The organism is Methylocystis sp. (assembly GCF_051061225.1).
GTDB lineage: Bacteria > Pseudomonadota > Alphaproteobacteria > Rhizobiales > Beijerinckiaceae > Methylocystis.
In genome coordinates this window covers 1-109,438 of the sequence record NZ_JBPFEB010000031.1, presented here as the reverse complement: position 1 = coordinate 109,438, position 109,438 = coordinate 1, and the positions used below count along the sequence as shown (strand labels likewise).

Annotated in this window: 116 protein-coding genes and 1 tRNA gene (1 of these 117 cut by a window edge); 55 read left to right on the top strand and 62 right to left on the bottom strand. The window is 64.8% G+C overall.

Features of this window, described 5'->3' with window-relative positions; genetic code table 11:
• Positions 1-382 carry the 3' end of a glycolate oxidase subunit GlcF gene (gene glcF / locus ACR652_RS07405; protein ID WP_434505878.1) on the top strand. It extends 905 nt beyond the left edge of the window, so only the last 382 of its 1,287 coding nucleotides appear in the window; its start codon lies off the left edge, out of view; the stop codon is at positions 380-382.
• Between the two features lie 86 nt (positions 383-468).
• On the opposite strand, the gene trpS is transcribed toward glcF, so the two are convergent.
• Complete coding sequence (gene trpS / locus ACR652_RS07400; protein WP_434505877.1) at positions 469-1,503, bottom strand: tryptophan--tRNA ligase; 1,035 nt, start codon at positions 1,501-1,503, stop codon at positions 469-471.
• A 220-nt stretch (positions 1,504-1,723) separates the two neighbouring features.
• Here trpS and ACR652_RS07395 point away from each other — a divergent pair, with 220 nt between their 5' ends.
• On the top strand, positions 1,724-2,941 hold the full coding sequence (locus ACR652_RS07395) for an RtcB family protein (RefSeq protein ID WP_434505876.1): 1,218 nt from the start codon (positions 1,724-1,726) through the stop codon (positions 2,939-2,941).
• Positions 2,942-3,105: 164 nt separating this feature from the next.
• On the opposite strand, the gene hslU is transcribed toward ACR652_RS07395, so the two are convergent.
• From hslU to ACR652_RS07380, 3 genes are all read right to left on the bottom strand, one after another.
• Entirely contained in the window at positions 3,106-4,413 is a 1,308-nt protein-coding gene (gene hslU / locus ACR652_RS07390; RefSeq protein ID WP_434505875.1) for an ATP-dependent protease ATPase subunit HslU, read from the bottom strand.
• Positions 4,413-4,976: an ATP-dependent protease subunit HslV gene (gene hslV / locus ACR652_RS07385; RefSeq protein ID WP_434505874.1), complete on the bottom strand. Its 564-nt coding sequence runs from the start codon at positions 4,974-4,976 to the stop codon at positions 4,413-4,415. The genes hslU and hslV overlap by 1 nt, the downstream gene beginning before the upstream one ends.
• A gap of 79 nt (positions 4,977-5,055) precedes the next feature.
• Positions 5,056-5,949, bottom strand: a complete 894-nt coding sequence (locus tag ACR652_RS07380) for a hypothetical protein (RefSeq protein ID WP_434505873.1) — start codon at positions 5,947-5,949, stop codon at positions 5,056-5,058.
• A gap of 286 nt (positions 5,950-6,235) precedes the next feature.
• Between ACR652_RS07380 and hisB the strand changes: the two genes are divergently transcribed.
• The 7 genes from hisB (at position 6,236) to coaA (ending at position 11,085) form a co-directional block, all read left to right on the top strand.
• Complete coding sequence (gene hisB / locus ACR652_RS07375; RefSeq protein ID WP_434505939.1) at positions 6,236-6,832, top strand: imidazoleglycerol-phosphate dehydratase HisB; 597 nt, start codon at positions 6,236-6,238, stop codon at positions 6,830-6,832.
• Between the two features lie 39 nt (positions 6,833-6,871).
• Positions 6,872-7,285, top strand: a complete 414-nt coding sequence (locus ACR652_RS07370; protein WP_434505872.1) for a DUF2628 domain-containing protein — start codon at positions 6,872-6,874, stop codon at positions 7,283-7,285.
• Entirely contained in the window at positions 7,282-7,932 is a 651-nt protein-coding gene (gene hisH, locus ACR652_RS07365) for an imidazole glycerol phosphate synthase subunit HisH (RefSeq protein ID WP_434505871.1), read from the top strand. The genes ACR652_RS07370 and hisH overlap by 4 nt, the downstream gene beginning before the upstream one ends.
• Entirely contained in the window at positions 7,929-8,663 is a 735-nt protein-coding gene (gene hisA, locus ACR652_RS07360; RefSeq protein ID WP_434505870.1) for a 1-(5-phosphoribosyl)-5-[(5-phosphoribosylamino)methylideneamino]imidazole-4-carboxamide isomerase, read from the top strand. Before hisH ends, hisA begins: the two co-directional genes overlap by 4 nt.
• A 214-nt stretch (positions 8,664-8,877) precedes the next feature.
• Positions 8,878-9,657: an imidazole glycerol phosphate synthase subunit HisF gene (hisF, locus tag ACR652_RS07355; RefSeq protein ID WP_434505869.1), complete on the top strand. Its 780-nt coding sequence runs from the start codon at positions 8,878-8,880 to the stop codon at positions 9,655-9,657.
• Positions 9,658-9,802: 145 nt separating this feature from the next.
• Positions 9,803-10,126: a phosphoribosyl-ATP diphosphatase gene (locus ACR652_RS07350; protein WP_434505868.1), complete on the top strand. Its 324-nt coding sequence runs from the start codon at positions 9,803-9,805 to the stop codon at positions 10,124-10,126.
• Positions 10,123-11,085 carry a type I pantothenate kinase gene (coaA, locus tag ACR652_RS07345; protein ID WP_434505867.1) on the top strand — a complete coding sequence of 321 codons (963 nt, stop codon included), beginning with the start codon at positions 10,123-10,125 and terminating at the stop codon, positions 11,083-11,085. The genes ACR652_RS07350 and coaA overlap by 4 nt, the downstream gene beginning before the upstream one ends.
• A gap of 34 nt (positions 11,086-11,119) precedes the next feature.
• Here coaA and clpB read toward each other — a convergent pair whose 3' ends face one another.
• Both clpB and ACR652_RS07335 read right to left on the bottom strand, forming a co-directional pair.
• Complete coding sequence (gene clpB / locus ACR652_RS07340; protein ID WP_434505866.1) at positions 11,120-13,747, bottom strand: ATP-dependent chaperone ClpB; 2,628 nt, start codon at positions 13,745-13,747, stop codon at positions 11,120-11,122.
• A 231-nt stretch (positions 13,748-13,978) separates the two neighbouring features.
• Positions 13,979-14,425, bottom strand: a complete 447-nt coding sequence (locus tag ACR652_RS07335) for a cupin domain-containing protein (protein ID WP_434505865.1) — start codon at positions 14,423-14,425, stop codon at positions 13,979-13,981.
• 90 nt (positions 14,426-14,515) lie between these two features.
• Between ACR652_RS07335 and ACR652_RS07330 the strand changes: the two genes are divergently transcribed.
• Together ACR652_RS07330 and ACR652_RS07325 are read left to right on the top strand one after the other, a co-directional pair.
• Complete coding sequence (locus tag ACR652_RS07330) at positions 14,516-15,133, top strand: TetR/AcrR family transcriptional regulator (RefSeq protein WP_434505864.1); 618 nt, start codon at positions 14,516-14,518, stop codon at positions 15,131-15,133.
• A gap of 59 nt (positions 15,134-15,192) precedes the next feature.
• A complete protein-coding gene (locus ACR652_RS07325) occupies positions 15,193-15,954 on the top strand; it encodes an MOSC domain-containing protein (RefSeq protein ID WP_434505863.1) in 762 nt (253 codons plus the stop codon).
• 130 nt (positions 15,955-16,084) lie between these two features.
• On the opposite strand, the gene ACR652_RS07320 is transcribed toward ACR652_RS07325, so the two are convergent.
• Positions 16,085-16,975, bottom strand: a complete 891-nt coding sequence (locus ACR652_RS07320; RefSeq protein WP_434505862.1) for a DUF4167 domain-containing protein — start codon at positions 16,973-16,975, stop codon at positions 16,085-16,087.
• A gap of 176 nt (positions 16,976-17,151) precedes the next feature.
• Between ACR652_RS07320 and ACR652_RS07315 the strand changes: the two genes are divergently transcribed.
• The gene (locus ACR652_RS07315; protein WP_434505861.1) at positions 17,152-17,301 is read left to right on the top strand and encodes a hypothetical protein; all 150 of its coding nucleotides are present in this window, start codon (positions 17,152-17,154) and stop codon (positions 17,299-17,301) included.
• A 199-nt stretch (positions 17,302-17,500) separates the two neighbouring features.
• Here ACR652_RS07315 and prmC read toward each other — a convergent pair whose 3' ends face one another.
• A complete protein-coding gene (prmC, locus tag ACR652_RS07310; RefSeq protein WP_434505860.1) occupies positions 17,501-18,412 on the bottom strand; it encodes a peptide chain release factor N(5)-glutamine methyltransferase in 912 nt (303 codons plus the stop codon).
• 6 nt (positions 18,413-18,418) lie between these two features.
• Complete coding sequence (gene htpG, locus ACR652_RS07305; protein ID WP_434505859.1) at positions 18,419-20,311, bottom strand: molecular chaperone HtpG; 1,893 nt, start codon at positions 20,309-20,311, stop codon at positions 18,419-18,421.
• A 450-nt stretch (positions 20,312-20,761) separates the two neighbouring features.
• Between htpG and ACR652_RS07300 the strand changes: the two genes are divergently transcribed.
• Positions 20,762-21,178: a DUF2794 domain-containing protein gene (locus ACR652_RS07300; protein ID WP_434505858.1), complete on the top strand. Its 417-nt coding sequence runs from the start codon at positions 20,762-20,764 to the stop codon at positions 21,176-21,178.
• Between the two features lie 82 nt (positions 21,179-21,260).
• Here the strand turns inward: ACR652_RS07300 and ACR652_RS07295 are convergent, their stop codons facing one another.
• Positions 21,261-22,031, bottom strand: coding sequence for a Bax inhibitor-1/YccA family protein (locus ACR652_RS07295; protein WP_434505857.1), 771 nt, complete (start codon positions 22,029-22,031; stop codon positions 21,261-21,263).
• 462 nt (positions 22,032-22,493) lie between these two features.
• On the opposite strand from ACR652_RS07295, the gene ACR652_RS07290 reads away from it, so the two are divergent.
• Complete coding sequence (locus tag ACR652_RS07290) at positions 22,494-23,273, top strand: hypothetical protein (protein ID WP_434505856.1); 780 nt, start codon at positions 22,494-22,496, stop codon at positions 23,271-23,273.
• A 65-nt stretch (positions 23,274-23,338) separates the two neighbouring features.
• Here ACR652_RS07290 and ACR652_RS07285 read toward each other — a convergent pair whose 3' ends face one another.
• Positions 23,339-24,136, bottom strand: a complete 798-nt coding sequence (locus ACR652_RS07285; protein ID WP_434505855.1) for a lytic murein transglycosylase — start codon at positions 24,134-24,136, stop codon at positions 23,339-23,341.
• A gap of 165 nt (positions 24,137-24,301) precedes the next feature.
• On the opposite strand from ACR652_RS07285, the gene ACR652_RS07280 reads away from it, so the two are divergent.
• Complete coding sequence (locus ACR652_RS07280; RefSeq protein ID WP_434505854.1) at positions 24,302-25,840, top strand: YifB family Mg chelatase-like AAA ATPase; 1,539 nt, start codon at positions 24,302-24,304, stop codon at positions 25,838-25,840.
• A 20-nt stretch (positions 25,841-25,860) separates the two neighbouring features.
• The gene (locus ACR652_RS07275; RefSeq protein WP_434505853.1) at positions 25,861-27,585 is read left to right on the top strand and encodes an ATP-binding protein; all 1,725 of its coding nucleotides are present in this window, start codon (positions 25,861-25,863) and stop codon (positions 27,583-27,585) included.
• Here ACR652_RS07275 and ACR652_RS07270 read toward each other — a convergent pair.
• Positions 27,540-28,418: a pirin family protein gene (locus ACR652_RS07270; RefSeq protein ID WP_434505852.1), complete on the bottom strand. Its 879-nt coding sequence runs from the start codon at positions 28,416-28,418 to the stop codon at positions 27,540-27,542. The genes ACR652_RS07275 and ACR652_RS07270 overlap by 46 nt on opposite strands.
• A gap of 141 nt (positions 28,419-28,559) precedes the next feature.
• Here ACR652_RS07270 and ACR652_RS07265 point away from each other — a divergent pair, with 141 nt between their 5' ends.
• On the top strand, positions 28,560-28,880 hold the full coding sequence (locus ACR652_RS07265) for a DMT family transporter (RefSeq protein WP_434505851.1): 321 nt from the start codon (positions 28,560-28,562) through the stop codon (positions 28,878-28,880).
• Here the strand turns inward: ACR652_RS07265 and ACR652_RS07260 are convergent.
• Positions 28,877-29,986 (bottom strand): amidinotransferase, encoded by a 1,110-nt coding sequence (locus ACR652_RS07260; protein ID WP_434505850.1) that lies wholly within the window; start codon positions 29,984-29,986, stop codon positions 28,877-28,879. The two genes, ACR652_RS07265 and ACR652_RS07260, sit on opposite strands and share 4 nt — an antisense overlap.
• Before the next feature lie 260 nt (positions 29,987-30,246).
• Between ACR652_RS07260 and rpmI the strand changes: the two genes are divergently transcribed.
• The 5 genes from rpmI to ACR652_RS07235 all read left to right on the top strand — a co-directional run bounded on the left by rpmI (position 30,247) and on the right by ACR652_RS07235 (position 33,504).
• Entirely contained in the window at positions 30,247-30,447 is a 201-nt protein-coding gene (gene rpmI / locus ACR652_RS07255; RefSeq protein WP_434505849.1) for a 50S ribosomal protein L35, read from the top strand.
• Positions 30,448-30,488: 41 nt separating this feature from the next.
• Positions 30,489-30,854, top strand: a complete 366-nt coding sequence (gene rplT, locus ACR652_RS07250; protein WP_434505848.1) for a 50S ribosomal protein L20 — start codon at positions 30,489-30,491, stop codon at positions 30,852-30,854.
• A 139-nt stretch (positions 30,855-30,993) separates the two neighbouring features.
• Complete coding sequence (locus ACR652_RS07245; RefSeq protein WP_434505847.1) at positions 30,994-31,134, top strand: hypothetical protein; 141 nt, start codon at positions 30,994-30,996, stop codon at positions 31,132-31,134.
• Between the two features lie 258 nt (positions 31,135-31,392).
• Positions 31,393-32,829: a dihydrolipoyl dehydrogenase gene (lpdA, locus tag ACR652_RS07240; RefSeq protein ID WP_434505846.1), complete on the top strand. Its 1,437-nt coding sequence runs from the start codon at positions 31,393-31,395 to the stop codon at positions 32,827-32,829.
• Positions 32,830-32,961: 132 nt separating this feature from the next.
• Positions 32,962-33,504, top strand: a complete 543-nt coding sequence (locus ACR652_RS07235; RefSeq protein ID WP_434505845.1) for a peroxiredoxin — start codon at positions 32,962-32,964, stop codon at positions 33,502-33,504.
• A 138-nt stretch (positions 33,505-33,642) separates the two neighbouring features.
• On the opposite strand, the gene aspS is transcribed toward ACR652_RS07235, so the two are convergent.
• Entirely contained in the window at positions 33,643-35,424 is a 1,782-nt protein-coding gene (aspS, locus tag ACR652_RS07230) for an aspartate--tRNA ligase (RefSeq protein ID WP_434505844.1), read from the bottom strand.
• A gap of 275 nt (positions 35,425-35,699) precedes the next feature.
• Between aspS and ACR652_RS07225 the strand changes: the two genes are divergently transcribed.
• The 3 genes from ACR652_RS07225 to ACR652_RS07215 all read left to right on the top strand — a co-directional run bounded on the left by ACR652_RS07225 (position 35,700) and on the right by ACR652_RS07215 (position 39,501).
• Positions 35,700-36,203, top strand: a complete 504-nt coding sequence (locus ACR652_RS07225; protein WP_434505843.1) for a hypothetical protein — start codon at positions 35,700-35,702, stop codon at positions 36,201-36,203.
• 138 nt (positions 36,204-36,341) lie between these two features.
• Positions 36,342-39,020 carry a pyruvate, phosphate dikinase gene (ppdK, locus tag ACR652_RS07220; RefSeq protein ID WP_434505842.1) on the top strand — a complete coding sequence of 893 codons (2,679 nt, stop codon included), beginning with the start codon at positions 36,342-36,344 and terminating at the stop codon, positions 39,018-39,020.
• Between the two features lie 115 nt (positions 39,021-39,135).
• Positions 39,136-39,501: a hypothetical protein gene (locus ACR652_RS07215; protein ID WP_434505841.1), complete on the top strand. Its 366-nt coding sequence runs from the start codon at positions 39,136-39,138 to the stop codon at positions 39,499-39,501.
• 51 nt (positions 39,502-39,552) lie between these two features.
• On the opposite strand, the gene ACR652_RS07210 is transcribed toward ACR652_RS07215, so the two are convergent.
• Positions 39,553-40,227 carry a Crp/Fnr family transcriptional regulator gene (locus ACR652_RS07210; protein ID WP_434505840.1) on the bottom strand — a complete coding sequence of 225 codons (675 nt, stop codon included), beginning with the start codon at positions 40,225-40,227 and terminating at the stop codon, positions 39,553-39,555.
• Positions 40,228-40,327: 100 nt separating this feature from the next.
• On the opposite strand from ACR652_RS07210, the gene ACR652_RS07205 reads away from it, so the two are divergent.
• The gene (locus ACR652_RS07205) at positions 40,328-40,744 is read left to right on the top strand and encodes a secondary thiamine-phosphate synthase enzyme YjbQ (protein ID WP_434505839.1); all 417 of its coding nucleotides are present in this window, start codon (positions 40,328-40,330) and stop codon (positions 40,742-40,744) included.
• Positions 40,745-40,912: 168 nt separating this feature from the next.
• The gene (locus ACR652_RS07200; protein ID WP_434505838.1) at positions 40,913-42,211 is read left to right on the top strand and encodes a cell wall hydrolase; all 1,299 of its coding nucleotides are present in this window, start codon (positions 40,913-40,915) and stop codon (positions 42,209-42,211) included.
• Here the strand turns inward: ACR652_RS07200 and ACR652_RS07195 are convergent, their stop codons facing one another.
• On the bottom strand, positions 42,212-42,904 hold the full coding sequence (locus tag ACR652_RS07195; RefSeq protein ID WP_434505837.1) for an aminotransferase class IV family protein: 693 nt from the start codon (positions 42,902-42,904) through the stop codon (positions 42,212-42,214). It abuts the gene before it with no gap.
• The gene (locus ACR652_RS07190; RefSeq protein ID WP_434505836.1) at positions 42,856-44,037 is read right to left on the bottom strand and encodes an aminodeoxychorismate synthase component I; all 1,182 of its coding nucleotides are present in this window, start codon (positions 44,035-44,037) and stop codon (positions 42,856-42,858) included. Before ACR652_RS07190 ends, ACR652_RS07195 begins: the two co-directional genes overlap by 49 nt.
• A gap of 167 nt (positions 44,038-44,204) precedes the next feature.
• Here ACR652_RS07190 and ACR652_RS07185 point away from each other — a divergent pair, with 167 nt between their 5' ends.
• Both ACR652_RS07185 and ypfJ read left to right on the top strand, forming a co-directional pair.
• Positions 44,205-45,032, top strand: coding sequence for a TIGR00282 family metallophosphoesterase (locus ACR652_RS07185; protein ID WP_434505938.1), 828 nt, complete (start codon positions 44,205-44,207; stop codon positions 45,030-45,032).
• A gap of 105 nt (positions 45,033-45,137) precedes the next feature.
• Positions 45,138-46,034: a KPN_02809 family neutral zinc metallopeptidase gene (ypfJ, locus tag ACR652_RS07180; protein ID WP_434505835.1), complete on the top strand. Its 897-nt coding sequence runs from the start codon at positions 45,138-45,140 to the stop codon at positions 46,032-46,034.
• A 53-nt stretch (positions 46,035-46,087) separates the two neighbouring features.
• On the opposite strand, the gene ACR652_RS07175 is transcribed toward ypfJ, so the two are convergent.
• A complete protein-coding gene (locus tag ACR652_RS07175) occupies positions 46,088-46,603 on the bottom strand; it encodes a transposase (protein ID WP_434505834.1) in 516 nt (171 codons plus the stop codon).
• 125 nt (positions 46,604-46,728) lie between these two features.
• Between ACR652_RS07175 and ACR652_RS07170 the strand changes: the two genes are divergently transcribed.
• The 10 genes from ACR652_RS07170 to ACR652_RS07125 all read left to right on the top strand — a co-directional run bounded on the left by ACR652_RS07170 (position 46,729) and on the right by ACR652_RS07125 (position 56,865).
• Positions 46,729-48,267, top strand: a complete 1,539-nt coding sequence (locus tag ACR652_RS07170) for an NAD(P)H-hydrate dehydratase (protein ID WP_434505833.1) — start codon at positions 46,729-46,731, stop codon at positions 48,265-48,267.
• Positions 48,268-48,485: 218 nt separating this feature from the next.
• The gene (locus ACR652_RS07165) at positions 48,486-49,121 is read left to right on the top strand and encodes a carbonic anhydrase (protein ID WP_434505832.1); all 636 of its coding nucleotides are present in this window, start codon (positions 48,486-48,488) and stop codon (positions 49,119-49,121) included.
• A gap of 84 nt (positions 49,122-49,205) precedes the next feature.
• Positions 49,206-50,768, top strand: coding sequence for a SulP family inorganic anion transporter (locus ACR652_RS07160; protein WP_434505831.1), 1,563 nt, complete (start codon positions 49,206-49,208; stop codon positions 50,766-50,768).
• 94 nt (positions 50,769-50,862) lie between these two features.
• Positions 50,863-51,624: a pyridoxine 5'-phosphate synthase gene (locus ACR652_RS07155; protein WP_434505830.1), complete on the top strand. Its 762-nt coding sequence runs from the start codon at positions 50,863-50,865 to the stop codon at positions 51,622-51,624.
• Positions 51,625-51,751: 127 nt separating this feature from the next.
• Positions 51,752-52,522 (top strand): signal peptidase I, encoded by a 771-nt coding sequence (lepB, locus tag ACR652_RS07150; protein WP_434505937.1) that lies wholly within the window; start codon positions 51,752-51,754, stop codon positions 52,520-52,522.
• Between the two features lie 13 nt (positions 52,523-52,535).
• A complete protein-coding gene (gene rnc, locus ACR652_RS07145) occupies positions 52,536-53,222 on the top strand; it encodes a ribonuclease III (RefSeq protein WP_434505829.1) in 687 nt (228 codons plus the stop codon).
• Between the two features lie 56 nt (positions 53,223-53,278).
• Positions 53,279-54,196: a GTPase Era gene (gene era / locus ACR652_RS07140; protein ID WP_434505828.1), complete on the top strand. Its 918-nt coding sequence runs from the start codon at positions 53,279-53,281 to the stop codon at positions 54,194-54,196.
• A gap of 5 nt (positions 54,197-54,201) precedes the next feature.
• Positions 54,202-54,423: a DUF1737 domain-containing protein gene (locus ACR652_RS07135; RefSeq protein WP_434505827.1), complete on the top strand. Its 222-nt coding sequence runs from the start codon at positions 54,202-54,204 to the stop codon at positions 54,421-54,423.
• Between the two features lie 64 nt (positions 54,424-54,487).
• Positions 54,488-55,222, top strand: a complete 735-nt coding sequence (gene recO, locus ACR652_RS07130) for a DNA repair protein RecO (RefSeq protein ID WP_434505826.1) — start codon at positions 54,488-54,490, stop codon at positions 55,220-55,222.
• A gap of 179 nt (positions 55,223-55,401) precedes the next feature.
• Entirely contained in the window at positions 55,402-56,865 is a 1,464-nt protein-coding gene (locus tag ACR652_RS07125; protein ID WP_434505825.1) for a hypothetical protein, read from the top strand.
• Between the two features lie 220 nt (positions 56,866-57,085).
• Here the strand turns inward: ACR652_RS07125 and ACR652_RS07120 are convergent, their stop codons facing one another.
• Complete coding sequence (locus ACR652_RS07120) at positions 57,086-57,328, bottom strand: hypothetical protein (protein ID WP_434505824.1); 243 nt, start codon at positions 57,326-57,328, stop codon at positions 57,086-57,088.
• Between the two features lie 237 nt (positions 57,329-57,565).
• Here ACR652_RS07120 and parC point away from each other — a divergent pair, with 237 nt between their 5' ends.
• Complete coding sequence (gene parC, locus ACR652_RS07115) at positions 57,566-59,830, top strand: DNA topoisomerase IV subunit A (protein ID WP_434505823.1); 2,265 nt, start codon at positions 57,566-57,568, stop codon at positions 59,828-59,830.
• Between the two features lie 75 nt (positions 59,831-59,905).
• On the opposite strand, the gene ACR652_RS07110 is transcribed toward parC, so the two are convergent.
• The 3 genes from ACR652_RS07110 to ACR652_RS07100 are packed head-to-tail and all read right to left on the bottom strand — an operon-like array spanning position 59,906 to position 62,170.
• Positions 59,906-60,502: a hypothetical protein gene (locus tag ACR652_RS07110; RefSeq protein ID WP_434505822.1), complete on the bottom strand. Its 597-nt coding sequence runs from the start codon at positions 60,500-60,502 to the stop codon at positions 59,906-59,908.
• Between the two features lie 2 nt (positions 60,503-60,504).
• Positions 60,505-61,353 carry a serine O-acetyltransferase gene (gene cysE / locus ACR652_RS07105; protein ID WP_434505821.1) on the bottom strand — a complete coding sequence of 283 codons (849 nt, stop codon included), beginning with the start codon at positions 61,351-61,353 and terminating at the stop codon, positions 60,505-60,507.
• Between the two features lie 49 nt (positions 61,354-61,402).
• A complete protein-coding gene (locus ACR652_RS07100) occupies positions 61,403-62,170 on the bottom strand; it encodes an alpha/beta fold hydrolase (protein ID WP_434505820.1) in 768 nt (255 codons plus the stop codon).
• Between the two features lie 164 nt (positions 62,171-62,334).
• Here ACR652_RS07100 and ACR652_RS07095 point away from each other — a divergent pair.
• Positions 62,335-62,411: transfer RNA gene (locus tag ACR652_RS07095), tRNA-Arg, on the top strand.
• 372 nt (positions 62,412-62,783) lie between these two features.
• Positions 62,784-64,661, top strand: a complete 1,878-nt coding sequence (locus tag ACR652_RS07090; RefSeq protein ID WP_434505819.1) for a hypothetical protein — start codon at positions 62,784-62,786, stop codon at positions 64,659-64,661.
• Positions 64,662-64,748: 87 nt separating this feature from the next.
• Here the strand turns inward: ACR652_RS07090 and ACR652_RS07085 are convergent, their stop codons facing one another.
• From ACR652_RS07085 to nifH, 20 genes are all read right to left on the bottom strand, one after another.
• Entirely contained in the window at positions 64,749-65,039 is a 291-nt protein-coding gene (locus ACR652_RS07085) for a ferredoxin family protein (protein ID WP_434505818.1), read from the bottom strand.
• A gap of 54 nt (positions 65,040-65,093) precedes the next feature.
• On the bottom strand, positions 65,094-66,401 hold the full coding sequence (locus ACR652_RS07080) for an FAD-dependent oxidoreductase (protein ID WP_434505817.1): 1,308 nt from the start codon (positions 66,399-66,401) through the stop codon (positions 65,094-65,096).
• Between the two features lie 54 nt (positions 66,402-66,455).
• Positions 66,456-67,550, bottom strand: coding sequence for an electron transfer flavoprotein subunit alpha/FixB family protein (locus tag ACR652_RS07075; RefSeq protein ID WP_434505816.1), 1,095 nt, complete (start codon positions 67,548-67,550; stop codon positions 66,456-66,458).
• A gap of 66 nt (positions 67,551-67,616) precedes the next feature.
• Positions 67,617-68,468, bottom strand: coding sequence for an electron transfer flavoprotein subunit beta/FixA family protein (locus ACR652_RS07070; protein ID WP_434505815.1), 852 nt, complete (start codon positions 68,466-68,468; stop codon positions 67,617-67,619).
• 13 nt (positions 68,469-68,481) lie between these two features.
• A complete protein-coding gene (nifW, locus tag ACR652_RS07065; protein WP_434505814.1) occupies positions 68,482-68,817 on the bottom strand; it encodes a nitrogenase stabilizing/protective protein NifW in 336 nt (111 codons plus the stop codon).
• Complete coding sequence (gene cysE / locus ACR652_RS07060) at positions 68,814-69,560, bottom strand: serine O-acetyltransferase (protein ID WP_434505813.1); 747 nt, start codon at positions 69,558-69,560, stop codon at positions 68,814-68,816. The genes nifW and cysE (ACR652_RS07060) overlap by 4 nt, the downstream gene beginning before the upstream one ends.
• Positions 69,557-70,696 carry a homocitrate synthase gene (gene nifV / locus ACR652_RS07055; RefSeq protein WP_434505812.1) on the bottom strand — a complete coding sequence of 380 codons (1,140 nt, stop codon included), beginning with the start codon at positions 70,694-70,696 and terminating at the stop codon, positions 69,557-69,559. Before nifV ends, cysE (ACR652_RS07060) begins: the two co-directional genes overlap by 4 nt.
• A gap of 8 nt (positions 70,697-70,704) precedes the next feature.
• Positions 70,705-71,907: a cysteine desulfurase NifS gene (nifS, locus tag ACR652_RS07050; RefSeq protein ID WP_434505811.1), complete on the bottom strand. Its 1,203-nt coding sequence runs from the start codon at positions 71,905-71,907 to the stop codon at positions 70,705-70,707.
• Positions 71,908-71,916: 9 nt separating this feature from the next.
• Complete coding sequence (nifU, locus tag ACR652_RS07045) at positions 71,917-72,897, bottom strand: Fe-S cluster assembly protein NifU (RefSeq protein ID WP_434505936.1); 981 nt, start codon at positions 72,895-72,897, stop codon at positions 71,917-71,919.
• Positions 72,898-72,913: 16 nt separating this feature from the next.
• Positions 72,914-73,234 (bottom strand): HesB/IscA family protein, encoded by a 321-nt coding sequence (locus tag ACR652_RS07040; protein ID WP_434505810.1) that lies wholly within the window; start codon positions 73,232-73,234, stop codon positions 72,914-72,916.
• Between the two features lie 160 nt (positions 73,235-73,394).
• Positions 73,395-74,054 carry a nitrogen fixation protein NifQ gene (locus ACR652_RS07035; protein ID WP_434505809.1) on the bottom strand — a complete coding sequence of 220 codons (660 nt, stop codon included), beginning with the start codon at positions 74,052-74,054 and terminating at the stop codon, positions 73,395-73,397.
• 6 nt (positions 74,055-74,060) lie between these two features.
• Positions 74,061-74,378, bottom strand: coding sequence for a ferredoxin III, nif-specific (gene fdxB / locus ACR652_RS07030; protein WP_434505808.1), 318 nt, complete (start codon positions 74,376-74,378; stop codon positions 74,061-74,063).
• A complete protein-coding gene (locus tag ACR652_RS07025) occupies positions 74,378-74,578 on the bottom strand; it encodes a CCE_0567 family metalloprotein (RefSeq protein ID WP_434505807.1) in 201 nt (66 codons plus the stop codon). The genes fdxB and ACR652_RS07025 overlap by 1 nt, the downstream gene beginning before the upstream one ends.
• A gap of 13 nt (positions 74,579-74,591) precedes the next feature.
• Positions 74,592-75,059: a NifX-associated nitrogen fixation protein gene (locus ACR652_RS07020; protein WP_434505806.1), complete on the bottom strand. Its 468-nt coding sequence runs from the start codon at positions 75,057-75,059 to the stop codon at positions 74,592-74,594.
• Positions 75,052-75,462, bottom strand: coding sequence for a nitrogen fixation protein NifX (nifX, locus tag ACR652_RS07015; RefSeq protein WP_434505805.1), 411 nt, complete (start codon positions 75,460-75,462; stop codon positions 75,052-75,054). The genes ACR652_RS07020 and nifX overlap by 8 nt, the downstream gene beginning before the upstream one ends.
• A gap of 16 nt (positions 75,463-75,478) precedes the next feature.
• Complete coding sequence (nifN, locus tag ACR652_RS07010; protein WP_434505804.1) at positions 75,479-76,870, bottom strand: nitrogenase iron-molybdenum cofactor biosynthesis protein NifN; 1,392 nt, start codon at positions 76,868-76,870, stop codon at positions 75,479-75,481.
• A gap of 7 nt (positions 76,871-76,877) precedes the next feature.
• Complete coding sequence (nifE, locus tag ACR652_RS07005; protein WP_434505803.1) at positions 76,878-78,545, bottom strand: nitrogenase iron-molybdenum cofactor biosynthesis protein NifE; 1,668 nt, start codon at positions 78,543-78,545, stop codon at positions 76,878-76,880.
• Positions 78,546-78,631: 86 nt separating this feature from the next.
• Entirely contained in the window at positions 78,632-80,191 is a 1,560-nt protein-coding gene (gene nifK, locus ACR652_RS07000; protein WP_434505802.1) for a nitrogenase molybdenum-iron protein subunit beta, read from the bottom strand.
• Positions 80,192-80,263: 72 nt separating this feature from the next.
• On the bottom strand, positions 80,264-81,730 hold the full coding sequence (nifD, locus tag ACR652_RS06995; protein WP_434505801.1) for a nitrogenase molybdenum-iron protein alpha chain: 1,467 nt from the start codon (positions 81,728-81,730) through the stop codon (positions 80,264-80,266).
• 63 nt (positions 81,731-81,793) lie between these two features.
• Positions 81,794-82,675: a nitrogenase iron protein gene (gene nifH, locus ACR652_RS06990; protein ID WP_434505800.1), complete on the bottom strand. Its 882-nt coding sequence runs from the start codon at positions 82,673-82,675 to the stop codon at positions 81,794-81,796.
• Positions 82,676-83,015: 340 nt separating this feature from the next.
• Here nifH and ACR652_RS06985 point away from each other — a divergent pair, with 340 nt between their 5' ends.
• Both ACR652_RS06985 and ACR652_RS06980 read left to right on the top strand, forming a co-directional pair.
• Positions 83,016-83,465: a response regulator gene (locus ACR652_RS06985; protein ID WP_434505799.1), complete on the top strand. Its 450-nt coding sequence runs from the start codon at positions 83,016-83,018 to the stop codon at positions 83,463-83,465.
• 15 nt (positions 83,466-83,480) lie between these two features.
• Positions 83,481-83,894, top strand: a complete 414-nt coding sequence (locus ACR652_RS06980) for a group III truncated hemoglobin (RefSeq protein ID WP_434505798.1) — start codon at positions 83,481-83,483, stop codon at positions 83,892-83,894.
• A 61-nt stretch (positions 83,895-83,955) separates the two neighbouring features.
• On the opposite strand, the gene ACR652_RS06975 is transcribed toward ACR652_RS06980, so the two are convergent.
• From ACR652_RS06975 to nifB, 14 genes are read right to left on the bottom strand one after another with little or no spacing between them, the layout of a single operon-like run.
• Positions 83,956-84,288 (bottom strand): (2Fe-2S) ferredoxin domain-containing protein, encoded by a 333-nt coding sequence (locus ACR652_RS06975; RefSeq protein ID WP_434505797.1) that lies wholly within the window; start codon positions 84,286-84,288, stop codon positions 83,956-83,958.
• 16 nt (positions 84,289-84,304) lie between these two features.
• Positions 84,305-85,189 carry an SIR2 family NAD-dependent protein deacylase gene (locus tag ACR652_RS06970; RefSeq protein WP_434505796.1) on the bottom strand — a complete coding sequence of 295 codons (885 nt, stop codon included), beginning with the start codon at positions 85,187-85,189 and terminating at the stop codon, positions 84,305-84,307.
• A gap of 34 nt (positions 85,190-85,223) precedes the next feature.
• Positions 85,224-85,436 carry a hypothetical protein gene (locus ACR652_RS06965; RefSeq protein ID WP_434505795.1) on the bottom strand — a complete coding sequence of 71 codons (213 nt, stop codon included), beginning with the start codon at positions 85,434-85,436 and terminating at the stop codon, positions 85,224-85,226.
• Positions 85,437-85,455: 19 nt separating this feature from the next.
• A complete protein-coding gene (locus tag ACR652_RS06960; RefSeq protein WP_434505794.1) occupies positions 85,456-85,761 on the bottom strand; it encodes a 2Fe-2S iron-sulfur cluster-binding protein in 306 nt (101 codons plus the stop codon).
• A 36-nt stretch (positions 85,762-85,797) separates the two neighbouring features.
• Positions 85,798-86,949 (bottom strand): DegT/DnrJ/EryC1/StrS family aminotransferase, encoded by a 1,152-nt coding sequence (locus ACR652_RS06955; RefSeq protein ID WP_434505793.1) that lies wholly within the window; start codon positions 86,947-86,949, stop codon positions 85,798-85,800.
• On the bottom strand, positions 86,946-87,218 hold the full coding sequence (locus tag ACR652_RS06950; protein ID WP_434505792.1) for a hypothetical protein: 273 nt from the start codon (positions 87,216-87,218) through the stop codon (positions 86,946-86,948). Before ACR652_RS06950 ends, ACR652_RS06955 begins: the two co-directional genes overlap by 4 nt.
• Complete coding sequence (nifT, locus tag ACR652_RS06945) at positions 87,215-87,424, bottom strand: putative nitrogen fixation protein NifT (RefSeq protein ID WP_434505935.1); 210 nt, start codon at positions 87,422-87,424, stop codon at positions 87,215-87,217. Before nifT ends, ACR652_RS06950 begins: the two co-directional genes overlap by 4 nt.
• 5 nt (positions 87,425-87,429) lie before the next feature.
• Positions 87,430-87,702, bottom strand: a complete 273-nt coding sequence (locus tag ACR652_RS06940) for a nitrogen fixation protein NifZ (RefSeq protein WP_434505791.1) — start codon at positions 87,700-87,702, stop codon at positions 87,430-87,432.
• Positions 87,699-87,995: a nitrogen fixation protein NifZ gene (locus ACR652_RS06935; RefSeq protein WP_434505790.1), complete on the bottom strand. Its 297-nt coding sequence runs from the start codon at positions 87,993-87,995 to the stop codon at positions 87,699-87,701. Before ACR652_RS06935 ends, ACR652_RS06940 begins: the two co-directional genes overlap by 4 nt.
• On the bottom strand, positions 87,992-88,792 hold the full coding sequence (locus tag ACR652_RS06930; RefSeq protein WP_434505789.1) for a 4Fe4S-binding leucine-rich repeat protein: 801 nt from the start codon (positions 88,790-88,792) through the stop codon (positions 87,992-87,994). Before ACR652_RS06930 ends, ACR652_RS06935 begins: the two co-directional genes overlap by 4 nt.
• Positions 88,782-89,318 (bottom strand): hypothetical protein, encoded by a 537-nt coding sequence (locus ACR652_RS06925; RefSeq protein WP_434505788.1) that lies wholly within the window; start codon positions 89,316-89,318, stop codon positions 88,782-88,784. The genes ACR652_RS06930 and ACR652_RS06925 overlap by 11 nt, the downstream gene beginning before the upstream one ends.
• Positions 89,319-89,328: 10 nt before the next feature.
• Entirely contained in the window at positions 89,329-89,670 is a 342-nt protein-coding gene (locus ACR652_RS06920; protein WP_434505787.1) for a HesB/IscA family protein, read from the bottom strand.
• Positions 89,671-89,895: a 4Fe-4S dicluster domain-containing protein gene (locus ACR652_RS06915; RefSeq protein WP_434505786.1), complete on the bottom strand. Its 225-nt coding sequence runs from the start codon at positions 89,893-89,895 to the stop codon at positions 89,671-89,673.
• A gap of 22 nt (positions 89,896-89,917) precedes the next feature.
• Positions 89,918-91,480, bottom strand: coding sequence for a nitrogenase cofactor biosynthesis protein NifB (gene nifB, locus ACR652_RS06910; protein WP_434505785.1), 1,563 nt, complete (start codon positions 91,478-91,480; stop codon positions 89,918-89,920).
• Between the two features lie 435 nt (positions 91,481-91,915).
• On the opposite strand from nifB, the gene nifA reads away from it, so the two are divergent.
• On the top strand, positions 91,916-93,646 hold the full coding sequence (nifA, locus tag ACR652_RS06905) for a nif-specific transcriptional activator NifA (protein ID WP_434505784.1): 1,731 nt from the start codon (positions 91,916-91,918) through the stop codon (positions 93,644-93,646).
• A gap of 136 nt (positions 93,647-93,782) precedes the next feature.
• Here nifA and ACR652_RS06900 read toward each other — a convergent pair whose 3' ends face one another.
• Entirely contained in the window at positions 93,783-96,032 is a 2,250-nt protein-coding gene (locus ACR652_RS06900) for a PAS domain-containing sensor histidine kinase (RefSeq protein WP_434505783.1), read from the bottom strand.
• Between the two features lie 167 nt (positions 96,033-96,199).
• Here ACR652_RS06900 and ACR652_RS06895 point away from each other — a divergent pair, with 167 nt between their 5' ends.
• Positions 96,200-96,571 (top strand): H-NS family nucleoid-associated regulatory protein, encoded by a 372-nt coding sequence (locus tag ACR652_RS06895; protein WP_434505782.1) that lies wholly within the window; start codon positions 96,200-96,202, stop codon positions 96,569-96,571.
• Positions 96,572-96,668: 97 nt separating this feature from the next.
• Entirely contained in the window at positions 96,669-98,288 is a 1,620-nt protein-coding gene (locus ACR652_RS06890) for an ABC-F family ATP-binding cassette domain-containing protein (protein ID WP_434505781.1), read from the top strand.
• 15 nt (positions 98,289-98,303) lie between these two features.
• Here the strand turns inward: ACR652_RS06890 and ACR652_RS06885 are convergent, their stop codons facing one another.
• Together ACR652_RS06885 and ACR652_RS06880 are read right to left on the bottom strand one after the other, a co-directional pair.
• Positions 98,304-98,888, bottom strand: a complete 585-nt coding sequence (locus tag ACR652_RS06885; protein WP_434505780.1) for a PAS domain-containing protein — start codon at positions 98,886-98,888, stop codon at positions 98,304-98,306.
• A gap of 259 nt (positions 98,889-99,147) precedes the next feature.
• Entirely contained in the window at positions 99,148-101,067 is a 1,920-nt protein-coding gene (locus ACR652_RS06880) for an ABC transporter ATP-binding protein (protein WP_434505779.1), read from the bottom strand.
• 381 nt (positions 101,068-101,448) lie between these two features.
• Between ACR652_RS06880 and ACR652_RS06875 the strand changes: the two genes are divergently transcribed.
• Genes ACR652_RS06875 through ACR652_RS06855 form a run of 5 tightly spaced genes read left to right on the top strand, consistent with a single transcriptional unit; the run spans position 101,449 to position 102,907 of the window.
• Positions 101,449-101,892, top strand: coding sequence for a KGG domain-containing protein (locus ACR652_RS06875; protein WP_434505778.1), 444 nt, complete (start codon positions 101,449-101,451; stop codon positions 101,890-101,892).
• A gap of 35 nt (positions 101,893-101,927) precedes the next feature.
• Positions 101,928-102,125 carry a hypothetical protein gene (locus tag ACR652_RS06870; RefSeq protein ID WP_434505777.1) on the top strand — a complete coding sequence of 66 codons (198 nt, stop codon included), beginning with the start codon at positions 101,928-101,930 and terminating at the stop codon, positions 102,123-102,125.
• A gap of 26 nt (positions 102,126-102,151) precedes the next feature.
• A complete protein-coding gene (locus tag ACR652_RS06865; RefSeq protein WP_434505776.1) occupies positions 102,152-102,346 on the top strand; it encodes a hypothetical protein in 195 nt (64 codons plus the stop codon).
• A 36-nt stretch (positions 102,347-102,382) separates the two neighbouring features.
• Positions 102,383-102,598: a hypothetical protein gene (locus ACR652_RS06860; RefSeq protein ID WP_434505775.1), complete on the top strand. Its 216-nt coding sequence runs from the start codon at positions 102,383-102,385 to the stop codon at positions 102,596-102,598.
• A gap of 12 nt (positions 102,599-102,610) precedes the next feature.
• On the top strand, positions 102,611-102,907 hold the full coding sequence (locus ACR652_RS06855) for a hypothetical protein (protein ID WP_434505774.1): 297 nt from the start codon (positions 102,611-102,613) through the stop codon (positions 102,905-102,907).
• 9 nt (positions 102,908-102,916) lie between these two features.
• Here the strand turns inward: ACR652_RS06855 and ACR652_RS06850 are convergent, their stop codons facing one another.
• On the bottom strand, positions 102,917-103,900 hold the full coding sequence (locus tag ACR652_RS06850) for a phosphatase PAP2 family protein (RefSeq protein ID WP_434505773.1): 984 nt from the start codon (positions 103,898-103,900) through the stop codon (positions 102,917-102,919).
• A 196-nt stretch (positions 103,901-104,096) separates the two neighbouring features.
• Between ACR652_RS06850 and thrS the strand changes: the two genes are divergently transcribed.
• On the top strand, positions 104,097-106,028 hold the full coding sequence (gene thrS, locus ACR652_RS06845) for a threonine--tRNA ligase (RefSeq protein ID WP_434505772.1): 1,932 nt from the start codon (positions 104,097-104,099) through the stop codon (positions 106,026-106,028).
• Positions 106,029-106,090: 62 nt separating this feature from the next.
• Here the strand turns inward: thrS and ACR652_RS06840 are convergent, their stop codons facing one another.
• Positions 106,091-107,368 (bottom strand): family 1 glycosylhydrolase, encoded by a 1,278-nt coding sequence (locus ACR652_RS06840; protein ID WP_434505771.1) that lies wholly within the window; start codon positions 107,366-107,368, stop codon positions 106,091-106,093.
• A 200-nt stretch (positions 107,369-107,568) separates the two neighbouring features.
• Positions 107,569-107,862 carry a 50S ribosomal protein L28 gene (gene rpmB / locus ACR652_RS06835; protein WP_434505770.1) on the bottom strand — a complete coding sequence of 98 codons (294 nt, stop codon included), beginning with the start codon at positions 107,860-107,862 and terminating at the stop codon, positions 107,569-107,571.
• Between the two features lie 391 nt (positions 107,863-108,253).
• On the opposite strand from rpmB, the gene ACR652_RS06830 reads away from it, so the two are divergent.
• Entirely contained in the window at positions 108,254-109,144 is an 891-nt protein-coding gene (locus ACR652_RS06830; protein ID WP_434505769.1) for an NAD(P)-dependent methylenetetrahydromethanopterin dehydrogenase, read from the top strand.
• A gap of 71 nt (positions 109,145-109,215) precedes the next feature.
• Positions 109,216-109,438 (top strand): formaldehyde-activating enzyme (locus tag ACR652_RS06825; RefSeq protein ID WP_434505768.1); only part of this gene is annotated, 223 nt, incomplete at its 3' end.

The window sequence follows — 109,438 nt, the reverse complement described above, 5'->3', positions numbered from 1 at the left end:
GAAGCTGGCGCTCAAAGTCGGCGCGGCGCCGAGGCTCCGCGTCGCCTATCATGCCGCCTGCTCCCTGCAACATGGCCAGAAGATCACGCGCCCGCCGGTCGCGGCGCTGGAGGGCGCGGGCTTCGAGGTCCTGGCGGTTCCGGAGGGGCATATCTGCTGCGGGTCGGCGGGAACCTACAATCTGCTGCAGCCCGAGCTGGCCGAGCCGCTCCGCGCGCGAAAGGTCGCCAATATCGAGAGCGTCGCGCCGGATGTCATCGCGGCGGGCAATCTTGGATGCATGATGCAGATCGGCGCCGGAACCGCGCTCCCCGTCGTGCATCTGGTGGAGCTGCTGGACTGGGCGACGGGCGGGCCGCGACCAGAGGGGATGGCGCGTTGAGAGTCGAAAGGCCGTGACGCCCCGGTATCCTCTCCCGCGAATTCGAGAGGAGGGGGCGCCCCGCAGTCGCGCCGACGGGCTGAATATTACCGCAGGAAGCCCACGATATCCTTGACGGCGTTCATGTTCTCGCGGGCGATGGCGCGGGCGCGTTCGGAGCCGTCGCGCAGCACCGTGTCGATATAGCCCTCGTCCTCGCGAATCCGGCGCATCTGCGCGGTGATGGGCGAGAGTCTCGCGACGGCGAGATCGACCAGCGCGCTCTTGAAGGTCGAGAAATTCGCGCCGCCATATTCGCCGAGCACATCCGCCTTGGCGCGGCCCGACAGCGCCGCGAAAATGCCGACGAGATTGTCGGCCTCGGCGCGTCCCTCCAGGCCCTTCTCCTCGGAGGGCAGGGGCTCCGGATCGGTTTTCGCCTTTTTCACCTTCTGGGCGATCTGATCGGCGTCATCGGAGAGATTGATGCGCGAATAATCGGACGCGTCGGATTTCGACATTTTCTTCGTCCCGTCGCGCAGGCTCATCACGCGCGTCGCGGGGCCGGAGATCAGCGGCTCGGGCAGCGGGAAGAAGGCGTCGCCGAATCCATTGCGCTCGATCGACGGGCCGTAGTCATTGTTGAACTTCTGCGCGATGTCGCGCGCGAGTTCGAGATGCTGCTTCTGGTCGTCGCCGACCGGCACATGGGTGGCCCGGTAGATGAGAATGTCGGCGGCCATCAGGACCGGATAGTCGAGCAGGCCCATGGAGGCGTTCTCGCGGTCCTTGCCCGCCTTGTCCTTGAACTGGGTCATGCGGTTGAGCCAGCCGATGCGGGCGACGCAGTTCAGCACCCAGGCGAGTTCGGCGTGCTCCGGCACCTGGCTCTGGTTGAAGACGATGTTCTTCTTCGGGTCGATGCCGCAGGCCAGAAACGCCGCAGCGATCTCGCGCGTGTTGTTGCGCAGTTCCATCGGGTCCTGCGGCACGGTGATGGCGTGCAGGTCGACGACGCAGTAGAGGCACTCGAAGCTCTTCTGCAATTCGACGAATTTGACGATGGCGCCGAGATAGTTGCCCAGATGCAGATTGCCGGTGGACTGCACGCCGGAGAAGACGCGTTGGGGGAATTTGGACATGGTCGGGCCGAAGGTTGAGGAAACTTTGGCCGGACTTATGACAATGCCGGGCGGCGGGCGCAAGTGTCGGGCAAATCTCTGATCCGGCGGAGCTGGAACGGATGACGGGCGATGTCGAATCGGCTAGGCAGCTTGGGCGCTGCTTTTGCCGGCTGTGGCGGGCGATCCGTCGCGCTATTCTTTGAGAGGGGCGATCCTCGCAATAAATTCAGGACGTAAAATGGCTTACAAGGTGGTCCCGCCGGAGGGCGGCCGAGCGCCCATCAAGATGTGGTGCGACGGCGTTTCCGTTGAAGACGATGCGGTCGAGCAACTCAAGCGCGTCGCGGAAATGCCCTTCATATATAACCACTTGGCCGTCATGCCGGATGTCCATCTCGGCAAGGGCGCGACCATTGGCTCCGTCGTGCCGACCGTGGGCGCGGTGATTCCCGCCGCTGTCGGCGTCGATCTGGGCTGCGGCATGTTCGCCTGGCGCCTGTCGATCCATACGTCAGACCTGCCCGACAATCTGCACGCCATGCGCTGCGACATCGAGGCGGCCGTTCCACATGGGCGGACCGACAATGGCGGGGCCAATGACCGGGGCGCCTGGAGCGACATCACGCAGGCCATCGCCGCGCGCTGGCGGTCGCTCGCGGATCGTTATGCGAAGATCATCGACAAACATCCGAAGGCGCGGGCGCAGAACAGCGTCAATCACCTCGGCACGCTCGGCACGGGCAATCACTTCATCGAGGTCTGCAAGGACACCGAGGGCCATGTGTGGGTCATGCTGCACTCGGGTTCGCGCGGGGCGGGGAACAGGATCGGGACTTACTTCATCGAGAAGGCCAAGGAGGACATGCGCCGCTATTTCATCAATCTCCCGGACGCGGACCTCGCTTATATTCCCGAAGGGACAGCGCTGTTCGACGATTATGTGGAAGCCGTGCACTGGGCGCAGGATTTCGCATGGGCGAACCGCGAGTCGATGATGGCCAACACGCTGGCGACGATCCAGAAGCATGTTCCGAAATTCGAGGTGTCCGAGGAGGCGGTGAACTGCCACCACAATTACATCGCCAAGGAAAATCACTTCGGCAAGAACATCTGGGTCACGCGCAAGGGCGCCGTGCGCGCCCGCAAGGGCGATCTCGGCATCATCCCCGGCTCGATGGGAACCGGCAGCTACATCGTCGAAGGGTTGGGCAATGAACAGAGCTTCTGCTCATGCTCGCACGGCGCTGGTCGCAGGATGAGCAGAACGCAAGCCCTGAAGCAGATCACGCTGGACGCGCATATCAAGGCGACCGAAGGCGTCGAGTGCCGCAAGGACGCCGGCGTCCTGGATGAGAGCCCCGCGGCCTACAAGGATATATCCGCCGTGATCGCCGCGCAGTCAGATCTGGTCAGGGTGAAATATCACCTCACGCAGCTTCTGAACGTGAAGGGGTAGCGCGCGCAAGCTGAGTCATCGCTGAGAGGCCCCCTCCCTGTCCCTCCCCCGCTTCGCGGGAGAGGGGACGCTCATGAGCAGCATTCTCGATGAAGGCCCGCATCTGCTCCCTCTCCCGCGTCAGCGGGGGAGGGGTGGGGAGGGGGCTGCCGCCCCCAATACCCTCACAAAATAAACCGGCTCAAATCCCGGTTCTTCGCCAGATCGCCGATGTGCTCCTCGACGAAATCGCCGTCGATGACGATGGTCTCGCCGCTCCGGTCGGAGGCCGAGAAGCTGATGTCGTCGAGCACGCGCTCCATCACGGTCTGCAAGCGGCGCCCGCCGATGTTCTCGACCGAGGTGTTCACCGCCACGGCGACCTTTGCGATGGCGTCGATCGCCGAGGCGTCGAAGCGCAGAGCCACGCCTTCCGTGCCCATCAGCGCCACATATTGCTTGGTCAGGCAGGCTTCGGTTTCGGTGAGAATGCGGCGGAAGTCGTCTTCGTTGAGCGAGGCCAGCTCCACGCGGATCGGCAGGCGGCCCTGAAGCTCCGGCAGGAGATCGGACGGCTTGGCGACATGAAAGGCGCCGGAGGCGATGAAGAGCACATGATCGGTCTTCACAGACCCATGCTTGGTCGAGACCGTCGTGCCCTCGATCAGCGGCAGCAAGTCGCGCTGCACGCCCTCGCGCGAGACGTCGGCGCCGCTGCGGCCCTCGCGCGCGCAAATCTTGTCCATCTCGTCGATGAACACGATGCCGTTGTTCTCCACCTCATGGATGGCCTCGCGGATGGTGGCCTCCTGGTCGATGAGCTTGTCGCTTTCCTCCGTGAGCAGCGGCCCATGGGCCTCCTTCACCGTGAGCTTGCGCGGCTTGCCGCGATTCATCGCCTTGCCGAAGATGTCGCCCAGGGAAAAGGCGGAGACGCTCCCGCCGCCCGGCATGTTCGGCAATTCGAACATCGGCATGCCGCCTCCCGAGGCCTGAAGCTCGATCTCGATTTCCTTGTCGTCGAGTTCGCCGTCGCGCAGCCTTTTGCGGAAGGTCTCGCGCGTTCCGGGCGAGGAGGCCGGACCGACGAGCGCGTCGAGCACCCGCTCTTCCGCCGCCTTTTCGGCGCGGGCCTGCACCTCCTTGCGGCGGCGCTCCTTCACCATCACCACGGCGACTTCCATCAGATCGCGCACGATCTGCTCCACGTCGCGGCCCACATAGCCGACCTCTGTGAATTTCGTCGCCTCGACCTTGAGGAAGGGGGCGTTGGCGAGACGGGCGAGGCGGCGCGCGATCTCGGTCTTGCCGCAGCCTGTCGGGCCGATCATGAGGATGTTCTTGGGCATCACCTCCTCGCGCATCTGCCCTTCCAGTTGCAGACGGCGCCAGCGGTTGCGCAGAGCGATGGCCACGGCGCGCTTGGCCTCGGCCTGGCCGACGATATAGCGATCGAGTTCGGAGACGATCTCGCGCGGCGAGAAATCAGCCATCAGATTTTCTCCACCACGATGTTGTGGTTCGTATAGACGCAGATGTCGGCGGCGATAATCATTGCGCGGCGCGCGATGGTTTCGGCGTCGGCGTCCGTGTCGATCAGCGCGCGGCCGGCGGCGAGCGCATAATTGCCCCCCGAGCCGATGGCCGCGACGGCGCCGCCGTCCGAGGCTTCCGGCTCCAGCACGTCGCCGGAGCCCGTCAGCACCAGCCCGACATTCCTGTCGGCGACGAGCATCATGGCTTCGAGCCGGCGCAGATAACGATCCATGCGCCAGTCCTTGGCGAGCTCCACGCAGGCGCGCATCAATTGGCCGGGATATTGCTCCAGCTTGGTTTCGAGCCGCTCGAAGAGCGTGAAGGCGTCCGCCGTGGCGCCCGCAAAGCCCGCGATGACGTCGCCCTTGCCGAGTCGGCGCACCTTTCTGGCGTTGCCCTTCATGATGGTCTGGCCAAGGCTGACCTGGCCGTCGCCGGCGATCACCGTCTCGCCCTTCTTCTTGATCAGGATGATCGTCGTCGCATGCATCAGGGGCGACGTCTCGCGTTCGCTTTCCATTCGGGGCCTTCCGAAACGATTTATGTCAGCGCCATGTAGGGGCTTGGATCGGCTTGAGCAAGGGCGCGGCCGCGCCCGCTTACTCGCCCCTGAAGCGGTCGGCGACCGCCTGCGCCTCCTTTGCCAGCGCCGGGTAGAACTCCGCCCGCGGCAGGCGTTCGGCGTAGCAGGCCCGGTAGGCCTTGTCGGCGTCGCCCTGAAGGGCGTCATAGGCGGCCATGAGCTTCTGATCCCTGGCGCCGCCGTCCGCGTATGACTTGTAGGTCGCGTCCGCCTTGCGCTGCGCTTCGGTCCAGATCGCCTCGCAGGCGGGAATGGGCCTGTAGCTGCGTGCCTTCTCCTGAGCGATGAAGAGCTTTCCGCCCTTGCGCAGGGCGACGACGATCTCCTGTTCCGGATTGGGGCCGACGTCCTGCGCCCAGCCGCCGAGCAGCGCGTGCGCGTCGGCGGCGCCCGCCGGCGTCGCGACGGTCAGGTCCACGGTCTTTGTGAGGGCCGCGTCGACTCCGACGGCGTAGGTGTAAAACTCGGGATTGGCCAGCGCCGCCTCGATCGGCGGCGGCGTCTTGCTCGTCTTGCGCCACCAGTCTTCCGGCTTGCTGAGCCAGCGGGCCAGCAGCCCGTCCGTCGTGACGGTGACCTGTTGCGATCCATCGGCCGTCGAGAAGCGCAACGCGTCCAGCCCGCCCGAGCCGACCTCGTTTTTCGACAGCGTGTCGAAGGCGATCTTGCCGGTCGCGGGGTAGGGCGTGATCGACAGGCCGCCGATGATGGATGCGAGCCGCCCTTCGAGCCCCTTGAGCGCCTGCTGATCCAGCTTGCTGGTGTCGGCGCCGGGGTTTTTGGCCTCGATCCTGGCGAGTTTCGCGATGGCGGCGTCGCGGGCGGCGATGTAGTCGGCCTCGGGCGTGGCGGCGGCGGCGACAGGCAGGCCGGTAAGCGCCAGGAGCAGGGCGAGCGGGGACGATTTCATGGAACCCTCCGGCATGTACGGCGCGCCTGCGAGACCATCCCATCCCTCCCCTTTCGAGCAAGGATGGCGGCGGCAGGCCTCCGGGTGGGGCCACCCAGGGCTGGACCTCACCCGACCCAGCCTTACGGCGGGTCCTCCGCACCGTAAAGGGGAGGGATTTGCTCACGCCCGCCATTTCGCGTACCCCCGGGGCCGGGTGGCGAAGATGCGACGAAATTGCTACAAGCTGCCGCTCATGGCCGGCGGCCGCGCCGTCCTTCAAGTCTTTCCGGAAGGCCCATTCCCGATGCGCAGCGCCACAATCGAGCGCAAAACCAAGGAAACGACGATTTCCGTCACCGTCGACCTCGACGGCGCGGGGGCGTCCGACATCTCCACGGGAATCGGCTTTTTCGATCATATGCTCGATCAGATCGCCCGCCACGCCCCTCTCGACCTCACCGTGCTCGCCAAGGGCGACCTCCACATCGACGGCCACCACACCGTGGAGGACGTGGGTCTCGCGCTGGGGCAGGCCGTGGACCGGGCCCTGGGCGACCGCAAGGGAATTGCGCGCTACGGCGACGCTCACGTGCCGCTCGACGAGGCGTTGACCCGCGTCGTGGTCGACGTGTCGGGCCGGCCTTTTCTCGTCTATGACGTGACCTTTCCGTCGGAGCGCATCGGCGCCTTCGACACGGAGCTGATGCGGGAATTCTTTCAGGCCTTCGCCGTGCAGGCGCGGATCGGCCTGCATATCGACAGTCTCAAGGGCGTGAACAGCCATCATATCGCCGAAAGCGCGTTCAAAGGCTTTGCCCGCGCCTTCGGCAAGGCGGTGGCGCTCGACCCCCGCCGGACGCAGGGCGAGGCGCCCTCCACCAAGGGCACGCTGACCGCCTGAGCGGTGGCCGCGTTTGGTCTTTAAGGAGGGAGGGCCGTCATGACGTCATTTACCGTCCATCTGCCGCCGACGGCGCCCGGCGAGCGCCCGGCTGCGGAAAAAATCGTCTTTTTGCGCGATGGTTTTTCCACCTGGGCCTTTGTTTTCGGGCCGCTGTGGTTCATGTGGAAGCGCGCCTGGCTTCCGGCCCTGCTGTGGGCGCTGGTCCTCGCCGCCGTGGCGGGAGCGGGGGCGCTGCTGAAGATTCCGGTCGACGCCATGAGCTTCGCCGGCCTCGCCGTATCGCTCTTTCTCGGCTTCGAGGGCGGGCGCATTCTCGCATGGTCCCTGCATCGGCGCGGATTTGTCGAGAGCGATGTCGTGATTGGGGAAAACGAGGAGGAGGCCGAGGTGGTCTATTTCGAGCGCCTTCGGGCGCGAGAGGTCCGCGGCCCTGTGGAGAGGGGCGCGTGACCACGGCGATCATCGATTACGGCTCGGGCAATCTGCATTCGGCGCAGAAGGCGTTCGAGCGCGCCGCGCGCGAGGCGGGCGTGACGGACGCCATCAGCGTCACCAACGATCCCGAGGTCGTGCGCACCGCCGACCGCGTCGTTCTGCCGGGCGTCGGCGCCTTCGCCGATTGCCGGGGCGGTCTGCTCGCGCTGCCGGGTCTCTACGAGGCCCTGCAGGAGGCGGCGATTGCGCGCGGGCGGCCGTTCCTGGGCATTTGCGTCGGCATGCAGCTGATGGCCGCGCGCGGGCTCGAACATGGCGAGACGCCCGGCCTCGACTGGGTCGGCGGCGACGTGGTCGCCATCGAGCCGAACGATCCCTCGCTGAAGATCCCGCATATGGGCTGGAACACGCTGGCGCTCGCCGGCCCGCATCCGGTCTTTGCCGACATCCCGACCGGCGAAAAGGGCCTCCACGCCTATTTCGTCCATTCCTATCACCTGAAGCCGGCCGATCCGCGTCATGTGCTCGCCACGACGGATTACGGTTCGCCGCTCACGGCCTCCGTCGCGCGCGACAATCTCGTCGGTGTCCAGTTTCATCCCGAAAAGAGCCAGAGGCTCGGCCTCGCGCTCATCGCCAATTTCCTGAGGTGGCGTCCGTGATTCTCTTTCCCGCAATCGATCTGAAGGAAGGCCAGTGCGTCCGCCTCGCACAGGGCGACATGGACCGCGCCACCGTCTTCAACGACGATCCCGCCGAACAGGCGCGCGCCTTCCAGTCGCAGGGCTTCGAATATCTGCATGTGGTCGATCTCGACGGCGCCTTCGCGGGCGCGCCGCGCAACGCCGCGGCGGTGGAGTCGATCCTCAAGGCCCTGACGATCCCCGTGCAGCTCGGCGGCGGCATTCGCGACATGCGCACGCTCTCCGCCTGGCTCGACAAGGGCGTGACGCGCGTGATCATCGGCACGGCGGCCGTGAAGGACCCCTCCTTCGTGCGCGAGGCGGCGCGGATCTATCCCGGCCGCGTGGCGGTCGGCATCGACGCCAAGGACGGCATGGTCGCGGTCGAGGGCTGGGCGCGCACGACGCGCATGTCGGCGCTCGATCTCGCCAGAAGCTTCGAGGACGCCGGCGTCAGCGCCATCATCTACACCGACATTTCGCGCGACGGCGTTCTGACGGGCCTGAACATCGAGCAGACGCTGGCGCTCGCCAATGCGCTGACGATTCCGGTAATCGCCTCCGGCGGTCTCGCGTCGCTCGCCGATATCGAGCGCCTGTTGCAGCCCGACTGCGCCAAGCTCGCGGGCGCCATTACCGGCCGCGCGTTGTATGACGGCCGGCTCGATCCGGCGGAGGCGCTGGCGCTGATCAGGAAGGCGCGCGGATGACGCCATCCTGCGAAAGCTCCTCGCGAGCTCATCCCTCCCCTTTACGCGGAGGGTGGCCCGGCGAAGCCGGGTCGGGTGGGGTAACGCCACATCGACCATGCAGCGGCGAGACCCCCCACCCGGCGGTCTTCGACCGCCGACCTCCCCGCAAGGGGGAGGTATGGGGAACCGGCGCGCAAACCGATGATAGCCGCCGAGTTGGGGAAGCCTGGCCATGTTGAAAGCACGCGTCATCCCCTGTCTCGACGTGAAGGAGGGCCGCGTCGTCAAGGGCGTCAATTTCGTCGATCTGCGCGATGCGGGCGATCCGGTGGAATGCGCCATCGCCTATGACGCGGCCGGCGCGGACGAGCTGTGCTTTCTCGACATCACCGCGAGCCATGAAAATCGCGGCATTCTGCTCGACGTCGTGCAACGCACGGCGGAAGCCTGCTTCATGCCGCTCACCGTCGGCGGCGGCGTGCGCACGCTCGACGACATTCGCAAGCTGCTGCTCGCCGGCGCCGACAAGGCGTCGATCAACACGGCCGCCGTTTCGAACCGGCAGTTCGTGCGCGAGGCGGCGGAGAAGTTCGGCTCGCAATGCACGGTCGTCGCCATCGACGCCAAGCAGGTCGGTCCCGGCAAATGGGAGATTTTCACCCATGGCGGCCGCCGTCCCACGGGCATCGACGCCGTGGACTATGCGCGGGAAGTGACGGCGCTCGGCGCGGGCGAAATCCTTTTGACCTCCATGGATCGCGACGGCGCCAAGATCGGTTTCGACATTGCGCTGACGCGCGCGGTGGCCGACGCCGTATCGGTGCCGGTGATTGCGTCGGGCGGCGTCGGCACGCTCGATCATCTGGTGGCGGGAATTCGCGAGGGCCACGCGACGGCCGTGCTCGCGGCGTCGATTTTCCACTTCGGCGAATATACGATCCAGCAGGCGAAGCTGCACATGGCCGCGGCGGGGCTTCCGATGCGGCTGGATGGTCTGGAGGCGGCGGGATGATTTCGAGAGAGGTTTTTCCGGTGACAGCCCCCTCCCTGTCCCTCCCCCGCTTCGCGGGAGAGGGGACGCTCACCGGCGTGATTCACGGCCTTGGTGAAGCGTGCGCCTGCCTCCTCTCCCGCGCAGGTTGGGGAGGGGGCCGGGCATGACCTTCACCCTCGACGATCTCGCTGCGCTGATCAAATCCCGCCGCGACGACAGCGCCTCGAACTCCTACACGAAAAGCCTCTTCGACGCGGGAACGCCGCGCATCGCCAAAAAATTCGGCGAGGAGGCGGTCGAGGCGGTGATCGCCGCGATGGAAGGCGACCGCAAGGCGGTGGTGAGCGAAGCCGCCGATGTGATCTACCACCTGCTCGTGCTGCTGGAAGCGCAGCACATCCCGTTGAGCGACGTCGTCGCGGAACTGGGACGCCGCACGGGGCAATCCGGCCTTGCGGAAAAAGCCTCGCGGGGAGCCGGCAAATGACCAGCGGCGGCGCGCCGGACACGGATGCGGCGATCACCCCCTATCGCCATTTCTCGCGCGCCGAATGGGCCTCGCTTCGCGCCGACACGCCGCTGACTCTCACGCTCGACGATCTGACGCGGCTGAAGTCCGTCGGCGATCCGATTTCGCTGGAAGAAGTCATCGAAATCTATCTGCCGCTGTCGCGCCTGCTGGCGCTTTACGTCGCGGCGACGCAAGGTCTGTTCAAGGCGACGCAGCGCTTTCTCGGCGCCGCGGACGGCAAGGTTCCCTACATCATTGGCGTCGCCGGCTCGGTGGCGGTCGGCAAATCGACGACCGCCCGCATCCTCAAGGCGATGCTGTCGCGCTGGCCCAATACGCCGAAAGTCGAGCTGATCACGACGGACGGCTTCCTCCTGCCCAACGCGGTTCTGGAACGCGAAGGGCTGATGGAGAAGAAGGGCTTCCCGGAAAGCTACGACAACAAGGCGCTGCTGCGTTTCCTCTCCGCCGTGAAGGCCGGCCGCCGCCATGTCTGCGCGCCGGTCTACTCGCATCTGACCTATGACGTGGTCGCGGACGAATCCGCCTGCGTCGACGGACCGGACATTCTCATCGTGGAAGGCGTGAACGTCCTCGCCGCGCGCCCGTCGCGACAGCCGCGCGAAATTCCCTTCGTGTCGGATTTCTTCGATTTCTCGGTCTATCTGGACGCCAGCGAGGAAATGCTGGAGCGCTGGTATGTCGCCCGCTTCCTGCGCCTGCGCGAAACGGCGTTCAAGGACCCGCGTTCCTATTTCCGCAAATATGCGGAATTGTCGGACGAGGAGACGGTGCGTGTCGCAAAAGACATCTGGACGCGCATCAATCTCGAGAATCTGCGCCAGAACATCGCCCCGACGCGCCCGCGCGCGAGCCTGATCCTGACCAAGGGCGCCGACCACAAAATCGAGGAAGTGGCGCTCAGGAAGTTGTGACCCTCTCCCCGCTAGCGGGGAGAGGGAGTTTGCCTTACGCGTTCCCCACCGTCCGCAGCATCGGCTTCGCCGGCCCATGCGTGGGTTTGCCGTCGATTGTCAGCGACGGGCCGTCGGCGGAAATCTCCACCGTCGCGCCGTCCACGATCTCGCCAGCCAGCAGCCGTTCCGCCAGCGCGTCCTGCAACTCCTTCTGCATCACGCGCTTCAGGGGCCTCGCGCCATACGCCGGATCGTAGCCCTTGGCCGCCAGCCAGTCGCGGGCCTTCGTATCCAGATGCAGCGTGATCTTGCGATCCTCCAGCAACTTCTGGAGCCGCTTCACCTGGATGTCGACGATCGCGCCCATGTCCTCGCGCCGCAGGCGGTGGAAGAGGATGATCTCGTCGACGCGGTTCAGGAACTCCGGCCTGAAGTGCGCGCGCACCACCTGCATCACCTCGTCGTGCACGGCGGTCGAGTCCTCGCCCTCCTGCTGCATCACGAGGAATTCGGCGCCGAGGTTCGACGTCATGATGATGAGCGTGTTCTTGAAGTCGACCGTGCGGCCCTGTCCGTCCGTCAGGCGCCCGTCGTCGAGCACCTGAAGGAGGACGTTGAACACGTCCGGATGCGCCTTCTCGATCTCGTCGAACAGCACCACCTGATAGGGCCGGCGCCGAACCGCTTCGGTCAGCGCGCCGCCTTCCTCGTAACCGACGTAGCCGGGAGGCGCGCCGATGAGCCGGGCGACCGAGTGCTTCTCCATGTATTCCGACATGTCGAGCCGGACCATCGCCGTCTCGTCGTCGAAGAGGAAGCTCGCCAGCGCCTTGGTCAGCTCGGTCTTGCCGACGCCCGTCGGGCCCAGGAAGATGAAGCTGCCGATCGGACGGTTCGGGTCTTGAAGGCCGGCGCGGGCGCGGCGCACGGCGGTCGAGACCGCCTCCACCGCCTCGCGCTGCCCGACGACGCGCTTCGCCAGCTCGTCCTCCATGTGGAGGAGCTTCTCGCGCTCGCCTTCGAGCATCTTGTCGACCGGCACGCCGGTCCAGCGCGACACCACCTGCGCGATGTCGTTGGCCGTCACGGCTTCCTCGATCAGCGCGGCCTTGCCCTCGGCCGCCTCGGTGTCGGCGAGCCTCTTTTCGAGGTCCGGGATCACGCCATAGGTCAGTTCGCCCGCGCGCTGATATTCGCCACGGCGCTGCGCCTGGGCGAGTTCGTTGCGGGCGACCTCGAGTTGCTCCTTGAGCTTCTGGGCGCTGCCGAGCTTGTCCTTCTCCGCCTTCCAGCGCGCGGTGAGCGCGGAGGATTTCTCCTCGAGATCGGCCAGCTCGCCTTCGAGTTTCGCGAGCCGGTCCTTCGACGCGGCGTCGGTCTCCTTCTTCAACGCCTCCTGCTCGATCTTGAGCTGGATGATGCGGCGATCCAGTTCGTCGAGCTCTTCGGGCTTCGAGTCGATCTGCATGCGCAGGCGCGACGAGGCTTCGTCGACAAGGTCGATGGCCTTGTCGGGCAGGAAGCGGTCGGAGATGTAGCGGTTCGACAGGGTCGCCGCCGCCACGATCGCCGAGTCGGTGATGCGCACGCCGTGGTGCATCTCGTATTTTTCTTTCAGACCGCGCAGGATCGAGATCGTATCCTCGACCGTCGGCTCGTCCACGAAGACGGGCTGGAAGCGCCGCGCCAGCGCCGCGTCCTTTTCGACGTGCTTGCGATATTCATCGAGCGTGGTCGCGCCGACGCAATGCAGTTCGCCACGCGCCAGCGCGGGCTTCAGCAGATTCGACGCGTCCATCGCGCCATCGGCCTTGCCGGCGCCGACGAGCGTGTGCATCTCGTCGATGAACAGAATGATCTTGCCTTCCGCGGCGGTGACCTCGTTGAGCACGCCCTTCAGGCGCTCCTCGAATTCGCCGCGATATTTCGCGCCGGCGATCAGCGCGCCCATGTCGAGCGCGAGGAGCTTCTTGTCCTCGAGCGACTCCGGCACGTCGCCATTGACGATGCGCAAAGCGAGACCTTCGACGATGGCCGTCTTGCCGACGCCGGGCTCGCCGATCAGCACGGGATTGTTCTTGGTGCGGCGAGACAGCACCTGCACGGTGCGGCGAATTTCTTCGTCGCGGCCGATCACCGGATCGAGCTTGCCCTCGCGCGCCGCTTCGGTGAGGTCGCGGGCGTATTTCTTGAGCGCGTCATACTGGTTCTCGGCGGCCGCCGTGTCGGCGGTGCGACCCTTGCGCAGCTCCTCGATCGCGGCGTTGAGCGACTGCGGCGTCACCCCGGCGGCGGCGAGAATTTTCGCGGCGTCAGAGTCCTTTTCCAGAGCCAGCGCCAGCAGCAGGCGCTCGACGGTGACGTAGGAGTCGCCGGCCTTCTGGGCGATCTGCTCGGCGTTGGCGAAGAGCCGCGCCGTCGCGGGCGCGAGATAAAGCTGGCCGGCGCCCGCGCCCGCGACCTTGGGAAGCTTGGCGAGCGCGGCCTCGGTCCTGGCGAGCGCCTCGCGCGAATTGCCGCCCGCGCGGTCGATCAGACCGGCGGAGAGGCCCTGGTCGTCGTCGAGCAGCACTTTCAGAATGTGCTCGGGCGTGAACTGCTGATGTCCCTCGCGGGTGGCGAGAGACTGCGCGCTCTGCACGAAACCACGCGCGCGTTCGGTGTATTTCTCAAAATTCATACAAGTCCCCTCTCGACCTTCGAAGCGCGTCCTCCAGTGAGCGGCGCGCCCCATGTCATTCGCATTTCGGCCCCTTTCGGCGGCCCTTTGAAGCGATATGGGGAGGGTTCGGGGACGTTAAAGAGGGGCACCGCGAAAGCGTGAACGCAGGGAAGGCGCCGCGACAATGGGGCGCGGACGGAAGGCGTGTCGCGCCCTGTCCGCGCCCTCGTCAGGAGCCCGCCGAGAGCGTCAGCGGCCTTCGAAGGCGACGCCATGCCGCGCGCCGATCTGCGGCACCTTGGCCAGATCGCGCGGCAGCTCGGTCACCTCCCGGTCAATGTCCTTGAAGAAGGATTCGGCGTGCGCCGGCGCGTCGAAGATCAGCAGCCTCGCGGGCGATTTCGACGCCCCCTGAAAGGCGTGGACTGTCCCGCCCGGCGCATAGACGAAGTCTCCCGCCCGCACAAGCTCGCGCCGGTCGCCGATCTGGAAGGCGACTTCGCCCTCGATGACGTAATAGGCCTCGTCCCATGGGTGGCTGTGGGGCGGGGGGCCGGCCTGTTCGGGGATGACGTTCTCCATGAGGGACCAGGCGCCCCGCGTATCCTCGGCGCGACACAGAAACCGCAGGGCGACGCCCAGCACGTCGAGAACCTCGCCCTCTCCCTGGTGGACGATCATGGGTGAAGAAGTCATCGGTCTGCCCCTCGCAAAGAGTTGAATTCGCGCCGCCGAAGTCATAGTCTACGACAACGTGTCATACAGTCTGACAGAAAGTCATCCAGCATGTCAACGCCTCCCGCCTCTCTCGCCGCGCGCCACTCGGATTTCACGCAGCGGCTGATCGTGGATGCGGCCATCACGCTTCTCGCCGAGGCTCCGGTGCGGGAGCTGTCGATCCGGTCAGCGGCGAAACAGGCGGGCGTTTCGGAGCGAACGGTGTTCCGGTATTTCCAGACGCGGGAGGACTTCCTCGACGCCGTGGCGACAGAGATGGCGGCGCGGCTCAAGGTTCCCGTCGATCCGGCCGATGTCGGCGAGCTTCTGGACTATCCACGGGCGATTTTCTCCCGCTTCGAGGAGACGGCGGCGCTGACCCGGGCGGCGCTGCATTCCGAGCTTTACGACCGGATGCGCAGGGTCGACACCGAGAAACGCGCCGGCGCCATTCGCGTCCTCGTGGATCGCGTCGCGCCCGGGCGCAGCGAGGCGGCGCGCGAGATCGCCTCCGCGCAGATCCGCTATTATCTGATCGCCACGACCTGGCATTACTACCGCTTCTATTTCGGCTTCGATCAGGAGACCTGCATCCGCGCCGCGCGCCAGGCCATTGCCCAGGCCTTGCGCGGGCTTGGCGTCGAGGACGCGGCCATCGACGCGGCGCTGGCGGAGCAGGCCCGATGACTTGACAAAGGAAGCGCCGTCGCCTTGAGCCTACAGGCCGTCGCCAGCCCGGAGTCCGCATGCGCCTCGCCAATCTTTATCGCTATCCCGTGAAAGGCCTTTCGCCCGAGGGCGTCGAGACGGCCGATCTTCCCGCCGGCGGCTACTTCCCCTGCGATCGTCTCTTCGCGCTGGAGAACGGCCCGTCCGGGTTCGATCCGGCCGCGCCGGAGCACCAGCCGAAGATCAAATTCCTGATGCTGATGAAGAACGGCGCCCTTGCCGGTCTTGCGACCCGCTATGACGGGACCACGGGCGTTCTGACCATTTCGAAGGACGGGCGTGAGGCCGCGCGGGGCGATCTGCGAAGCGTCGAGGGGCGGGCGGAGGTCGAGGGCTTTCTGGCGGATTATCTGGGGCCCGACGACATCCGGGGGCGGGTGCGGCTGCTTGAAGCCCCGGCGGGTTTCCGCTTCACCGACTCGAAATCCGGCTTCGTCTCGCTCATCAATCTCGCCAGCGTCGCGGCGATTCAGGCCGCGCAGGGGGCGCCGGTCGATCCGCTGCGCTTTCGCGGCAATCTTTACGTCGAGGGTGCGCAAGCCTGGGCGGAGGCGGACTGGCCGGGACGCCGGCTGCGGATCGGCGAGGCCGTCCTCACCGTGCTCAAGATGACCGACCGCTGCGCCGCGACCGGCGTCGAGCCGGGCACGGGGCGGCGCGACATGGATCTGGTGCAGACCATCCGCAAGGCCTTCGGGCATATCGACTGCGGCGTTTACGCAAGGATCGACGAGGGCGGACGCGTCTCGCGGGGGGATGGCGTGACCCTGCTCGATTAGGGGGCGGCGCCCGTCCCTCCCTCCGCGCCGCAAGCGGGCGAGGGTTGCGGAGGGGCCTCTCCGCACCGCGCATGAAAAAAGCCGCCCGGCGAGGGGCGGCTTTTTGTTTCTCTGGCACTGAAGTCCCGGCTCAGATCCGGTCGGGCTCGAAGGGCAATTCGCTCGCCTGCGGCGCCTCCTCGCGCACGTCGCCGGAGGCCTCTTCCGCCGCAGCGCGCGGGCGGCGGCGACGGCGGGAGCTCAGGTGGAAGTTCACCCCCTCGTGCTCGCGCGGCTGCGGGCGCTCGGCGGCCGGGGCGAAGCCCACTTCGGCGGGCTCCGCCTCGGGAGTCGCGGTGCGCGCCGGGGGCGCGGTAATGAAGGACGGCAGGGTGGGCGCCGGTTCGTCGGCGATCTCCTGACGCGGGAAGCGACGCTCCCGGAAGCCCCGGCGCTGCTCGCCCTCGGGGGCGCGGTCGCCGCGATCGCGGAAGGACGGGCGGTCCGGCCGCGGCGGACGTTCGCCGCGCTCCATGCGCTCGCCGCGCTCGGGGCGCTCCATCCGCTCGGGACGCTCGCCGCGCATCTCGCCGATGGGCCGCTCCTCATAGGGCTGCGGCTGGGGCTGCGGCTGCGCGAAATGCGGCTGGGGCTGCGGCTGCGCGAAGTGCGGCTGGGGTTGCGGCTGCGGCTGATAGACAGGCTGCGGCAGGCGCTCGGACAGGGGCGCGAAACGATCGGGCAGGGCGGCGAAATCGTCGTCGTCCTCCATCTCCAATTCGGCTTCCGTCGGCTGGCGGCCGAAGCCGTTGGCGAGCTGCTGGGCCTGCTGGGCGGCGGCGATCAGCCGGAAATAATGCTCCGCGTGCTGAAGCAGATTCTCGGCCATGATGGTGTCGCCGGAGGACTGCGCGTCGCGGGCGAGCTGGAGATATTTCTCCGCGATATGCTGAGCCGTGCCGCGGATTTTGACGTCGGGGCCGTTCGATTCATAGGAGCGGGTCAGCGGATTTGGGCCTTTGCGGCCGCTGCGCCCCCGCATTCTCTTGTTCTGTCCTGGTCTCATCCACTCCCCCGAAAGCTCTGCGCTTGCAGCGCATGACGCGACTGGCCGGGTCGACAAAGCGCCGTGTTTTCCCGCCAAAGAATGATCGTCCCGCCTGCGGTTCTCGGCCGCGCGCTCGGACAGATCGCTCAATCGGGCGCCTGGCCGCGCCCGTGAAATCCAAGATCCTGCCACTCATCGCTGCGCGATTTGGCATCGGCGACGCCGCGGTTCTGGCCCGGTCGTTCCCATGCGAGCCCTGGCGGATTTCAAGCGCCGCGCAGCTTCAAGGGTTGCGCGTGGCGACGGTCGACGTCGCCTGAACCACCGGGATCATGCAGCTTACACGCCAGCTTCGGCCGGCCTTGCCTGGGTCGCTCACGAAGCGGACCCGCGAATCTTCGAGATCCCCATCTCGATGTCGGTCAGCTGTAATTACAAAGACTATAGGGGCTGCCCCCCCTCCCGCCAAGTGCGGCCTTGCCGAAAGACAGTGAAAAACTGAGCACTGTAGCCAATATGTCACGAACTGAGCCGTTGAGCCCGAGCCGTCACGACCCGTTCATGGCCGCCGGCGTCTCTTGCGACGCCCGCGATCTCCAGGCCCTGCGCGCGCAGCAGCGCCGCAACGCTGGCCGCCTGATCGAAACCCACTTCGAGGGCGACGAGACCGCCCGGCGCGAGCAGCCGACGCAGATCGGCGGCAATGTCGCGATAGCAGTCGAGTCCGTCGGCGCCGCCGTCGAGCGCCAGCGCGGGATCGTGCAGCCGCACCTCCGGATCGAGCGTCGCAAGATCTCCGGCGCGCACATAAGGCGGGTTTGAAACAATAATGTCGAAAACCGCCGCAAGCGCGTCGCCCCATCTGCCACGGAGAATCCCCGCCCGGTCGCCGAGGCCGCAGCGTGCGAGATTGGCGCGCGTCGCCGCGCAGGCGGCCTCGGACAGATCGACCGCCACGCCCCACGCATTGGGCAATTCGCTCAGCAGGGCGCAAAGGATCGCCCCCGACCCCGCGCCGAGGTCGAGAATGGACAGCGGCGCGGCGCGGTCCGCGATCAAGGCCAGCGTCGCCTCGACCAGCGTCTCCGTATCGCCGCGCGGATCGAGCACGTCCGGCGCGACCATGAGGTCGAGCGTCCAGAAGCCGCGCGCGCCGAGGATGCGCGACACCGGTTCGCGCGCGGCGCGGCGGATCGCATATTGCGAGAGCCTATCCGATTCGTCGGCGGCAAGGGGCGTCTGCGGCGACAGGGCGAGGTCGAGCCGGCTCAGGCCGGCGGCGGCGCGCAGCAGCGCGCGCGCATCGTCCTGCGCCGTAGCCGCCTCCACGCCATGCTCGGCAAGGAACGCCGCGACCTGCGCGATGGCCTGGGCGCGGGAGGGCGGCGGCCCCCCCGAGCCAGTCAGACGGAAGACGGGGTCGAGGCGCACGGTCCCCTAGACGCCTCTGGCCATGAGCGCGCCGAGGCGGCGGGCGAAGGCCGAGGGGTCGACCGGCGCTTCGCCATCCGCCACGCGGGCGAGATCGAGCAGCAGATACATGCCGTCGGCGCCGCCTTCGCGGCCCTTGTCGCGCAGGCTCGCCGCCAGCGCGGCCACGGCCGGATGTCTGGGGTTGATCTCCAGCACCGGCTTGCCGAGCAGCGCGGTCTGCCCCGACTCCGCAAGAAGGCGCGAGAGCTGCCGGTCGAGGCCGTTGTCGGATGCGATCAGGCAGGCGGCGCTTTCGGTGAGACGCGTCGACACGCGCACGTCCTCGATCGCGTCGGCGAGCGTCTCCTTGAGGGCCGACACCAGATCGCCGACATTTTCCGTCGGCGCCGTCTCCTCCCCGGGCGCGTCGACAAGGGGAATGAGGTCGATATCCGCCTGACCCTGCGTGACGGACTTGAAGGGCTTGCCGTCGAAGCCAAGCGCGCTGGTGACCCAGAAGGCGTCGACGGCGTCGTCGAGCAGCAGAACCTCCACGCCTCTCGCCCGGAAGCCTTCGAGCTGCGGGCTTGTCGCCAGCCGCTTCGCGTCGTCGCCGGTGATGTAATAGATGGCGGTCTGATTCTCGCGCAGATCGGCCACATAGTCCTTCAGCGTGCGCGTCTTGCCGTCCGACCTGGTCGAGGCGAAGCGCGCAATCGCGAAGAGTCCGTCGCGGCGACTCGGGTCCTCATGGAGCCCCTCCTTGAGGACCGCGCCGAAATTCTCCCAGACGGAGGCGAATGTCTCGGGCTCGTTCTCGGCGAGCTTGCCGAGCTCCTGAAGGAGACGGGTCGCCACGGCCTTGCCGATGGAGGCGAGCACGGGGCTCTTCTGCGCCATTTCGCGCGAGACGTTGAGCGGAAGATCGGCGCTGTCGACGACGAGACGCACGAATCGCAGCCACGCCGGCAGAAGCTCGACGTCGCGCGAGATCAGCACGCGGCGGACGTAAAGCTTGGATTTGCTCTTGCGGCTCGGCTCGAAGAGATCGAAGGGCCGCGCGCCCGGCACGAAGGCGAGCACGGTGTATTCGGTGCGGCCTTCCGCGCGCCAATGGGCGACCAGCGCCGGTTCGTCGAAGCCGCCGGACATTTGCCGGTAGAAGTCGGTGTATTGCTCCTGCGTGATCTCGGACTTCGGCTTCGTCCACAACGCGACGCCATCGGCGATGCGGCGCGGCTCCTTGCCCGGCTCCTCTATCAGGTCGATCGGGGTGGACACCGCCCCGGAGTGCTCGCGGACGATGCTCTCGAGTCGCCAGGGCTCCAGGAATTCGTCGCTTTCGGCGTTGAGATGGAGCGTGACCCGGGCGCCCACGGGCGGCGCGTCGGCGAGCGCAAGCGGCGCGATCGAATAGGCGCCCTTGCCCTGCGACGACCAGAGCCAGGCCTCGTCCTGCCCCGCCCGCCGGGTGGCGACCTCGACGAGGTCGGCGACCATGAAGACGGAGTAGAAGCCCACGCCGAAGCGGCCGATCAGCGACGAACCCTCGCCGCCCTCCTTGCCGACCTTGTCCAGAAAGGCGCGCGTGCCGGAATTGGCGATGGCGCCGAGCGCGCTGATCAGCTCGTCGCGCGACATGCCGACGCCCGTGTCGGAGACGGTGAGCTGGCGCTTGTCCTTGTCGAGCGTGATGGTGATGAGCGGCGCGCCCGCCTGAGCGGCGAGCCTTTCGTCGGACAGTGATTCGTATCGCAGCTTTTCGCAGGCGTCGGCGGCGTTCGAGATCAGTTCGCGCAGAAACACCTCGCGCTCCGAATAAACGGAGTGGGCCATGAGTTCGAGGAGCTGCGCGACATCTGCCTGGAAGCCGAACTGCTCGGCCTGCGGCGCTTCGGTTGCAGCGTCGTTTGTCATGCGGTCTCCAAATGCGCATCGGCTCCGCCCGGCGGAGCGCTCAAAATCAAGCGGGGGTGATCGCGGCCAGACGGCCGCGTTTCCTCCAGTTCGTCATTCGCGCGGGAAATGCAAGGCGCCGGCCCTGCAAAGACAAGGTCGGCTCGGGATTTCTCCCGGCCGACCCGTCCATCGCTGCGATCGTTGATGACTTGCGAACACACAGTCCCGGGGGGCTGGGGGGCTGACGAAAACCGGAAAAGCGCGTCGAAGCCAATCGCAGCAATGTGAGAACATATTGTCCGGCGCGTTTGGCCTGCAAGGGGCTCAATGCTGGCAGAAATGTGAATTTTGCTATGTAATGGTTATGGTTAAGCTAAATCAAAAGCTATTGTGACGCACCCGTGACGAAGGGGGGTTGCCGTGGAGCCCTCATCGCGCAAACATGACAGAAGAGACTGGAGAAGCCTGATGGCGGAGTCGGAGACGACGGAGCCGAGCCGTTCTCGCCCTTCCCTCGTGGTTGTGGCGGGGGCCGGGGGGGCGAGACAGGGCGAATCGAACGTGGCGCCGTCCCGCGCGGCGGCGCAGGTGTCCTTCGACAGACGGGAGCTCAATCTGCTCTTCAATCTGTACGGGACGAAGGTGGCGGCCGGCGAGTGGCGCGACTACGCGCTGGACTTCACGCCCGCCAAGGCGGTTTTCTCGATCTTTCGACGAACCAGCGAGGCGCCGCTCTATCGGATCGAGAAAAATCCGGAGCTCGGACGCCGGCAAGGCGCCTATGCGGTGATCGCCGCATCCGGTCTCGTGATGAAGCGCGGCCACGATCTCTCCCGCGTTCTGCGTGTTCTCGACCGCGGCCTGAGGCTCGTCGGGGCGGAATAGCGCGCCGCGCCGGGCCGCGAGGCGCCTGGAAAACAAAAAGCCCCGCGGGGGCGGGGCTTTCCAAAACCGTCAGCAACTCGGCTCAATCGTTGCGCTGGCCGAAGAGGAACAGCAGCGACTGGAACATGTTGATGAAGTCCAGGTAGAGCGACAGGGCGCCGAAGACGCTCTTCTTCTGGGCCACTTCGTAGCCATCGCCCTCGTAATACATGTCCTTGATGTTCTGCGTGTCCCAGGCGGTCAGGCCCGAGAAGATCAGCACGGACAGGATTGACAGCGCGAACTGGAGGCCGCTCGACTGCAGGAACAGATTGACCAGCCCCGCGATCACCAGACCCCATACGCCCATCACCAGGAAGGAGCCGAAGGCCGACAGGTCGCGTTTGGTCATGTATCCGTAGATGCTCAACCCGCCGAACGCCGCGGCCGTGATGAAAAACACGCGGGCGACCGACACGCCGGTGAACACCAGCAGGATCGACGACATCGACAGGCCCATCACCGCCGAGAAGGCGAGGAAGAGGTTGCGCGCCGAGGCGGCGGACATGGAGTTGGCGCGCGCGCCGAGCATGAGGACGAAGCCCAGCGGGGCGAGCATGACCACCCAGCGCAGCGGCGTCGTGTAGAGCATCTGGCCGAAGGGCGACAGCGCGACGAGCTTGCCGCCGACAAAGGTCGGGCTGGCGAGCAGATAGGTGCCGAGCGCGACGAGACCCGTCACGGCGAGGCCGAGCGTCATATAGTTATAGACGCCGAGCATATAGCTGCGCAGGCCCTCGTCGATCTCGGCCGTGGTCGACCGGGCGGCCCCGCGGCCGTAGCCGAAGCTCGAGTTACGGTCGTAGTGAGACATTGCGATCCTCTCGATCTCCAAGGCCCGACGCGCGCGGCGTTCGCCCTCGCTCGTGGCCTCAACCATTATGGCTATCAGCAATATGGCTTGGCCCGAATTGGGTGGCAAGGCGGCGCCGGATGAACTCTTGTTAAGGTGGCGCCTTCCTTAACAGTCTCGAAAACCGGGCGGCTCCGGCCGCCGTTTTGGCCGGCGCTGCTTTCGGCAAGGAAATCCGATTGTTCCTGACAGGGGCCGCGCCGCGTCGGGGCCTTGCCCCGGCGCGCGCCGGCGCCGCTGCCAAGCATGTTGCACAGCGGAATAGATGACCGATTGTCGCACCCTTGCTGTACTGGGCGAATACGCTAACATCGAGGAAATGGCGTTGCCCGGCCTTCCGGTGGGTGGGGGGAATCGTCGGCGCGTTTTGGGTTGATCCTGAGAGCTGCGTGTCTTTGCCACACGGAAGGCCAGGAGGAGAAGATGAGTGACGACGCTTCAACTTCGTTTCAGGCCCGTATGAGGCCTTTCAAGCATTTTGCCGCCGCTGCGGCGCTTGCGGCGATCGGCGCATTCGCCGCCGTTCCCGCCGAGGCGCATGGCCGTCTCGGCGCGGCCGAAGGCCGCTGCCGCCTGTTCATCGGGCCGGACATCATGAATTTCACCGGCTACCTGCCGGAGGCCTCGAAAAACGAGTTCTGCGAAGACATTCCGTCCACGGGGCCCATGATTATGGTGCTCGACGCGGAGCAGGAAGAGCTTCGCGACATGAAAATCGCGATTCGCATCGTCAAGGATGTTGGCGCGGACAAGGAAAGCGAGAATCTCGACGCCGTGACGGTGGCCTATCAGCCGCCCAAGTCCTATCCGACCGGGACCGTCAATTTCGAACATACGTTCAAGGAGGGCGGCTATTTCGTCGGCATCGTGACCGTCACGGGGGACCATGGGGAACAGTGGGTGTCCCGTTTCCCCTTCTCCGTCGACCGCTCCTTCATGCGCGATTTGCCGGTCTATCTGACCATGGCGCTGGGGGTCATCGCGGCCTTCGCCATTTATCTCGTGCACCGCCGGCGCAATCCGCCGCCGCATATCGCGACGGCGGCCGCCGCCTTCAAGGAGCCGCCGCCTCCGCCCGCTCCCGAACCGGAGGCGCGCCCCGATGACGCGCCCGCGTCGGAGGAGTCTGGCGACGGCGCCGACGCGCGCAAGCGCGACGACGATCACGACGACTCGGACAATTACAAGACGGCGGCCGAATAGCCCGCCGCCGCTTCCCCGCGCCTGTCAGGCGGTCAGCCACGAGCGGCTGGCCGCCTGTTGTTTTTTCACTCGTCGCCGCCGTCGATCTGACGCCCGATGATGGCGATGGCCCGCTCATAGACCGACGCGGCGTTCCAGGCCTGGATGGCCTCGAAATTGGGCTCGCCGGGCTGGTAGCCGGCCCCTGCGCGCCAGCCATGCTGGTGCAGGAAATTCGCCGTGGCCATCAGCGCGGCGCTTGCATTGTCGAGATTGCCGCCCATGCCATAATTGAGAATGTTCTTGGGCAGAAACTGCGTTTGCCCGATCTCGCCATGCATGGAGCCGCGGGCGTTCGGCGACAGCGCGCCATGGTCGATGAGCTTCAGCGCCGCATAAAGCTGGTCGGTGAAAAACTCGGAACGCCGGCAATCATAGGCGAGCGTCGCCACGGCGGAGAGCGCGTGCTGATTGCCGTGAACGGCGCCGAAGCCCGTTTCCATGCCCCAGATGGCGAGGAGGGGTCCCGGCGGAACTCCGTAGCGCTGCTGAATGGCGGAGAACAGGCCGGCCTGTGACCGCTTGAGCTGGCGGCCGCGCGCGACGATGGCGGAGGCGCCGCGTTTGGCCATGAACTGCTCGAGCGACAGGCGGAAGCTCTTCTGCCCGCGATCGGCCGAAATCGTCGCCGAGTTGTAATGCGTGTCCATGAGCGCGTCGATGCCCGCAGGACCCACGCGCCCGCGCGCCTCCTCGGCGAAAGTCTGCTTCCAGTTTTCGAAACCGCCCGGGCCGTTGCCGCATTGCGCGGCCGCCGCGGGCGTCGCGTTCCAGAACGCCATCGCCAATGCGAGCGACGCCGCGCTCGAGAAAAACCGCTTCATCAGGCCTCCTCCGGGCTCAACCGAAACGCCGCGAGCCTAACCCATTTTGCCGCTGCGGCAACTGTGCGGCCGCCGCGCGGATGTTCGTATCTTGTTCTTGCGGACAGCCATGGGGGATATTATAGTGAAGCTGACGTTTGAATCATTGTTTTGGAGTTCCGGCTTATGGCGGTCAGGGTGGCCACGGTCGCTTTCGAGGGAGTGGAGGCGCGGCCGGTCGACGTGCAGGTGCAGATTTCTCCGGGATCAGTCGTTTTCAATGTGGTGGGGCTCGGCGACAAGGCTGTCGCGGAATCGCGCGAGCGGGTGCGCGCGGCGCTGATCGCCTCGGGCCTCGCGCTTCCGGCGAAGCGGATCACGGTCAATCTGGCGCCGGCCGACATGCCCAAGGAGGGCAGCCACTATGATCTGCCGATCGCTCTTGGCGTGATGGCGGCGATCGGCGCGATTCCCTCCGACGCGCTCGAAGGTTACGTCGTCCTGGGGGAGCTTGCGCTCGACGGCGCGCTGACGCCTGTCGCCGGCGTGCTGCCCGCGGCGGTCGCGGCGAATGCGCGGGGGCAGGGGCTCATCTGTCCGCAGGAATGCGGGCCCGAGGCGGCCTGGGCCTCGCGCGACATGGACGTGCTGGCCCCGCGCTCGCTGATCCAGCTTGTCAATCACGTGAAGGGAACGCAGGCTTTGGCGCGGCCCGAGCCGGCGGTGCGCGCGCCCGCGGCCGCCTTGCCCGACCTCTCGGACATAAAGGGGCAGGAGAGCGCCAAGCGCGCGCTCGAAATCGCGGCGGCGGGCGGCCACAATCTACTGATGAGCGGACCGCCGGGGGCGGGCAAATCCATGCTGGCCGCGCGCCTGCCGTCGATCCTGCCGCCGCTCACCCCGCGCGAGCTGCTGGAAGTGTCGATGATCCATTCGGTCGCCGGGCAGATCGCCGGCGGCGAGCTGACGGACAGGCGGCCGTTTCGCGCGCCCCACCACTCCGCGTCGATGGCGGCGCTGGTCGGCGGCGGAACCCACGCCAGGCCCGGAGAAATTTCCCTCGCGCATCACGGGGTGCTCTTCCTCGATGAGTTGCCGGAATTCCAGCCGCAGGTTCTCGACAGTCTGCGCCAGCCGCTGGAGACGGGGGAGGTCGCCATCGCGCGGGTCAATCACCGGGCCGTCTACCCCGCGCGCTTCCAATTGGTCGCCGCCATGAATCCCTGCCGCTGCGGACATGCGCTGGACGCCGGCTACGCCTGCCGGCGCCAGCCCAATGAGCGCTGCGTCGCCCAGTATCAGGCCCGCCTGTCCGGGCCGCTGCTCGACCGTTTCGACCTGCAGATCGAAGTGCCGGCCGTCACCGCCGCCGATCTGGTCCTGCCGCCGCCATCCGAGGGCTCGCGGCAGGTGGCGGCGCGGGTCGCCCATGCGCGAAACCTCCAGCGCGCCCGTTACGAGGCGCTGGAGCTTCCCGGCGTCACGGCCAATGCGGCGGCCCCCGCGGCGGTCATCGAGCGCGTGGCGATGCTGGACGGGGCCGGCGCGACGCTCATTCGCGAGGCCTCGGAGCGGTTCTCGCTGAGCGCGCGGGGCTTCCATCGCGTGTTGAAGCTCGCCCGCACCATCGCGGATCTCGATGGGGCCGAACAGGTCTCGCGCCCGCATCTCGCCGAGGCGCTGTCGTACCGGGCCGGACTCTCGAACAGCCGGGCCGCCGCGTGAGCCCCGTGGGCGACCCGATCATGATGATCGCCGCGCCCGGCATGGTTCTGTTCCTGCTCCTGGCCTGCGGTCTCCTGCTATGGCGCCATCGGGCGGTCGAGCAGCTCCGGCGGGAGGTCGCGCTTTTGCGCGGGGCGGCCGACGGGCGGGAGAAGGCGGAGGCCGCGAGTCTCGCGAAATCCCGCTTCCTCGCGACGGTCAGCCATGAAATCCGCACCCCGCTCAATGGCGTTTCGGGGCTGGCGCAGCTCCTGTCCATGACCCGGCTCGACGCCGAGCAGACGAGTTATGTCGACGCCATCGCCGAGTCGAGCCGCGCGCTGGCGCAACTCATCGACGACATTCTCGATTTTTCACAGATCGAGGCCGGCAGGCTCGCCCTGCGACAGGAAACCTTCGCGCTTGCTCCGCTTGTCGAAGGCGTCGTTGAACTGCTGGCGCCTCGGGCCCAGGGGAAAGGGCTGGAAATCGCCAGCTTCATCAGCCCGCACGCTCCGCGTGATATGATCGGCGATCCGGCGCGACTGAGGCAGGTCCTGATCAATCTGGTCGGCAACGCCGTGCATTATACCCCGCACGGCGGCGTCGGCCTGCGGGTCCATCACGATGGCGCTGCGCTTCGGTTCGATGTGTGCGACAGCGGGCCGGGCGTGCCCGATTCGGCGCGGCAAAAGATCTTCGAGGAGTTCGAGCGCGCCGATGCGTCGGCGACCCAGCGCCAGGGCGGGGCAGGGCTTGGTCTTGCGATCTCGCAGCGTCTCGTCGGCCTCATGGGCGGCACGCTGGCGCTGTCGGAGACATCCGCGGCCGGATCGACGTTTTCTGTCTTTCTGCCACTGGCGGAACGCGCGTCGGCGGTCCCCGAGAGGCCGCTCGAGGGGCAGCGCGTGCTCATTGTCGCTGAAGGCCCGTTCGAGGCGCCTTGTCTCGCTGAGACGCTCTCGACGGCCGGGGCGCGGCCAATGATCGACACATTCGAGCGCGCGGTGGCGCGCCTGGCGCAGGACGGCGTCGCCGCATATGACGTCGTCATTGCGGATTGCGCGCTTGGCCAGTCCGCGATCGCCGCTCTCGCCGCCCGCGCCCGCAGCGCCGCCGCGCGTCGCGTCCTTCTGCTTTTTTCGCCGCTGGAGCGGCGCCCCTTCGGCGAAGCGGCGCTGTGCGACGTCGACGGCTGGCTCGTCAAGCCGGTGCGCAGGGATTCGCTTCTCGCATGCCTCGCCGAGGATCGGCCGGAGGCGCGGGACGGCGCCGTCGCCGCCGGCGCCTTTCCGGCCCTCCACGGGCTCACGGCTTTGATCGCGGAGGACAATGACATCAACGCGCTCATTCTGACGCGCGGCCTCGGCAAGCTCGGCGCCTGCGTCACGCGCGTGCGCAACGGGGCCGAGGCGGTCGAGAAGGCGACGGTCGGGACGGCGCGGGGGGCCGCGCCCTATGACGTCATCCTCATGGATCTGTTCATGCCGGAACTCGATGGGCGCGCGGCCACACGCCTGATTCGCGAAGCCGAAGCCCGCGCCGGGGCGCGGCGCACTCCGATCGTCGCGCTGACGGCCAGCGCGTTCGAGCAGGACGCGCGCGCAGCCTGTTCCGCAGGAGTCGACGTCCTGCTGACAAAGCCCGTCGACCTCACTGTTCTCGCGGCGACGCTCGACGCGCTTCGCCAGCGGTCGGCGGCTCAGGTCGGCGCGCCCGGCTATGCGCCCGTCGGAGCGATGGCGCCGAACCTGCCCGAGCGATAATCTTCGACGGCCTGCCGGATTTCCCCGGCGGTGTTCATCACGAAGGGACCCTGCTGCACGATCGGCTCGTCGATCGGCTCGCCGCTCAACAGCAGCAGTTTGGCGTCCGCCTGCGCCGAAAGGGCGATCTCTCCGCCATGGCGCGCGAAGACGAGCGTCTCGCCCGCGCGCGCATGGCCCTGGCCATTCGCCACGACCGGCCCGTCGAGAATGACGGCGAGAAGGGTGTGCCCCTCCGGCAATTTGAAAACGGCGGTCTTGCCATCGTCGATGCGCACGTCCCAGACGTTCAACGGGGTCGCGGTTTGCGCGGGACCATGCGCGCCGCCGAAGTCTCCGGCAATGACGCGCACGAGGCCGCTCTCGTCGGCGAGGTCGACGCGCGGAATCGCCTCGTCGCGCAGGGTCTGATAGCGCGGCCCCGTCATCTTGAGGCGGGCGGGCAGATTGACCCACAATTGCAGCAGCTCCAGCCGGCCGCCGCGACGCGTGAAGTCGTCCGAGTGAAATTCCTCGTGGATGACGCCGGCGCCGGCGGTCATCCATTGCACGTCGCCGGGCCCGATGACGCCGCCCGCGCCTGTGGAGTCGCGATGCGCGACCTCGCCGTCGAGCACGATCGTCACGGTCTCGAACCCGCGATGCGGATGCGCGCCAACCCCACGCCGGCGATCCGAGGCGGGGAAATCGACGGGGCCCGCGTAATCGAGCAGGAGGAACGGGCTGACGCTCGCGCCATCGCCGCCGTGCGAGAAAAGCTGGCGCACGGGGAAGCCGTCGCCAACCCAGTGCATGGCGTCCGGCGCCGGATGGACGTGGATGATCTTCCTCATGGCGCGGGCTCCTTCGAGTCTTACCTTGGTCTCAGTCTCCCGAATTCAAACAGCCCCCTGCGCAGCGCAGGGGCGCCTGTGCTTGACGCGGCGCGCCCGAGGGCGAAGAAGGCCGGGAGAAGTTTCATCGGGGGAGACGTAATGGACTGGATCATCCTCATGATCGGGAGCGTTTGCGAGGTCGGCTGGCTCGTCGGCATGAAATATTCCGCCGGCTTCACCCGTTTCTGGCCCTCTGTCGTCATGGCCTTCTTCATGATCGCGAGCATTGGCTGCCTCGGGATCGCCGTGAAGACCATTCCGTCGGGCACGGCCTATGCGGTCTGGACGGGCGGCAGCATCGCCGCCGTCACCGTGGTGGGCGTTTATCTCTTCCACGAGCCGGCCACCCCGCTCCGACTGGCGTCGATCGCGCTCATCATCGCGGGGATGGTCGGGCTTCGATTCAGCGGCGTGGACTAGAAGTAGCTTTCCAGCGTTCCCCGGCGGCGCACGTCGAGCGTCGCGCAGTGGAACGCGCCGCCGAAGGCCGCGTAATGCAGGAAGGGAACCGGGATCGGTTCGAAGCCCCATTTCTCCACCTGCCGCATCATGTTGGTGTGGTGCGGATCGACGATCATGCGCTTCTCGTCGATCATGAGAATGTTCATGCTCAGCCATTTGCCGCACATGGACGTGATCTTGAGGATGCGGTCCTCGATCGGGTCCGGCTCCGGCGCGACCAGAATGTCCCATTTCTTGAGGATGTCCGGAAGCTCGTCGGGATAGATGTATTCGGGATTGATGAGGATCTTGCCCGGACCCAGCGGCAGGATCGTCGTGTCGATGTGCATGGGATTCGGGCAGCGGCTCTTGATCTCGTGAATGCGATAGCCCTCGCCCAGATGCCGCCGCAGCCACTCGATCCCCATGGCGTTGGTGACGTTGGAGCGGGTGACGAAAATATCGCGGCCGCAACGGAAGAAGTCGGCCGCGTCGAAGACCGGCTCGAATTCCGTGAGGATGTAGCGAATGGGCTCGCCCTTCTCGGGCAGCTTGAAGGCGGGGTCGAACAGTTCGTCGGTGAGCTGGGGCCTGGGGGCGGCGGTCCAGCGCGCGCCGCGACGGAAATAGTCTTTCAGAATCGGCCGGTAGGAGTGGGTCTCGAAATAGCGGCAGGGCCAGGCCATCGGCGTCTCGATGATCTCGTCGCCGATGACGAGCATCGAATCGCGTGGGCAGGAATTGCAGAAGCCGCGCGAGGACCAGTCGGGCGTCGAAAATTTGGCCTTGTGGTTATAAGGCTCCGGGCGTGTCACCTTGACCCCGAGCCGCTCCAGCACCTGGATGAAAGCGTCGAGCTCCTGCTGCGCCGGCTCCACCATGAACTTCGGAAAGCGAAAGCCCGCCGCCAGCGCCTGCGCCCGCGCCGCCATCCCCGGAATATTGCAGGTCACCACCGGGTGGTCGGAGGGGATCGTGGACCCCTCCAGGCGGCCGACGATGATTTCCTCCAGCGGATCCCACTCGTTATGCGAACTCACCGGGCGTTCGGTGAGCGGTTCTGGCAATGGCGCATGAACGTTCATGGTGTAAAGCCCTCGTCGGTCCCCAATTCCGCCCGGCTTCTTGCTGTCCGGGCGGGTTGAATATGGCTCTTGAACGGCGTCTGTCCACCGGCGCTTGCGTTTGGAGACGGTTTCGCTCTATAAGCCGGTCCTCTGAACCGCCCGGCCAGTAGATGGGCTGCCGTGGCGGTTCTTTTCGCTCGCGCGAAACGCGTCCTCAAGGTCCAGTCGGACAGCGGGCGCGAAAAAGAACAACAGGGCCACGGGCCCAGGAGAGCAAAATGCCCAAGCTGAAGACGAAATCCGGCGCCAAGAAGCGCTTCAAGATCACCGGGACCGGCAAAGTGGTCTATGCCCATCAGGGCAAGCGTCACGGCATGATCAAGCGCACCAACAAGGCGATCAGAAACCTGCGCGGGACCAGCGTTCTGTTCAAGACCGACGGCGACAACGTCAAGAAATACTTCCTGCCGAACGGCTAACCGTCCCCGACACCAACGCAGAATTCTGAAGGAGTTTCGTCATGGCTCGCGTGAAACGGGGCGTTACGTCCCACGCCAAGCACAAGAAGACGTTCAAGGCCGCGAAGGGCTTCTACGGCCGCCGCAAGAATACGATCCGCACCGCCAAGGCCGCGGTCGATCGCGCGATGCAATACGCCACGCGCGACCGCAAGGCCAAGAAGCGCACCTTCCGCGCCCTGTGGATCCAGCGTCTCAACGCCGCCGTGCGGGAGCATGGCCTCACCTATTCGCGCTTCATCGACGGCCTCGCCAAGGCTGGCGTCACCGTCGACCGCAAGGTTCTGTCGCAGCTCGCCATCGAGCAGCCGGCAGCCTTCGCGGCGATCGTGGCGCAGGCCAAGGCCGCGCTGCCGGCCGCTGCGTAAAGAACTGTAATAACAGGCGTTTGAAAAGCGTCCGCCAATGCTGGCGGGCGCTTTTTTGATTTATTCCAATTTTTTTGAGGATCAAAAGAAGCGGCTCGATTGTTGCTCCTTCCGGAGAGGGAAGACAGGAGTGACGTCCATGAAAGGCAAAGCGAAAGGCGGCGTCGTCGCCGCTGCGCTCGGCAAGTTGCTGGAGGCCGTGCGCGAGACGATCCCTGGTCCGGCCCCTGTTCTCAGGCCGATCCCGGTCCCTGTGCGGCGGCCAAATGACCGTCGATGAGCATCCAGCCCCTCTCGCCTGCGCCGCCCGCCTTCGTCCTTCGCGTCCTCGCGGATGACTTTTGAAAACCGCTTTTGGCGGCGCAGGCGTCCTGATGGATTGACAAGACGACATTCGGCTTCGCGCGTCTTCTGAATTTTCCGGCCGAAGCGGCCCGCTTCTCCGTTTCCCCCATAGCCCCCCCCCGCGCCGCCTGTCTCGACGAAGCCCTTGCGTGCGGCTAACACTGCTGTGCAGGCGGCGACAGACGAGGCTTCCATGAGCGCTTACGACGTTGTGGTGATCGGCGGCGGACCGGGCGGCTATGTCGCCGCGATCCGGGCCGCGCAGCTCGGGCTGAAAACCGCCGTGATCGAGCGCGAACATCTTGGCGGCATCTGTCTCAACTGGGGCTGTATCCCCACCAAGGCGCTGCTGCGCTCGGCCGAGGTCTACCGGCTCGCGCGGGACGGCGCCCAATTCGGCGTGACGGGCGCCGCGCCGGGCTTCGACTCCGCGCGTATCGTGGCGCGCTCGAGAGAGGCCGCTGCGCGGCTGAACGCCGGCGTCGGCTTCCTGCTCAAGAAGAACAAGATCGACGTGATCTGGGGCGAGGCGACGCTCTCCGGCAAGGGGGAGGTGAGGGTCGGCGCGCCTGCCAAGGCGCCGGTGACGCCGCAACTTCCGGCGCCGAAGACGACGCTGGGGGCGGGCCTCTATCAGGCCAGGCATGTCATCGTCGCGACGGGCGCGCGGCCGCGCGCGCTGCCGGGACTGGAGCCGGACGGTCGGCTCGTCTGGACCTATTTCGAGGCGCTCAAGCCCGAGCGCTTCCCGAAGTCGCTGCTGGTCGTCGGCGCCGGCGCCATCGGCGTCGAGTTCGCGTCTTTCTATCGCACCTTTGGCGTGGAGGTGACGCTGGTCGAGGCCTTGCCGCAAATCCTCGCCGCCGAGGACGCCGAGATCGCCGCTCTCGCGCGCAAGAGTTTCGAGAAGCAAGGCATCGCCATCCGCACGGCGACGACCGTCGCCGGGCTGGAAAGAAAGGCGGAAGGGGTCGTCGCGACCCTGAAGGGCGCCGATGGCGCGACGCAGACGCTGGAGGCCGAGCGCGTGCTGTCCGCGGCGGGCGTGGTCGCCAATGTCGAACATCTGGGGCTCGAGGCGCTGGGCGTCGCCCTGGAGCGGGGGGTGGTGAAGACGGACGGGCTGGGGCGCACCAATGTCGCGGGCGTTTACGCCATCGGCGACGTCGCCGGCGGTCCCATGCTCGCCCACAAGGCAGAGCATGAGGGCGTGATCTGCGTCGAGGCGATCGCGGGGCTCGATCCGCATCCGCTCGACAAGGGGCTCGTGCCGGGCTGCACCTATTGCCATCCGCAGGTGGCCTCGGTGGGGCTGACGGAGGAGAAGGCGAAGGCCGCCGGTTTCGAGATCAGGGTCGGTCGCTTCCCCTATCTCGCCAATGGCAAGGCCATTGCGCTGGGTGAGCCGGAAGGGCTGGTGAAGACGGTTTTTGACAAGAAGACGGGGCGCCTGCTCGGGGCGCATCTCATCGGCGCCGAGGCGACCGAGCTCATACAGGGCTTCGTGGTCGCCATGAATCTGGAGACGACCGAGGAAGAGTTGATGCACGCGGTCTTCCCGCATCCGACGCTTTCCGAGACCATGCATGAAAGCGTGCTCGACGCGTTCGGGCGCGCGATCCATGTGTGAGTCGTTCTCCCCGTGGGGCAGGGAGAGGGTTAGGGTATGTATCGGCAGGGATTCCCCGCGCGGCCTTGCCCCTCACCCCAACCCTCTCCCCGTGAAACGGTAGGGGAGTGTCGCTTTCGAAAGGGCTGGACGATGAAACGTCTTTTTCTCACGCTTGCTTTCGCTCTCTTCGCCACGGCCGCCTTCGCCATGCTGAAACCCGGCGACGCGGCGCCGGATTTTTCGATCCTCGCGGCGCGGGGCGGCAAGGACTTCACCTTCTCACTCAGGGACGCGCTGAAAAAAGGGCCGGTCGTTCTCTATTTTTATCCCAAGTCCTTCACCAGCGTCTGCACCGAGGAGGCGCATGAATTTGCGGAGGCGATGGATCAATTCTCGGCGATGAACGCGTCGGTCATCGGCGTGTCCGGCGACGGGATCGAGACGCAGCGGGAGTTTTCGACCAAGGAGTGTCGCGACCGGTTTCCGGTCGGCGCCGATCCCAAATTCGAGGTGATCAAGGCTTACGACGCCTCATTCAGCCTGCCTGTCGCGGGGCCGGTGTTCGCGAACCGCATTTCCTACGTGATTTCACCGGAGGGGCGGATTTTGTCGGCGGTCTCCGACCAGGGCGCGACGAAGCATATTCAGGATGCGCTGGAGACGGTGAAGAAATGGCGGGATGGGGGGAAATAGAGCCGACAAAACCCCCTCCCCAACCCTCCCCGCTTCGCGGGAGAGGGAGCAGATTGGGGCCTTCATCAGCAACGCGGATCGTGAGCGTTCCCTCTCCCGCGCCAGCGGGGGAGGGACAGGGCGGGGGGGCCTGAGAGCTTAAGCGCTCTTCTCCGGCAGGTTCAGCCTGATATGCAGCTCGCGAAGCTGCTTCATGGTCGCCTCTGACGGCGCGCCCATCAGCAGATCCTCGGCGCGCTGGTTCATCGGGAACAGCGTCACTTCGCGCAGATTCTCTTCCTCGGCGAGCAGCATGACGATGCGGTCGACGCCCGGAGCAATGCCGCCGTGCGGCGGCGCGCCATACTGGAAGGCGCGATACATGCCGCCGAATTTCTCGATCAGCACATCCTCGCCATAGCCCGCGATCTCGAAGGCCTTCTTCATGATCTCGGGGCGATGGTTGCGGATCGCGCCGGACGACAGCTCCACGCCGTTGCAGACGATGTCGTATTGATAGGCGAGAATGTCGAGCGGGTCCTTCGTCTCCAGCGCCTCCATGCCGCCCTGCGGCATCGAGAAGGGATTGTGCGAGAAGTCGATCTTCTTGTCCTCGTCGTTCCACTCGTACATCGGGAAATCGACGATCCAGCAGAATTCGAAGACGTCCGTCTTCGACAGACCCAGCTCCGTGCCGACGCGGATGCGCGCCATGCCGGCGAGCTTCGCGGCGGCGGCTTCCGCGCCGGCCGAGAAGAACACGGCGTCGCCGGCCTTCACGCCCGCTTTCGCGGCGATGGCCGCCTGCACGTCGGCGGGGATGAATTTGGCGATCGGCCCCTTGCCGACGAGCGCGCCGCCTTCGTCCTCGAAGATGATGTAGCCCAACCCCGGCGCGCCTTCCGAACGCGCCCAGTCATTGAGCTTGTCGAAGAAGCTGCGCGGCTGCGCGGCCGCGCCCGGCGCGGGGATGGCGCGCACGGTCTTGCCCTTGAACGCCTTGAAGCTGACGCTCTCGCCCTCGAACTCCGACGACACGTCGACAATGATCAGCGGGTTGCGCAGATCAGGCTTGTCGGAGCCATATTTCAGCATGGCGTCGCGGAACGGGATGCGCGGGAACTTCTGCGTGACGGGCTTGCCGTTGGCGAATTCCTCGAAGACGCCGCGCAGCACGGGCTCCATCGACTCGAACACGTCTTCCTGCGTGACGAAGCTCATCTCCACGTCGAGCTGGTAGAACTCGCCGGGCGAGCGGTCGGCGCGGGCGTCCTCGTCGCGGAAGCAGGGCGCGATCTGGAAATAGCGGTCGAAGCCCGCGACCATGAGCAATTGCTTGAACTGCTGCGGCGCCTGCGGCAACGCATAGAACTTGCCGGGATGCAGACGCGACGGCACCAGAAAGTCGCGCGCGCCCTCGGGGCTGGAGGCGGTGAGGATCGGCGTCTGGAACTCGAAGAAGCCGCCCTGTTTCATGCGCGAGCGGATCGAGTCGATGATCCGGCCGCGCAGCATGATGTTGTCGTGGAGCTTTTCCCGGCGCAGATCCAGGAAGCGGTATTTGAGGCGCGTATCCTCGGGGTAGTTCTGGTCGCCGAAGACGGGGAGCGGCAGCTCGCCGGCGGGGCCGAGCACCTCGATCTCCGCCACATAGATTTCCACCTGGCCGGTCGGCATGTCGGGGTTCTCGGTTCCGGCCGGGCGCTTGCGCACCTCGCCGTCGAGCCGCACCACCCATTCCGAGCGCAGCTTCTCGGCCTGGGCGAAGGCGGGCGAATCGGGGTCGACCACGCATTGGGTGAGGCCGTAATGGTCGCGCAGATCGATGAACAGCACGCCGCCATGGTCGCGGATGCGGTGGCACCAGCCGGAAAGGCGGATCTTCTGGCCCGCGAGCCCCTCGTTGGGCTCTCCACAAGTGTGCGAACGGTAGCGATGCATGGGCCGCTTTCGGTTTTTTCAAAATCGTCAGGAATGCCGGGGGGCCGGCGGCTGCGCGCCAAGAAGCGCAATGGCCTTGTCCCTGTCAAGCCGAGCGGCCCCCCGCCACGCCCGCACGGACAGGGCCGTCATCGCCAACCACTTCGCTTTGCCTGAATTCCACGAAAATTTTACCAGCCACGCTTATGCCTGAATGCATACGAGCCGAGGCGGCGGGCGCGCCCCGCCGGGCGCGATATTATTGAACATTTTATTGACGCCAAAGGGACTTTGCCATGATCGACCGTCTCATCAGCGCCATTGCCACCCTTCTGCCGCTCATGCTCTTCCGGGCGATCAGCGGGCGTCTGACCGGCGGCCGCTCTGCGATGATCTACAAGCTGGCGGCGATCGCGGGGGTGAGAAACATCACCGAGGACACCGTGACGCTGCTCGGCATGGCGGCGTCGATCTATGCCGGCGCGTTCGGCTATTTTGTCCATCTGATGCTGGGGGACAAGGGCTTCGGCTACCGGACCAACGGCTTTCTCGGCTTCGTCGGCGGGGCGGGCGTCGTTGCGGCCCTGCTGGCCATATCGGGCAACCAGGCGCGCCTCAGCGCCGCCGGTCTCTGGTCCGGCACCATGCTCGGCTCGACCTTCCTGCTGCTCGCCGCCTGCTGGTGCAAGTCTCTCCTGATCTCCCGGGTGACGGATCACGCGCTTGGCGTGAGGACGCCGTCCCGCGCCGCTCCGCAGGGAGTGGGCCGCATGGAGGCCGTCCTCCAGCGGCGCAGATAGCCGCGCCCCGGTATCGCCCCCCTCAAAAAAGAACCCTCGCCGCCACAATTGTCGCGCCTATCTGCTATTGTGCGCCCGCGAACCCGAACCGGGTTCGGCCGGAGAGGGCTCATCCGGCGTGGCGGGAAGACAAATGCAATGACGAAGTGGGTCTATCGATTCAGCGCCGGCCGCTCCGAGGGATCGGCCGCCATGCGAGAGCTTCTTGGCGGCAAGGGCGCCAATCTCGCCGAAATGGCCGCGCTGGGCCTTCCCGTGCCTCCCGGCTTCACCATCACGACCGAGGTATGCGCCTGGTTCTACGCCAATGGCCACACCTTCCCGGCGGGCCTCGAAGCGCAGGTCGACGAGGCGATGGCCGAGATCGGCCGCGTCGCGGGCCACGCCTTCAACGACGCCAAATGGCCGCTGCTCGTCTCGGTGCGCTCCGGCGGCCGCGCCTCCATGCCGGGCATGATGGACACGGTGCTCAATCTGGGCCTCAACGACCGCACGGTCGAAGCGCTCGCGAGCTATTCCGGCGACGCCCGCTTCGCCTGGGACTGCTATCGCCGCTTCATTGAAATGTTCTCCTCCGTGGTGCTCGGCGTCGAGCATCATCTCTTCGAGGAGGCGCTTGAAGAGCTGAAGGAGTCGAAGGGCTACACGCTCGACACGCAGCTTTCCGCGGAGGACTGGCATGCGGCGACGACGCAGTTCAAGGCGATCGTCGAAGCCAACGCCGGCGTCAGCTTTCCGCAGGACCCGCGCGAGCAGCTCTGGGGCGCCATCCGGGCGGTGTTCTCGTCGTGGATGAATCATCGCGCCATCGTCTATCGCCATCTGCACAATATCCCCGAGAGCTGGGGGACGGCGGTCAATGTCCAGGCGATGGTCTTCGGCAACATGGACGCCAATTCCGCCACCGGCGTCGCCTTCACGCGCAACCCCTCGACGGGCGTGAAGGAGCTTTACGGCGAATATCTCATGAACGCGCAGGGCGAGGACGTGGTCGCCGGCCTGCGCACGCCGCAGCCCCTGACCGAAATCGCCAGCCGCGCCTCGCCGGGCGAGAAGATTTCGCTTGAAGCCGCCATGCCGAAGGCCTTCGCCGAATTCGTGCAGGTCGCCGACAAGCTCGAACGCCATTACTGCGACATGCAGGACATGGAGTTCACCATCGAGCGCGGGAAATTGTGGATGTTGCAGACGCGCGCCGGCAAGCGCACGGCGCGGGCGGCTCTGAAACTCGCGGTGGACATGGCGAATGAGGGGCTCATCACGCGCGAGGACGCGATTCTGCGCGTCGAGCCGACCTCGCTCGATCAATTGCTGCACCCCACCATCGACCCTTCGGCGCGTCGCGACATTCTCGTCACGGGCCTGCCGGCCTCGCCGGGCGCGGCCTTCGGTGAAATCGTCTTCAATCCCGAAGAGGCGGAGGCGCTCGCGGTCTCGGGCCGCAAGGTCATTCTCGTGCGCATGGAGACCAGTCCGGAGGACATTCACGGCATGCACGCCGCGGAAGGGATTCTGACGGCGCGCGGCGGCATGACCTCGCACGCCGCCGTCGTCGCGCGCGGCATGGGCAAGCCCTGCGTCACCGGCGCCGGCGCCATGCGCATCGATTACGACGAGCAGTGCTTCACGGTCGCGGGCCGGCGTTTCGTCAAGGGCGACCGGATCACCATCGACGGCTCCGCCGGGCATGTGATCGCCGGCGAAGTGAAGATGCAGCGGCCCGAACTCACCGGCGAATTCGCCGTGCTGATGGGCTGGGCCGACGACGTCCGCCGCCTGAAGATCCGCGCCAACGCCGAGACGCCCTCCGACGCCCGCGCCGCGCGCCGTTTCGGCGCCGAGGGCATCGGATTGGCGCGCACCGAGCACATGTTCTTCGAGGGCGAACGCATCGTCGCCGTGCGCGAGATGATCCTCGCCGACGACGCCGAGGGCCGCCGCGCCGCGCTCGCCAAGCTGCTGCCGATGCAGCGCGAGGACTTCAAGCATCTCTTCGAGATCATGGCGGACCTGCCGGTGACGATCCGCCTGCTCGACCCGCCGCTGCACGAATTCCTGCCGCATACGGAGTCCGAGCTCGCGGCGGTGGCGCGGGCCATGGGCGCCGATCCGGTGAAGCTGCGCCGCCGCGCGCTGCAACTCTCGGAATTCAATCCGATGCTGGGCTTCCGCGGCGTGCGCCTCGCGGTGGTCTTCCCCGAAATCCTGGACATGCAGGCGCGCGCGATTTTCGAGGCCGCGATCGAGGCGAGCCTGTCGACCGGCGCGCCCGCGAAAATCGAGATCATGGCGCCGCTGGTGTTCGCCCGCGCCGAGCTGGATTTCGTCAAGGCGCGCGTCGACGCCATGGCGACGCTCGTCGAGAATGAAACAGGCATCCGGCCCGGCTACCACATCGGCACGATGATCGAACTGCCCCGCGCGGCGCTGCGCGCGGACGAGATCGCGCCCTCGGCCGATTTCTTCTCCTTCGGCACCAACGATCTCACCCAGACCACGCTCGGCATTTCGCGCGACGATTCCGCCTCCTTCCTCGGCGTCTATGTCGAGAAGGGCGTTCTGCCGCAGGACCCCTTCGTGTCGATCGATCAGGAAGGCGTCGGCGAACTCGTCGCGCTGGGGTGCCAGCGCGCCCGCGCGGCGCGTCCCGACATAGCGCTCGGCGTCTGCGGCGAGCATGGCGGCGATCCGGCCTCCGTGGCCTTCTTCGAGAAGATCGGGATGGACTATGTGTCCTGTTCGCCGTTCCGCGTCCCGATCGCGCGGCTGTCCGCCGCGCAGGCTGCGCTCGGGCGAAAGGCGGAAGGGACGGCGTGAGCGCCCCCTTGTTTTTGAGGGGGCGGGCCGCGTTGACGCCGAAGGCTGCGCCAATTTATTGTATTTCAAGGATGTGCCCGGCAGCGTTGCGCCGGCGCCCCTGGTGAGGCGATCAATGGTCGAAGAGACTGAAAATTTTATTCTTCACGCCTTGAGGCAACTCGACAGAAAAATCGGCGAACTGGACAAGAAGGTTGACGGCATGGGCGCCAGCCTTCGCCCGGAGATCGCGGATGTCCGTTCCGAGGTGCGCTCCCTGCGCGCCGATGTGGCTTCTGATTTGATGACCGTCGAGAAGCGTCTCGGCGATCAGATCGCCGGCCTCCGCCGCTCGGTGATCGAGTATCACTCTTCCGCCATTGGACACGGCGTGCTTTTCAGCGAGCTGGAAGGCAAGGTCCGCGCGACGCAGCAACAGCACGACGAACGCATCCGTCGCATTGAACAGCACCTGAACCTGCCGCCGCAGGACAAGCACTGACGCGATTGCCGGAGCAGACGCGGCCGCCGCCGGTCCTTTCGAGGCCCTCCGTCACGAACTCTCCAGCTCCTCCCCGAGATGGTTCGCCTCGAAGCGGCGAACGATCAGCCGAACGAGATAGAGTCCGAATTTCGGATTCTGGAAATAGAGCTGTTCGAACTGCTCATAGGTGATGGCGAGGAGCCGCACGTCGGTGAGGCAGCGGGCGCTGGCGGTGCGTTTGCAGCTTTTGGTGAAGAGCGCCATCTCCCCGAAGATCGCCCCGGCTCCGAGAACGACGCCGCGCTCGACGATCTCCACCTTGCCGTCGATGACCAGATAGGCCTGATCGGCCTCGGCGCCCTTTTCGAAGACGAGATCGGTCTCGCGGAAATTCGCCGGGTGCATGAAGGGCTTCAGCCATTCGAAATTCAGGTCGTTCGCGCTGGCGTCCCGGACGCTTGAGATCAGCCGGCGCATTTCGCGCAGCCGCACGGCGTTCAGCGGCAGGTTGATGGCGTGTTTGGTGACGATCGGAAGGCTGCCGATGGCGAAACCATAGATGAGGCCCAGCACATTGCTGCTGATCGCCGCGGCGCGCAGCGGGATCATTCCCTTGAAATAGGCGGCGCCGACGACGGCGGCGGCCTCGCCCCAGGCGACCGCGGCAATGGCGACGGCGATCGTCGACTTTCCGCTGTCGGAGGAGGCCCACTGCGTCACAGCGTCGATCAGGCTTGCTGTCATTCTGATTCTCGTTTCGGTCGGTGGCGGAGCTTTGCAGCCCCTGCGGCTTTTTTATAGGCCCGGCTGGACAGCGCCGTGCGTTTGCGCACATCTGCACGTCATGCGGCAGGCGACGCGACTCATCAGACTGGAGACCGGCGGACGCGGGTTCCATGACTTTACCGCGGCGCTGGCGGATTTCGTCCGCGGCGCGCGGATCGGCGAGGGCTTGCTGACGGTTTTTTGCCGGCACACATCGGCGTCGCTGCTGGTCCAGGAGAACGCCGATCCGAGCGTGCTGACCGATCTGGAGGCCGTCTTCGCGCGCCTCGCGCCCGAGGGGGCGCGTTACGCCCATGACGCGGAGGGACCGGACGACATGCCGGCGCATATCCGCGCCGCGCTGACCCAGACGCAGCTTTCCATCCCCGTCATCGGCGGCGCGCTGGCGCTGGGAACCTGGCAAGGCGTCTACCTCTTCGAGCATCGCCGCCGCCCGCACCGGCGTGAAATCGCCCTGCATCTCATCGGGGAGTAGGGGGCCAGGCACAACCTTGGGCGCCTCATTCTGGGACGCGTAGCCTGGGCTGCGCTGCAACGGTTCTGCAAGGCTAACGACCCGATAATCACGATCACGAAAAGTCATGGCGTGTGGGAAAGCGGTCACGCCCCCCAGCGCGCCGCTGCGTCGGATCCGGGCAAGCTTATGCGTCGTCACTCCAAAGGGCGTCGGGTTACAGATGTTGGCGCCCCCTGGGCGTTCGGCGTGATGGCGCCCTGGGCGCTCGGCGTCGGCATGCTCGTGTCCTTTACCGCAAGCGCCGGGCAGGACGCTGTCGGCGATTGGAACGTCGCGCCGCTCACCGCCCGCGCCCGCGCCCTCGCGGAGCCGACGGCCTTTCAGCTCGCCACTTTCGGCGAGGCCGCCACCGGCGAGCTCGGCCTGTCCGGCCAGAGCCGCGCCTTCGTGCAGAGCGCCCGCCTCATGGTCGGGGCGCCCGAAGATCTGCGCTCCATCCCCGACGAGAACGAGCCGCACGTCGATCTCAAGCCGGACGCGAAATATTTTCCCGAGGTCGATCGCACCCACAAGGGCGACCCGGTCATCGCCATGCGGCCAGGCTTCGAGACGCAGATCATCAATCCCGCTTCGCTCGGCCTCGCCGAGCCGGCGCGCCTCACCTTCCGCATCGAGAACAAGCATGCGGCCCGCACCAGCATCGCTCTGGCGCCGCGCGGCTCGATGCCGGGAGACGACGCCATCTATGAGGCGGAAGCCGCGCGCGCCGAGGCGTTGACCACGACCCAGACGCAGAAGTCCACCGCCGCCGCCTCGCCATCGTCGCAGATCGGCCCGACGGCGACGCCGCCGGTCAGCGAGCCGGCGCGGGACAGCAAGTCGAAGGATCTCGCCGAGCGCGCGCTGCATGGCGCGACCCCCGCCGTCACCCGCGCCGTGGCGCTGAGCTCATCCACGCCGGCGCAGCCGGACGCCCTGCCGATCGAAGTCTCCTCCCTCCCGCAGGCGCGGCTGGCGCTGGGCGCGGCCGGGCAGGACGCACGCCCGGCTTATGCGTCGCTGGTCAGTCGCGACAACATGGATCGCGAGCGCCGCTGCCTCGCCGAGGCGGTCTATTTCGAATCGCGCAGCGAGCCCGAAGCCGGGCAGGCCGCGGTGGCGCAGGTGGTGCTCAACCGCGTGCAGAGTGGCCTGTATCCGTCCTCGATCTGCGGCGTTGTGTATCAGAACCGGCATCACTACAAGGCGTGCCAGTTCTCCTTCGCCTGCGAGGGCAAGTCGCTGCGGATCACCGAACAGGAGTCATGGTCCACGGCGGTGCGCATCGCCAATGAGGTGATGGACGGCCACACATACATCACCGACGTCGGCCGCTCGACGCATTATCACGCGACCTACGTCAAGCCGCGCTGGGCGCGCGCGCTCACCCGCATGGACATGATCGGCCGCCATGTCTTCTACCGCTTGAAGCCGGGGCAGACTTGATCACGCCATCAGCCGGGCGCGAACGAGGCCGCGCACGGAATTTCCGAGGAAAAACGCGTCGGGCAGGTCCGGTAGACGCAGGATCGACTCTGTCGCGCGGCCCTGCGCGATCAGACTCGCGCGCAGGGTTCCAGGCAACAAGCCGCAGGCGAGCGGCGGGGTCAGCAGCGTTTCGCCCCGCGGGACGAACAGATTGCAGCGCGCGCTCTCGCAGAGTTCGTCTCGCTCGTTGAGGAAGAGAACCTCATCCGCGCCTGTCTCCGCCATGGCGCGGGCAAGTTCGTCCTCATAGAGCGCGCGCCGCGTCGTCTTGTGGCGCAGCAGCGGGCTGGCGGAGGAGAAGCGGGCGCGCGCGACCACGATGCGCCACACGGTTTCGGGCGGAACCGGGTCGATGGGCGTGGCGGTGGTTTCCAATGCTCCGCTGCGCGCAAGCACGAGCCGCACCCGGAGGCGCGGGCTGGCCTCCCTCTCCCGCGCCGCGGGGGAGGGGTGGGGAGCGTTCGGGACCATGGAAGCAAGGGCCGCCCTCACTTTGGTCTCGTCGCAAGGAAACCCCAACGCCGCGCTCGAAGTGGCGAGGCGGGCGAGGTGCTCCTCCAGCAGATGAAAGCCGCCCTCGGGCGTCCACAGCAGGGTTTCGATCAGCCCGAAGTCGTCGCGCCGGTCAGGAATCGGGCCTTGATCAGACATTCCTCATACTCTTCGCGAGCGCGCGAATCGGCGACGACGGCCGAGCCGACATTGCAGACAAGCTTGTGATCGGGAAAAAGCGTCAGCGTTCGAATGGCGACGTTGAAGGAAATGTCGCCGTCGGGCGCGATCAAGCCGAGCGAGCCGCAATAGACCCCCCGGGCCGCGCATTCGAGGTCGCGGATGATCTCCATCGCCCGGATCTTGGGCGCCCCCGTCACCGAGCCGCAGGGGAAGAGGCCCGTGAAGAGATCCGCGAGCCTCACATCCGCGCGCAGCCGCGCCTCGATGCCGGACGTCATCTGATGCAGGGTCGGATAGGTCTGGACCGTGAAGAGATCCGTCACCTTCACCGAGCCGACCTCCGCCAGCCGCGACAGGTCATTGCGCAGCAGGTCGACGATCATCAGGTTTTCGGCGCGCGATTTCTCGTCTTCGACGAGATATTGCGCCCGCGCCATGTCCTCGGTCGGCAGGGCGCCGCGCTGCGCCGTGCCCTTCATGGGCCGGGCGCGGATGGCGCGGCCGTGGGCCTCGAAAAACACCTCCGGGGATAGCGAGACGACCGTCTCCTCGCCCAGCGCCACGACGCCGCCATAGGCGACCGGCTGGCGCTTGCGCAGGCCGCGATAGAGCGCCAGCGGGTCCCCCTCATGGCGCCCGTAAAGGGGGAAGGTCAGATTGATCTGGTAGACGTCGCCGGCAAAAATATAGTCCCGGCAGGTCTGGAAACGCTGGGCGTAGTCGGCCTCCGTCCAGGCCGGCGTCAACGCGATTCGGGGCGCGGGCGCCTCGGCCGGGGGCAGGGTCCAGGCGCGGGGCGCCCGGAAGGCGCCGAAGAGCAGCAGCGGCGTCGGCGAGCGCGGCGTCTGCTGTGCCCAGAATTTCGGCTCCAGCGCATAGCCCAGCTCATAGCTCGCGTAGCCCGCCAGCCAGAGCCCCTGCTTCGACGCCGCCTCCATGCGGGCGAAAGCGTCCTTCACCTCGGCCGGCTCTCGGGCGACGATGATCTCCTCGGGAGCCTCGAAAAGCTGAAGGCGCCCGGCCGCCCGCCCGTCCTCGAACAGGACATAGGGCCGCGCCGGCGCGTTGCTGAGCGTCGGGGCGATGGGACTGGCGGCGGCGTCTGGCATCTGGTCGGGGGCTCGTTTCACGAGGATGTTACAACAGTCGCCCTCACCTATGAAAGGCGGGCCGTTTACGCAATCTCGATTTCCGGTCCATGGCGCCACAGATTTTGATCTTGGGGGCGTCCGGGCTATGGAAGACCATGTCAACCGCCAAGCCATCCGCGCAACCCCTGCGCCTTCTGTTCATCGGCGACGTGCTGGGGCGCTCCGGCCGCGCGGCGGTTGCCCGTCACGTCCCGCGCCTGCGCGAAAAATGGGCGCTCGATTTCATCGTCTGCAATGGCGAGAACGCAGCGGGGGGCTTCGGCATCACCGAGGCCATCTGCGAGGAAATGATTCAGGCCGGGGTGGACTGCGTCACGCTCGGCAATCACGCCTTCGACCAGCGCGAGACGCTGGTGTTCATCGAGCGCCAGCCGCGCCTGCTGCGCCCGATCAACTACCCGCCGGGGACGCCGGGGCGCGGCGCGAATCTCTTCACCGCCGCGCGCGGCCAGCAGGTGCTCGTGGTCAATCCGATGGGCCGCGTCTTCATGGACGCGATCGACGATCCCTTCGCCGCGATCGAGCGGGAGCTCGGCGCCTGTCCGCTGGGCGTCGGCTGCGACGCCATTGTCGTGGACATGCACGCCGAGACCTCCAGCGAGAAGATGGCCATGGGCCATTTCGTCGACGGCCGGGCCTCGCTGGTCGTCGGCACGCATACGCATGTTCCGACCGCGGATGCGCAAATCCTGCCGGGCGGCACTGCCTATCTGACCGACGCCGGCATGACCGGCGACTATGACAGCGTGATCGGCATGGACAAGGAGGAGCCGCTGCGCCGCTTCATCCGCAAGACGCCCGGCGCCCGCTACGAGCCGGCCAATGGCGAGGCGACGCTCTGCGGCGTGGCGGTCGAAATCCGCGCCGACGGCCTTGCGGGAATGGTCTGTCCGGTGCGAATCGGCGGACGGCTGCGACAGGAATGGCCGCGCGAGTGGGAGCCCGCCGCCTGAACTCGACCCGTGAATCCGCGTTTCCGACGCCGCCCGGCCGCTATGCTTTGCGGCGTGGGTCGATTAAATAGCCAAGATGGACAGTCGGGCGCCGGAGCCGTTGAGATGAAGTGGGAAGAACTGCAGACCTCCGACAATATCGAGGATCGCCGTGGCGAGCCCGGCGGCGGGATGTTCGGCGGCCCGAGCGGGGGCGGCGGGGGCGGCATAGGGCTTGGCACGATCGTCGTTCTGGGCATCATCGGCTGGGCGCTTGGCATCAATCCCTCGCTGCTGATCGGCGGCGCCGACATGCTGAGCCGCATGGGCGGCGGCCGTCAGGTCGAGCAGGAGGAGCGGCCGCGCGACACCACCCGCCCCACCGACCAGATGGGACAGTTCGTCTCCAAGGTGCTCGGCTCCAACGAGCAGGTCTGGTCACAGGTCTTGCCGGAGCAAAAGGGCGTCGCTTTCCGCGCGCCGCGTCTCGTCCTGTTCGACGGCGTCACCAATTCGCGCTGCGGCGCGGCGCAGTCGGCCATGGGGCCCTTCTACTGTCCCGTCGACCAGAAGATTTATCTCGACACCTCCTTCTTCCGCGACATGAAGCAGCGTTTCGGCGGCGGCGGGGATTTCGCCTACGCCTATGTCATCTCGCATGAAATGGGGCATCACATCGAGAACCTGCTGGGCGTTCTGCCCAAGGTGCAGCGCGCCCAGGCGCGCGCCGGCAGCCGCGCCGAGGCCAACGCCCTGTCCGTGCGCGTCGAGCTGATGGCCGACTGCCTCGCCGGCGTCTGGGCCAACAATGGCAACGCCAGGTCGCGCTTCCTCGAGGAGGGCGACATCGAGCGGGCGGTGGCCTCGGCCCAGGCCATCGGCGACGACCGCCTCCAGCGGGCGCAGGGCGGCCGCGTCGTTCCGGACAGCTTCACCCACGGCTCTTCGGCCCAGCGCACCGAGTGGCTGCTGCGTGGCCTCAAGAGCGGCCGGATCGACGATTGCAATACGTTCAATCGGTGATCACTGGGGGCGGCTGACCCTCCTCCCGCCAGGCTGGGAGGGGGCCGCCGGCCCTAGAAGGTCCGCCGGGCGCGGCAGGTCAGCTCCGCGCAGCGCAGGCGTTTTGAGAGGCGCGCGAGATCCGCGCCGCCGCCCGCGCGGACGGCGGCCCTGGGCGCGATCACGCCAACCGCTTCAGAGAAATTGGGCGCCATTCGCGTGAGCAGCGAATGCGGCGCAAGGCGCAGCACCATCGCGCGGTCCTGCGCGCCATAGGCGAAGGCGTCGTTGATCTCGTCGACAAAGCCGCGCTCGACCGCCGCGCCGGCCGCGAGCAGGAAGACATGGTCGCGGCGCGCGATGGCGAGCGCCTGCGCGAGCCCCTCGGCGGCGGCCGCGCTCTCCACGAGGGCGCAGCCCGCCTCGTCGGCGATCCGGTCGAGGCCGGCGCCCGGCGCTCCGGCGAGCACGGCGTCGGCGACGAGACCTTGCACGCAGGAGTCGACGAGAGAGGCGAGGCTGCGCGCGACGGCGTCGCGACGCAGCGGCGCGGCGGGCGAGGAATAGGCGAGAAGGATGGCCGTCAGCATTTGACCGACACATAGCCCAAACGCGCGTGCGGCGGAATGTGGCGCCAAATAATTGAGCGTCGGCGTCAGGGAGCAGGCGCCGCGGCATTGCGCGGCGCGCCGGCATCGGTCACCATCCCCGGATCATGCCGATGAGTCCCTATCCGCTCGAACTTCTGACAACAGAACAGATGGCCCGCGCCGATCGCATGACGATCGAGAGCGGCGTGCCCAGCATGGATCTGATGGAAAGCGCGGCGGTCGCAATCGCCCGCGTCGCCAGTCGCATCCTTCAGCGCACGAGCGGGCGGCGCGTGCTGGTGCTCTGCGGACCCGGCAATAACGGCGGGGACGGCTATGTCGCGGCGCGCCTGCTGCGCGCCCAGCGCTACAAGGTGCGCGTCGCCTCCCTCGTGCCGCCGGATCAGTTGCGCGGCGACGCCGCGCGCGCGGCGGCGAGCTGGACGGGCACGCTTCTCCCCGCCGGCGACTGCGACTTTCATGGCGTCGATCTCGTCATCGACGCGCTGTTCGGCACCGGCCTGGCGCGCGACCTCGACCCCGCCGCCCAGGCGCTGGTCAACCGGCTCAATCAGTGGCGCCGGGAAACCAAGCAGAACGTCATCAGCGTCGACATTCCCAGCGGGGTCGACGGCACCACCGGCGCGATTCGCGGGGCGGCGGTGGAGGCCGACGAGACCGTCACCTTCTTCCGGGTGAAGACGGGGCACCTGCTCCTGCCGGGGCGTACGCGTTGCGGACAGCTGACCTGCGCCCATATCGGCATTCGCTCGACGACGCTCGAATCGATGGGGGTGAAGACCTTCGTCAACACGCCGGAGCTGTGGCAGGCGCAATTGCCGAGGCCGAAGGTCGAGGGCCACAAATATACGCGCGGCCATGCGCTGGTGGTTTCCGGGGGCGCCTCCTTCACGGGGGCGGCCCGCCTCTCGGCGGCGGCGGCGCTGCGCGCGGGCGCCGGTCTCGTGACGCTGGCGAGCCCCACCGACGCGCTGCCTGTCAACGCCAGCGCGCTCACCTCGGTGATGGTGCGGCCCGCCGACGGACCCGGAGGGCTCGCCAATGTTCTGGCCGACGAGCGCAAGAACGCCATCGCCATCGGCCCCGGTCTCGGCGTGAGCGAGGCGAGTTGCCAGCAGGTCGAGGCGGCGCTGAAGCCGCAGGCCTATCGCCGCGCCGCCGTGCTCGACGCCGACGCGCTGACGAGTTTCGAAAACGATCCGTTCCGCCTGTGGCGCGCGACCCGCGGCGCGCCCGGCCCGGTGGTCATGACCCCCCACGCCGGCGAGTTCGCGCGTCTCTTCGCCGAATGCGACGGCAATCACGCCAACCGCTCCAAGCTCGACAAGGCGCGCGACGCGGCGCGGGTGAGCGGCGCCGTGCTGCTCTACAAGGGGCCGGACACTGTCGTCGCCGCGCCGGACGGGCGCGCGTCGATCCAGTCCGGGGCGAGTCCCTGGCTCGCGACGGCGGGGTCGGGCGACGTGCTGACAGGGATTGTCGCCGGCCTTCTCGCGCAGCGGATGGACGGATTCCTCGCGGCGTCCTGCGCCGTCTGGATGCATGCGCGCGCCGCGGAGCTCTTTGGCCCCGGCCTGATCGCCGACGACATCATCGCCACACTCCCGCAGGTCTGGCGTGAACTCTGCGGCGCCGGCGCGTGAAGAACGGCAGTATTCCCGGCGCACTCGACGCCACGTCACAAAACAGTCGCGTCGCTGGCGTCAAAAAAGAAAGTCCCTGTGGCTCCATCGCTTTCGCATTGTACGCCTTGTGCAGGCTGTCACGCATGACTAGACTAAGCTCTATGTTTCGCCTCGGGCGGGACAGCGAAAGGGAAAACCTTCCGGACACGAGAACGCAACCAGCCAGCGGGCGTCGAATGCGGTCACACGAGAAGCTTCTGCTCGAAAACAAAGCCTGGGCCGAAGAGAAGAAGCAGCGGGAGCCGGATTATTTCGAGCGCCTCGCGCATGGCCAGCAGCCCGAATTCCTGTGGATCGGCTGCGCCGACAGCCGCGTGCCGGCGGATGTGATCGTGAACGCCGAGCCGGGCCTCATCTTCGCGCATCGCAACATCGCCAATCAGGTCATCGCCACCGACTTCAACTGTCTCAGCGTCGTGCAATATGCGGTCGAAGTTCTGAAGGTGAGGCACATCATCGTCTGCGGCCATTACAGTTGCGGCGGCGTGAGGGCCGCGCTGTCGCATCAGCAGTCGGATGTCACGCTGGTCAACAAATGGCTGACGCATGTGAAGGACGTCTACCGCCTGCACCGCGAGGAGCTCGATGCGATCAACGACATCGACGACAAGGCCAATCGCCTTGTCGAACTCAATGTGATCGAGCAGGTCAACAATCTCGCCTACACGTCCATGGTGCAGAGCGCCTGGCGCGAGGAGCAGCGTCCGCTGGTGCATGGCTGGGTCTATGCGCTCGACGACGGGCTTCTCAAGCAGCTCATCACGCTGGGGCCGGAGAGCAAGATCGATCCGATCTACCGTTGGGACGTCTAGAATCTTTCTGGCGCTCTTCGCCGCCGGCCTGCCTTCGGCGGGCAGCGCGCCAGGCCGAAGCTCAGTCAACAGGAGACGCCTGACGTGCTGCGCAAGCATCTCGATTATTACACGCGCTACCTCGACCATGACATTCCCGCGGGCGTCGTGGTCTTTCTGGTGGCCCTGCCGCTGTGCCTCGGCATCGCCGTCGCCTCGGGCGCCCCGCCGTTTTCCGGCGTCATCGCCGGCATTGTCGGCGGCCTTGTCGTTTCCGTGGTCAGCGGCTCGCAGCTCAGCGTTTCCGGCCCGGCGGCGGGTCTGACCGTGATCGTCGCGGCGTCGGCCGAGAAGCACGGTTTCGGGGGCATGCTGCTCGCCGTCGCGCTCTCCGGCCTCATTCAGCTCGGCATGGGCTACGCCCGCGCGGGCGTGATCGGCGCCTATTTCCCCTCCGCCGTCATCAAGGGGATGCTGGCCGCGATCGGCCTGATCCTGATCATGAAGCAGCTTCCGCATGCGGTGGGCTATGACGCGGACGCCGAGAGCGATCTGTCCTTTCTGGAAGACGACAACAATGCGACCTTTTCCTTCGTCTGGTCGTCGCTGAATTCGATCTCGCCCGGCGCGATGATCGTCGCGGCCGTCTCTCTCGCGATCCTGCTGTTGTGGGATACGTCGCGGATCAGGGAGCACAGACTCCTGTCGCTCGTGCCGGGACCGCTCGTCGCGGTGATTTTCGGCGTTCTGTTCAATCTGGCCGCGCAGGCCGTCGCGCCCTTCTTCGCGATCGCGCCGCAACACCTGGTCACGCTTCCGCAGATCTCCGGACCGCTCCAGTTCGCGGGCGAAATCCGCTTCCCGGATTTCAGGTTGCTGACGGATTACCATATCTTTGTGACGGCGGCGACGCTCGCGCTCGTCGGCAGTCTGGAGACGTTGTTGAGCCTCGAGGCGGTGGACAAGCTCGATCCGCTCAAGCGCACCGCGCCCACGGATCTGGAGCTCAAGGCGCAGGGCGTCGGCAATTTCATCAGCGGCATGATCGGCGGCCTGCCCATCACGGCGGTGATCGTGCGCAGCTCGGCCAATATCAACGCCGGGGCGCACACCAAGGTCGCCTGCATCGTGCACGGCCTGCTGCTGCTGCTCAGCGTCATGTTCCTGTCCGTGGTCCTCAACATGATCCCGCTCGCCTGCCTCGCGGCGGTGCTTCTGCTCACCGGCTACAAGCTCGCGAAGCCGAAGCTCGTGATCGAGCAGTTTGAAAAAGGGTTCGAGCAGTTCGCGCCCTTCGCGGTCACCGTCGCCGCCATTCTTCTGACCGACCTTCTCAAGGGCATGGCGATTGGCATGGCGGTGGGCCTGTTCTTCGTGCTGCGCGCCAATTACCACTCGGCCTTCACGCTCACCCGCGACGGCAAGAATTGCCTCCTGCGGCTGCAAAAGGATGTGTCCTTCCTCAACAAGGCGCCCTTGCGCAATATTCTCCAGGAGATCGAGGAGGACAGTTTCGTGGTCATCGACGGCACGCGCGCGAACTTCATCGACCACGACATCATGGAAACGCTCGAAGATTTCATGAAAGCCGCGAGCGACAACAATATCCGGGTCGAGCTGAAGAATGTCCGCGGCCTGCAGGGCGCCCCCGCCATGGAGCCGGCTTGACGGCGAGCGCCGCGTCGCGCTGCCGGCCCCTGAGGTGGGGCTGACTTGCGCGACGCGCATGACAAGGCGCCCATGAGCGCGCTATGAAGACGCCATGACATTCAAACCCTTGCGCCTCGGCGTCAATGTCGATCACGTCGCCACCATCCGCAACGCGCGCGGCGGGCCGCGGCCTGATCCGGTGCGCGCCGCCCTGCTCGCCATCGAGGCGGGGGCCGACGGGATCACGGCCCATCTGCGCGAGGACCGCCGCCATATCACCGACGCCGACATGGCGCGCCTCAAGGCGTCGATTTCGAAGCCCTTGAATTTCGAAATGGCCGCCACTGGGCAAATGCTCGACATCGCGCTCGCCACGGCCCCCCACGCCGTCTGCCTCGTGCCGGAAAAACGCACCGAGCGCACGACCGAGGGCGGGCTCGACGTGGTCGGCGGCCATGAATATCTCGCGCCCTATGTCGACCAGCTGGCGCGCGGGGGCATTCGGGTGTCGCTGTTCATCGAGCCGTCGCGGGAGGCGATCGACGCCGCCGTCTCCATCAGAGCCCCGGTGGTGGAGCTCCACACCGGCGCCTGGTGCCATGCCGTGGAAGTGGGCGAGTCGGCGCTGGCGGAGCGGGAATTCGCGCGCGTGACCGAGGCGGCCGCCTATGCCGCCGGGCGCGGGCTCGAGGTCCATGCGGGCCACGGCCTCGACGATGACACGGCCCGCCGCATTTCCGCCCTGCCGGAGATCGTCGAGCTGAACATTGGCCACTTCCTGATCGGCGAAGCCGTCTTCGTCGGGCTCGCCGAGGCGATCCGGTCGATGCGCGAGGCCATGGACGCGGGGCGGGCGGCCGCCGGCGGGCGCTAACCGGATCAAACGGCGGGAGGGGGCGCCGCAGGTTCTCAACCCGGCGAGGGCGTGCTAAGCGAGTGGCCGGCGCGGCGCCTGTCGCCCGCATTGGCAAGGAGCAGTCGGCTTGAGCAGGAACGTCCCGGTGGCCCAGAAACAGGAAGAAGGCGGGATTCTGGAGACCATCAAGGTCATCATCCAGGCCCTGGCGATCGCGCTCGTCATCCGCACCCTGCTGTTTCAGCCTTTCAACATCCCCTCGGGGTCGATGATTCCGACGCTGCTGATCGGCGACTATGTCTTTGTTTCGAAATATTCCTACGGCTATTCGAATTATTCGATGCCGTTCGGACCGAATCTCTTCTCCGGCCGCCTGCTCGCCTCGCCGCCCAAGCGCGGCGACGTGGTCGTGTTCAAGCTCCCGCGCGACAATGAGACGGACTACATCAAGCGCGTGATCGGCCTGCCGGGCGACCGGATCCAGATGATCGAGGGCCGCCTCTACCTCAATGGCGTCGTCGTGCCGCGAGAGCCGATCGAAAAGGCCGTCACGGAGAACCGTGAGGGCCGTGAGGCGCCGGTCGCCACCTACAAGGAGACGCTGCCCGGCGACGGACAGCATCCGGGCGTCGAGCACACGATCATCGAGATCGAGGGCGACCACGGAATCAACGACAATACCGAGCTCTTCGTCGTGCCGCCGGACCACTACTTCATGATGGGCGACAACCGCGACAACTCCACGGATTCGCGCATCGCGCCGGAGCTCGGCGGTGTCGGCTACGTGCCGTTCATCAATCTGGTCGGCCGCGCGGAGATCATCTTCTTCTCGGTCAGGAAGGATGAATCGGCGCTTGCCTTCTGGCGCTGGCCCTGGTCCGTGCGCTGGAGCCGCCTGTTCAAGCCCGCGCACTGAGCGGGGGCGCGCCATGGCGCGGGGAAAGCCCGATCTGGCGGCGCTGGAGACGCGCGTCGGGCATGATTTCAAGGACAAGGATCTCCTGCGCTGGGCGCTGACCCATGTCAGCGCCGCATCGCAGCGGCCGGATTCCTATGAACGGCTCGAATTCCTCGGCGACCGCGTCCTCGGCCTCGCGGTCGCCCATATGATCTACGGGAGCTTCCCCGGAGATAGCGAAGGCGAACTGTCCCGCCGTCTCGCGGCGCTGGTGCGCAAGGAAACCTGCGCGGAAGTGGCTGAACTCTGGGGCGTCGGCCCCTATATCCGGCTCGGCGAGGGCGAAGCGCAGACCGGCGGCCGCAAGAAGCGCGCGATCCTCGGCGACATCTGCGAGGCGATCATCGGCGCGGTGTTCCTCGACGGCGGGGCGGACGCGGCCGAGGGCGTGGTGCGCGCCGCTTTCGGCCCTAAAATGCACGAGGCGGGACGCAATCTGCGCGACGCCAAGACGGCCTTGCAGGAATGGGCGCAGGCCCGGCGGCTGGCCACGCCGCGTTACCGTCTGGTGGCGCGCAGCGGGCCTGACCACGCGCCCTCCTTCGAGCTGGCCGTGGAGGTCGATGGTTTCCCGGCGGCGACCGGGGCCGGAACCTCGAAGCGCGCCGCCGAGCAGGCGGCCGCCGCGGCCTTCATGGCGCGCGAGGGAGTGGAATAGGTCGGCGCCAGGGGCGTCGGTATGATGGCGCGGGTTTTCGCGGAGCAGGAGACGCGGTGAGCGAAGAGACACACACGGAACAGACGCGCTGCGGCTTCGCCGCGCTCGTCGGCGCGCCCAACGCCGGCAAATCGACGCTGCTCAACCAACTCGTCGGCGCCAAGGTTTCCATCGTCTCCCGCAAGGCGCAGACGACCCGCGCCCTCGTGCGCGGCATCGCCCTCGACGGTCCCGCGCAGATCGTGCTGGTCGACACCCCCGGCATTTTCAAGCCCAAGCGCAAGCTCGACCGGGCCATGGTGGCGAGCGCGCTCTCCGGCGCGTCCGACGCCGACGTCGTCGCGCTGCTCGTCGACGCCCGCAAGGGACTCGATGAGGAGGTCGAGGCGATTCTTGACCAGCTCAAGACCGTGAAGGCGCCCAAGCTGCTCGTCCTCAACAAGATCGACATCATCGCCCGGGAGAAGCTGCTGGCGCTGGCCGCGAAGCTCAACGAGCGGCAGCCGTTCGAGGAGACCTTCATGGTCTCCGCGCTCACCGGCGACGGCGTCGGCGACCTGCGTCACGCGCTCGGCCGGCGCATGAAGCCGTCGCCCTGGCTCTATCCCGAGGACCAGCTCTCGGACGCGCCCTTGCGCCTGCTCGCCGCCGAGATCACCCGCGAGCAGATCTACGAGCGGCTGCACGACGAACTGCCCTATCAGTCCACGGTCGAAACCGACTCCTGGACGCATCAAAAGGATGGCTCCGCGCGCATCGAACAGACGATCTACGTCGCCCGCGAGGGGCAGAAGCGGATCGTCATCGGCGAGGGCGGGCGCACGATCAAGGCGATCGGCCAGGCGGCGCGGCGCGAAATCGCGGAAGCCGCGGAACAGCCCGTGCATCTGTTCCTGTTTGTGAAGGTGCGCGAAAACTGGGCCGAGGACCCCGAGCGCTACCGCGAGATGCGGCTGGATTTTCCCAAGGAATAGGCTCGATGTCGAAGAAGAAACTGACGGTCTATCGCTGTCTCACCGGCCCGGACGACGCGGCCTTCTGCCATCGCGTGACGGAGGCGCTGAGCAAGGGCTGGCGGCTCCATGGCGGACCGACGCTGACCTTCGACACGGCCCAGAACCGCGTGATCTGCGGGCAGGCGATCATCAAGGACGTCGAGGGGCTGGAATACAGCCCGGACATGAAGCTCTCGGAACAATAGGGGCGGCGCATCATTCTCGCTTTCGCCGGCGGACGGGAACCGGGAGAGCCTCGCGAGACGGTCCATGGAGTGGCAGGACGAAGGACTCGTTGTCGGCGCGCGAAAATATGGCGAGGCCGCCGTCATTCTCGAACTCATGACGCGCGCCCATGGCCGGCATCTCGGCGTCGTGCGCGGAGGGCGGTCGAGAGCCCTGCGGCCGGTGTTGCAACCTGGCAATCTCGTCGCCGCGACATGGCGCGCGCGGCTCGAGGATCACATGGGCGCCTTCGCCGTCGAGCCTCTGGCCAATCGGGCGGCGCGCTATCTCGATCGCGGGGCGGCGCTGCATGGCGTGGCCCTGCTCGCCGCGCTGCTGCGTCTTCTGCCGGAACGCGATCCGCAGGACGCGCTGTTCGAAATGGCCAATGACATCGCCGCCCGTCTGGACAGGGCCGACGCTGCGGCGCCGCTGATGGCGCGCTTCGAGCTCGCCCTGCTGGCGGCGCTCGGTTTTGGGCTCGATCTCGCCTGCTGCGCCCTGACCGGAGGGCGCGACGATCTGGCCTTCGTGTCGCCGAAGTCGGGCCGCGCCGTCAGCCGCGCGGCGGGCGCGCCCTGGGACGGCCGGCTGCTGCCGTATCCGCGCTTTTTGCAAGACGACGCCGATTCGGCGCCGACGTCGGAGATTATCGACGCCTTCAGGCTGACCGGGCATTTTCTCGTGCGGGACGTTCTCGGACCTCGCGGCGGGGCCATGCCGGCGTCGCGCGCGCTTTATCTTGATGCCTTGCGCGAGCGCTTTCCGCCGAAGTTGTAACCCAGTCTGGTTAAGACAAACGTTTCAAATTCTTTGCTGCGCGTCATGCTGATCGCAAGAAGTTCGAGAAAGGACGCCGTTGCGCCGATCAGTGTAATATTCATGACAGCCTGTCACGCGGATCGCGCTTACTTTGCTACCGCCGCCCAACAGGGCCCAAAGCGGGAAGCTGATCCGACATGAGAATCAACAACACCAGAGCGGGCACGGTTCAGAGCAACGTCCCTGACACCCGGAACAGCGGCGGACAGACGGTCGGCAAGCATCCCGCCACCGGGGGGACGGTCGCCTGGGACAGGACGGCGCAGGGCGCCGGCAATCGCAAGAACGATTTCCTGAGCTCCAATCAGACAGCCCAAAAAGCGGAACTTCACGCCCGGTTGGGCGCGAGGGAAAATAATGGCGCCCTTTCCGTGCGTCATGTCGCGCAGAAGAGCCCCGACTGGGCGCCCCGCGCGCGCAATTCCTCGGCCAATGCGAAGCGGTCCGCGTCGCCAACGGATCGACGCAACGCCGGTGTGCTCGCCGGGACTGAGCAAAAATTTCAGCTCGGCGGCGTCCACATCCATATGAAGGCTTCGTTCGCGGGCCACGAGACCGATCTCTATGAGCGGATGCGCGGCCAGCTCGCACCGACGAAGCAGAACAGCAAGAACACGCGCGAATCCGTCGCTAACGATCTCGCGAGCGAGCTTTGGGAAAAGCGCGGCGCCTCCACGCATCGTACCGGCGGCGAGGAGGGGAAGGCGCAGTTCATCGCGGCGGCGACGAAGGATCTGCTCGCGCTTTATGACGCGCGCAAGATGGAGCGTTACAAGGAAGATGGCGCCACGATACTACGGGAGCCTCGCAAGGTGGGCGACATGCCGTCGGATGGCAAGCCGAAAGGCATCCTGCGCGCCCCCGACGCGAAACGCCAGACGGACAAGGCCGTCCGTTTCGAAGGCGAGAGCGACGAAGCTTCGAAGGCTCGCGCGGCGCGGCCGCGCGGCGATACAAAACAGGAGGCGTTCGACGTCCATGACGCGCGCAGGGCCTATCGGCAGTATGTCGCCGACCTCGCCTCGGGCACGGCGACCGGGCTCGACGAACTCTACCCTCGCAATATGGTGGAAAAGCTCGCCGAGCTGAACAGCATACTGCCGGAGGGAATGGCTCCGATCGCGCTGCCGCCGATCAATCTTCAGCCCACCACCCGCGACAATCTCAAAGCAACCATCAAGGCCGAACTGGTCCGTTTCGATGCGACCAATTATGAGCGCGGCGCCTTGCCCGGGGCCGACGGGCTCAAGAAACGAGTCCGGCAGGAGGCAGCGGTATTCACGAAAGGAGGCGGGTTCTTCAAGACCCTCACCAACATCTCCAGAATAGTTGATCTGACGGATACCCAGAAAGCCGTCGTCTTCTGGCGCGCGGTGAATGAAATGCCCGCCCAACTCGCGCAGGCGATGGAGGACGTCGAAGAGAAGCTCGAAGCCAAGTCCGGCGGGCTGTCCCCGTCCAAGGACGTCGCCGATGAAGGCGTCGCTTTCGCGAGGCCGAAAGACAATCCGCTGACTGCGGCGCTCACGGCGGCAAGACGGGCCTTCGAAGAGAAATGGATGGAGGAAAACATCAATTACGTCAAAGCGAATCACAAGTAAGTAAACACTCGCGCATCCGGCGCCCACTGTGGCGTCGGTCACGATCGGCGTCGCCCGAGGCTCTGCCGCTCATAGGGTCTGACCGGCTCGGGATCGTGCAGCCGGCTGAGGCCAAGCTTACGCGATGAGTTCACCCACAGGAATGTGGAAACTTCTGCGCCACCGCAGGTTATGAGCCTCTTTGAGAAGAAAGCGCTCTAGCTAGCTATGCTGTGACGACTCAGCGCAGCTCGTCGCAGACGACGCGGGCTTCGCGATTCGTCACGCCATAACCCTCGTCGGTGTCGACGAGGATCTCGCGGCAGAGCGCCTGCATGGCGTTGTCGTCCCGGGCCTGGCCGGCGCGGTCGTGCGTCAGGGCGGGCGAATCATTGTTCGCGACCCTTTTTCCTTCCAGCGCCAGAGACGCGCCGGCGGTCAGCGCCAGGCTGAGAGCAGCCGCAAGTCGTACGAGTGATGCCATATCCGAAGCCGCGGAAAAGGAGGAGGGACGCTGTACTCGCCGGAGCAGAAACGGCGCTGTAACCTGTCCTTTTTTAGGGAGCGGCGAGAATCGCCGCAAGCGCGAAATCCGCTCTTCCAGAGAAAAAAACCGACAAGCCGCTGGAATCTATCCGTATTGTGAATCCCGCGAGGGGCGCGCTTGCGCCGCTGGCGGCATGCCCATAGGAAACGCAGGCGAACAAACAGGAAATGACAGATGGCGCAGAAGGGCGGTTCGGCGGGAAAGGGCAGGGACGGCGGCGGCGAGAGCGTCGTGACGCCCGTCGATCTGCGGGAGGCGCTCGAGGAACGCTATCTGCGCTACGCGCTCTCGACGATCACCGACCGCGCCCTGCCGGACGCGCGCGACGGCCTGAAGCCGGTCCACCGCCGCATCCTCTACGGCATGCATGTGCTGCGGCTCGACCCCGGCGCGCCGTTCAAGAAATGCGCCAAGATCGTCGGCGACGTCATGGGCTCCTACCACCCCCACGGCGACCAGGCGATCTATGACGCGCTGGTGCGGCTGGCGCAGGATTTCTCCTCCCGCTACCCGCTGGTCGACGGGCAGGGCAACTTCGGAAACATCGACGGCGATTCGGCCGCCGCCTATCGCTACACCGAGGCGCGCATGACCGCCGTGGCGCGGTCGCTGCTCGAGGGCATCGACGAGGACGCCATCGACTTCAAGCCTAATTATTCCGGCGAGGAGAAGGAGCCGATCGTCCTTCCCTCCGCGCTGCCCAATATGCTGGCCAATGGCGCGCAGGGCATCGCGGTGGGCATGGCCACCTCCATCCCGCCGCACAATCTCTCCGAACTCTGCGACGCCGCGCTCTATCTGATCTCCCATCGCGGCGCGACGAGCGAGCAATTGCTCACTTTCGTGCAGGGGCCCGATTTTCCCACGGGCGGCGTCATCGTGGACCGCCGCGAGGACATCATCGAAGCCTATCGCACCGGGCGCGGCTCCTTCCGCGTGCGCGCGCGCTGGATGAAGGAGGAGCTACCGCGCGGCGGATGGGTCGCGGTGGTCACCGAAATTCCCTATGGCGTGCAGAAGTCGCGGCTGATCGAGAAGCTCGCCGAGCTGATCTCCGAGCGCAAGCTGACGCTCGTCGCCGACGTGCGCGACGAATCAGCTGAGGACGTGCGCATCGTTTTCGAGCCGCGAACCCGCGCCATCGACCCGGCGCTGATGATGGAGACGCTCTTCAAGCTCTCCGAACTCGAATCGCGCTTCGGCCTCAACATGAATGTGCTGGTCGACGGCGTGACGCCGCGCGTCGTCTCGCTGGACGATGCGCTGCGGCAATGGCTCGACCATCGCCGCGCCGTCCTCCAGCGCCGCTCCAACCACCGCCTTGCCGCGATCCTGCGCCGCATGGAGCAAGTGGAAGGCATGATCATTGTCTTCCTCAATCTCGATGAGGTGATTCGCATCATCCGCGAGGAGGACGACGCCAAGGGCGAGCTGAAGCGGGCCTTCAAACTCACGGACCTTCAGGTCGACTACATCCTCGACACGCGGCTGCGCTCGTTGCGCAAGCTGGAGGAGATGGAGCTGCGCCGCGAGCGGGAGGAGCTCGGCAAGGAGCGCGCCGATCTGGAGGCGCTTCTCGCCGACGAAAGCAAGCAGTGGAAGGTGATCGCCGCGCAGGTGCGCGATCTCAAGAAGCTTTACGGTCCGACGACGCCGGTCGGCAAGCGCCGCACCACTTTTGAAGATGCGCCGGCCAATGTCGATTTCGATCTCGCCGAGGCCATGATCGAGCGTGAGCCGATCACGGTCGTCGTTTCGAAAAAAGGCTGGATTCGCGCCCTCAAGGGCCATGTGCAGGACCTGTCGTCGCTGCAATTCAAGAGCGACGACGAACTCGACACATCCTTCTTCGCGCAGACGACCTCGAAGATTCTCGTCCTCGCGACCAATGGCAAGGCCTATACGCTCGACGCCTCCAAGCTGCCGGGCGGGCGCGGCCATGGCGAGCCGATCCGCCTCTTCGCCGACATCGACGAAGGCGCCGATCCGGCGCGCGTCATGCCCCATACGGCCGGCGCGTCGCTGCTCCTCATCGCGGACGATGGGCGCGGGTTCGTCGTGGCGCAGGACGATCTGTTGTCATCCACGAAGAAGGGCCGCGCCGCCTTGTCGGTGGACCCGCCGGCGAGATTGAAAGTCGTGACCGAAGCGGCGGGCGACCATGTCGCGATCATCGGCGAGAACCGGAAGCTGCTGGTGTTTGCGCTCGAGGAGGCGCCCCGCATGGCGCGCGGCAAGGGCGTGCGCATGCAGCGCTACAAGGACGGCGGCGTCTCGGACGCGAAAGTGTTCGCGCTGGCGGACGGGCTCACATGGACGGATTCGGCCGGGCGCGTGTTCACTGTGGCGGCGGCGGAGCTGACCGAATGGATGGGCCACCGCGCCGAAGCCGGCCGGCTGCCGCCGAGGGGCTTTCCGAAGAACAACAGGTTCGGGTAGGGGCTTCCGCCGGTCCTGCACGTCGCGGGGCGGGGCGGCGCCTCGCTGTCGCGAACATGACGCCGCCTGCGTTGCTTACGACGGCTTGGCGAAATTCGGGATCTTGAACCCCAGCTTGCCCTGCCGCCACAGCGTGAACGCCACGCCGCCCGCGGCGGCCGCGAACACGCCGAAGCCGATGTAGAGATAAAACTCTTCCTCGGTCATCAGCCCCACCGAGAACGGATGGCGGCCCTCGAAGCTTTTGCCGCCGTCGTCGCTCGTCAGCTTCACATAGAGAACGTAAGTGCCGGCCTGCCTGAAATCCTGATCGAAATTGACCATGCCGTTGCGGAATTTCTGCACGGGCAGCCGACTGACCGAATCGGCCTCCGGGTCGGCGGCGCCGCTTTCATCCTTCGCGCGCAACACGCGGACGTCCCAGTTCATGTCGCGCAGCTCATTGTCGGCGGCGTCGAGCACGATGACGGACGGGCCGGTGTCCGGAAGCGCCCCGCATTCGCGGTCGACGCTCTTCTTGGGCTGCATGGCGACGAATTTCATCGACTTCGCCCCGACGGCGATGGGGCAGTCGGGATCGTAATAATGCCAGCCGGCGGCGCGCGCGTCGCGGGGCGACAGGCCCGCGGCCAGAATGAGGGATAACGCCGCGCCGAGCATAAGTTTCTTCACTGTTAAAGCCCCGTCCTCACCTGTGACGCCGCATCCAATACAGCCAGCATCTGGTCCATGGCCAGCGCCGGTTCGGCACATTTCGAGTCGCCGACGATCCGGGCCGGAACGCCGGCCACCGTCTTGTTCGGCGGCACCGATTCGAGCACCACGGAGCCCGCCGCGATCATGGCGCAGCGGCCGATCTCGATATTGCCGAGAACCTTGGCGCCGGCCCCGATCAGCACGCCCCTGCGCACCTTGGGGTGCCGGTCGCCGCGCGCCTTGCCCGTGCCGCCTAGCGTCACGCCATGCAGCATCGACACATCGTCCTCGATGACGCTCGTGGCCCCGATCACGACGCCGGTGGCGTGGTCGATGAAGACGCCCTTGCCGATCCGCGCGGCCGGGTGAATGTCGGTCTGGAAAATCTGCGAGGACAGGCTTTGCAGGGTGAGGGCGAAGTCGCTGCGCCCGTTCATCCACAGCCAGTTGGCCAGACGATAGGTCTGCAGGGCGTGGAAGCCCTTGAAATAGAGCGCCGGCTCCAGAAGGCGGGTGCAGGCCGGATCGCGCTCGACCACGGCGAGAAGGTCGGCCCGGAACGCTTCCAGGATCGCCGGCTCGCGGTCGAGGCAGCTCTCGTAAGCCTGGCGGATGGCCGCATAGGCCGCCTCCGGGCGGTCGAGACGCTGGGCGACGCGGTGGATGATCACGCCGGCAAGCGAGCCCTGGGCGAGGATGGCGGGATGGATGAGCCCGCCGAGCTCGGGCTCACGGCGCAGCACATCCTCGGCCTCCAGCCGCAGCCGGGCCAGAAGCGGGTCGAAATCAATGACGGACGCGGCGGTTCCGCGCGGGTCGGCGGCCATGAGCGCTCCTCCTGACCCGGCTATATAGCCGTTTCGTCCCGCCCGCGCATCACGGGCGCGTCGCCAGAAATTCCAGCACGGCCTGCTTGTAGATCCGGTCGCCGACGGCCCTGTTGTGGTCGCGCCCCGGAATGTCCACCAGGCGGACGTCGCGGAACAGGGGCTCGAGCGGGGACGGGTCGCCCGCGACGTCGTCCCGCGTGCCGACGCAGATCAGCACGGGGCACTCGATCCCGGCGAGAAGAGCGGGGTCGATGGCCTTCCGCGCGCCCCGCACGCAGGCGGCGAGGGCGCGCAGGTCGCTGCGCGTCGATTCGGCGAAGCCACGGAAAATCTTGAGCATCGAATTCTCGATGTCCTCGATCCGCTCTGCCTCCATGGCCTCGGCGAGGCCGCCAGGGAGACCCGCGTCCTGAATCAGATAGCGGCCGATTCCGCCCAGAATGAGCGATCGCACCCGGTCCGGTCGGGCGAGCGTGAGCACGGTCCCGATTCGGGCGCCGAGTGAATAGCCCATGACGTCCGCCCGGGCGATGGAGAGGTGATCGAGGAGATTCGCCACGTCCTGCGCCATGAAATCCAGCGCATATTGTGCCGGATCATAGAGTTTCTGCGACCGGCCATGGCCACGGTTGTCGAAGGCGATGACGCGGCGGCCGTCCTCGGTCAGGGTCTTGACCCATTGGGTGAACATCCAGTTCACGGCGTGGGTCGAGGCAAATCCGTGAATGAGCACAATCGGTTCGCGCCGATCGTCGGTGAGGGGCTCGAAATCCGAATAGGCAATCTCCACGCCGTTAGAGACGAAAGTTTCCATCGCAAATCCTGTCTGATGCAGTTTTCTAATTAAATCCTCGCGTAGGGGCTGCAAGGCGCGAGCGGGCAAAAATAACGCGCTTGCCATTCGGCCCGCTTGCCGCTAAACGAAGCCCAGTCGCGACGCGGCGGCCCCCTTAGCGCGGGCCCAGGCGCTCGCGGCAGGCGCCCGTAGCTCAGCTGGATAGAGCACCAGACTACGAATCTGGGGGTCAGAGGTTCGAATCCTTTCGGGCGCGCCATTTCCAGACAGACCGGCGACACTGACTGCGTGAGGCCCCCTGTAGCCCAGGGCGCGCCGCTCCGCCTCAGCCTTTCTCCCCCTTGGCCCTGCGCGTTCGAAGCGCCGGCGTCGGCCGCCGTGCGGCGCCGGCGTTCAAGGCTCAGGCCCATCCGCGTGGCGCAAATGGCGCGACGACCTGCGCATCTGTGCGGCGATCCGCTTCCGGGAGCCGCCGGTTTCTTCATGTTTCAAATTATTACTGAAAAGCATAAGTTGTTCCAAGTAAAAATCGGAAAAACCACTTCTTTTGACGTCCGCTCCATTCACAAAGACTTCTCCCGAGGCATAATGTGTTGCGTTGCGGTGACAAGAGTTAAGGGGAGTTTTTGGGGTGAACGGATATGTCGCGCGAAAAGCCGTCCGGCTTTTCGCATTTCTCGTCCTTCTGGTGATCGGCTATGCGCCGGCCGCCAGCGCAATCCAGTGTCCCTCGCCGGATTGCTACAAGAAAGTTCACATTTACAATAACACCAATGGACCGGTCTGGGTTGTCATCCAGGCTGGCGCGCAAGATCCCGATCCATGGCTCCAGGCGCTGTTCGCGGACGCCTCGAAGCCCTACAAGGAGACGCATCTGTCGCGCGTCTATGTCAATCCGCAGACGGGCGTCCCGGCGGGCGGTTCGGTGACGGTGACCGTGCCGTGGTATTCGAAGCTGCTGAACGATACGGATGAATATGCGGACTGGTGGAATGGCGGCCGTATTTATGTGTTCGACACCAAGGCCGCCATCGACAAGGCGCGCAGCCAGGACAAGGGGACACTGAAGACGGCGGCCGACACTCTGCCCTTCTCATGCGACGGCTGCACCGCCTCGGTGAACGACATCTCATGGGACACGGCGGAATTTCTGGGCATTCCGTTCCAATTGCTGGAACACACCTTCGCCAATGTCAAAACATCGGTGTCGCCGCCGACGATCATCGACCTGAAAGTCGGTTATAATATCTCCTATCTCGACCAGGTGTACCTGCCGGTTGCTCTGGCTCCCTGTCTGAAAGAGCCCTGCCGCACGGACGGCAGCGACAAGAGCGCCGTCGGTTACCTCGGAACAACCCAGTCTTTCACGGAATTCCGCACGAAGCTCAACGCGTTCTCGTTTCTCACGCAGTGGCCGCGCTTCAACGAGCCTCTGGATAGCGCGCAGCGTCCGAGACTCCCCGGCGCCTACAAGCTGATCACGGACGCTCTGGCGCATGCGACCACCAATGCGGCGAGCAAGTTCACGCCGAATTCCTGGGAGTCGAGAGCGCTCACCGATCTGGTTTCCCAGTGGAAGACCTGCACCACCACCACCGGCGCCTCTTGTCCGGACGCGGGCTTCTACAAGGATGTGAACCAGTTCTTCCGGGACAATTACCAGAAATACAGCCAGCTCACCGGCTGCGATAAGGGCTACCCCTCTCCGGCGACTCTGGATGGCGACGTCGGCCAGTTGTATCTGATGCAATATGTTTACGGCTGGGTCCCGTTCAACGCCTATTGCACCAACAAATACGGGCCGGGGGTCAACGCGCTCAACCCCTACGCGCCCAAACCCTGGCCGCCGTTCTCCAAGGCCATCAACGAATACATTCAGTTGCAGTACAACTACAATGCTCACCCCTTGCAGCAGATGCTCCAGTTCAATCCCTTCACGCAGCTCGTGCACGGATCGTCCTATCTCAACGCGAACTCCTACGCGTTTTCGATTGACGACGCCGCGGGCTTCCAGAGCAATTCTGGCGAGGGCCTCGTGATCGCGGTTGGCGGGCCGAGGGGACTTCCCAATAACCTGCCGGTTCCCAAGCCTGCGGATTTCAACACCGACTTCGAGGTCAATCTCAGCGACACGAAGGCTCAAAATCGTCCCGAATGGGTCCGATATGGCGTCTGCAAGAACCAGGCGGATATCGACTTCCCGCCCTTCCCGCCGGGAGAGACGAACTATAGCCGGACGATCGTCGTTCCGATCGCCACCAAGGGCGTGCCCTGCACCGTGACGATCCAGGACAAGGCCGGGCAGATATACCAGATTCAGGTGAAGAAGAAGGTGCCGTGGGCCGCCTGGGCGAGCAACTCCGGATTCGACAGCAATGTAATGTCCTGTCCTGTGAACGGAACCCGCTCCTGGTGTCAGAACATCAACGAGTTGTCGCACCCGGATGAGCCTCGCTTCGCGCTGATCACCCCGCCATCCTGCGCGAATCCGAACTGCAATCCGTTCTGATGAAAAAGCGCGGCGGCTCCGTTGCCGGAGCCGCCGCGCCAAAGGTCGTTGATGCGGCCGTTTGTTGCGAGCCTTCGCCCGCGCCGCTCAGCCGAATTTGAAAAGAACCCCGAAGCCGCCGCGCGGATAATTCCAGGTAATGTCGCCGGAGGCTTCGCACAGAACGCGGCAGGTGCCGCATTCCAGACAGCCGTCCGGGGTGATCTCGACCTGACCGGAGCTCGTCTCCGCATAGCAGCCCGCAGGGCAGATGCGGGTCAGGGCGAGCAGGTTATCGGAAGGCTTTTCATGTGGCCGAATGGCGATATGCGGCTTGCCGGCGTCCACGATATAGCGATTTTGGTAGAGTTTCTCTTCGACTCGGATTGCCAGGGACATTGGAGTTCTCCTGTCGTTTCGTCCTTTTGCCGCTGACGCAAGAACAGCGCCAATTCATCGCCAGGCGCGCGCCAGCTTCCAGGCGTCGCCGAACAGGCCAGTCCATCTGCGCTCCTTGACGAAGGCGGCGATCGTGGCCTTCTCCTTGTCGAGCTTGGGCGTGCCGTCGACGCGCAGGAAGTTCTCCATCGCTTTCGACACGAGCTGCGGATAGGCCAGGAAGTAGTTTTGTGAATTGGCGTGCAGCAGCGCTGGCATGTCCTTGTATTTCTTAAGGTCCTTCATCACGAAGCTGTCGTCCAGATATTGCTTGTAGAGGGCGAGGTTCTGCTTCGTCATGGGGTCGCGGCGCGACTTGATCTGGAAAATCGCCTCGCCCGCCAGGCGTCCCGAGGTCAGCGCGAGATTCGAGCCTTCGCGATGTATGGCGTTGTTGAGCTGCGCGGCGTCGCCGCACACCACCCAGCCATCGCCGAAAAGTTCCGGGATTGTCCTGAATCCGCCCTCCGGGATGAGATGGGCGGCATATTCCTTCACCTCCGAGCCTTCGAGCAACGGCTTGATGGACGGATGGTTCTTGAATGTCTCAAGCAGCCCGTAGGGCGTGTCATTGTTGGCCGCAAAGTCGGAAACCAGACAACCCATGCCGACCGAGACGCTTTCCTTGTTGGTGTAGACAAAGCCCATGCCGGTCATGCCCTTGGAGATGACCCCGGCGGCTTCTACGACGACGCCTTCATCGCCATGAAGATTGAAGCGCGCTTCGATCGTCTCACGCGGCAGGAAATGCATCTCCTTGACCGCCAGCGCGACATGCTCGGGCTTCGGAGTCGCGCGAAGTCCGGCGCGTGAGCCCAGAAGCCCATTGACGCCCTCGCAGAGCACCACGACGTCGGCGAAGATCGTTCCGCCGCGCCGATCCGTGCGCACGCCGATGACCTTGCCATAGGCGTCGCTGACCAATTCGGTCACGGTCGTCTCGCAGATCACGATGGCGCCCTGCGCCTGCACCTCTTTCGAGAACCAGCGGTCGAACTGGGAGCGGATGATCGTGTAGCGGTTCGGCTTCTCTTCGTTGAAGTCGTCGTTTCGATATTGCAGGCCGGTGTGGGACCGCTCGCCCATCATCCAGAAACGTTGCTCGACGAGATGCCGTTCGAGCGGCGCCTCCTCTCGGAAGTTCGGGACGATCTTCTCCACCATGTCTGCGTAGAGGATCGCGCCCTGAACGTTCTTCGAGCCGGGATATTCGCCGCGCTCGAGTTGCAACACCTTGAGCCCGCGAGACGCCATGGTGTGCGCTGCGGCGTTCCCGGCCATTCCGGCGCCGATCACGATCGCATCAAATCTTTCTTCGATCATGGCAGTCTCCATTCCGTTTCCGCCGGCGCCGCGCCAGACTCTGGTTTTGTGTGATTAACCCGCAAGCCGGTCACGCTGATGGGGCGACAATCTCTGTCGGAACGCTTCCGTCAGCGCCGGGAGCAATCGGATGGCGTCGGTGACAATGCCGACATGGGCAAAGTCGAAGATCGGCGCGTTCCTGTCGGTGTTGATCGCGACGATGCAATCGGACCCCTCGACGCCAACGCGATGCTGAATGGCCCCCGAAATGCCGGCGGCGATATAGAGCTTCGGCCGGATCGTCTTTCCGGTCTGGCCGATCTGACGATCCGACGTCACCCAGCCCTTTTGCACCAGCGGCCGCGAGCACCCGAATTCCGCGCCAAGAACGGAGGCGAGACTGCGGACGAGCTGGAAATTCTCAGCGCTCTGAAGGCCCATGCCGCCGGCCACGACAACGTCGGCGAAGGCGAGATTGCTCTTGTTGGAGTCGCGGTCAGGAATGAATCGCAGAAGCTTGGTGATGATTTCGTCTTCGGAGAGATCGGGCGTGAAGGGGACGATGCGTCCGACGCGATCGGCCTTGCGCTCCGGCATCGACATGACGCGCGGCCGGATCGTCGCCATCTGCGGCCGATAGTTCAGCGTGTAGATCGTGCAGAGCAGGGACCCGCCGAATGTCGGCCGCGTCGCCGCGAGCGAGCCGTCGGCGTCCACCGCGAGCTCGGTGCAATCGGCGGTCAGTCCGGTCAGCAGCGTCGTCGCCACCGAGCCCGCGAGGTCACGGCCGAGAGTGGTCGCGCCGAGCAGGAGGATTTCCGGCTTGTGCGTGTTGACGAGCTGCGTCATCGCCCGGGCGTAGGACTCGTTGCGATAGTCCGTCAGAACAGGATGCTCGACCAGATAACAAAGGTCGGCGCCGTAGCGAAACGACTCTGCGGCGGCTTCGCTGGCGGCGGCGCCTGGCCCGCCGAGCACCACGCTCGCCAGCTCCACTCCGAGTTTGTCCGCGAGCTTGCGGCCCTCGCCGAGAAGCTCCCAGGAGACGGGATGAACCTCGCCGCGTTCAAGCTCGACGAACACCCAGACATGCTTGTAATCGCGGAAATGTTCCGGCAATTCCTTCTTCGCGGCGGCGCGTGTGGCGGGCGGCGGGGTTGCAGACATTGTCGGCTCCTTTAGAGCGCCTTTCCGGCGTCGAGCGCTGTCGACACGGGAAGGCGCGACGAACGGTTAGAGTCCCGAAGCAAGCTTGGTCATGTCGGCTTCAAGCGACGGGTGACGCGCGAAGATGGCGGTGATGAGCGCGTCAGCCGAATCCGCCGCGGTCTTTTCAGGCTCGACAAACGCCGCCTTTTCCGAGCGAGGCGCCGGCGCGAAGACTTTCTTGACGATGGTCGGAGACCCCTTGAGGCCGCATTTGGCAAGATCTTCGATCTCGGCGTCCTTCGCGCTCCAGGTGATGATCTCCGCTCGTGCGGCGCGCAGCGAATCCTCGAAGGCGCCGCGACGAACCTCGTTCGAGCCTTCAATCATGGTGATGAGGCAGGGCATGGCTGTCTTGAGCACCTGCACGCCGCCTTCCGCGCGGCGCTCCACCACGACCTCGCCCTTTTCAGGGTCGCATTCCACCAGCTTGGAGACATAAGTGAGCTGAAGCAGCCCGAGCCGCTTGGCGATGCCGGGTCCAACCTGCGCCGTGTCGCCGTCGATCGTTTGCTTTCCTGTGAAGACGATATCCTGCTTGCCGAAGGTCTGCTCGACCTTGCGGATCGCCTGCGCCAGCGCATAGGTCGTCGCCAGCGTATCCGAGCCCGCGAAGAAACGGTCCGTGAGCAGCACGGCGCGGTCGGCGCCGATCGCGAGGGCCTTGCGTAGCGACTCGGAGGCCATCGGCGGCCCCATGGTGAGAACCGTCACCTCGCCGCCAAATGTGTCGCGCAGGCGCAAGGCCTCTTCCAGCGAGAAGAGATCGTAGGGATTGATGATCGTCGGCACGCCCTGCCGCATGATCGTATTGGTGACCGGATGCACGCGAATCTGCGCGCTGTCGGGAACCTGCTTGATGCAAACGAGTATCTTCATCGTCTTCTCCCGATCAGCCGCCGGCGCCGGTCAGCGTGGTCAGCGGAATGAAGGGCTTGGCGGGCGGCTGGGCCGGCTTGACCGCGTCCTTGTGGACCTTGAAGACGCGCTCCGCGATGGGCGACGATGAGACAAAGTCGGCATAAGCCTGGGCGAGATGCTCCTTGCAGGCCGCGCGGGCTTCGTCGTCGGTCGCGCCGTCGAGATCATTTTTGGCGAGATATTCGCCCATGCGACGCAGAATGTGGAGGCGCGCCACGCGCACGACCGCAGGATCATAGTCCACGCCGAGCGCTTCGAAAAAATCCTCCGCCGAGGACAGCTTTCGCAGATCGTCGAACACGCTCATGGCTTTGGCTCCTTTTCGCTGTTTCGTAGCGCGGCGTCGGCTTTCCGGGCCTGAAGATGCGCAAGTCTCGCCTCGAGAAAGTCGATACGATCAATCAGGACCGAGATGGCGTCGCCGACGGGGTCTGGAATGAGATGATGTTCGAGGTTGATGCGGCCGTCCGGGCCGCTGCGGCGGCGCTCGACTTTGACGATCCGCGCCGGAATGCCGACGACTGTCATTTCCGGCGCGACATCTTCGATGACGACGGAATTGGCGCCGATGCGCGACCGTGCGCCGACGGTGATGGGGCCCAGAATCTTGGCGCCCGCGCCGACAAGCACGCCGCTCTCGATCGTGGGATGGCGCTTTCCGGGCGACCAGGAGGTGCCGCCCAGCGTGACGCCATGATAGAGCGTCACGTCATTTTCGATCACGGCGGTTTCGCCGATCACGACTCCGGCGCCATGGTCGATGAACAACCGCTCCCCGATCGTGGCGCCGGGATGAATGTCGATGTTGGTGACGAGGCGCCCGAACCAGGACAGAAAGCGCGCGGGGAATTTCAGGCCGTGACGCCACAGGCTGTTGGCCACGCGATACAGCACCAGCGCATGAACGCCGGGGTAGAGCAGCGCCACTTCGAGGGCGTTGCGCGCTGCGGGATCGCGTTGCAGAACGCAGGTCACGTCGCCGCGCACGCGGCGGAGCAGATTGTCGCGCGCGCGAAGATGGATCATGGAGGCGGACGCGGCGAGGCTCATGACGTCCTCCCGCATGCGCTCTTGCAGAAGGTCTGCAATTCACGTCGGGTCATTGGCGCGATCTTTTCATCCGCGCGGCGGCGGATCTGGGACAAAAGCGTCGTCGCGAGCTCCTGATCGATATCGAAGCCGAGTTCGGCGCATTTGCGTTTCAGCGCCGTCACGCCCGAGTGCTTGGCGAGCACGATGGTGTTGCGGCGTCCGAGGCGGGCAGGGTCGATGCCCTGATAGCTGCGTGCGTCCTTCAGAAGCGCCGCGACGTGAATTCCCGATTCATGGGTGAAGACATCGGCGCCGACGACGGCCTTGGAGCGACCAATGCGGCGGCGCGCGGCGCGCGCGACGAGCTTCGACAGTCCATGAAGCCTGTCGAGTGAGAGATTGGTGCGGCCGCGCGCGACATGCCCGAGCGCGACGCCGACTTCTTCGAGCGCGGCGTTGCCGGCGCGCTCGCCAAGACCGAGCACTGTCACCGACGCATGCGTCGCCCCGGCGCGGATGGCCGCGAGCGTGTTGGCGGTGGCGAGTCCGACATCGTCGTGACCATGAAACTCGAGCGGCAGGTCGGTTTCCTGCCTGACGCGCGAGATCGCCTCGAAGGTCGAGAAGGGATCGAGCACGCCGAGCGTGTCGGCGAAGCGGAAGCGCCATGCCCCCGCTTCGCTTGCAGCGCGCAGGATGACGCCAATGTCGCGGGGGTCCGCCCGAGAAGAGTCTTCGCCGCCGAGCGCGACGGTCAGTCCCTTCTCCCGCGCATAGGACACAACCGCACGCACCCGTTCGGCCAAAGTGGAAAGATCCACGCCAAGCTTCACGGCGATTTGCAGGCGCGACATGGGCGCCGATATGTTGACATGAGAGACGCCGGCCGCGAGCGCGGCGTCGACATCCGCTCGGTTGAGCCTGCACCAGGCCATGACCCGGCAGGCGAGTCCTTCGGACACCACGCCGGCGATTGCCTCGATTTCGTCGCGTCCCATGGCGGGCGTTCCAGCCTCGATCTCATCCACGCCGGCGTCCGCCAGCGCCCGTGCGATGGCGGCCTTGTCGCGCGCCGTGAAGGCGACGCGCGGGGCCTGTTCGCCGTCGCGGAGCGTCGTGTCGTTGATAGAGATTCGGGGATGGTCGGCGTTCACGGCTTCACTCACGCATAGACGGGTTTGAAGGCGTTCGGTCCCTTGTTCGCGCCAGCCCAGAAGGGCGACAATTCGCGAAGATTCTCGAGAATTTTCGGGAGCGCCTCGATCACCTGATCGACGTCCGCCGGCACATTGTCGCGCGAGAAGGAGAAGCGGATGGAGCCATGCGCCGCCGTGAAGGGAACGTTCATCGCCCGCATCACGTGAGAGGGCTCCAGCGATCCGGAGGTGCAGGCGGAGCCAGATGAGGCCGCGATGCCCTGCCGCGTGAGATGCAGCAGGATGGCTTCGCCCTCCACATATTCAAAGGCGATATTGGAGGTGTTGGGGAGTCGTTCGCGGACGTCTCCGTTCACGAAGCAATTCGGCACGCGTTGCAGAATGGCGCTTTCAAGGCGATCGCGCAGCTCCTTCACCTGTGTCTGCTCGTCCGCCATATGAGCGATGGCGAGTTCGGCCGCCTTGCCGAGACCGATGATGCCGGGCGTGTTCTCTGTGCCGGCGCGCCGCCCGCGCTCCTGATGCCCGCCGCGCAGCAGAGGCTTGAATCGCGCGCCGCGCTTGACATAAAGCGCGCCAATCCCCTTGGGCGCATGCAGCTTGTGGCCGGAAAGCGACAGCATGTCGATGGCGCCGCCCTTCAGGCAGATCGGCACCTTGCCGACGGCCTGCACGGCGTCGGTGTGAAAGAGCGCGCCAACCTCCTTCGCCAGCTCGGCGAGCGCCTCGACTGGGAAGATGGTTCCCGTCTCGTTGTTCGCCCACATGAAGGTCACGAGCGCAACCTTGTCGGAAAGGGCGGCGCGATAGGCTTCGAGATCGAGGCGGCCGAGGGAGTCGACGCCAATATAGTGAACCTTGGCGCGGCCAGATTTTTCCAGATGCTGGCAGAGAGCCAGCACAGCAGGGTGTTCGACCGCGCTGGTGATGATTTCATTGCGGCCCGGCATCGCCTCCAGAGCCGAAAGAATCGCCGTATTGTCCGCTTCCGTGCCGCTCGCCGTATAGATGATCTCGTGATCATGCTCCGCGCCGAGCAGCTGCTGGAGCTGCTGACGCGCCTTCTTCACGGACGCGCCGACGCTCGCGCCGAAGGAGTGGATCGACGACGGATTTCCGAACTGCTCCGTGAAGAACGGCAGCATGGCGTCGACGACGAGGGGATCGACACGTGTCGTCGCATTATTGTCGAGATAGACAGGACGCATGGCCGTTCCTCAATGCACGTGGGATTTGACGGGAATGACGCGGATCGGCACGCCGAGTTTGGCGATCAGCCGCTCCTGAATGCCGGAGACGGTCACACTCGCCATCTGACAACCCGTGCAGGCGCCGGTGAGGCTGACGAGAACATTCGAGCCGTCGACGTCGATGAGTTCGCAGTCGCCGCCATCCTTGCGGAGATAGGGGCGCAGCTCTTCGATCGCTTCTTCGATCAGCCGCATCTTCTTCAGGTTGGTGAGGCCGGCGGAAGGCGGCGGCAAGGGCGAGGCCGGCGCCAGCGGCGACGTCGGCGGCGCTGCGTCCCGTTCGCCTTCCTTCCTGGCTTTTGCCTTCGCCTTGATTTCGGCCGCGTCGGCGACGCCAAGACGATAGGCTTCGTGCTCGGCGAGAATGCCTTCCGCGACGAGCTCCCCATTGACCCTGGCGAGCACATCCTCGAGCTTGTCAAAGCAGGTCAGACAGCCGCCGCCGGCCTTGGTGTAATCCGTGACCTGTTCAATCGAGGTGAGTTTGTTCATGCGGATCGCGCGTTCGATCATACCCTCATCGACCCCGAAACATTTGCAGATCAGCGCGCCTTCTTCGTGATCGTCGTGCCACTCCTCGCCACGAAAATTGGCGATGGCGGCCTGGAGCGCCTCGTAGCCCATGACCGAGCAATGCATCTTCTCGGGCGGGAGTCCGCCCAGAAAGTCCGCGATATCCTGATTGGTGAGGGTGATCGCTTCCTGAAGCGTCTTGCCGATGATCAGTTCGGTCAGCGCGGAGGAGGAGGCGATCGCGGAGCCGCAGCCAAACGTCTGGAATTTCGCCTCCTGAATGACTTCCGTCTCTGGATCGACCTTGAGCATCAACTTCAGCGCGTCTCCGCAGGAGATGGCGCCGACTTCGCCGACGGCGTTCGCCTCGCCAAGGACGCCTGCGTTCTTCGGATTAAAGAAATAGTCCTTGACCTTGTCGGAGTAGTCCCACATCGCCGCCTCCACGTGCTCAGCCAAAAGATTTTCCGCAGGAACAACTGGATTTGGCTTGCGGATTGTCGAAAGTGAATCCCGAGCCCTCGAGCCCGATGACGAAGTCGATGCGCGTTCCATCGAGATAGGCGAGGGACCCCTCCTCGACGTAAATCCTGACGCCGTCATTGTCGAAGACGTGGTCATTGGGGTCGACTTCGTTGACGAGGCCCATCATGTATTTCAGGCCGGCGCAACCACCGGCCTCCACCATGATGCGCAGTCCCTCGACGTCCTGACCCGCCCCGGCGATCGCCGTTCGCACCGCAGTCACCGCGCTATCCGTTAGCTGGATCATGTCGACAGCTCCCTGGTTGAAATGTCTCTGGATCATGAAAAGCAACCGCTGTGCCAGCAGGAAAGTGACAGCAAACCAAGGGTTTCGGGAGAGGCGGCATGTCTGTAATGCTTCATTGTCGCAGAACCGACAAAGGCCGTTTCCGACGTGGCGGCGTGGCCTAGCGACGGGAGAGACGCGCAAGGGCGCTCTCGCCGTCCTCTTGCCCGAAGCAAGCGTCGAAGTCGCCGCATTCCCGACAGGTCGGCGCCGCGCAGAGCGAAAATCCCTCAAGTTCGCACAGCTGACGGTAGAAGAATTTCTTCCACTTCATATTATCGACGTTCGCTGCGGCGAGCGCCGGGAACCATCTCGCCATCAGGCGCGTGAGTTCGCTGCGATCAAGCAGGCCGATGTCCTGCCAAAGGTGGCTGGGCGACATGGCGCGGCGGACGACGATCGACGTGATCCAGCTGCAGAGCGGGGAGGTGTCCGTACGATGCCGCGTGAGCAGTTCGTGCAACTGCTCTTCCTCTTCGTCCCGCACGATCGTCGCAGCTTGCCCATCGACGTCGAAGAGATCCCTGGCGGCGGGAATCCATTGCCGTGTCAGGACGTCGAGGGTGGCGCGATCAAGCCCGACAGCGGCGGCGACGTCGACGCCATGCGTGCGCGTTTCCATCAGCGCCATGGTCAGCGCACAGGCGAGGATATGTGCGGTGAAGGGGTCTGCGCGCGCCAGATTTGTTGGCCGCGAAACAATCTTGTCATAAATTTCCTGCGGCGAGGGCGCGGTCGGCGCGCCCCCTCTCTGCTCGTGCTTGGGCGCGAGCGTCAGCATGCGCCGCTAGGCCGCAACCTGATCTGCCGGCACGTGCGTCTGGCAGTTCTTCGGGCAGACCCTTGCACAGGCGTTGCAGCCGATGCAGGCGCCCGCGTGCTCCACCTTCATGATCTTGCGGTTGAGATCGCCATCGAAATCGTCGTCATCGTCCTCGGTGACGATGCCCAGAATCTCACCTTCGTCATTGACGCCGTAAAGCGCCATCACCCCCTGAGGGCAGACCTTGAAGCATCGACCGCAGCCGATGCAGGTCTCGCCGTTGATGTCGGTGAGATAGAGGGGCGTATAGGGCGAACCGTCGCGCGTCTTGAAGTCACTCATCACGCAGCCTCGAGTTCTTTGAGCCGCTTGCGCGCCGCTTCCAGCGCCGCATAGGCGTCGTAGGTTTCCTGAGCGACAGTGAGAACCGTCGTCCAGTTGGTTGGCAGCTCCTCGGAGAGGTCGTGCAGGTTCATCTTCATATTCATGGCCTTGGCCGACATCTTCTTGATCTCGGCTTTCAGCTCTTCGACGCTGCTCATCGTCACGCCTCCGTCAGTAACGGGCTACATCGGGGAATTTTTCGATCATCTCCACGCCGGCGTCGACGAGCTTCGATCCTTCCGCGGCGAGCTTCTCCAGCGAGTCGAATCCAAAGCGATGCACGTCGCGCAGATGCTTGTTCACGACGATCAGCCGACCGGTCGTCAGGATCAAGCGACCGAAGCCTTCATGGCTCATCTTCATCATCGGCTGCACCATGCATCCGGTCCGGCGCTCGATCGCAAGACCGACTGCATTGTAGAAAAGCTCCAGTCGCCAGAGAATCTCGGGATCAGGGTCGCCGATGATGGGAATTTCGCGCCGCTGCTCCTTCGTCACGATGTAAGGATCGAGGAGGCTCACATCGGCCTTCCTTTCCCAGGTCCCATGCGTGTCCTGGGCGCGCCAGACCTTGATCAGCTCCTTGATGAAGAGGCTCTCTTCGGGCTTCTGGTCAACTTCCGCGACAATGTCAGACATTCTCGGCCTCCTCCTCGAAATCGAAGGAGCGCTCGCCGCTCTTCGACAGAATTTTGCGCAGCCACGGGGGCGGAGCGCCTCTGAGCACGGTTTGCAGCTTGTCGAGAAGATCGGTGATTTTCTCTGGCTGCGGCACTTTCATCGGATGAATGTTTTGCGCGACGACGCGCGCGGCGCCGGAGCCGCCAATCGCGGCAACGTAGAGAATCGCGCAATCCTTGATGGCTTCGAGCTTGGGCTGAAGCTTGTCCTCATTGCCGTCCTCCTGGAGATCGCCGGCGAAGGCGACCGACTCCAGGAAGGAATAGGATTCGGGCGTGAGGTCATAGATGGCGATATTCTTCGCCCAGCCAAAATGGGCGTCGACTCTTTCGAGGTCCTGGGTGGCGAATGCGACTTTCATGACGCCTCCTGTGCCGTCAGTGTGCGTTCGTAAGCGGAGTATCCGTGGCCGTCGCAAGCGCCGTGCCGTCCTGGCCAGCGTCTGCGCTTCGCCATGTCTCTGGCGTCGGCTCCGGAATGCGGTCGATGAACATATTGCCCATTCGGAAGATGAGATCGCGCGTGCCGCGGTAGCCCACCGAAAGGTCATGGGCGGCGCCGATGCGGTCGAACATCGGCAAGCCCATGCGGTAGAGCGGGATTTGCAGACGTTCTGACGCCTGCCGGCCGTGGGAATGCGTGATCAGCAGATCGCATCCCGTGGCGCGCGCCTCCAGATCTTCGAGGTCGCCGATCAGGACCTCCTCCGTCATGATTTTCTCGAGCAAGGGCGACTGCGTCGTCGTGACGGCCGTAACGATTTCGGCGCCCATTTCCGTCAGCCATTGGCTGATAGAGAACAAAAGGTCCGGTTCGGCGCCAATGGCGATGCGTTTGCCGCCAAAATGGAAGTGTCCATCGAGCATCGCGTCCACCAGCTGCCCCCGTTGGCGACGATATTTCGCGGGAACCGGCCGCCCGCTGAGGCGCGACAGCAGGGCGACAAATTCGTCATTCGGCGCGAGGCCGGTGAGACGCTCGAAAAGTTCGAACGGCACGCCGGCGCGCCGTTCCAGTTCCGTGGCGGCGGCGCGCATCTGCTCGCCAATGGCGATGGTGAAGGCGGCGCCGCCCATGGCGGCGATCTCTTCCTTCGTCACGCCGCCGAGGGTCGTCGGCGTGAAGTCTTCCGGAATGTGGCCGTCGAGCGACCCGGACAGATCCGGCAGGAATGTCGGCTCCAGCCCAAAGGATTCGATAATGTCCCTGAGTTCGTCGATATCACCCGGCGTCAGATGACAGCCCGCGAGAATGTTGATTTTCTGCGGCGCGCGCCGGGAGGCGACAGACCCAGGCACGAAACTCTGGATGAGCCTGGTGACGGTCTTGCCGAAGCCGTCCTGAAACGCGTCCTTGAAGTCCGGTGTCGAGACATAGACAATTCCCAGATCGTCGAGCTCAGGATGCCTTCTACGCACAAGCTGGAGATAGCCGTCGACGTCGTCTCCCTTGGTCTCGGTCACGCCGGTTGAGCAAATGCCGATGACGGAGGGCCTGGCGCGCTTGACGATATTGAGAATGGCCTGCTCGATATTCTCCAGCCCGCCAAGGATGGTCGCCACCTCATTCATCGCCGTTGTTTGCAGCGGGATCGCTTCCTTGAAGTGTCGAACGAAGAGCACGAGGCCGAAGGAGGTGCAGCCTTGCGAGCCATGCAGAACGGGCATGCAGCCGGAGACGCCCATGAAGGCGAGGGCGCCTCCGATCGGCTGACTCATCTTGAGCGGATTGACCGTACAGGCCTTCTTTGAGACTGTGACGCGCGCCATGTCCGCCTCACGCCGCTTGGGGCGCGGCGACCGCGCGCGCTTTCGTCGACGCCTCCAGAATCGCGGCGATGCGATCCTGACAACCGCCACAGCCCGTCCCCGCGCTTGTCGCTTTCCCGACAGCGGCGACGCTGTCCGCGCCATGTTGGATCGCGTCCTCAATTGCGCCAACCGTGACGAGGTTGCAGGAGCACACATTCTTGTCGCGACGCGCCGCTTCGGCGGCGACGGGATCAGCCGCGAGAGCGGCCGCCTCCGCGGCAATCGCTTCGGCCGCGCGATCCTCCCAGCTCTTCTCGTCCCACGGCGCCGGGCGGCGGACCTGCTCCCAGACGGGATTATGCAGCGCCTTGTCGATCTCATGCACGAGATCGACCATGCCTTCGTAACCCGCGTAGGCGTGATGACGCTCCTGGTTGATGTCGAGCCACGGCATCTTCGCCTTGAGCGCGATGAACTGAGAACGGCCGCCGGACAGCATGATGTCCGCGCGCGCTTCCTTCAACATCTTGTACATCTCGCGGGGAGTCATGTCGTCGATCATATGGGCGTCCTGCCCCATGAGCTCCTTGATCTTTTCCTTGTCTTCCTTTGTCGACTTCTTGACGCTGGTGCCAACGATGTCGAGACCGGCTTCCTGCAATGCGGCGACGACAGACCAGCTTTTCACGCCGCCAGTGATGAGCAGTACACGCTTCCCCTCAAGACGCTCGCGATAGGGCGCGATACGCGCCCAGGCTCTCGCTTCCTCACGCGCAATGAGCGCTTCCGTTCGATCCATGAGTTCCGCGGGCGCGCCACGCTCGATCAGCAGGCGCGCGATTTCGCGCAGGCTGTCGCTCATATCTCCGATGCCGTAGAAGGAGCCCTCGAAGAATGGGATATCGTAGCGTTCCTCCATCTTGCGGGCCACATTGATCATGGCCTTCGAACAGACCATCATCGCGGCGCGCGCGCGGTGGGAGGAGGCGACTTCGTGATATTTGGCGTCGCCGGAGATGCAGGCCAGAATGCGGACGCCGAGCTCGTCGAGCAGGGGTTTGACCTGCCAGAGTTCTCCGGCGAGATTATATTCGCCGATGATGTTGATGTCGTACGGGGTCGTATACTCCGGCTCCTGCGTCCCGATCACGTGATCGAGAATCGCCTCGCCGGCAAGCTTGTTTCCGAGATTCTTGGGTCCAACGAAGCCGGGGGAGATCACCGGGATCACAGGCTTGCTGAATTTCGCCGCCGCCGCCTTGCAGACCGCTTCGATATCGTCTCCGGTCATCGCGGGAACGCAGGTCTGATAGACGAAGACCGCGGGCGGATCGTATTTGTCGATGATTTCCTTGATCGATCTGTACAGTCTCTTCTCGCCCCCGAACACGATGTCATTTTCACTGATGTCGGTCGTGAAGCCCGTGCGGTAAAGGGAGGAGGCAGACGTCTTGGCCCCGCGATTGTCCCAGCTATTGCCTTCGCACGCGATCGGACCATGAACGAGATGGGCGACGTCGGTGATGGGCTGGAGAGCGATCTTGGCGCCATCGAAAGCGCAGCCGCCGGCAGCGGCGCCGGGGGCGAGCTGCTTGGTGCAGCCCTTCTTGCGATCCTTTTCGGTTTTGTTCTGGTTCTTGCCGCAGCCCGGCTCGTTGAAGACCTCCTGAATTTTCTCCGAGAGCGTCGACATGGCGGGCCTCCAGTGTGGTTCGAGTGGTCTTGCTGCTCACTCATGCATACGCCGGGCCAATGACGGCCCGGCGCGGACGTTCGTCGTCAGCGGATGATGTCGAAGGAGTAATCCGACTTGGCCACGACATTGGTGTTGCGGTCGATATCCTCGAAGATGGCGTCGAGAATCCAGACCAGAACATTCATGGAGCCCTGATAGCCCCAAACCGGATAGCGATGCTTGTGGTGGCGATCGAAGATCGGGAAGCCGATGCGAATGAGCGGCGTGCCCGTGTCGCGATCCAGATACTTCCCGTAAGTGTTGCCGATCAGGTAGTCGACCGGCTCAGTGAAGAGCAGCGACCGCATGTGCCAGAGATCCTTGCCGGGGTAGACCTTGCAGTCCTTGCCGAAGGGCGAGGACTCGAGCAGCTTCCGCACCTTTTCCGCCCAGGCTTTGCCGCCGTTGGTGGCGAGGATATGAACCGGCTCGGCGCCGAGTTCGAGCAGGAACGCCGCGAGACCGAGGCAGAGATCCGGATCGCCGTAAATCGCGAACTTCTTGCCATGGATGTGCGCTGAAGAATCGGCGATCGCATCGACGAGACGGCCGCGTTCCTTCGTCAGCTCCTCGGAAATCGGCTTTCCGGTCAGGCGCGAGATTTCCATCAGGAACTTATCGGTCGCCGCGACGCCGACCGGGTGGTTCAGGGCGACAACCTCCTGGCCCTTTGTCGCGATGTAGGGCAGCGTCTTTTCGGTGCAGAACTCCTGCATCGAGATCGTCGCTTTGGCATGGAGCGCCGCCGCCACGTCTTCGAGCTTGGTGCCGCCGTCGTACATGCGGAACTCGCCGTCAGTGGGCGTATCCCACACATCGCTGTTGTCGCCGAGGATTGTGTATTCGACGCCCATCGACTCGAAGATGCGCTTGACTTCCCGCAGATTGCCGACGGTGTAGCCGTCGAAGCCGCCCAGGAAGTTGATCCTCTCGCCGGGCTCGCGCTTCAGCGCCTCCGTGGTGCCGGCCTTGCCGTCCCAGAAGTGCTCGAGCACGCCCTTGATGACATTGTCGTAGCCGGTGATATGGCTGCCGACGAAGGCCGGGGTGTGCGCAAAGGGAACATCGAATTCCTGCGGAACCGAGCCCTTTTCCTTCGCCGTCTTGATGAAGGCGTTCAGATCGTCGCCGATGACTTCCGCCATGCAGGTTGTCGAGACGGAGATCATCTTCGGCTTGTACATGTTGTATGTATTCGCCAGGCCGTCGATCATGTTGTTGAGGCCGCCGAACACCGCCGCGTCTTCGGTCATCGAGGAGGAGACGCAGGAGGTCGGCTCCTTGAAGTGACGGGAGAAATGCGAGCGGTAATAAGCGACGCAGCCCTGCGACCCATGGACGAAGGGGATCGTGCTCTCGAAGCCGACGGCGGCGAATACCGCGCCGAGCGGCTGGCAGGCTTTCGCCGGATTGACGGTCAGAGATTCGCGCGCGAAGTTCTTTTCCTTGTATTCTTCGGTCTTGGTCCATTCACGAACGCGCTCAAGCTCCTGATCCGCGATCGGGTTTTCGAAGTTCTTCTTCTTGTTCTCAAACATCTCCTTGTATTCCGGCTGGCGGAACAGATTGAAGTGGTCGAGAACGTTGTCAGCATTCTGTGGCATGGCTATTCCTCATGTCTTCCGCGAGCCGGTCTCGCCTCAGGGGGATGAGGCGAGACGTTTCTCGTTACAGGATCAGGCCGCCCAGGGGGCCTTGGCCATCTTCCAGACAGGCGCATTGATCGCCATGTCCATGTCGCGCGCGAAGATCGCGAACCCGTCGTATCCGTGGTACGGACCGGAGTAGTCCCAGCTATGCATCTGCCGGAAAGGAACGCCCATCTTCTGGAAGACGTATTTTTCCTTGATGCCCGAGCCGACGAGATCGGGCTGGATCTTTTCGACGAATTTTTCGAATTCGTAGCCGGTGACGTCGTCGTAGATCAGCGTGCCGTCCTTCACGTAGTGGGTCGTGCGCTGATAATCGTCATTGTGGGCGAACTCATAGCCCGTGCCGACAACCTCCATGCCAAGATCTTCGTAGGCGCCAATCACATGGCGCGGACGCAGACCGCCGACGTAGAGCATGACCTTCTTGCCTTCGAGGCGCGGACGATACTTTGCGATGACCGCATCCATCAGCGGGCGATATTTCGCGATGACGCGCTCTGCGCCTTCCTTGATCTTGTCGTCGAAGTGCGAGGCGATCTTGCGCAGCGACTCTTCGATCTTTGAAGGGCCGAAGAAATTGTACTCGCACCACGGAATGCCGTATTTTTCTTCCATGTGGCGGGAGATGTAGTTCATTGAGCGATAGCAGTGCAGAACGTTCAGCTTCGCCTTCGGGGTTGCTTCGAGCTCGGCGATGGTGCCGTCGCCGGACCACTGGGCCACAACACGCAGTCCCATCTCCTCGAGCAGAATGCGCGAAGACCAGGCGTCACCGCCGATATTGTAGTCACCGATGATTGCAACGTCATAGGGCGTCGACTCGAAACGCGCGGGCTTGCCCTCCGTCTTGTCGAAGACCCAGTCGCGGATGGCGTCATTGGCGATATGGTGTCCCAGTGACTGCGACACGCCGCGGAAGCCCTCGCAGCGCACGGGGACAATCGTCTTGCCCTCGTATTCCTTCGACTTCGACTTCGAGACTGCTTCGATGTCGTCGCCGATGAGGCCGATTGGGCACTCCGACTGGACAGAGATGCCCTTGTTCAGGGGGAAGAGAACCTGAATTTCGTCGATGATCTGGGCGAGCTTCTTGTCGCCGCCGAACACGATGTCCTTTTCCTGGAAATCGGATGTGAACTGCATCGTGCCGAATGTGTCGACGCCGGTGGTGCCGATGTAATAATTGCGACGCGAGGCCCACGAATATTGGCCGCAACCGACCGGTCCATGCGAGATGTGAATCATGTCCTTGATCGGACCCCACACCACGCCCTTCGACCCGGCGTAGGCGCAGCCACGAATGGTCATGACGCCGGGGATCGACTTGATGTTGGATTTCACGCCGCAATCGGGCTTGCCGTCCTCGAAGTTGCCGAGGTGCTTTGCGCGACGCTTGGCGGTCTTCTCGGGATAGGCCTTGAGAACTTCCTGAATGAGGTCCTTATTGCGGGCCTTGATCTCTTCAATTGTTTCAGCTGGCGCCACACTCATGACGGAGGCCTTTCATGTCTGATTGTAGGCCCGGCTCCCTGAGGAGCCGGGCGGTTGTCGAACTTACGCGACGGAAAGCTCCGCAGCGGTCTTGCCAACCTCGGTTTCGTCCACCGCCTTCATGATCCCGTGCTCCATGAGCAGGTCCTCGAGCTCGTCCATGGTGATCGGCGAGGGGATCGTGCCATTGCCGGCGTTGGCATCTACGCGCTTGGCGAGCTCGCGATAGTGAGCGGCCTGGGCAGATTCCGGCGCGTATTCAATCACCGTCATGCGGCGCAGTTCCGCGTGCTGAACGATATTGTCGCGCGGGACGAAGTAGACGAGCTTGGAGCCAAGCTTCTTGGCGAGAGACTCGGCGAGCTCCAGTTCCTTGTCGGTCTGACGCTCATTGCAGACCAGCCCGCCCAAGCGCACGCCGCCGGAGTTCGCGTATTTCAAAATCCCCTTCGAGATGTTGTTGGCCGCATACATGGCCATCATCTCGCCCGACATGACGATGTAGATTTCCTGAGCCTTATTCTCGCGGATGGGCATGGCGAAGCCGCCGCAGACAACGTCGCCGAGAACGTCATAGGAGACATAATCGACGCCTTCATATGCGCCATTTTCCTCAAGGAAGTTGATCGAGGTAATGACGCCGCGACCGGCGCAGCCAACGCCCGGCTCCGGACCGCCGGACTCGACGCAGCGAATGTCGCGATAACCGACCTTCATCACGTCTTCGATTTCGAGGTCCTCAACCGAACCGGCCTCGGCCGCGAGCGACAGGATGGTGTCCTGCGCCTTGGCGTGGAGGATCAGACGGGTCGAGTCGGCCTTGGGGTCGCAGCCCACGATGAGGATCTTCTTGCCCATCTCGGCAAGCGCCGCGAGGGTGTTCTGGGAGGTCGTCGATTTACCGATGCCACCCTTGCCGTAGAAAGCGATCTGTCGAAGCGACATTGCATTCTCCTGGATTGGACCGTTAGAAGTTTCGGCGCACGCGACACGCAGGCCGAACTGGTTTTCACTTGCGACGAGGCGCGGGCGACCGGGCGTTTCCCTTAGAGCTTGCGCCGGCTGCCAAAAGCCTTGCGAGCCCTATTGCGCAAAGGGCGTGCCAAATCCGGAAATCTGCTAAAAAGCGCGATAAAACAGCGCGGTACGGCGCAAGCCGGGCGGCTCCTGGCGCGTGTGTCAAAGCAGACAGTCGTGTTCGCAACCGAACTGAATGCGCGCCTGATCGCTTCCCTTCCGCGCGACGGCATGTCGTTTGCTTCGAAGGCCTTGTGAGAATATCGGCGTGAGGTTGGAGATGCAGATTGGCGTGGAGATGTCGAAGGCGCTCGAAAACAAGCGTGTGTTCATCGTCGACGAGGACGAGATCATACGCGCCGCGCTTCAATTCATGCTGCATGACGAGTATGAGGCGCATGAGGTCGCGGGGATCGGCGTCGCCTTCGAAAAGGCAAAGGCGCAGCCGCCGGATCTGATCCTCATATCAGAGGCAATTGTGAAGGACGATGGTGTCGATCTGATCGAGAGCCTGAGGCAGAAAATACCCAGCGCCAGAATCCTGGTCGTGATCGACGCCGGCGACTCACTCTTCGGCAAGGAGTGCGTTGGGGCCGGCGCCCATGGCTATCTGGCGAAGCCGTTGAAGATCGAATTTGTGCGTCAGAAGGTGGATGCGGCGCTCGGCCGTGGCGCCGGCGGAGTGATGATCCCGCTCACTGTGCTCACCATGCGATGAAGAGTGGAGGACGCTATGCAGGTTCAGGCAAGACAGACGGAGACCGATGCGGCGGAGGCGGCCATTCATGCCTGCGTCCGGCGCTTTTATGAACTGGGTGAGGCCGACGCCCTTCTCGGCCCGATCTTCAACGCCGCGATCACAGACCTGGAACATCATATGGAGATCGTCGCCGATTTCTGGTCCCACGCGCTTCTCGGCGCGACGCGCTATCAGGGGACGCCTTTCGCAGTGCATGTTCAACTGCCAATCGAACCCGCGCATTTCGGACGCTGGCTCGAGCTCTTCACGGCGGCCGCAAAAGAGACAATGCCGGAAGCGTTGTCGACCGCCGCGATCGCTCGCGCCGAACATATGACAGAATGCTTCCAGTCGGGCCTTTTCCCATTCAAGGACAAGGACGGCCGGCCCTCACGCACGCCGGCCTGAATGGGGACGTGAAAAGCCGCCGAGGCGCCGGCGGCTTTCCTTTTTTCAGCTTCTCCTGAGATCAGAGCTGCGGAACGATGATGAGGCGTTCGACAGCTTTGCCATCTATGAAATGCGACTGGAAAATCTCGTCGATGTCGGCCTCCGTCCGCGGCGTATACCAGACGCCCTCGGGATAGACGACCATCAGCGGTCCCGCTCTGCAAAAGCCGAGACACCCCGTCGCCGTCACAGCGATGTCCGGATTGGGTTGTGCGTTGAGTTTCGCCTGAAGGCGCTCCCACAGGGGCTTGGCGCCCGACCCCATGCAACTGCCGCGAGGATGCCCGGGCGGGCGCTGCTGGAAGCAAGTGAACACATGGTATTTGAAGACTGTCGGAAGATCCTCGATCATGCCTGCGCTTTCAAGGTCAAGCCGCCACGGCGGCGAGGTCGGATTGCGCCAGCGAGGCGGCGAACTCCGCGAGATTGGCGTCGATGCGTGTGATATTCTGCTCACGAAGGAATTTTTCTTCGTTGCGCGTCAGCTCGCCCTCGATGACGGCCCAATGGGCGTCCGAAGAGCGCTTCATGATCTGGCGGGCGAAGCTCCGTTCGAGCTGGTTCGTGAAACGGCAGCCGAGGAAGAGGAAGCTGCGCCCCTTGCGGATGGAATGCACGGTGTCGGGAATCGGCGTCTGAATGTCGATTTCCGTCAGAACCTCGACATAGTCGGAGTCGGACACGATGAAATTGGACGCTGGCCAGACGGAGCCGAGCGGCTGGTAGATGAGTCTGCGCCATGCGAACGTCTCTTCGGGCGCTTCGGCCGGCGCCTTGGCGCCTGAGCCGTCGCGAAGGAAAGCTCTCGCCGGCGCCACGGAGCCATCAGGCCGGATCCAGTTCACCCAGTCGCCGAAATGTTCGCTTTGGGTCACGCCCTGCACCACGCCCCAGTCGCTTTGTCCTTCAAAGGCCTTGATCAGCAGGTCATCGTACCAGGCTTGAACGATCAGCCGCGTCTGCGGCTGGGCGGCAAGCCACTGATGGAGAGGAGTGGGTTCGCAACTCTGGCCGAACGCCTTCGCCATGAGACAGGTGAGCGTCTTGCGATGCTTGAAGTTCTCGATATATTGCGCCGCCGCTGTCAGATTGTTGCGAATCTTGTGCGGCACGGTCGCGCCGGCGACAAGTTCAGCGACGAGCGCCTCGGGCCTCGACGGGGGAGCTGCGTCCCCCGCCAGACCCGTTACGCCGGGGCCGAGATATGGCACGACGTCGCCTCGACGAAAGGCCGTCAGAATTTCACCGATCATGATGTGATCCTTTCGCCAGGCATCGGACGTTCCTTCACTGCAACACGGCGGACTTCAGCGCGTTGATCTCGTCGGCGGAGAGCCGGAACACGCCGCGTCCGCCCGTCAGCGCCTGGAAAGCGTTGCCCGCCTTTTCGGACAGTTTCGTAAACCATTGCTGCGGGGTCAGAGCACTGGGGCGCTCGCTGATTTCCTGAACCGTGCCGTCATTGTTGAAGCGGACATGAATCAGAACATTGTCAGTCATGTTTGTCTCCTTTGTCTTGTCAAAAGCCGGAGTCGAAGCCGAGCAATTCGACAGTTACATTTTCGGCGCCGAGAAGCGCCTGACAGGCGAGTCGTGATTTCGATCCGACGCCGACCATGGCGTCGAGCTTCTCGTTCTCGGTTCGCGTTGTCTTCGAGAGAGACTTCTTTCCTTCCTGAACGAAGACATGACACTGTCCGCACTTCGCCTCGCCGCCGCATTTGCTGACGATCGCTTCGCCGGCGGAGAGGATCGCGTCGAGCAGGCGGCTCCCGGCGGACGCTTCGACAGTTTTTCCGGAAGGAAGAATGGTCACAGTTGGCATGAGAGTGCTCCTTTTGATGTCATGGCGTCTCCGCCGTTAGAGATAAATGGCCGTTCCCGCGCCGATGTTGATCGATGCGTCCTTCATTGTGCCAACGATGAACGCGACCTGTTCTTCGGTGAGATGAGCGTGGAACGGAAGAGCGACAGCGCGCTCGGCGACTTTTTCCGTCACGAAGAGATCGCCGCGACGGTAGCCGAGATCGAAATAGTAGCGCTGGAGATGCAGCGGGTTGGCGTAGCCGCAGGCCCCGAGCTTCTCCTGTCGGAGATCCTCGACAATCGCGTCACGGCTCGATCGCGTGAAGCGCGTTCCAAGGTGCACCACATAGAGGAACCAGTGGCATTGCTCGACGTCTGGCGCGATATAGGGGTCCTTGATGCCCTCGAAAGAGCGCACATATTCCAGGAACCAGCGCTCGACGCGCTTTCGCCGCGCCAGCAGCAGTTCGATGCGGCGCAATTGGGAGAGGCCGAGGGCTGCCGCCATGTCGCTGAGCCCGGCTTGCAGCGGCGGCCAACCGCCGAGCACAACGGAGGAGCGCTCATCGATCTTCCGGCTTCGAAGACGCCGCAGCGTGGCGGCGGTGTCGTCGCTGTCGGTGACAATCATGCCGCCTTCACCGCAGATCAGCGCGCCCGGTTGGGAGAAATCGAACAGGGAGCAATCGCCGAAGGAGCCAACGAGTTTGCCCTGATAGACCGAGCCGATCGCTTCGGTCGAATCCTCGATCAAGGCGACGTTTGCTTCCGCGGCGAGAGCGCGAAACGCCGCCCATGGGGCAGGGTGGCCGTTGGTGTTGGAGGCGACGATCGCGCGCGTCTTCTCCGTCAGCGCCTTTCGCGCCTTTTCTGGGTCGAGTGTGCCGGCCCAATAGTCAATATCGGCGAAAACAGGACGGGCGCCGGCGAGCGCGATGGCGTGCGTCGCTTCGCGGAAGGAATAGGAGGACGTGACGACCTCGTCGCCCGGGCCAATTCCAAGCGCGCGGAGGATGAGCAGCATGCCAATGGTTCCGCTCGAAACGGCGATGGCATGCTTGCGGCCGGAGTAGCGTGCGAATTCCTCCTCGAAGGCGTCGACCACGGCGCCCATCGAGAGGCATTGCGACTGCATGATGTCCATGACGGCGTCAAGATCGGCCTGCGTCAGATCGGGATCATTGAGGGGCAGGAGCGTTGTCTTCATGAGACGCCTCCATTTGGCGCAATGGCGAGGCCCGTTGCGCAGGCAGGGTCTTGAGTGATCTTCCAGCAGTGATCGCGCCCATCGACGAGATAGAGGGAAAGCCTTTTATAGACGCGGAACGGCGTCTCGTCGCGCATGTCGATCTGGTCGCAACGCGTGACCAGGAGCCCCGGCGCAAGCTGGCGAATGGCGGCGACGGTCTGCGCGTCGGCGAGCGCCGTCGCGAGGGCGGCGTCGATTTGCGTGACCTGCGCAGGAGCGATGGTCATCTTTCCTCTCCGCCGATTTTCTTGGCTTCCACCGTGATCGGCAGGCTGGTGCCGGCGGCCATCGCGGGGAGCTGCAGCTTCCACCCATTTGCGAGCGTCACGGAGCCGCCCCACATTTCCGGGGTCTCTACGGCGACAATCGGCTCCTCGAGATCCTTTTTCGGAACATAGGCCGAGAGCACGCCTTCGGAATCTCTGCGGATCATGACTTTCACGTTGCGCCTCTTTCGTTGGCCGTTTCAAAAGCGGGTTGGATGGGTTCGATCTCTTCTTCGAAGCAGCCGACGACGAGCTGGGGCGAGAATTCGACGAGATAGATTGTCGTCTCCGATTCAACATGGGCGCCAACATTGACGATTTCGCCGATGTCGCCGTTCCTGACGAGAAGCTCGTCCTCGGCGCGATCCGGGTAGGAGCCGTCGTTCATGAGGTCGGTTGTCGCGCGCACGCGCATACCCCAGTCATATCGTGCCGGTCCGCTCATGAGTCCTCCTCCTCGCCAGCGAGTTCGATCGCCTCGAGTTCCTTGCGCTTCATGCCCACGCGATGGCCGGTGGACTCGAATTCGACGCCGTAGATGTAGAATTGCTGGAGAAAGGTGCCGATGTTGACGACATAGCCGACCTCGCCCTTGGTCACGAGGATTTCCCCGATGTCCTTTCCCGGGAAGGTGCCGTCGTTGCGGATGGTTCGACGTGCGCGGACTTTGTCTCCGTAATCGAAATAGGGTGGGCCATCCAGTTCGACGTGATCGCTGTCTCGGCTGATATTGGTCATGGATCGCTCCGGGTCTGGGCGAAGATGACGTTGGAAGGCGCTTGCTCGCCCGCGATGGCGAGACGCTCCGCCGCACATTCGCGGACCAGCGGATCGTCGTCATGAGCGAGTGAGGAGACGACCTTCGGATCCGCGCGTTGTGCGACCTCGTAACGGATGCGCCAGTCGGGATCGTTCGCCAACGCATTCAGGTCGCTGGGCTCCACGCGTTTGGCCGCTTCGAGGCGGACCACAGGGTCCTTGTCGCGGGCAAGACGCATGAGCGCCGCCTGGGCGATGCGGCTTGCCACGATGCGGCGGACGCCAGCGTCAGGGTCATTGATCATCAGCACCAGAAGGTCGCCGGGCAGGCGCTTCGCGACGGCCTGACGCACCGCGTAATCTTCGTCCGACATCATCGGAAGAAGGTCGGTGTTCTCCAGCCTTCCGGCGATGCGGATGCGCACTTCGCGGTGGGGATCGTCCCGCAACTTGAGAATATAGCGACGCGGCAGGCGGCGCGCCGCGCTCCAACGCACGGCTTCCTCGGGATCGCTCAGCAACGCAGGGAGGAGGAAAATCTCCGCGGCTTTGGCCGCGCAGGCGCGCACCTCGAAATACGGGTGCGTGACATAGGAGCCGGCGAGGTCCGGGTTCCAGTCGAAAAAGCGGTCGATGCGGCGCGCATATCGGTCGTGGACGCAGGCGCGCAAGGGCTTGCATCGGCCATCCGAAAGACGATCGCGATGGGCGCAGGTCGAGCAATCCACGGGCGCCCCGCGCCAGTCGATGGCTTCGTCAATGTCGTCACTCGACATCTTCGAGCCCCCTGCGCTCAAGCACGTCGCGCAAGACCCTGGCGCCGACCTTGTCGCTCGGATCGAGTTCGAGAAGCTTATCTATGGCGGCTGCGCTTTCTTCGAATGCGCCGAGGCGCATGCTCAGATAGGCGTAGCCCTTCAGAGAGAACATGAAGAAGCGTGCGCCAACGGCGTCGAAGTCGCCGAAGGGGGCGTCCGCCGGTCGTACCTCGCGCCAGTCGAGAGACAGCGAATTGTCGATGGCCGCGCGCGTGAGGCAAGTTCGTGCGACGGCGAGCGCGTCGGCGAGACGTCCCTTGTAGAAATAGAATCGGTAGAGGCCGATGAGCGTGGCCGGATGTGTCGGCGCGAGCAACCGCGCCTCCATCAGATAGTTGAGAGCGACATCGTCAACGTCATAGGCCATGGCGGCGGCGTGCAGCAGACGCGCGGCGTCCTCCGGGAGTCCCTCCCCGAGGATGGCGGCAGCCGAAAACTCCGGACCGCTCATCGCATCAGACTGCATCGCCGCGCCATAAACCATGTTTCACTCTTTAGTGTGTGCCCTCGAAGGCGGGGGTTTCGGTTGTCGAGCAACCACAGCTCTTCGCCTTCGGATCGATGAAGGCGAAGCCTGTGGAGGTCGCCGTCTCCTTGAAGTCGATGGTCACGCCGTCGAGAAGCATCCGGCTTTGCGCCGGCAGGAAGAGCTTGAACTGTCCGTGGGGATAGACCTGCTCGCCCTCTCCTGGCGCCGGCTCGACCGAGAATTCCGCCGACATTCCCGAGCAGCCGCCCGGAGACACCAACAGACGCTGGCCGTATCCCGGGCCGCCATCGAACATGACGAGGCGGCGGATGAATTTCTCGGCGGCGGGGGTGAAGTCGATTTTCATTCAGGCGCTCGGCTGGTAGCGGGGATAGGAGGCATCGATCACGCAGGTGTTGTCGACGGGGCAGACCGCGACACATTGCGGCACATCGAAATGGCCGATGCATTCGGTGCATTTCTTGGGGTTGATGACGAAGGTCCCGTTCTTTTCAGATATGGCGACATTCGGGCATTCCGCCTCGCAGGCCGAGCACGACGTGCATTGAGAGGCGACAATCTTGTAGGCCATGTTTTCAGCTCCTTTGCTGGCGTTAGGCGTTCACGGGGACGAAGGCGCCCTGGCGGATGTCGGCGTCTCCGCGCGTGACATGGACAATCTCGCCGCTCTTCACTCTGGCGAGGTAATCCTTGAAGTAGGCGATCGCCGACTGTTCGATGAACTCGTAGGCGTATTGATCCACCGGATCGATTCCCGCCTTGATGAGATCGTCCTTCGGGCAGTGGCCAATCTTTGCGACGAACACCGCCGTGCAGTCATTGATGGCGCGCACGACCGTTTCCAGCGCATCATCTTCGCCGTAGCCGCCCTGACAGTAGAGATCGACGCGGCGGTGGCCGACAAACTTTGCGCCACTGCTGGAGACTTCGTAGATCTGAAATTCGGTGGCGTGTCCGAAGTGTTCATTGATGCGGCCGCTGCCCTTGGTGGCGACGGCGACGAGGATCTTCAGATCGGCATTTTCGCCAGCGAGGTCTTCGAGCTCGGCGTTGCGCGCCGCAACTTTCGCCTGACGCTCTTCCTCGACTTTCTCCTGATAGGCCTGACGCGCCGACAGGTCGTAGTTCACGTCCATTTCCATGATCTTGTCGGTCGTGAACTCCGCGCTGCGATCTTCACCGAGCAGGCCGACGGCGTCGGCGCGGCATTGGCGGCAGTGCCGCATCATGTTCATCTCGCCCTCGCAACTGTCCTGCAGGGCCTTGAGTTCCTGCGCCGAGGGGCCGCGCTGTCCATTGAGGCCGAAGACCGTGCCGTGCTCGGGGGCGGAGATGAGAGGCATGATGTTGTGCAGGAAGGCGCCGCGCGACTTGACCTCTCTGTTGACCGTCACGAGGTGGTCGTCATTGACCCCAGGGATCATCACCGAATTCACCTTGCAGAGAATGCCGTTGGCGGTCAGCATCTCCAGGCCCTGCAATTGGCGGTCGGTGAGGATCTTGGCGGCCTCCTTGCCGGTGACGCGCTTGTGCTTCCAGAAGACCCAGGGGTAGATCTCCGCGCCAATGTCCGGATCCGTCATATTGATGGTGATGGTGACGTGATCGACGTTGAACTTCTTGATGGTCTCGACGTGGTCCGGAAGCGCGAGACCATTGGTCGACAAGCAGAGCTTGATGTCTGGCGCGGCCTCGGCGATCAGCTCGAAGGTCTTGAACGTCTTGCCGGGATTGGCGAGGGGGTCGCCCGGGCCGGCGATGCCGAGAACAGTCATCTGCGGAATGGCGGAGGCGACGGCGAGCACCTTCTTCGCGGCCTGTTCCGGGGTCAGCTTCTCGCTCACCACGCCGGGGCGCGATTCATTGGCGCAATCATATTTGCGATTACAGTAGTTGCACTGGATGTTGCACGCCGGCGCGACAGCGACGTGCATCCGCGCATAGTGATGATGCGCCTCCTCGCTGTAGCAGGGGTGGTTTTTGACCTTTTCCCAGATCTCGGCGGGCATGTCGCCCTCGCCGGCGCCCGAACCGCAGCTCGCCTTGCCGCTGCCGCCCGTCGTGCCGCAACCTTTGTGCTCGGCGATCTTTTGCATGATGTCATCGAGCGCGGCCGGCTCGGGCTCGTAGGCGTCGAAGGAATGAGAGTCGTCCATGCTGAACCTCACAGGCTTGAAGCGGGACCCCGCGAGAAGGGCGTCTGGAACAATTCCAAAGTTTGCCGGTGGCGTTGACCGTCGGTCCGCAACAAGCGTGCCATGGGTAAAAAGTTGCGCGAAGCTATTGTAAAAAATGGGTTTGCTCGTCCATCGGCGGGGTCGCCGCGGGGGCTCCGGCTTGTCGCAAAGCGGTCGGAGATATGTCCGCAACGCGACATTCGCCGGTTGTGTCCGGGCCGCGCAAAATGGGCGCCGGGGGAATGGGCGCCTGGGCAAAATCACGTCACTTGCCGGCCCGCGAAAGGCGGCGGCGGCGAGCGTCACACGAACGGAAGCGGCGGATAAGACGCCATTTTTGGTTTGGCGCCCGTGCTGGCGCGTCTATTGCATTTGGAATGATTATGACTTCCAAGATATGTGTGAGGCTCGCAGATGGGTCTTGAACTCGGCGGCGCCGTGAGCGCAGCGCCGACGCGCGCGACAGTCTCCGGCGAAACCGCGCTGGTCGGCATCTATGAAATCTCCAAACTGCTGGCGTCGCCCGCCCGCCTCGAGAATGTGCTGGCGGGCGTGCTGACGCTTCTGTCGAGCTTCCTCGACATGCGGCATGGTCTGATCGCCATTCTGGATGCAAAGGGCTCGCCGGAAGTCGTCGTCGGCTCGGGATGGAGCGAAGGCGCCGCGAAGCTGTTCTTCGAGCGCCTTCCCGAACGCGCCGTCGGTCAGATCGTTGCGACGAAGATGCCTGTTGTGGTCGAGGACGTGGCCTCGTCTCCGCTTTTCGAGGGCGTCGACCTCTCGGATTGGGGAACGGAAGACGGGCAATCCTTTTCGATGATCGGCGTTCCGATCAAGGACGGCGACGCGGTGGTCGGCACGCTTACCGTCGATCGCGTGCGCAACAAGCGGTCGTCCGTGCTGTTCGATCACGACGTGCGCTTTCTGACAATGATCGCCAATCTCGTGGGGCAGACGCTGCGTCTGCACAAGCTGATCGCGCGTGACCGCGAGCGGCTGATGCTGGAAAGCGCCTGGCGGGAGAAGGCGGATCGGGCCATCCCGCCGGAGGTGCGCGCGGAAGGACTCAAGGGTATTGTGGGCGACAGCCCCGCGGTGCACGCGGTCGTCGAGAAAATCCGGATCGTCGCGAAATCCAAATCAACCGTGTTGCTGCGCGGCGAGTCCGGCACCGGCAAGGAGCTGTTCGCCGCGGCCATCCACGATCAGTCGCCACGGCGCAACATGCCATTCGTCAAGCTCAATTGCGCGGCCTTGCCCGAGAGTGTGCTTGAATCCGAGCTCTTCGGGCATGAACGCGGCGCCTTCACTGGCGCCGCCAATCTCCGCAAGGGTCGCTTTGAACTGGCGCATGGCGGAACGCTCTTCCTCGATGAGATTGGCGAGATTACGCCCGCCTTCCAGGCGAAGCTGCTGCGCGTCCTGCAGGAAGGGGAGTTCGAGCGCGTGGGCGGCGCGCGGACCCTGAAAGTCGATGTGCGCATCGTCTGCGCGACCAATCGCAATCTGGAGCAGGCGGTGCAGCGCGGCGAATTTCGCGCGGATCTCTACTATCGCATCAGCGTCGTGCCGATCTTCCTGCCGCCCCTGCGCGAACGCAAGGGCGATCTTGCCCCGTTGGCCAATGAATTCCTGCGTCGCTACAATGGCGAGCAGGGCGTAAAGCTGCGCCTGTCCGAATCCGCCATGGGCGTGCTGGAGGAATGCGGCTTTCCCGGCAATATTCGCGAACTCGAAAACTGCATCTACCGCACGGCGACGCTCGCGCATGGCGACGTCATCGTCGACAAGGACTTTTCCTGCCGCAAGGACGGCTGTCTTTCGGCGATCCTCTGGGGCGGGACATCCTCGAAATGGCCGGGCGAGGTCACGCCGCTGCCGATCGTGGCGCCTGCGCAGGCGCCGGCTGCGAAGCCGCCGCTGGAGGAGGAGAGCGTCGGCGCCCCCGGCGTCGGGGAAACCTGTCCAGGCGCCGTGAATTGCAAGGTGATCGACAAGGATCCGCGCACCGACTACGAGAAACTCGTGGAGGCGATGGAGCGCGCCGGATGGGTGAAGGCGAAGGCCGCGCGTCTGCTCGGCTTGACCCCGAGGCAGATCGGCTATGCGCTCCAGAAGCACGGGATCACCGTGAAAAAGTTCTAGAACGCGCGCCCGGAGGGTGTGGACGCGCCCGCGCCCATGCGCCGCCAGCACAGGCGCCTCACGCGCAATCAGACCTGTGCGAACGCAAGCGCGCTCGTGCAGAGCGCCCGGGCGAACAGGATGTGACAGCTGACTCTCAGCCGTTTTCCAGCGGCAGCTTGACAACAAACTGGCTGCCCCTGCCTGGACCCTCGCTGTTCGCCTGGATGTCGCCCCGATGCAGCAGAACCAATTGCCGCGCGAGGGAAAGGCCGATCCCCAGACCCTCCGCGTTTCGTTCGGCCCCGTGCGTCATCTGACGAAACAGCTCGAAAATGGACGAGAGCTGGTTGGGCGGGATGCCCGCGCCATCGTCTCGCACCGTCACGATCGCGTCTCGCCCCGCGCGCCGCGCCGCGATTTCGATGCGTCCGCCGGTTTCGATGAACTTCGCGGCGTTGTCGAGCAGATTGCCGAAAGCCTGAATCAGACGCACAGGGTCGCCGATGATCGGCAATCGTTCCTGCGGAAGCTGCACGACCAGTTGCGCGTTCTTCTGGTCGATCTTGGCGCGCAGCAGCTCCACGGCCTCGGGGATCAGCGCCACGAGATCGACCCGCTCGTTTCTCAATTCGATCTTGCCCTGATTGATCCGCGAGACCTGCACGAGGTCGTTCACAAGCCGCGCGAGGTGGCGCCCCTGCCGGATCGCCCGTCTCAGCGCCAGCACATCCTCCGCCCGATCGCCGCCCGTCGCCGGATAGTCGGCTTCGACGCGTTCGATCGTCAGATTGATGGTCGCGAGCGGATTGCGCAATTCATGCGCCAGCGTGGCGAGGAAGTCGTTCTTGCGGCGGTCGCTCTCCTCAAGGAGGCGGAGTTGCGCCTGGATCTGCTCTTCCAGCCGCTTGCGCTCCGTGAAGTCGGTCACCATCGCCAGCGCGCCCGTGTAGCGACCGTCCTCAAAGACGGGCCGGCAGCTCAACAAAGCCCATAATTCAGAGCCGTTCTTGCGCCTGAACTTGAAGTCGTGGGTTTCCACGGAGCCCGCTTCACGCGTCGCGAGCTTCGACCGGGCGAGGTCGATCCACTCCTCGTCCATGAAGGAGGTCAGGTGTCGGCCAATCATTTCCTCGTAGGAATAGCCGAGCATCTCGGCCATCCTGGGATTGACGAAGATGGTGTTGGCGTCCGTGTCGAGGAGCCATATCCCCTCCAGGGACGTTTCGACGATGCGCTGATAGCGGTCTTCCGAGCGTTTGAGGAGAAGCTCCTGCGCTCCTTTCAACTCGGTGATGTCGAAGATCGCGCCCATCGCCCTGACGGGGCGGCCGGCGGCGTCGAACATGAGTTGCCCTTTGGATTTGATCCAGCGCAGGGCGCCGTCGTTTTCGCGCAGAACCCGCAGCTCGGCGTCGATGGCTTCGCCGCCCGCGAGCGCCGCGGCGATCTTCTCCTCGTAAGCGGCGCGATCATCGGGATGTGCGCGCAAGGTCAGGTCGTCGTGGGAGGCGGCGCGTCCGGCGTCATAGCCGAGGATTGCGCGAAACTCGCTGTTCACGGAGCTTTTGCCGGAGACGATGTCCCAGTCCCAGATTCCGATTTGCGCGGCCGACTGGGCCAGACCAAGGCGCTTCGAGCTTTCCCGCAGGGCTTCGTCGGATTGCTTGCGCTCGGTGATGTCGGCATGGGTGCCGATCGCGCGGGCGGGCGCGCCGTCTTCGTCCCATTCGACGGTTTTTCCTCGGCTGAGGATCCAGCGGTAGGACCCATCCTTCGCCCGAAGCCGGAACTCCAGGTGATAATGGCCGGGCTCCTTCAGCCGTTCGCGCGCGAGGCGCACGATCTGGTCGCGCTCCTGCGGATGCAGCGCCGCGATCCAGAAACCCGCGCTATCGGCGGTCCACTCGGAGGCGTCATAGCCCAGCATTCGAAAATAGGCGTCGCTATACGTCGCCTCGTTGGTTTTCAGGTCCCAGTCCCAAATGCCGTCATTGGCGGCTTCGAGCGCATAGCGGTAGCGTTCCTCGCTTTTTCGCAACGCTTCCTCGGCGCGCTTCCTTTGGGTGATGTCTTCCGCGAAGACGACGACGCCGCCGATCTGCCCGGTCTCATCACGCCAGGGGCGCATCTCGGTGTCCACCCACTGAACGGGCCCATGCGGCGCGAGGAGGCGTTCCTCCCGGCGGGTGATCGACTCTCCCGCCAGCGCGCGGCGATGTGCGTCACCGAATTGGGCCAGCGCGTCGGGGTGCACCTCATAGGCCGAGCGACCGACGATCGAACTGTCAAGCTTTCGCTCGTCGAGCCAGCGCCGGCTCGCGGCGACATAGCGCATGTCCCGGTCAAACATCGCCATGGCGACAGGCGCCTGTTCGATGAAAAGCCGCAGCTCCTTACCCTTCATGTCCGGAGCGCCCGGGCCTGCGGCTTCGGCCGGCAAGGCGGCCGGCCGGGGATGGGGCCGTCCCTGTCGCCCACGGGGTCAGCGCAACCTTTACCGTAGAGAGGAGTTGATTTATGCCTCATCGTGAATAGTAAGTAAGCACGATCTTTTCCGGAGCGCCAAAGAAAATGAGCGACGAGTTCGCCAATCTGTCCGACCTTGAAATCATGTCCCTCATTCACCGGGCGAATGAGGAGCTTGCGCGTCGCAAGGACGCGCAAAGGGAGACGCTTCGGGCCGATATCGAGCAGAAACTCAGAACCGCCGGACTCGATCTGGCGGATCTCTTTCCGGAACTGGACGGCAAATCGTCCTCTCCTGTCGCTTCGAAAACGGCTGAGCGTGCGCCCCGGGCCACCGCCCCGAAATACAGGAACCACGTCAGCGGCGACACCTGGTCCGGCCGCGGCGCGCACCCGCCGCAATGGGTGAAGTCCATTCTGATGGAGCGGGGGTGGACAATCGAGGAGTTCAAGGCGTCGACCGAATTCCTCGCCTGACTGACGCCTTCAGCAGGGCCGACGACCTCGCGCCCCTCTTTCGCGGCCGCGTCGACTGGCGTATGGGGCGCGGTCCGTCTTCTCCCCCGCAGGTCCCATGATTCGCATCGACAACGTCAGCAAGCAGAACGGCTCCCAGATTCTGTATATCGAGGCGTCGGCCGCGCTTCTGAGGGGCGAAAAGGTCGGGCTCGTCGGGCCGAACGGGGCCGGAAAGACGACGCTGTTTCGCATGATGACCGGGCGGGAGCAGCCGGACGAGGGCCAGGTCTCCGTCGAACGGGGCGTCACGATCGGCTATTTCAATCAGGACGTCGGCGAAATGTCCGGCCAGAGCGCCGTGACGGAGGCCATGGACGGGGCCGGACCGGTGAGCGCGGTCGCCGCCGAATTGAGGTCGCTGGAATCCGCCATGGCCGATCCCGACCAGGCCGACGACATGGACGACATCATTCTGCGCTACGGCGAGGCGCAGGCCCGCTTCGAGGAGCTCGACGGCTATGCGCTGGAGGGGCGCGCCCGCGAGGTTCTCGCAGGGCTGAATTTCACGCAGGAGATGATGGACGCCGACGTGGGCGCGCTGTCGGGCGGCTGGAAGATGCGCGTGGCGCTCGCCCGCATCCTGCTCATGCGTCCCGACGCCATGCTGCTCGACGAGCCGAGCAACCATCTCGATCTCGAAAGCCTCATCTGGCTCGAGGACTTCCTGAAAGGCTACGACGGCGCGCTGCTCATGACCTCGCACGACCGCGAGTTCATGAACCGGATCGTCAACAAGATCATCGAGATCGACGGCGGCGCGCTGACCACCTACGCGGGGAATTACGAATTCTACGAGCAGCAGCGCGCGCTGGCCGAGAAGCAGCAGCAGGCGCAGTTCGAGCGGCAGCAGGCGATGCTGGCCAAGGAAATCAAGTTCATCGAACGCTTCAAGGCGCGCGCCTCCCACGCCGCGCAGGTGCAGAGCCGCGTGAAGAAGCTCGACAAGATCGAGAAGGTGGAGCCGCCACGCCGGCGGCAGACCATCCTTTTCGACTTTCCGCCGGCGCCGCGCTCCGGCGAGGACGTGGCGACGCTGAAGAATGTGCACAAGAGCTATGGCGCCCGCCGTATCTACGAGGGCCTCGACTTCGCTGTGCGGCGCAAGGAGCGCTGGTGCGTCATGGGCGTGAACGGCGCCGGCAAATCGACGCTGCTGAAGCTCGTCGCGGGCGCCGCGACGCCCGACACGGGCGACGTGACCATCGGCGCCAGCGTGAAGATGGGCTATTTCGCGCAGCACGCCATGGAGCTTCTCGACGGTGACCGCACGGTCTTCGAGACGCTGGAGGACGCCTTTCCGCAGGCGGGCCAGGGATCCCTGCGCACGCTCGCGGGCTGCTTCGGATTTTCCGGCGACGACGCGGAGAAGAAATGCCGTGTGCTATCGGGCGGCGAGAAGGCGCGTCTGGTCATGGCGAAGATGCTCTACGATCCGCCGAACTTCCTGGTTCTGGACGAGCCGACCAACCATCTCGATCTCGCGACGAAGGAGATGCTCATCGCCGCGCTCGCCGGATACGAGGGCGCCATGCTCTTCGTGTCGCATGACCGGCGTTTTCTTGCCGCGCTCTCGAACCGCGTTCTGGAGCTCACGCCGGATGGGCTCCATAAATATGACGGCGGCTACACGGAATATGTCGCGCATACGGGTCACGAGGCCCCTGGGCTGCATTGAGAAACGAGGATCGCGTCACGCGCCGAAACAGGCGCTCTTGCCGCCTTCGTGAAGAACCAGCCGGGGGCGGCTGGCGGTCCTTGCCGAGCGGCCGGCGAAGCTCGCGTCCCTGCCGTCCAGCACGCGCAGGGAACTGACATGCAGCGCGGGCGCGGTCTTGCGCCCAAGCCACTCAGGCTCATGCGCGGGCGTCAGCGCGCCGAGCGCCAGCGAATGCGTCTTTCCGGAGTGCCGCAGCGGCAGCAGCAGCAGTTCCGCGTCGAGGCGCGACAGGTCGCCCGCGCCGCTGCGCGCGCCCACGACAACCGGGCGGGCCTCATCGGTCACGGCGGAAATGGCCGCGACGATCGCGTCGCGATCCTGCTCGTCCCAAAATTCGAGGAACGAGCGGCCTTTCTGGTCCGCGAGGCGGAAAGCGTTGATGCGGGTGCCGCACATCTCCAGCGGGTAGCGGCCGGAGCGGTCGATCTGGAGAATGAAGACATTGGCGAGGAGATGACGGATCGACGCGAGGTCGATGTCATTGCGTTCAGGCGCAAGGCGCGCGCCCTTCAGGCTGTTCCAATAATCGTAGAGTTCTTTCGAGACCAGTTGTTTCATTCCCAGCTCCTGCCCGAGCCTCTGGCCGCGTCCGCTTTGCTGTGAAAACCGCGCGGCCAGGTGGTTATTCAGTGATTACCTGATGGTCCGAAGTGTTAGCGCGCGCCCTCTGACCAGACGTTTAGCCGGACATGTAAAATTGTTTGCATCCGGCGATAAAAAGCGGCCCGCTCGCGACAAATGGTCAAGCTGACGCCGTGGCGCGCGCCGTTCCTGAAGGCAATCTGTGGTTAACGTGGCTGTAAGAGACGCGGCGTCCTTACCGCTCGGCCACGCTCTTTTGCGTGAGGCGCCGCCGTCCGTGGGGCAGGGCCGCGCGCCGGCGACCGGGCGCCGTCTCCGTCTCGCCTTGTCGCCACAAGCGCGCATAGGCGCCCGTTCTCGCGAGAAGCTCGGAATGCGTTCCACTCTCCGCGATGCGGCCTGCCTCGACCACATGGATGCGGTCGCAATCGACGACGGACGCCAGCCGGTGGGTGACGAGCACGATGGTGCGACGACGTTTGAGGCGATGGAGCGTCTCGATCAGCAATGTCTCATTGCTGGGATCGAGAGCGCTGGTCGGTTCATCGAGGACCAGGAAGGGCGCCTCGCTCAACAGCGCCCGGGCGATCGCCAATCTTTGGCGCTGCCCGCCCGAGAGATTGGCGCCGCCTTCGCTCAGCGTCGTCCCATAAGCCTGCGGAAGCTCCGCGATGAAGGTCGAGGCGCCCGCGAGCGCGGCGGCGTCCTCGATCTCGGCCATGCCGGCGGCGGGGCGCCCATAAGCGATGTTTTCCGCCACGGTTGTGGGGAGCACGAGAGTGTCCTGCGTGACATAGGCGAAATGCGCACGCAGATCGGCGAGCCGGATATCGCGATAGTCAAGGCCGTCGAGACGCAGCGCTCCCTGTACCGGATCATGGAACCGCAGCATGAGCTTCAGAAGCGAACTCTTGCCCGCGCCGCTCGGGCCGACGAAGGCGACCATCTCTCCCGGCGCGATGGTCGCTCGGAGCTCGCTCACAACCATGCGGCCGGGACGATAGCTGAACGACACATCGTCGAAGGCCAGATGTCTCGGCTTCGGCGGGAGCGGTCGCGCGCCGGGCTTGTCCCTGATCTGCTCGGGTTCATCGAGTACGAAGAAAACGCGCCGCGCGGCCGCTTCGAAGGTGCGCACTTTCGAGAAGAATTCCGCCAGCCACTTCAGCGGGTCCCAGAGCTTGCGCAGATAGTCCATGAAGATGATCAGCGCGCCGACGGTCATGCCTCCGGGAGCCGGCGCGAGAAACTGGTCGCGATAGACGAGCCAGCCACCATAGCCGAGAATGATGGCGCCGCCGACGGAGAGAATGAGGTCACGCGCGAAGGGATAGAGCTGCTCCTGCCAGTTGAGGCGCAGCAGCGCCGTGACGCTTCGGGCGACCGCCTGCTCGAAGCGCCCGAACTCAAAGCTCTCGCGCCGGAACGCCTGCGCCAGCGGCACGCGGACCATCGCCTGCTGGATATGCGACGTGAGGTCCGCGTCGATCTGCTTGGACTCCAGCGCACGCTTGTGAATGCGCATGCCGAAGCGCCAGTTGCTCCAGACGATCAGCGGCGCGACCGAATAGGCCGCGAATGTGAGCGGCGGATTGTGCGACACGAGGATCATCGTCATCACGGTGAGCGTGACGGCCGCCACCGAGGTGCCGATGACGATGTCGACGATGCCCCAGGGGCCGAAGGCGTCGGTCGTGAGGCGATAGATGGCGTCGCCCTGCGGGCGAGCGTGATGCCAGGCAAGATCGAGCCTTTGCAGCTTGGCGAAAAGATCGGCGCGAACGCGCGTGGTTCCCCAGTAGTTCAGGTGGTAATTGATCATGCTGCGGGCGAGCCAGGCGGAATAGCCGATCACCTGCAAGGCGAGACCGATGAGCACGAGGCCGACGATCTGGCCGGGTTTGTCCGTCGGCAGCAGCGCCAGAAAATAGGCGTGCAGCCAGCCGGCTTTTGGTTCCTTCGTGAGAACGGAATCGACGAGCACGGCGAGCGGCCAGGTTTCGAGCAGGCCGACGGCCACGGAAACGCCGATGAGCAGGACGAGCGTCGCGATCCACCATTTGTCCGCGACGAAATAGGCGAAGGCTCTTTCATAAATTGCGCGCTTGGCGGTCCGGCCAAGTCGTTCGACGGACATCGGTTCTGTTGGGCTCATGTCGCCTCAAACGCGCGCCAGGGGAAAAAGGTCGTGCCCGAGCGTCTTGCGAACAGCCTGACGATAAAGAAAAAACCTGCTCTGGCGGAGCCTCGTGCATTCACTGTTACATGAACAGGAAATTACGTAATCGTACTTACTTCCCATGCTCGGCGCGCAAACGATCTAGCGCTGATCGCCTCGGGAATCTGGCGAGTAACGAACGGTGTTTCAGGGTCTGAAACGCCGGCGTTCCAGCACCAGGCGCAAGGCCGCTCGGCAGGACATAGCGCTGGCCGGCAGGCGGCTCTCGAGGCCCGGAACATGCGCTTGGGCGTTCGTTTCGGCAGGGGCCCGCAAGGCTCCAGAACATCCAGCGCATTTTGGTAACGGGAGGTCACTATGGCCCGCACGCATGGGACGGAAGGTGGAAAGGGCGCCGAAAAGGCCAAGGGCACGATGACGGTTCAGGAAGCCGGCCGCATCGGCGGCGAGATCCGCAAGGAAGAGCTGGGGCCGGAAGGCTATTCCGAGATCGGCAAGATGGGCGGCGAGGTCCGCAAGGAGCAGCTCGGCCACGAAGGCTATTCCGAGATGGGCAAGAAGGGCGGCGAGGCCCGCAAGGAGCAGCTCGGCCCGGAAGGCTATTCCGAACTCGGCAAGATGGGCGGCGAAGCGCGCAAGGAGCAGCTTGGTCCGGAAGGCTATTCGGAACTCGGCCATAAGGGCGGGCAGCGCGTGAAGCAGCTCATCGAAGAAGGCAAGCGCGCCGAAGGCGAGGGCGCGACGGAAGAGGAAGGTGAAGAGGAAAGCGGCGGCAAGGGCCGCGGCAAACCCCGTCACTGATGAAGGGTTCGGGCGCTTGATGATGGAGAGGCGACATGGCGCAGCGACAGACAGAACGGCCGCCGGAGAAATCCGGCAAGGGAAAGATGACTGTCGAAGAGGCCGGCCATCTTGGCGGTGAAAAGGGCGGCCATAAGGGCGGCGAACGCGTCAAGGAGCTGATCGAGGAAGGCAAGCGCGCGGAAAGCCAGGGCGGTTCGGCGAAAGGTGGCAAGACAAAGCCACGGCACTGAGCCGCCCCTGCGGAAAGGAGGGAACCATGCCGCAAAAACAGACGGAACCAGAAAAGCCGCCGGTCCGGCACGGCCAGATGACGGTTGAGGAAGCGGGTCGTCTCGGAGGCCACAAGGGCGGCCAGCGGGTCAAGCAGCTCATCGAAGAGGGCAAGCACGCCGAACGCCAGGACTCCGGCGACGACATCGGTGACGAAGAAGAGGATCAGGGCGAAGCCTAGCCAGTGGTTTCGCCACCAATGGCGAAAGGAAAGATCATGCCAGGTAAACAGACTTCCCAGGGCGGCGGGAAAGCCAAGGGCGCCCCGATGACCGTGAAGGAAGCGGGCAAGATGGGCGGCGAAATCCGCAAGGAAGAGCTGGGGCCGGAAGGCTATTCCGAGCTCGGCCACAAGGGCGGCCAGCGCGTCAAGCAGCTCATCGAGGAAGGCAAGCGCGCCGAGGGCGGCCCCTCCAAGGGCAAGAAGCACTAGCGGAGACACGCGATGCCTCGAACGACCGAAAACACCGGCGAAGGCCGCGGCAGCGGCCACAAGGGACCGGCGAAGGGCTTCGCCTTTGGCGTGGCCTCCGTCACCCAGGCCCTTCACGGCACGAGCTTCCCGATCTCGAAGGACGATCTGATCCGCGAGCACGGGAAAGAGGAGGTCAACTGGACAAAGGACAGCTCCGAACCTCTGGAAGACCTGCTGCGCGAGGTGGACAAGGACGAGTTCCTGTCGGTCGCCGACGTAGCGTCCGCCGTTTCCGAAGCGCACCGGAACGCTGAGGACGAAGAATAGCTGATCTCTTCAGCCGCCGACCAGAGGGGGGGTCGGCGTCTGTCGCGTTTTCAGCCTTTGGCCGCCAGCGGCCAGCCGTCGCGCAAGCGGCCAGAACACAAGCATGATCAGAACTCCCGCGATAATATCGGCGAAATAGTGCCCGCCATGCACGATGATGCTGGGCAGCATCGCCAGATTGAGAATCGTGAACGGCCACAAAGCGTAGGGAACGCCGCGCGCCACAAGTATCATCAGCATGCCGAGAGCGGCGTGGCCGCTGGGGAAAGTGATGATGCCGGGCATGTCGTCGAGGTCGATGACCGGCATGAGCCCCGAGCGCAGCGCAAGAAAGTTGCTCTGGCCGACACGACCGCCCGCGACAGCCGTATTCGTGAAACCAATATCCGAGACGCCGGTGAAGCCGATGGCCGGCGCAGCGGCGGCAATCGCGGACCCGATGAAGATCAGGGCGATCATCGAGATCACGAGAGCGTCAAATGTTTCGTAATCCCGCAGAAAAAGCAGGGCCACGATGATGATCGCCATCTGCCAGTGGAGGCTGTTGTAAATGACGAAGAGCATGTCGCAGGCGATGGCTGAACGGTCCCAAAGGGCCGTGAAGGTCGCAGGGTCGAGGCCCAGGGCGTGATCGATCGCGAGGAGGCGCTGATCGACGAGTTCACGCCCGGCGCCGTGTATGGCGAACAGATATTGTAGAATCGTGGCCGACAGGAACATGCCAAAGAAAATTCCCAGCATCCGGCATCCGCTCACCACCTGGCAATTGAGCGCCCGCGCCTGCCCATAGAACGCCAGAAGCAGAGGGACGCCGACGATGGCGACCGGGCGCTCGACATTCCGGAACGTGACGCGCAGAAACTGCATGTCGATCCAGACGACGACGGCGAGAAGCAGCAGGGCCAGAAGGGCGCCCGGTCCCGGGCGATAACAGCTTGTGCGGGGGAAAACGACGCAAGGGGGCGCCACAGGGCCAAAAGAAAGCTCTTTCATTGAAATCTCGGCGAAAAAATAGATTGTCGGTTCAGATGTCTTCAATCTGGCGTAGAAATGTAAACAAAAAATGTAGCCACGGTTGAGCTGACCGCCCGATTGCGCCGGCGGGCGCGACGCGTTAAAACCCGCTCCTTCCCACGCCAAGCGACTTACGCCGATCCGTGTCGGCGATTGAGCGCGACAGGAGCGACAAATGGTTGCTGTTACGTTTCCCGACGGGGCGTCCCGTCAATTCGAGGCCGGCGTGACGGGCTTCGACATCGCCAAAAGCATCTCGCCCTCTCTCGCCAAGCGCACCGTCGCCATGGCGCTCGACGGCGAACTCGTCGATCTGATGAAGCCCGTCCGCAAGGACTCCAGGATCGAATTCGTCTCGCGCGACGACCCGCGCGCGCTCGAGCTCATCCGTCATGACGCCGCCCATGTGCTGGCCGAGGCGGTGCAGGAGCTTTATCCGGGCACGCAGGTGACGATCGGCCCGGTGATCGAAAACGGTTTCTATTACGATTTCCATCGCGCCGAGCCGTTCACGCCCGAGGATCTTCCGGTCATCGAGAAGAAGATGCGCGAGATCATCGCCCGCGACGCGCCGATCCTGCGCGAGGAATGGGACCGCGATCACGCCAGGACCTGGTTCATCGCCAAGGGCGAGACCTTCAAGGGCGAGCTGATCGACAGCATCAAGTCCGACGAGCCGCTGAGCGTCTACAAGCAGGGACACTGGCTCGATCTCTGTCGCGGCCCGCATCTGCCGTCCGTCGGCAAGATCGGCGCCGCCTTCAAGCTCATGAAGGTCGCGGGCGCCTATTGGCGCGGCGACTCGACGAAGCCGATGCTCTCGCGCATCTATGGCACCGCCTGGGCCACCCAGGAGGAGCTCGACGCCTATCTGCATCGCCTCGAGGAAGCCGAGCGCCGCGACCATCGTCGCCTTGGCCGCGAGATGGACCTCTTTCATTTCCAGGAGGAGGGGCCGGGCGCGATCTTCTGGCATCCCAAGGGCTGGACGCTGTTCCAGTCGCTCGTGTCCTACATGCGCCGGCGCCAGAAGGCGGCGGGCTATGCGGAGGTCAACACGCCGCAGGTGCTCGACCGCGCCTTGTGGGAGACCTCCGGTCATTGGCAGACCTATCGCGAGAACATGTTCGTCACCAAGACGGAGGACGAGCGCGTTTTCGCCATCAAGCCGATGAACTGCCCCGGCCATGTGCAGATCTTCAAGAACGGCCTGAAGTCCTACCGTGACCTGCCGGTGAAGATCGCCGAGTTCGGCGTCGTGCATCGGTACGAGCCCTCGGGCGCGCTGCACGGCATGATGCGGGTGCGCGCCTTCACGCAGGACGACGCGCATATCTTCTGCTCCGAAGACCAGATCATGGACGAGGCGTTGAAGATCAACGACCTCATCCTGACGATCTACCGCGACTTCGGCTTCGACGACGTCGTCGTGAAGCTCTCGACGCGGCCGGAAAAGCGGGTGGGGTCGGACGAGGCCTGGGACAAGGCGGAGGCTGCGCTCGGGCGCGTGCTCGACGAACTTGCGCGGCGCGGGCTGAAGACCAGCATTCAGGAGGGCGAGGGCGCCTTTTATGGTCCGAAGCTCGAATATACGTTGCGAGACGCCATCGGCCGCGAGTGGCAGTGCGGCACGACGCAGGTGGATTTCAATCTCCCTGTGCGGTTCGGCGCCTTCTACATCGGGCAGGACAGCGAGAAGAAGACGCCGGTGATGATCCACCGCGCGATGTTCGGCTCGCTGGAGCGGTTCACCGGCATTCTGATCGAGCATTACGCGGGCCATCTGCCGCTGTGGCTGTCGCCGCTTCAGATCGTGATCTGCACGATCACGCAGGAGGCGGACGACTACGCCTATGAAATCGCCGCGTCCGCGCGCAAGCTGGGGCTCAATGTCGACGTCGACGCGCGTAACGAGAAGATCACCTACAAGGTGCGCGAACATTCGCATGCGAAGGTTCCGGTGCTGCTCGTGGCGGGTAAGAAGGAAGCGGCGGAGCGCACGATCTCGATGCGCCGTCTCGGATCGCAGCAGCAGACGCAATTGCCGATCAACGAGGCGCTGGCGCAGCTTGCCGCCGAGGCGACGCCGCCCGACGTTCGCGGGTAGCGCGGCCATCGAAACAACCAGGGTCCGGAGCCGCGCCGCGGCTCCGGACGGGCTCCCTGGCGTCAATCGCTCTCGGTCTTTTCGGTCTCCTGCGCGCGGCGCTGTGTCGATGGCGTTCCGCGCCGTTGGGCATAGCGCGCGAGTGGCACCGTCAGACAGACGCTTTGAGCCGGCAGAACCTCGCGCCAGTCCTTGATCAGTTGCTTGTAGGCCTTGCCCACGGCGCGCGGTCTGCGGTCCAGATCGTAGAGACCCAGCGGGCAGACCTTGCCGCGCAATTCGCGCAAGGCGACGTCCCAGTCGATCTGGTCGATCAGCGAATACCAGGTGAAGCCAACGATGGGCACGCCGCTGTTGCGCACGCGCAGCACATTCGCCCATTCCTTGCGGAGCCAGCGCACGGCCTCGTCGCCATTCGGGCCTTCGTTGGTGTTGGTCTCCGTGTGCATCACCGGCAGGCGATAGCGGTCGTAATACTGCCGCGTGATTTCATTGTAGCCGAAGATCTCGCCCGAGGACGACGTCTTGCCGTCGTCCGTCACATTGTGCTCATTCGCGCCGTAGTAGTCATTGCCCATGATGCAATGGCTCTTGAGATTGTGATGCATGAAGAAATCATACTCTTCGCGGCTCATGCCATTATCCATCAGGAAGCAGAACATCTGCGAATTGACGCGCCGTCCGTAGTTGAGATCGAGCGACAGGAAGCGCCGTTCGTTGAGAATTTCGGCTGGACCGATGGCCCCGGGGTTCTCCGCATGGAAATATTCGGTCGATTCGCTCTGCACGAAGATCGCGTCGGGGCGGACGGCGAGAATGGCGTGCATGGCCAGCACATTGGCTTTCACGACATGCTTGAGCGCCGTGACGAATCCTTTGTCGGTCGCGAGCTGTTCGTTCCACCAGCCATAGGCGGCGGAGAAGGTCGCGCAGACAAACATTTCATTGACGGGCGTATAGAGCTGAATCCAGGGAAAGCGCTTGGCGAAAGCGGTCGTGTAACGGGCGAAGCATTCGGGAAAGTCCGGGTTCTGGAAGTTCCCGATCCAGTCCGGCACGCCGAAATGGCAGAGATCGGCGATCGGGAAAATCTCTCTCACCTGCAAATCGTTGAACACGCGGTCGGCGAAGTCCCAGTCATAGCGGTCGGGGCCGGGCCAGGTCAGGCACAGCGGCAGGCCGTAGCGCAGGGTGCGCACGCCAAGTTCCTGAACGAGATCGAAATCCTCGCGCCAACGCTCGTAATGGCCGGTCAGCGCCATCTCGTCGACTCGCGTGCGTCCGTGCCGGATTGTCGGGCAACTGTTTTCAATGCCCGTGCTGAACATGAAATGGGTCATTCCGCGCTCCTCGCCGCCCGCCGTTACGCGGTTAGCTAAGGGGCCGGGCGCCGATGGACAGGCAGGGGATCATTCGGGCGCGATTCGCGGCGCCGGCAAGGTCACGCTGTCCTGCATCGCGGAAGCCTGCAATGTTCGCCAAACGACAAAAGCCCCGGCGCCTTGAGAGCGACGGGGCCATTCAGACCGATTGAAGACGATCAGGCGGTCGCGCCGGCCTGCTTCTTCTCGATCTCGCGCTTCAGCTCGCGGGCGTTCTGCGACAGTTCGTCAGTGTTGGCCTTGGCCAGGAAGGCGTCGAGGCCGCCGCGGTGCTCGACCGAGCGCAGGGCCGCAGCCGAAATGCGCAGGCGCACCGAGCGCGCCAGCGCCTCGGAGGCCAGCGTCACATTGACGAGATTGGGCAGGAAACGCGTGCGCGTCTTGCGATTGGAGTGGCTGACGAGATTGCCCGTCTGCACGCCCTTGCCGGTCAGCTCGCAACGCCGGGACATGGAACTTCCTTTCAAACCTTGTAGCGCTTCCATCCGCCGGGAGCGGCGTGGGCCGCGGTCCGCTGATGGATGGGTGGAAACGACGCAAAAGGCTCGCCGCTCTCGCGCCAAGCCCTGTTCGGGAGGCCTTATAAGAGGAAAGCGCGGCGAGCGTCAACCTGCCGGAAAGCCTCGGGGCGCCGTGGGGCGGCGATCGCGCGGGTTTTCCCAACTCGCCTCTGGACATTGGCGGCGTTCTGGGTTCTAAGCCTGTCGTCGCTCCGGGCGGGTCCGCTGCGCCGTTCCGCGCCCGGGACCATCGAGACTCGACAGCGCCGGAGCCTGTCCTGCCGCCGCGCCCATCCATTGCCCGAGGGCGCCGGCCAGAATGACAAAGGTTGGGGAAATTCCAATGGCCAAAGCAATTCTGCATATGCTCAGCACCTTGAAGCATATGAGCCCCTTCGACGTGAACATGGCCCTGGACGCCGGCTACGACGCGGCGATTCCCTACACCAATGTGACTCTCGACGAAGTCACCGCGCTCGTGCAGGACGCCATGTTCTCCCGCGCTCCCTCCGCCGCTCTCAGGACCGGCATCTTCTTCGCGGGCCGTGACGCCGTGCTGGCGCTCGACATGCTCGAGGAGGCCAAAAAGGCGCTGCTGAAGCCCTTCGAAGTGTCGCTCTTCGCCGACCCCTATGGCTCCTTCACCACCGCCGGCGCGATGGTCGCCTGCACCGAGAAGGTGCTGCGCGAGAAGAAGGGCCGTGAGCTCAAGGGCGCCAAGATCGTCATCTACGGCGCGACCGGCGTCGTCGGCTATTCTTCCGCGGTCATTGCGGCGCTGGAAGGCGCCGAGGTGACGGTCGTCGGCTACAGCGGCCTCGATCGCGTCGCCAAGCAGGCCGACGAAATGAACAAGCGCTTCAACATCAAGGTGACGCCGGCCGACGGCTCCAACCACGAGATGGTGCGCGATCTGCTGCAGAAGCACGAAATCGCGCTCTGCGCCGCCCGCGCCGGCGTGCAGGTGCTCTCCAAGGAAGATCTCGCGGCCGCGAAGAGCCTGCTGATCGCCGCCGACGTGAACGCCGTGCCGCCGCTGGGCGTCGAGGGTTGCGGTCTGCACGACAACGCCGTTGTCATTTCCGAGCATGGCGCGCTTGGCATCGGCGCGCTGGCCATCGGCAATGTGAAATACGGCACGGAATCGGGCCTGTTCAAGCAGATGGTCACCTCCGACAAGCCGCTCTGCCTCGACTTCCGCCACGCTTTCGCGCTGGCGCGTCAGCTCGTCTGATCTTTCACGCGCGTCGGCCCTGATCGGCCGGGCGCGCGACACTGGTTGAGTGCGCGCCGCGACTCCTGTCCGTGGCGCTTCTCAAGGCCGGCGCTGCAGGCGCACGGTTTCTTCCCAAAAGGCCCGCCCCCGAGGCGGGTGTCATGTTTCTTCGAAAGGAAACGCACATGGCGCTTATCAACAAGATGCTGGTTGGCGAGTCGCTCGTCGGCGAGGGCAACGAAGTCGCTCACATCGACCTGATCATGGGTCCGCGCGGCTCGGCCGCCGAGCTGGCTTTCGCCAACGCGCTCG

Excerpts from the sequence above, each read along its gene's own strand:
- ACR652_RS07080 (WP_434505817.1), bottom strand. The coding sequence starts at position 66,401 with ATGATCGAAGAAAGATTTGATGCGATCGTGATCGGCGCCGGAATGGCC.
- ACR652_RS07200 (WP_434505838.1), top strand. The coding sequence starts at position 40,913 with ATGCGTCGTCACTCCAAAGGGCGTCGGGTTACAGATGTTGGCGCCCCC.
- ACR652_RS07070 (WP_434505815.1), bottom strand. The coding sequence starts at position 68,468 with ATGAAGATACTCGTTTGCATCAAGCAGGTTCCCGACAGCGCGCAGATT.
- ACR652_RS06950 (WP_434505792.1), bottom strand. The coding sequence starts at position 87,218 with ATGACCATCGCTCCTGCGCAGGTCACGCAAATCGACGCCGCCCTCGCG.
- ACR652_RS06840 (WP_434505771.1), bottom strand. The coding sequence starts at position 107,368 with ATGACCCATTTCATGTTCAGCACGGGCATTGAAAACAGTTGCCCGACA.
- hisF (WP_434505869.1), top strand. The coding sequence starts at position 8,878 with ATGTTGAAAGCACGCGTCATCCCCTGTCTCGACGTGAAGGAGGGCCGC.
- ACR652_RS07215 (WP_434505841.1), top strand. The coding sequence starts at position 39,136 with ATGGTCGAAGAGACTGAAAATTTTATTCTTCACGCCTTGAGGCAACTC.
- ACR652_RS06890 (WP_434505781.1), top strand. The coding sequence starts at position 96,669 with ATGATTCGCATCGACAACGTCAGCAAGCAGAACGGCTCCCAGATTCTG.
- ACR652_RS06980 (WP_434505798.1), top strand. The coding sequence starts at position 83,481 with ATGCAGGTTCAGGCAAGACAGACGGAGACCGATGCGGCGGAGGCGGCC.
- ACR652_RS07075 (WP_434505816.1), bottom strand. The coding sequence starts at position 67,550 with ATGTCTGCAACCCCGCCGCCCGCCACACGCGCCGCCGCGAAGAAGGAA.
- ACR652_RS07335 (WP_434505865.1), bottom strand. The coding sequence starts at position 14,425 with ATGACTTCTTCACCCATGATCGTCCACCAGGGAGAGGGCGAGGTTCTC.
- ACR652_RS07270 (WP_434505852.1), bottom strand. The coding sequence starts at position 28,418 with ATGAGGAAGATCATCCACGTCCATCCGGCGCCGGACGCCATGCACTGG.
- ACR652_RS06930 (WP_434505789.1), bottom strand. The coding sequence starts at position 88,792 with ATGTCGAGTGACGACATTGACGAAGCCATCGACTGGCGCGGGGCGCCC.
- ACR652_RS06870 (WP_434505777.1), top strand. The coding sequence starts at position 101,928 with ATGGCGCAGCGACAGACAGAACGGCCGCCGGAGAAATCCGGCAAGGGA.
- nifU (WP_434505936.1), bottom strand. The coding sequence starts at position 72,897 with ATGTGGGACTACTCCGACAAGGTCAAGGACTATTTCTTTAATCCGAAG.
- nifS (WP_434505811.1), bottom strand. The coding sequence starts at position 71,907 with ATGCGTCCTGTCTATCTCGACAATAATGCGACGACACGTGTCGATCCC.
- nifX (WP_434505805.1), bottom strand. The coding sequence starts at position 75,462 with ATGAAAGTCGCATTCGCCACCCAGGACCTCGAAAGAGTCGACGCCCAT.
- ACR652_RS07120 (WP_434505824.1), bottom strand. The coding sequence starts at position 57,328 with ATGGCATCACTCGTACGACTTGCGGCTGCTCTCAGCCTGGCGCTGACC.
- ACR652_RS07260 (WP_434505850.1), bottom strand. The coding sequence starts at position 29,986 with ATGAACGTTCATGCGCCATTGCCAGAACCGCTCACCGAACGCCCGGTG.
- thrS (WP_434505772.1), top strand. The coding sequence starts at position 104,097 with ATGGTTGCTGTTACGTTTCCCGACGGGGCGTCCCGTCAATTCGAGGCC.
- ACR652_RS06970 (WP_434505796.1), bottom strand. The coding sequence starts at position 85,189 with ATGATCGGTGAAATTCTGACGGCCTTTCGTCGAGGCGACGTCGTGCCA.
- ACR652_RS06855 (WP_434505774.1), top strand. The coding sequence starts at position 102,611 with ATGCCTCGAACGACCGAAAACACCGGCGAAGGCCGCGGCAGCGGCCAC.
- rplT (WP_434505848.1), top strand. The coding sequence starts at position 30,489 with ATGGCTCGCGTGAAACGGGGCGTTACGTCCCACGCCAAGCACAAGAAG.
- ACR652_RS06850 (WP_434505773.1), bottom strand. The coding sequence starts at position 103,900 with ATGAAAGAGCTTTCTTTTGGCCCTGTGGCGCCCCCTTGCGTCGTTTTC.
- ACR652_RS07350 (WP_434505868.1), top strand. The coding sequence starts at position 9,803 with ATGACCTTCACCCTCGACGATCTCGCTGCGCTGATCAAATCCCGCCGC.
- ACR652_RS07330 (WP_434505864.1), top strand. The coding sequence starts at position 14,516 with ATGTCAACGCCTCCCGCCTCTCTCGCCGCGCGCCACTCGGATTTCACG.
- fdxB (WP_434505808.1), bottom strand. The coding sequence starts at position 74,378 with ATGAGTGACTTCAAGACGCGCGACGGTTCGCCCTATACGCCCCTCTAT.
- nifE (WP_434505803.1), bottom strand. The coding sequence starts at position 78,545 with ATGTCGACGCTCTCGGAGAAAATTCAGGAGGTCTTCAACGAGCCGGGC.
- ACR652_RS07175 (WP_434505834.1), bottom strand. The coding sequence starts at position 46,603 with ATGCTGACGGCCATCCTTCTCGCCTATTCCTCGCCCGCCGCGCCGCTG.
- cysE (WP_434505813.1), bottom strand. The coding sequence starts at position 69,560 with ATGAGCCTCGCCGCGTCCGCCTCCATGATCCATCTTCGCGCGCGCGAC.
- nifW (WP_434505814.1), bottom strand. The coding sequence starts at position 68,817 with ATGAGCGTGTTCGACGATCTGCGAAAGCTGTCCTCGGCGGAGGATTTT.
- ACR652_RS07295 (WP_434505857.1), bottom strand. The coding sequence starts at position 22,031 with ATGTCTCACTACGACCGTAACTCGAGCTTCGGCTACGGCCGCGGGGCC.
- ACR652_RS06925 (WP_434505788.1), bottom strand. The coding sequence starts at position 89,318 with ATGGTTTATGGCGCGGCGATGCAGTCTGATGCGATGAGCGGTCCGGAG.
- ACR652_RS07125 (WP_434505825.1), top strand. The coding sequence starts at position 55,402 with ATGAGAATCAACAACACCAGAGCGGGCACGGTTCAGAGCAACGTCCCT.
- ACR652_RS07025 (WP_434505807.1), bottom strand. The coding sequence starts at position 74,578 with ATGAGCAGCGTCGAAGAGCTGAAAGCCGAGATCAAGAAGATGTCGGCC.
- ACR652_RS07370 (WP_434505872.1), top strand. The coding sequence starts at position 6,872 with ATGACGTCATTTACCGTCCATCTGCCGCCGACGGCGCCCGGCGAGCGC.
- ACR652_RS07135 (WP_434505827.1), top strand. The coding sequence starts at position 54,202 with ATGTCGAAGAAGAAACTGACGGTCTATCGCTGTCTCACCGGCCCGGAC.
- parC (WP_434505823.1), top strand. The coding sequence starts at position 57,566 with ATGGCGCAGAAGGGCGGTTCGGCGGGAAAGGGCAGGGACGGCGGCGGC.
- nifA (WP_434505784.1), top strand. The coding sequence starts at position 91,916 with ATGGGTCTTGAACTCGGCGGCGCCGTGAGCGCAGCGCCGACGCGCGCG.
- ACR652_RS07275 (WP_434505853.1), top strand. The coding sequence starts at position 25,861 with ATGATGATCGCCGCGCCCGGCATGGTTCTGTTCCTGCTCCTGGCCTGC.
- ACR652_RS07165 (WP_434505832.1), top strand. The coding sequence starts at position 48,486 with ATGCGGTCACACGAGAAGCTTCTGCTCGAAAACAAAGCCTGGGCCGAA.
- ACR652_RS07190 (WP_434505836.1), bottom strand. The coding sequence starts at position 44,037 with ATGCCAGACGCCGCCGCCAGTCCCATCGCCCCGACGCTCAGCAACGCG.
- ACR652_RS07320 (WP_434505862.1), bottom strand. The coding sequence starts at position 16,975 with ATGCGGGGGCGCAGCGGCCGCAAAGGCCCAAATCCGCTGACCCGCTCC.
- ACR652_RS07300 (WP_434505858.1), top strand. The coding sequence starts at position 20,762 with ATGGCGGAGTCGGAGACGACGGAGCCGAGCCGTTCTCGCCCTTCCCTC.
- ACR652_RS07290 (WP_434505856.1), top strand. The coding sequence starts at position 22,494 with ATGAGTGACGACGCTTCAACTTCGTTTCAGGCCCGTATGAGGCCTTTC.
- ACR652_RS06915 (WP_434505786.1), bottom strand. The coding sequence starts at position 89,895 with ATGGCCTACAAGATTGTCGCCTCTCAATGCACGTCGTGCTCGGCCTGC.
- ypfJ (WP_434505835.1), top strand. The coding sequence starts at position 45,138 with ATGAAGTGGGAAGAACTGCAGACCTCCGACAATATCGAGGATCGCCGT.
- nifB (WP_434505785.1), bottom strand. The coding sequence starts at position 91,480 with ATGGACGACTCTCATTCCTTCGACGCCTACGAGCCCGAGCCGGCCGCG.
- ACR652_RS06955 (WP_434505793.1), bottom strand. The coding sequence starts at position 86,949 with ATGAAGACAACGCTCCTGCCCCTCAATGATCCCGATCTGACGCAGGCC.
- rpmI (WP_434505849.1), top strand. The coding sequence starts at position 30,247 with ATGCCCAAGCTGAAGACGAAATCCGGCGCCAAGAAGCGCTTCAAGATC.
- ACR652_RS07155 (WP_434505830.1), top strand. The coding sequence starts at position 50,863 with ATGACATTCAAACCCTTGCGCCTCGGCGTCAATGTCGATCACGTCGCC.
- cysE (WP_434505821.1), bottom strand. The coding sequence starts at position 61,353 with ATGGCCGCCGACCCGCGCGGAACCGCCGCGTCCGTCATTGATTTCGAC.
- ACR652_RS06875 (WP_434505778.1), top strand. The coding sequence starts at position 101,449 with ATGGCCCGCACGCATGGGACGGAAGGTGGAAAGGGCGCCGAAAAGGCC.
- ACR652_RS06935 (WP_434505790.1), bottom strand. The coding sequence starts at position 87,995 with ATGACCAATATCAGCCGAGACAGCGATCACGTCGAACTGGATGGCCCA.
- ACR652_RS07035 (WP_434505809.1), bottom strand. The coding sequence starts at position 74,054 with ATGCTGACGCTCGCGCCCAAGCACGAGCAGAGAGGGGGCGCGCCGACC.
- ACR652_RS07280 (WP_434505854.1), top strand. The coding sequence starts at position 24,302 with ATGGCGGTCAGGGTGGCCACGGTCGCTTTCGAGGGAGTGGAGGCGCGG.
- rpmB (WP_434505770.1), bottom strand. The coding sequence starts at position 107,862 with ATGTCCCGGCGTTGCGAGCTGACCGGCAAGGGCGTGCAGACGGGCAAT.
- ACR652_RS07225 (WP_434505843.1), top strand. The coding sequence starts at position 35,700 with ATGATCGACCGTCTCATCAGCGCCATTGCCACCCTTCTGCCGCTCATG.
- hslV (WP_434505874.1), bottom strand. The coding sequence starts at position 4,976 with ATGGAAAGCGAACGCGAGACGTCGCCCCTGATGCATGCGACGACGATC.
- ACR652_RS06960 (WP_434505794.1), bottom strand. The coding sequence starts at position 85,761 with ATGCCAACTGTGACCATTCTTCCTTCCGGAAAAACTGTCGAAGCGTCC.
- ACR652_RS07170 (WP_434505833.1), top strand. The coding sequence starts at position 46,729 with ATGCCGATGAGTCCCTATCCGCTCGAACTTCTGACAACAGAACAGATG.
- ACR652_RS07020 (WP_434505806.1), bottom strand. The coding sequence starts at position 75,059 with ATGTCTGACATTGTCGCGGAAGTTGACCAGAAGCCCGAAGAGAGCCTC.
- ACR652_RS06900 (WP_434505783.1), bottom strand. The coding sequence starts at position 96,032 with ATGAAGGGTAAGGAGCTGCGGCTTTTCATCGAACAGGCGCCTGTCGCC.
- nifT (WP_434505935.1), bottom strand. The coding sequence starts at position 87,424 with ATGATCCGCAGAGATTCCGAAGGCGTGCTCTCGGCCTATGTTCCGAAA.
- ACR652_RS06880 (WP_434505779.1), bottom strand. The coding sequence starts at position 101,067 with ATGAGCCCAACAGAACCGATGTCCGTCGAACGACTTGGCCGGACCGCC.
- ACR652_RS06860 (WP_434505775.1), top strand. The coding sequence starts at position 102,383 with ATGCCAGGTAAACAGACTTCCCAGGGCGGCGGGAAAGCCAAGGGCGCC.
- recO (WP_434505826.1), top strand. The coding sequence starts at position 54,488 with ATGGAGTGGCAGGACGAAGGACTCGTTGTCGGCGCGCGAAAATATGGC.
- ACR652_RS07040 (WP_434505810.1), bottom strand. The coding sequence starts at position 73,234 with ATGATCCAGCTAACGGATAGCGCGGTGACTGCGGTGCGAACGGCGATC.
- ACR652_RS07085 (WP_434505818.1), bottom strand. The coding sequence starts at position 65,039 with ATGTCCCTGGCAATCCGAGTCGAAGAGAAACTCTACCAAAATCGCTAT.
- ACR652_RS07235 (WP_434505845.1), top strand. The coding sequence starts at position 32,962 with ATGAAACGTCTTTTTCTCACGCTTGCTTTCGCTCTCTTCGCCACGGCC.
- ppdK (WP_434505842.1), top strand. The coding sequence starts at position 36,342 with ATGACGAAGTGGGTCTATCGATTCAGCGCCGGCCGCTCCGAGGGATCG.
- hslU (WP_434505875.1), bottom strand. The coding sequence starts at position 4,413 with ATGGCTGATTTCTCGCCGCGCGAGATCGTCTCCGAACTCGATCGCTAT.
- trpS (WP_434505877.1), bottom strand. The coding sequence starts at position 1,503 with ATGTCCAAATTCCCCCAACGCGTCTTCTCCGGCGTGCAGTCCACCGGC.
- ACR652_RS06865 (WP_434505776.1), top strand. The coding sequence starts at position 102,152 with ATGCCGCAAAAACAGACGGAACCAGAAAAGCCGCCGGTCCGGCACGGC.
- nifD (WP_434505801.1), bottom strand. The coding sequence starts at position 81,730 with ATGAGTGTGGCGCCAGCTGAAACAATTGAAGAGATCAAGGCCCGCAAT.
- ACR652_RS07325 (WP_434505863.1), top strand. The coding sequence starts at position 15,193 with ATGCGCCTCGCCAATCTTTATCGCTATCCCGTGAAAGGCCTTTCGCCC.
- ACR652_RS06885 (WP_434505780.1), bottom strand. The coding sequence starts at position 98,888 with ATGAAACAACTGGTCTCGAAAGAACTCTACGATTATTGGAACAGCCTG.
- nifH (WP_434505800.1), bottom strand. The coding sequence starts at position 82,675 with ATGTCGCTTCGACAGATCGCTTTCTACGGCAAGGGTGGCATCGGTAAA.
- ACR652_RS06920 (WP_434505787.1), bottom strand. The coding sequence starts at position 89,670 with ATGAAAATCGACTTCACCCCCGCCGCCGAGAAATTCATCCGCCGCCTC.
- rnc (WP_434505829.1), top strand. The coding sequence starts at position 52,536 with ATGGCGCGGGGAAAGCCCGATCTGGCGGCGCTGGAGACGCGCGTCGGG.
- clpB (WP_434505866.1), bottom strand. The coding sequence starts at position 13,747 with ATGAATTTTGAGAAATACACCGAACGCGCGCGTGGTTTCGTGCAGAGC.
- htpG (WP_434505859.1), bottom strand. The coding sequence starts at position 20,311 with ATGACAAACGACGCTGCAACCGAAGCGCCGCAGGCCGAGCAGTTCGGC.
- ACR652_RS07395 (WP_434505876.1), top strand. The coding sequence starts at position 1,724 with ATGGCTTACAAGGTGGTCCCGCCGGAGGGCGGCCGAGCGCCCATCAAG.
- nifK (WP_434505802.1), bottom strand. The coding sequence starts at position 80,191 with ATGCCACAGAATGCTGACAACGTTCTCGACCACTTCAATCTGTTCCGC.
- ACR652_RS06975 (WP_434505797.1), bottom strand. The coding sequence starts at position 84,288 with ATGATCGAGGATCTTCCGACAGTCTTCAAATACCATGTGTTCACTTGC.
- aspS (WP_434505844.1), bottom strand. The coding sequence starts at position 35,424 with ATGCATCGCTACCGTTCGCACACTTGTGGAGAGCCCAACGAGGGGCTC.
- ACR652_RS07380 (WP_434505873.1), bottom strand. The coding sequence starts at position 5,949 with ATGAAATCGTCCCCGCTCGCCCTGCTCCTGGCGCTTACCGGCCTGCCT.
- ACR652_RS07285 (WP_434505855.1), bottom strand. The coding sequence starts at position 24,136 with ATGAAGCGGTTTTTCTCGAGCGCGGCGTCGCTCGCATTGGCGATGGCG.
- ACR652_RS07195 (WP_434505837.1), bottom strand. The coding sequence starts at position 42,904 with ATGTCTGATCAAGGCCCGATTCCTGACCGGCGCGACGACTTCGGGCTG.
- ACR652_RS06965 (WP_434505795.1), bottom strand. The coding sequence starts at position 85,436 with ATGACTGACAATGTTCTGATTCATGTCCGCTTCAACAATGACGGCACG.
- coaA (WP_434505867.1), top strand. The coding sequence starts at position 10,123 with ATGACCAGCGGCGGCGCGCCGGACACGGATGCGGCGATCACCCCCTAT.
- ACR652_RS07205 (WP_434505839.1), top strand. The coding sequence starts at position 40,328 with ATGCGGCAGGCGACGCGACTCATCAGACTGGAGACCGGCGGACGCGGG.
- ACR652_RS06830 (WP_434505769.1), top strand. The coding sequence starts at position 108,254 with ATGGCCAAAGCAATTCTGCATATGCTCAGCACCTTGAAGCATATGAGC.
- ACR652_RS06940 (WP_434505791.1), bottom strand. The coding sequence starts at position 87,702 with ATGAGCGGACCGGCACGATATGACTGGGGTATGCGCGTGCGCGCGACA.
- ACR652_RS07245 (WP_434505847.1), top strand. The coding sequence starts at position 30,994 with ATGAAAGGCAAAGCGAAAGGCGGCGTCGTCGCCGCTGCGCTCGGCAAG.
- ACR652_RS07210 (WP_434505840.1), bottom strand. The coding sequence starts at position 40,227 with ATGACAGCAAGCCTGATCGACGCTGTGACGCAGTGGGCCTCCTCCGAC.
- ACR652_RS07100 (WP_434505820.1), bottom strand. The coding sequence starts at position 62,170 with ATGGAAACTTTCGTCTCTAACGGCGTGGAGATTGCCTATTCGGATTTC.
- hisB (WP_434505939.1), top strand. The coding sequence starts at position 6,236 with ATGCGCAGCGCCACAATCGAGCGCAAAACCAAGGAAACGACGATTTCC.
- lpdA (WP_434505846.1), top strand. The coding sequence starts at position 31,393 with ATGAGCGCTTACGACGTTGTGGTGATCGGCGGCGGACCGGGCGGCTAT.
- ACR652_RS07265 (WP_434505851.1), top strand. The coding sequence starts at position 28,560 with ATGGACTGGATCATCCTCATGATCGGGAGCGTTTGCGAGGTCGGCTGG.
- nifN (WP_434505804.1), bottom strand. The coding sequence starts at position 76,870 with ATGGCGCGCGTCACAGTCTCAAAGAAGGCCTGTACGGTCAATCCGCTC.
- ACR652_RS06895 (WP_434505782.1), top strand. The coding sequence starts at position 96,200 with ATGAGCGACGAGTTCGCCAATCTGTCCGACCTTGAAATCATGTCCCTC.